Consider the following 115343-nt stretch of genomic DNA (forward strand, 5'->3'; position numbering starts at 1 on the left):
CTCAGGGTTGTTGCGTGGCAGGTGACCGGGCTGAGAGATCGAGCCCGGCCTGGGCGCTCAGCCGCCGTGGGCATGGGCAAGGTGCTGCGCCTGGGCGCGGCGCGTGTTCGTCCCGGCAGATTCTTCGTCTGCTGGTGGTACATCGCGTACGTAGCCCTGAGGAGGTCACTGGGGCTGTGGCGTGGCGAATTCGGGGGTGAATTCTGCGAGGGCCTGCCCCTCCGGGGCTCTCAAGCGTACGAGGAGTGCCCCCGGGGACCTGGACAGGGCTCGAGTTTGGGAGGCACACAAGCCTCAGAAAGTGCCCCCGAGATCCCCGGTACGGGGTGCTGCGCTGCTGTGAGCACGGGGACGAGTGGTCATGAGGCTGGCCCATAGCCGCCGTCGACCCCGCACACGAGACCGCCAGCCTTCGCTTCATGTGACCCGGCATGAATGTGTCGGCTGATCGTTGAGGCATCCTCTGCCGGTTCGTTCCGCGGCACGGGTGACGCCTGACCGTGCCCGTACCGATCTACGGCAGGAGTCCGTACCGCTTGAAGAGGCGGCGGAGGAGGAAGGCGGGGGTCAGGGTGGCGGCCGAGTGCTGGTGGGCGCGGACGACGGTGGAGTCGATCTGGACGAGCCAGTCGATGTCGCCGACAGCGTCCGCGCCGGCCTGGATCTGCTGGAGTGCCTGGGCGAACACGCCGTCCAACGCGTAGCGGCGAAAGCGGGTGCAGACCCTCTGCCACGGCCCGTGACGTTCCGGCAGGTCACGCCAGGAGACCCCGGTCCGGATCTTGTGGACCATCCCGTTGACGACCTGCCGGTCGGCCACGCGCGGCCGCCCTGTGGCGGCCCGCGGTATCAGCGGAGTGAGCAACTCCCACTCATGGTCGGTGAGTTCATGACGACGTATCACCCCACCATGATCCACCACCCGATGATCTTCGAAGGCGGACCCTGGATCGTGCCTGGTAATCCAGCTGTAGATCGTGATCTTGCTGGTTGGGCCGGTGCGGAGACAGGTGCGGCCACCGTTGATCATCGTGAGTTGTGTGGACTTACGAAGAGACGGTGGCCGCAGGTCACAACATAGATCCCGCGCGTTGGCGCGAGGTATTCGATGGCCTGTTGGGGCGGATCGCGGGCCGGTTTGAGCGGGTTGAGTCCCGGCGCCGGGCCGGGCGGCTGGTGCTCGGGTTGCTGTCGGACCTGCCGCGGAAGAACTGCTGGACGATCGCGGAGGGGGCTGGCGAGGCCAGCCCGCACGGCATGCAACACCTGCTGTGCCGGGCAGCCTGGGACGCCGACGCCGACGCCGACGCCGTCCGTGACGACATGCGCGAATACGTGGTCGAGCACCTCCGCGACGACGCCGCGGTGCTGGTCGTCGACGAGACCGGGGACGTGAAGAAGGGGACGCACACTGTCGGTGTCCAGCGCCAGTACACCAGTACGGCCGGGAGGATCGAGAACTCCCAGGTCGCGGTCTACCTCGTTTACACAGGCGCCCGGGGGCACGCGGCGGTGTACATCCCGCGTTCGTGGACGTGCGACCCAGATCGCTGCCGGGCAGCGGGGCTCGGCGAGGACACCATTTTCGCGACCAAGCCGGAACTGGCCCGGGTGATGATCGAACGGTTCCTGAACGCCGGACACCGCATCGGCCGGGTCACGGGGGACGAGGTCTACGGCGGCAATCCGAAACTGCGGGCGGCGCTGGAGGAACGCGGCATCGGCTACGTCCTCGCGGTGGCCTGCTCGGCTGAAGTGCCGACCGGCGCGGGCACGTTCCGTGCTGATGCCCTGGTGAAGAAGGTGCCCAGGCGGGCCTGGCAGAAGCTCTCGGCCGGACGTGGTGCGAAGGGGCATCGGTTCTACGGCTGGGCCGTCATCGACCTTGCCGAAGCGGCACCGGGTCACCACCAGCTGTTGATCCGCCGCAACCGCACCACCGGCGTGCTCGCCTTCCACCGCTGCCACTGCACCACGTCGGCATCCCTGGCGACCCTGGTCAAGGTCGCAGGTTCCCGATGGCGAGTGGAGGAGACCTTCCAAAGCGAGAAAGGGCTGGCCGGGCTCGATGAGCGCCAGGTCCGCCGCTACCCCTCCTGGGTCCGATGGGTCACCCTCGCCATGCTCGCCCATGCCTTTCTCGCCGTTGTCCGTGCCGACGAACAAACCCGCCGTCCGGGACCGGATGACCTGCTCCCGCTGACCTGTAACGAGATCCAGCGCCTGTTCATCACTGTCGCTGTCCGCCCCGGTCACGGCCCCGCTCACCGGCTCAGCCGGTCCACCTGGCGACGCCGCCACCAGTCACGATCACGAGCCAGTCATTACCGGCGACAAGCCGCATCGCAGACGTGAAGATCACGGTCTACGACTCAGGTATCAGCAGCTCCAGTCCTTGTCGAGATCGAGCTGCTCACGACGCTGTGTGAAGGAGAACCAGTTGCCGGAATCATCGCGGAAGATGGCCTCAGTCCCGTACGGCCGCTCCTGCGGTGCCTGCAGAAACTCCACACCGCGCGCCTTCATCGCCTGGTAGTCGGCATGGATGTCGTCGGTGGCGAATACACCCGCCCCCAGCACACCCTTGGCGATCAGCTTCTTCAACTCTTCGGCGGACTCCGGATCGAGCGCAGGTGGCCCTGGGACCATCAGTGTGATCTCAAGATCCGGCTGGTCCTTGGCGCCGACGGTGAGCCAGCGCATCCCCGCCTCGCCCATCGTCATGTCGGTACGAATCTCGAGCCCCAGTTGCTCGGTGTAGAACGCCTTGGCCCGCTCGTGGTCGAGGACCCAGACGTTGGCGATGGACAATCCCTTGATCACGGCTGACTCCCTGTGCTCGACGGAGCGCTGCTCGCCCACGCCCTGCAGCCCACCGTAGTTACCGCTGCCTCACCCGGCTTCTCCAGAATTGCGCTCTTCGGCGCTGCGCTTCAGCAGTCCCTTGAAACTCCCGTGCCAGAGCAGCGCATAGCACCCGGGGATCAGCGCCGACCCCTGCCCGACATGCCGGGCGCGGTACTCACTCGGCGTGAGGCCGGTGTGCTTCTTGAAGCTGGAGGAGAACGTTCCCAGGCTGGTGAAGCCGACCAGCGTGCAGATCTCGGTGACCGACAGGTCGGCAGTGCGCAGCAGCTCCTCCGCACGCTCGATGCGGCGGTGGCTCAGATACTGCCCGGGTGTCTGCCCGTACGCGGCCCGGAAGACGCGGACGAAGTGATAGCGCGAGTACCCAGCGTGCGCGGCGACCACGTCCAGGTCTATGGGCTCGGCCCAATCGCGGTCCATGGCGTCCTTGGCCAGACGTAGCCGCCGCAACTGCGAGAGCTGGGCATCGTGCGTCAAGGCCGGAGTGCTGCTCACGCCTCGATGGTGACACACCGACCGCCTCGAACGGGTCGGTCCCTCGCGCCGGCCACCGGCACCGGCCACGACCGCGTCTCTCCCACCCCCGGAAAACAGCCTCTCCATAAGGAAGTTGCTATCCACCACGAGATCACGATCAAGTACGGCTACGCGGCGCCACCACCGACTACGGGCCAGACCCGAACGCCTTACAGTCCCGCCGACTGCGCTGTGGGAAAGCAGGCGCAAGAGGGTTGGACGCAAAAGGTGCGTCGGTCACCCGCCCGCGAGCCGAACTGTGCCTCGTCGTTGCGGATGGCGAACGCCCCCTCAGGGGAGAAGGCTTTCGTCTGAGGGGGTGCTTGCCGTCCGCTTCATCGGCTCGGCTCGGGGCGGCAGGCCGCGGAGTTCGCCAGAGCGAGCTGGGCGTCGTCGACGATATCTGTGCCGTACAGGTCCTGCACCCAGTTGTCCTGGTAGATGGTGTCGAGGTATCGCTCCCCGAGGTCCGGGGCGACGGCCACCGAGGTGAGTGCTTTCGCCCCGTGGTCCGTCAGCCAGCCGATCGCGCCGCTCACCACGGTGCCGGTGGAGCCGCCGAAGAGGAAGCCCTGTCTGGCCAGGCGCCGGCAGGCGCGGATGGTGTCGGCCTCCTCGACCCGCACGACCTCGTCGACGTAGGACTCGTCCAGGAGCGGCGGACGCATGCTCATGCCCAGCCCCGGGATCATCCGCCGGCCGGGGGCACCCCCGAACGCGACGGAGCCCGCGCTGTCCACGGCGACGATCCGCACCGGGCGATGCCAGGACCGGAAATAGCGTGCGCACCCCATCAACGTTCCGGTGGTCCCCGCACCCACGAACAGGACGTCCAGTTCGGGGAACGAGTGGGCGATCTCCGGGGCCGTCGTGCGGTAGTGCGCCTTCCAGTTGGCCTGGTTGGTGTACTGGCTCAGCCACACGCACCGGTCGTCGGTGGCGCACATCTGCCGCACGTGGTCCAGTCGAGCGCCGAGGAAGCCGCCGTTGGCCTCTTGGCCGACCACGACGTGCACCTCGCTGCCCAGCGCCTCCATCATCAGTCGCGTCGTCAGGTTGCAGCGTGAGTCCGTCACGCAGACGAAGCGGTATCCCTTGCTCGCCGCGATCATGCTCAGTGCCACGCCGAGGTTGCCGGACGAGGACTCCACGAGAATGGAATCGACCGTCAGGGTTCCGTCGCGTTCGGCCGCGGCCACCATCTCGGCGGCTGCCTTGAGTTTGATCGAGCCTGCGAAATTGAACCCCTCGCACTTGAGAAGCAGCGAGTGCCCGAAGATCGACTCCACGTCGACATAGAGCTCCTCTTCATTGAAGGCTTGAGGAACGGATATGACCGACATGACGAACTCCTCTGCGATGTGGTGCTAGGTGCGCTTGCTGGCAGTGGCCCTGGTGAGGTGTTTCTGGTGCCGTACTGACGGGCCTGCTTGTGTCATCCGTAGCGGCGTCGTTCGTGGAAGAAGTCGTCGACGGTTTGCAGTTCGCCCGAGCGGGCCACCTGGTCGTAGACGTAGCTTCCGACCGCGAGATCGAGCACGCCGAGGCCGAACGGTGAGAACACCGCGGGCCGGTCTGCCGGCACGTCCACCCGGCCCGCCATCACGTCGTCCAGCGTGCCGTGTACGAAGTCCCTGTTTCCCGTGAGCTGTTCGGTCAGATGGGGTGAGGTGGCAGCCCTGAGGCAGTGCTCGACGTCGTCCACGATGTTGGTCGACGCCAGCAGGACCTGGGGGGCGAGATCCCGCAGCGACACGTGCAGCACCACGGGGTTGTGGTCGAACCACTCCGGATCGCTGACATGCGGCTCTCCGGCCACGGTCGCGAAGACCACCAGATCGCTGGTGCGGACCAGTTCCTCGGGCCCCTGGTGCACTGTGACGCGGGCGGCGTTGCTGGACTGCTCCGCGTACATGCGGAATCCGGCGGCGCTGTCGAGTGAGAGGTCGTACACCCCGATGTCGTCGAACGACCAGCCGGAGCCTTGGAGGAACGTGTGAACGTACCGGGCGATCAGTCCCGTTCCGAAGAACCCGATGCGTGTGGGCCGCGGCCGGTCACGGCTGAGCCGGTCGGCGGCCGATGCCGCGGATGCGGCCGTGCGGGTAGCGCTGATGATGGAGCTCTCCATGCAGGCGAACGGGTATCCGGTGCTGGGGTCGTTGAGGATCAGAACGGCAGACGCTCGCGGTATGCCGGACCGCACGTTCTCCGGGAAGCTGGAGATCCACTTCATTCCGTCCACCGGCGCCTCACCACCGAGCGAAGCGGGCAGGGCGATCATCCGGGCGGTGGGGCGGTCCGGGAAGCGGAGGAACGAGGAGGGAGGGTTCACCGTTCTGCCTGCTCCGTGCAGCCGATAGGTGGCCTCGACCAGCTCCACGATCTCTTTCTCACGACCGTCGAGGGCGCGCTGGACCTGGCTGCCGGGGATCACCGCGAATGGCGGCACGATGATCTCGCTGGAGCCGTGGGCGAGCGTCGACCGGGCATGTCCGGCGTTCATCGCAGCCCCACTTCGAGCGTCGGAGAGGAGGTTTCGAGCCGTGTCGGGGAGGCCATCGCGACGACCACGTCGCGGGGTCCCTCGTAGGCTTCCCGGCTGTGTGCGGTGCGCACGTTGTCGACGGCGAGCAGGTCACCGCTCCGCCACGGGCTGCGTACGGTGTGGTCCTCGTAGACCTCGTTGATGAGCCGGACGACCTCTTCGTCGAGCGGCTCGCCGTCGCCGTACCGCGTGTTGAAGGGCAGAGCGTCGGCCCCGTACTCGTCGACCAGGTACTCCCGCACTTCGGGTGCGAGCGTCCACTCGTTCAGGAAGGCGATCTGGTTGAACCAGCAGCGCCGTCCGCTGACCGGGTGGCGCACCACGGCACTGCGGCGCTGGGCGGTGCGCAGGCTGCCGTCCGGCTGCCAGGCGCAGGTGATGGCGTGGGCGCGGCAGTAGCTCTCCACGGCATCCCGGTCGGCGGTGCCGAAGGCCTCGGTCAGCGTGGCCCCGATCTCGTCGTTGTAGTTACGGGTGAGCAGCCATCCTTCTCGCTCGAACCGGTCGGTCAGGCCTCTGGGCAGCGCGTCGAGAACAGCCGCGGCGTCGGCGAGGCCGGTGGCTCCGCCGGAGGTGGGCTCGGCGAGGCACGCGAAGAGCATCAGGCCGGGGAAATCGAGTGTGTAACTCAGCTCGTGGTGCATGCACATCGGCTGGTTGGGCGGCCAGGGGGAGGCGGAGTGCACACCGGGGGCGTAGGCCGTTCGCTGTGCGAAGGTCTCCTTCTCCTTCATCGGCTCGACGGCCAGCTGTTCAAGGACCGCCACCACGTCTGCCGTGGCGCCCAACTCCAGCCCGCGGATCATGACCGCGCCGTGCTCGACGAGCGCGGCACCGAGGCCTTCGCGGGCTTTGGCCGCCCAGCCGGCCTGGTCTCGGGTGCCCTGGACCCGCAGCATTGCGGGCCGGCCGGGCTCCCGTTCCAGGGCGAGCGGTGAGGTGGTCAATTCGATGGAAGACATGTCGCTCCTTACGGTTGCGATCGGCTCACGGTGCGGCGGTCGACCAGCGCGGCCAGGTCGGTGAGTACCGGGTGACGGATGAGGTCTTTGAGCGTGACCTCCCGGTCCAGGGAGATCGCCACCCTGACGGCCGACAGTGATGTCCCGCCGCGGTTGAAGAAGTCGTCCTGCCTGCCCACATGGCCGCGCGGGACACCGAGCACCTCGGCCCAGACCGAGGCCAGACGCCGCTCCGTGGGAGTGCGGGGTACGTCGTCCCCGTGCTCTTGGCCCGGGTCGGACTCCGTGGCAAGTGCGCTCAGTCGCGCTCGGTCGATCTTCCCGTTGGCGGTGAGCGGCAGGGCCTCCTGCCGGCTGAAGGCGGACGGAACCATGTAGGCGGGCAGGATGCGCCCCAGCCGCTCCTGGAGGGTGACGGTCTTCAGCGGGTGTCCGGAACTGTAGAAGGCGAGCAGATGCCGGCCGCGTCCTGCCTCCTCAGCAACGGTCACCGCTGCGTCGTGCACACCAGGTACGCGCAGCAGCGCTTCTTCGATCTCGCCGATCTCGATCCGGAAGCCGCGGACCTTGACCTGGTTGTCCCGGCGGCCCAGGAACTCCAACTGACCGTCGGGCAGCCAGCGTCCGTAGTCGCCGCCCAGGTGGAGCCGCTCGCCCGGCCGGTGGGGGTCCGGAAGGAAGGACGCCCGGGTACGTTCGGGATCATTGATGTATCCGCGGCCGACGCAGATCCCCGAGAAGGCGATCGCGCCGGGGGCGCCCAGCGGCACGGGGGCGAGGTGTTCGTCGACGAGGTAGACGCGCACGTTGTTGACCGGACGGCCGAGCGGCACCTGGTCGCTGTCCGGAACGCGGTCCATGACTGCGTGGTTGGTGTCGTCCGACGTCTCGGTCAGCCCGTAGGCATTGACCAGCCGGACGCCGGGCCGGGCCGTGAACCAGCGCTTGACGAGATCCTTCCTGACCGCTTCGCCGGTGACCGACACGCAGCGCAGATCGGGTAGTTCGCGCGGGTGACGTTCCAGGAAGGACAGCACCACGTCGAGATACGAGGGCACCATCTGGAGCACGCCGACTCGGCCGGCGGCAAGTGTGTCGAGGAACCGCCGGACGTCCAGGACGGCGTCCTGGACGACCAGCAGAGTACGGCCGCCCACCAGCAGCGCGGACAGCAGTTGCCACAGGGAGATGTCGAAGCACTGGGGCGCTGTCTGGGCGACCACGTCGCCCTCACCGATCCCCAGGTCGTCGATCTTCGCGTACAGATGGTTGAGCAGCCCGGCATGCTCGCACATCGCACCCTTGGGTTCGCCGGTGGAGCCGGAGGTGAAGAAGACGTATGCGAGATCGCCGGACGCGACGCCGACGCCGGGGTCGGCGTCGTCGCCGCTCTCCTCGCAGAGTCGGTCGATGAGCAGTGTCCGGGTTCCCGGCAGGCACTTCACGGCCTCGTCGAGAGTGGCGGTGCTGCCGGATTCGGCTAGTACCAGGCCGCATCCGGCGCGGGTCAGCATGCCGGCGGTGCGTCGGGCCGGGAAGCGGGGCTCGACGGGCAGGTAGGCGCCGCCGGCCTTGAGGACCCCGAGGACGCCGGCGATCCACTCCAGGTTCCGCTCGGTCACCACGGCGACGACGTCCTGACGGCCCAGCCCGGCATCCAGCAAGGCATGTGCGATGCGATTGGCGCGGCTGTTGAGTTCCCGGTAGGTCCACAGCCGGTCGCCCTGTACGGCTGCGACGGCATCCGGGTGCGTACGCACCCGTTGTTCGAACACTTCGTGACAGCGCAGGTCGGGCAGGTCACGGCGGGGTCCTGCGAGACCGTCGAGCTGGTGGTGGAGTTCCTCCTGAGACAACAGGCTCTGCTGTCCGTGCGGCGCGTCCGGATCGGCCGTGATCAACCTGAGTGCGGTGAGGTGGTAGCCGACGATTCTGGTGGCGCATGCCTCGTCGACGGCGTCGGTCCTGTACCGCAGCCGGATGACGGACCGGCCGCTGTGCCGTGTGATGGCCACATGGAGCACGGTGTCCTGTACGGGTTCACCGTCGCCGGTCGGATCGAACACCGTCTCAAGAACGACGGTGGGCAGGCCCAGCTCTCGTCGGAGAGCTTCCACCGGAAAGTCCTGATGGGCCAGCAACTCCGACTCGGTGGCGTGTGCGTGCAGGAGCAGGCTCCGCCACGAGGCGGTACCGGTCGTCAGGCGGCAGAGCAGCGGAGCCGTGTGCGCGAGGGCGACATAGCCCGTCGTGACGGCGGATTCACCGGACAGGGCGGCGAGCACCTTGGCGTGGGCCGCCAGCATCAACGAGGTGGGGGAAACACCCGCCGACGTCGCCAAGCGGCCCAACTCCGCTACGAGAGGCTCAGGGAGGTCCGCCTGGACCACCGCGGTGCCGGGCGTCGGGGTCCGTGCCCATCGGGGCACCGAGGTGGAACCACCCGCGAAGAGCACATCGCGCCAGTACTCCGCGCCGGACCGTGCGGGGGTGTTCATCGTGCCGCCTCCGTTTCCGGGGCGCTGCCCGGTCGGATCTCGTGAGCCGGATTCCCGCCCCACGAGGCGTTCCGCGGGACGGTTTCGCCCTTCATCAGGAAGGAGTCCGGTGCGAGCACGGCGCCGTCACCCATGGTCACGCCGTAGTGCACGAACGCACCGACCCCGAGAGTGCAGCGGGAACCGACCGTGGAACGGTCGGACTTGAAGGCGCCGTCCTCCTGTGAGTGGCACTGGACGACACTGCCCGCATTGAGGGTGGCGTCGTCCCCGATGGTGACCATCGTGCGCTCGGTCAGGTAGCAGCCGTCGTCGAAGACCCTGCGGCCGATCCGGACGCCCAGCAGGCGCCAGATCACATTCTTGAAGGGGGTCCCGTTGAAGACCTGGAGGTACGTCTCCGACGGCACCTTCCAGAAGCGCTCACGCCGCCAGAAGCGGCGGTCGTAGATCGAGCAGAACAAGGGGCCCGGCGGGTGGAAGGTCGTGATCGCACGTTCCACGAGGACGAAGTACACGGCGCTGACGACCACGACGAGGACGTTGCCCAGCGCGATGGCCTCGGCGCCGATCGAGGTGTAGAGCTCTGCGGCTCCCGATACGACCATCGTGATGACGAAGGCGTACAACCACCGCACCAGCAGGTACAGCATCATGGACGCGGCATTGTGCCGGTTCTTGGCGACGAGGCCACTGCGCTGCGTCTCGCCCCGGTTCATGAGGTCGAAGCTGCTGTCGCGCCGGACCGAGCGGGGAATCTCGAAGCTGGGCGAGCCCAGGAGACCGACGTCCTCCCGGATCCTCCCGTCGACCGGGACCATGACCTTGGTCGCCAGCAGACAGTTGTCCCCCGTCCTGCCCCGCGAGGGGTAGGCGATCCTGTTGCCCAGGAAGTTGCGCGCCCCGATGGCGGCACGGGACACCCGAAAGGACGTGCTGGAGAACTCGGCGTTGTTGATCGACAGCCCGTCGGCGACCATCGTTCCCGTCCCGACCGAACTCAGGTAGGGCGTCTCGTGCTTGACCTCGGTCCCGAAGTTCGACCCGGTCTGCTCCACCCGCGAGAGGTCGTAACCGAGCAGACGGAGATAGGGCACGATGCCGGAGCTGTCCCCGAACAGCCTTGTCAGGAACCGTCGGTTCGTCAGGAGCGTGATCGCGCGATGCACTCCGTAGTGGAAGCCGTAGAGCGGATAGGTCCGGTCCGGCTCGATCGTGCGAGCCAGGAGCCGGGGAACGGTGGCGAGCAGGAGGAATCCCAGCGGCGTGATCACGAAGAGCAGGACGAATGAGACCGCCAGGGCATCGCGGTAGAAGACCCAGGTCGTGAGAACCGTGGGTCCTGGCTCCAAAACGGCCGAGAGCTGGGGCGCTTCGGCAAGCAGGACGCCGATACCGCCGACCGACAGCGGCAGATACACCAGGAGCGCGCTCAGCAACTGGGTGACGCTGTGGACCGACCTGCGCAGGGCACCGCAGGCAGCCGGCCCCACCACCTCGTACTCCACCTCGGCGCGCTGCGCGGGTGACCCGTGCCAATGTTCACCGGCAGGCACCGCCTGACCGCTGTGCAGAGCGGACGCATGGGCCAGCCGGGCGCCGTCACCCAGCGACGTCTCGATGTCGAGCACCGATGCCTCGGCGACGACCGTGTCCTTCCCCAGGGTCACCGTGCCGGTCTCGATCAGGCCGTCACGGGCGCGGTAGCAGGGGAAGAAAGAGTCCTTGCGGATGACCGCGGAATCCCCGATGGCGAGCAGGTCGGTACAGAGCGGAACGTGGCGGGAGAAGACCGCGACGCCTGATCCGATGTTCGCGCCCAGCGCCTTGAGATAGAGCGTGTAGAGCGGAGACCCGACGAACAGGACCAGCGGATCCGAACGGACAAGTGTCTTGACGATCCAGAGTCGGAAGTAAGCCAGGCTCCAGATCCGTATCTGCTGGGGCTGCCAGCGTCCGATGAGGACCCACTTCACCGCGACGGGCAGAGCGGACAGTCCAAGGAAGACCGCGACACCGAAGAGTACGGAGCGGAGGTATGCATCGAGCAACCCGGATGCTTGGGAGATCCACTCGTAGCCTCGGACGCTGACGAACGCGATGAGGCCCGAGTAAGAGATGAAAACCAGGAGCTGTAGTGTCCCGCACACCACGTATCTGGCCTTTCCCAAGACAGGTGCCATAGGGCGGGTGGACGGAACGGGGCTCGGCGGTTCCGGGAGAGTGGCGGGAACGGGTTCAGCCAGCGCGAGCGCCAAGGCACCGATGGAGGGGTGCGCGTACACGTCTTTCATCGACACCCGCCCGAGGTCTGCCTGCTTCCGGACGCGAGCGCAGAAGTGAGCCATGACCAGGGAGTCGGCACCCAGGTCGTTGAAGAAGTGACTGTCGGACACCACCTCGTCGAGGTGCAGCACGTCGGCGAGCACCTGCGCCAGCGCGTCCACGGCGCCTGCGGCGGGGGTACCAGGTGCAACGCGCTCGACAACCTGAGGGCTCGGGGACATGGTGGCAACCTGCTTTCCCGTCATGGGTACTTCCGGGGAGAAAACGACCTCAGCGCCCCGGTCTCCGCCGGGTCGAGGCATTGCCGCCCGCGCGGCCGGGACCGGGCCGGGCGAAGGAACGGCGCGTGGCGCGTTGAGCGCGGACCGTAAGTTGTCCGTGGTCGGGCTTTGACTCGGGCCGCATCGATCGGGTCTTACTCGGCCGTTCACTGAGGTATTCGAGGCCGACCGGGGGCATGGATTACCTCGGTGAGTAGAAATATGACTTTTCGCCCCCTGGTCACCTGATGGGACTCGTGGCCGGACACAGTCGCGGCTACACAACGCTGCTCTCTCCGTCGGCCGGCTCGCCGCATGAACGCTGTGCACTGCCGTCCTATGGGCGACGACATCATGGCCCGAAATCGCGTACCGGAAACCGATGGCTGCCGCAGCGTCGGCGGTCTGCTGCCGGACTTCGGTACGGCGGTAGTGCAACAGTTTCGATGACCGAGTACAGCGGGTCATGGCCGCGCAGACGACTTCCCGTCGTCGGGAATCCGGGCGAGCAGGGCAGTACTCTTGCGACGGGCTGAGGTTACCGTTACCCGAAAATGCGGATCCGGCGTTCGGGTGGTCACAGAGCGGTGGCGGGCCAGTCCAGCAGCCGTGCCCCGATGACCGCGGTCTGGAGCATGTAGCGGTGGGCCGGGTCGGCCGGGTTGGCGCCGGTGAGCTTGTGGATGCGTTCCAGGCGGTAGGTCAGGGCGCGCACGCTCAGGCTCAGGCGGCGGGCGGCCTCGGCTGCGACGCAGCCGCAGTCGAAGTACGCGGTGAGGGTGTCCAGGAGCGGCTGGGCGCCGCCGCGGCTTGTGGTGAGCGGTCCGAGGGTGTCGAGGACGAGGTCGGCCATGGCCTGGCGATCCCGGGTCAGGACCGGGTAGACCAAGAGGTCGGCGGCACGCAGGACCGGATCCTCGAGGCCCAGGCGTTCCCCCAGTTCGAGGGCGTTGAGCGCTTCCTCATAGGAATGGACGACGCCACCGGGGCCGGGCCGGGGGCGGCCGATGGCGACGCGCCCTCCTTCCGTGGCGGCGTAGGCCTGCTTGGCGAAGTAGGCGAGAACGTCGTCCTGATGGCCGGGCGCGACGCACAGCAAGCGCCCGTCCTTGGTGGTGATCAGGACGTCGCGGTCGCCGAACCGGCCGATGAGCGCCCGTTCGACCTGCCGCAGCACCGGGTCGCTCTCGTCGTACGCGGCCGGGCCCTGGGCGACGGCGACCGCGTGTGCGTGCGAGAGGCGCAGTCCGAAGCGTTCGGCGCGTTCTGCGAGGCGGCCCAGGTCACTGCGGCCGTAGAGGAGGTCGTCGATGAACTCGCGGCGCGCGGCCTCCTCCTGACGTACGGCGTGGTGCTGGGCGCGTTCGTAGCCCTCGGCGAAGGCGTCTATCACCTGCTGCACGGCGCCGAGCGCGGTGTCGGTGGAACCGAGTGAGTGGGGCCAGGCGGAGCGCGCGGCGGTCAGGTGCTCGCTGACGAGGGTGCGCAAGCCGTGTCCGGCTTCCGCTGCCTGCTCACCCAGGGCGCGCCGGGACTCGATCTCCTCGCGCGTGAGGCGCCGGCCGGTGGCCGAGACGTCGGCCAGGATCTCGGCGTAGCCGTGCAGATAGTGCACGGGATGCTCGCGGTCGGTCACGTCGTCCCCCGAATCTTGACGCGCCGGTGACGATTTCTTGGCGGCCCACCGGCATGCAGACCCTAGTGAACATTGCCGGGAATCGGCAATGCGGGTGCGTGCCCCGGCCGTGCACCATGACGTGCGGGGAGCACTGCGAAGGTTCTGGTGCCGGACACCGGCAGGTGGTGCCCGGCCCAGAACCTGGAGGGGAGCAGTGCGCCGTCGGGGTGTGCCGTGCGGGGGAAGGGGGCCGATGATGCGGACGTTCGTCGAGGCCGCCACGGGTCTGACCGGCATCCTTTTCACCGCCGCCCTGGTCGTGGCCGTGTGCTTCTGGCTGTTGGTCGCCGTCGGCGCCGTGACCATGGACAGCTTCGACGCTGACGCCGACCTCGATGCCTGGAGCATGGGCGGGGTGCCGGTGACGGTCGCGCTGTCGCTGCTGGCGGTGCTCGCCTGGCTCCTCAACGTCGCCGCGACCGCCCTGCTCTCCGCCGTGCTCTCCGCCGTGCTCTCCGCCCATGCGCCATCAGGGACCGCCACCGGTGTTCTGCATCTGCTGGCGCCGGCAGGCTCACTGCTCGCCGCCTGGCGGCTGACCTGCCTGTTCGTACGGCCTTTGCGCCGACATTTCCCAGGGGAACCCGGTCCGCTCGCGGACCATCGCAAGCATCGACGGCGAATGCACCGGTGAGCCGCTCGCGGCACGTGACCGTGCCGCGAGCGCCCACCTCCGGCGGGATCTGTCCCGCCTCCCACGTCACGTTTCAACTCCCTTACGCCTCAAGGACTTATGCCATGGTTGCCATCGGCGTGCTCGCCGCCGCCCTGCTGCTCGTCGCCCTCGTGCTGTTGCTGGCCTTTTCCCGGCTCTTCCGCAAGGTGGAGCAGGGCAAGGCGCTGATCGTCTCCCAGACCCGGAGGGTGGACGTCACTTTCACCGGGCAGATCGTGCTGCCGGTGCTGCACAAGGCCGAGGTCATGGACATCTCGGTGAAGACGATCGAGATCACGCGCACCGGACGTGAAGGGCTCATCTGCCGGGACAACATCCGCGCGGACATCCGGATCTCGTTCTTCGTCCGGGTCAACAAGACGGTCGAGGACGTCATCAAGGTCGCTCAGGCCGTCGGCACCGCGCGGGCCAGCGACCGGGACACGTTGCAGGAGCTGTTCCACGCGAAGTTCTCCGAGGCGCTGAAGACCGTCGGCAAGCAGATGGACTTCACCGACCTGTACACCAAGCGCGAGGAACTGCGTTACCAGATCATCGAGTTGATCGGCGTCGACCTCAACGGGTATCACCTGGAGGACGCGGCGATCGACTACCTCGAGCAGACGCCGCTGACCCAGCTCGACCCCGCGAACGTCCTCGACGCCCAGGGCATCCGCAAGATCACCGAACTGACGGCCATCGAGCACGTCCGCACCAACGAGGCCCAGCGCAACGAGCAGAAGGAGATCACCCGGCAGGACGTCGACGCGCGGGAGGCGATCCTGGAACTGGAGCGCCGGCAGGCCGACGCGGAGATCAAGCAGAGGCGGGAGATCGACACCGTGCGGGCCCGCGAAGAGGCGGAGACGGCGCGGGTGGTGGAGGAGGAGCGGCTGCGCGCCCAGGGCGCGTTCCTGCGCACCGAGGAACAGTTGGGCGTCCAGCGGGAGAACCAGGCGCGCGAGGTCGCCGTCGCGGCCAAGAACCGTGAGCGTGTGATCGCCGTCGAGAACGAGCGCATCGAGAAGGACCGCCTCCTCGAGGTCATCGGGCGCGAACGGGAGACACAGCTGACACGGATCGCCGCCGAGAAGGAGATCGAGGCGGAGAAGCGGGAGATCGCCGAGGTCATCCGTGAGCGCGTCGCCGTGGACCGGACGGTCGCCGAGCAGGAGGAGTCCATCAAGAAGCTGCGTGCCGTGGAGGCGGCGGAGCGCGACCGCCAGACGGTGATCATCGCCGCCGAGGCCGAGGCGCAGGAGAAGCTGGTCAAGGACATCAAGGCCGCGGAGGCCGCCGAGCAGGCCGCGACGCACCGCGCCGCCGAGCAGCTCACGCTCGCGGAAGCGCAGTTGAAGTCGGCCGACCTGGAGTCCAAGGCCAAGCTGCGACTGGCCGAGGGCGTGCAGGCCGAGGCGGCGGCCGAAGGACTCGCGGCCGTCCAGGTCCGCGACAAGGAAGCCGAGGTCACCGAGAAGGCAGGCCGTGCCGAGGCCGTGGCCACGGAGGCCCGGCTGCGCGCCGAGGCCGAGGGCGCACAGGCCAAGGCGCTCGCGGAAGCCATGGCGATCGGCGAGAAGTTGAAGGCCGAAGCTGCCGGCCTCACCGAGAAGGCCGCCGCGATGGCCGCCCTCGACGACGCGTCCCGCGGCCACGAGGAATACCGCCTGCGCCTCCAGGCCGAGAAGGAGATCCGGCTCGCCGGGCTGGACGTCCAGCGGCAGATCGCCGAGGCCCAGGCCACCGTGCTCGCCACCGGGCTGGAGAACGCCGACATCGACATCGTCGGCGGTGAGTCGCTCTTCTTCGACCGGCTGATGTCCTCGATCGCGCTCGGCAAGGGAGTCGACGCCTTCGTCGAGAACTCACAGACGGCACAGGCGCTCGCCAAGCCGTGGCTGGACGGGACCTCGTCCTTCACCGACGACCTGAGCCGCGTCCTCGGCTCGGTCTCGACAGCCGACGTGCAGAACCTGACCGTCTCCGCCCTCCTGATGAAGCTCATGAAGTCGGACGGTGCTCCCGCCGGACCCGTGCAGCAGCTCCTGGACAAGGCGGGGGAGCTGGGCCTCGCGGACACCCCGCTCGCCGCGCTCAACGGCAGCGCGAGGGCCTGACGACCTGCGGGCGGGAGCTGCCCCACAGGGGAGGGCAGCTCCCGCCCGCACCTTTTTTTGAAGGGATCCACACACCATGGCAACCGGCCTCCACACGGGAACCCACCAGACCGGGATGCTCCAGACCGGGACGTACGACGCCGTCGACACCGGCACGTACGAGGTGCTCCGCGACCGGCTCGCGGCCCAGGCCGCCGAACTCGCCCACCGTGCCGAGGTGCTCAACGCCCGCCGTACGCAGGAATTCGGCTCGGTGCGGCTGGAACTCACCGGCACCGAGCGGCTGCGCGGCGAGCGCCCGTCCGTGCCCCGGGACGTCGTCGCCGTCGGGGACTCCTTGCTCTTCGGCTGCGTTCCGCAGCTCGGCGTCCGGGCGGAGACAGCGGTGGGCGACGTCTTCGCGCTGCACGACCGGGACCTGAACCGGCTCCCCCAGGACGCCGTACCGGGTCTCCTGGACGATCCCGGGTTCGTAAGGGAGTTCGCAGCCCTGCACCGCTACTACCGGCAGGCCCGGCTCCTCCAGCTCCGCCGCACGGACGGCAGACTGCTGGCCGTCTTCCAGACGGGAGAGAAGGCCGGGGACATCCGCGTCCTGCGCTGGGCGACGACCCCGGACGGACAGGTGTCCTTCCTGGACGCGCGAGGGGACCGCGACCACGCCTTGGCGCCCTCCCACGACTTCGCCTGGACCGCCACCACCCGCGAGGACCACGCGCTCGGCCGCCACCCGCACGTCCGCGTCCAGGGCGAGATCTTCGTCTCGACCGTCGGCGGCGCACTCACCGTCAAGGTGGACGATGACACCGAGACCGGTGAGGCGATCTTCGACGAGCCGGTCGACGAGCCGCTGCAATCACTCGCCGACGCGGACATCGCCCACGCACGGGTGGGCGCCCTCATCCTGCTGCGGATCCGCCCCTACAAGGAGGACACCCACCGTTACCTGGTGTTCAACACGCTCACCAGGTCCGTGGTCCGCCTCGACGGCATCGGCCAGGCGTGCCGCCGGCTGCCCGACGACCAGGGCATCGTGTTCCCCGGGGGCTACTGCCTGGCCGGAGGCGGGCACAAGACGTACGACCTGGACACGATCGGCCTGGAGTTCGAGCACGAGGTGCGGTCACCCAACGGCGAGGACGTGCTGTACGCGTTCCACGCCCCTGGGCAGGGCCGCAGGCTGCTGATGTCCTTCAACCTGATCCGCAAGGAGGTCGCGGCTCCGCTGCCGTGCCACGGCTCAGCGCTCTTCGACGACGGCACCCTGATGGTGCTACGTGCCGGCGGGGACGACCCGGTGCGCGTCCACCCCGTTCAGCAGTGGCGCTCCCCGTACGTGTCCGACACCTACGCCGCCATCGCCCCCACCGGCGCAGGGCCGCTGGACCGCGTCGGCAACGCCGACCTCGTCCGCGGCATCTCCGACTGTCTGTCCGTCACGCGCGCCGTCGCCGAGACCACGCCCACGACCGAGGTGTACGAGGAACTGTCGGCCGCCTGCGTCCGCGCCATGGACAGCCACCACTGGCTCGGTGACGAAGAACTGGGCGACCTGCTCACCCCCCTGGCGGCCGTGCGCGGTACCGCCGAACAGGTGCTGGCCGAGTTCGAGACCGTCCTGGCCCTGACCCGACAGGCATCCGACGCTCTCGAAGAAGCCGCGGCCCGCGTCGCGACGGTGGTGCGCCGACTGCGGGGTGAAACCCCACGCGACGCGGCTTTCTGGGTGACGGGGCTGACCGAACTGCGCCACGTCCAAGGGCACTTGCTGACCCTCAAGGAGCTGCGCCACTCCGACACCGCCCGCATCGACGAGCTGGCCGCGGGCGTGGCGGCGGACCTCGCGACGTTCGGACAGCGCGCCGTCGCCTTCCTGGCCCGCGAGGACGCCTTCGCCGGACACCACGCGAGCGTCGAACAGCTCGTGGCGGACGCCGAGTCGATCGCCACCGTCGCCGAGGCCGCGCCCGTCACGGTCCGCCTCGACGAGCTGGCCGAGGGGCTGCGCACGGTGACCGAGGTCGTCGCAGGGATCGACATGACCGACGCCACGGTCCGCACGTCCGTGCTGGAGCGCGTCGCCGGGGTGCTGGGCGGCCTCAACCGGGCTCGCGCCACCCTCGACGCCCGCCGCCGCACCCTCCTCGACCGTGAGGGTCACGCCGAGTTCGCCGCAGAATTCGCTCTGCTCGGCCAGTCGGTCACCGCCGCGCTCACGGTCGCCGGCACTCCTGAGGCGTGTGACGAGCAGCTCACGGGCATCCTGATGCGGCTGGAGGACCTGGAGTCCCGCTTCGCCGAGTTCGACGGCTTCCTCGGCGCACTGGCGGACAAGCGCGCCGAGGTCCACGAGGTCTTCTCCTCCCGCAAGCAGACGCTTGCCGACACCCGCGCCCGCCGGGCCGAACAGCTGGCCACGTCCGCCGCCCGGCTCCTGGAGACGATCGCCCGCCGCTCGGCGACCCTCACGGACCCCGACGCGGTCGCGGCGTTCTTCGCCTCCGATCCCATCGTCGCCAAGGTCCGCCGCACCGCCGACGAGCTGCGCGACCTCGACGACGGCGTACGGGCAGAGGAACTGGACGGCCGCCTGAAGGCAGCCCGGCAGGAAGCGGCCCGCGCCCTGCGCGACCGCGTCGACCTCTACGCCGACGACGGTCGCACCATCCGCCTGGGCAGCCACCGCTTCGCCGTCAACACCCAGCCTCTCGACCTCACACTGGTGCCGCAAGGCGACGGCCTCGCCTTCGCCCTCACCGGCACCGACTACCGCTCTCCCGTCACGGATCCCGACTTCGCCACGACGCGCCCCTTCTGGGACCGGCACCTGCCGTCGGAATCGCCGGAGGTCTACCGCGCCGAGCACCTCGCCGCCCGCCTGCTGAAGGAGCACGGGTACGCGACCCTCGCGGAGGCGGAGCTGCCCACCCTGGCGCGCAAGGCCGCGGAGGAGGCGTACGACGAGGGCTACGAGCGCGGCGTCCACGACCACGACGCCACCGTGATCCTCACCGCCCTGCTTCCGCTGTACGAGCAGGCGGGCCCGCTGCGTCACGAGCCCACCGGCCGCGCCGCCGCCCAGCTGTTCTGGGCACACGGCACCACGGCCGAGGCGCGCGCCACCTGGACACGGCGTGCGGTGTCCCTCGCCCGGGCACGGGACACCTTCGGTCCGTCCCCCGCGATCGCCGAGCTGGAGGGCGAGCTGGCGGACGCGATCGGAGACTGGTCCTCGCCGGACGAAAGGACCGCCCTCGCCGCCGCCTCGTACCTGTTCGAGGAACTGACCGACGGCCCCTACGGTTTCGCGCTCAGCGCGGCCGCCCGCACCCTGCTCGACAAGTTCCGCCACACCGTGGACACCTCGGCCTACGACGAGGACCTGGCGGCACTCGACGACCTCGCCGAACGCCGCCAGCTCGCGGAGGCCTGGCTGTTCTCGTACGTCTCCTCCACCGGCGGCGACCCCGCAGATCTGGCCGAGACGGTGGCCGCCGAGCTGTGCCCGGAACTGACCCGCTACGACGCGGACGCCCCACTCACGGCCACGGCCGAGGGCCTGCTCGGCACGCACCCGCGCATCACCGGCCGCTGCCTGCCCGTCCGGATCGACGAGTTCCTCGCCCGGACCGACAGATTCCGCGAGCTGGAGAACCCGGCCTTCCGCGCCTACCAGCGCCGGCGTACCGCCCTGGTCAGCGCCGAACGCACCCGTCTGCGCCTGCATGACCACCGCCCCCGACCCATGGCGTCGTTCGTCCGCGGCCGCCTCATCGACGAGGTGTACCTGCCGCTCATCGGCGACAACCTCGCCAAGCAGCTCGGCACGGCGGACGAGGCGAAGCACACCGACACCGGCGGACTCCTCCTGCTCGTCTCCCCGCCGGGCTACGGCAAGACGACGCTCATGGAGTACGTCGCCGACCGCCTGGGCCTCCTGCTGGTGAAGGTCAGCGGCCCGGAGCTCGGCCACGCCGTCACCTCCCTCGATCCCGCCGAAGCTCCGAACGCCGCCGCCCGGCAGGAGGTCGAGAAGATCAACTTCGCCCTGGCGGCGGGCAGTAACACCCTCCTGTACCTCGACGACATCCAGCACACCTCGCCCGAGCTGCTGCAGAAGTTCATCCCGCTGTGCGACACCACCCGCCGCATGGAGGGGGTGCGGGACGGCGTGCCGCGCACCTACGACCTGCGGGGCAAGCGGTTCGCGGTCTGCATGGCGGGCAACCCCTACACCGAATCCGGCAGCCGCTTCCGGGTGCCGGACATGCTCGCCAACCGCGCCGACGTGTGGAACCTGGGCGAGGTCCTGACGGGCAAGGAGGACGCCTTCGCCCTCAGCTTCATCGAGAACGCGCTGACGGCAATCCCTGTTCTGGCTCCGCTGGCCGGCCGTGACCGCGCCGACCTCGACCTGCTGGTCCGGCTCGCGGTCGGCGACGCGACCGCACGCGCCGACCGGCTCAGCCACTCTTACGCGCCCGCGGAACTGGAGCGAATCCTGGCCGTTCTGCGTCACCTGGTCGCCGCGCGCGGGACGCTCCTCGCGGTCAACGCCGCCTACATTGCCTCCGCTGCCCAGACCGACGAGGCTCGCACCGAACCGCCCTTCCGGCTCCAGGGCTCCTACCGGAACATGAACAAGATCGCCCAGCGTCTCCAGCCCATCATGAACGACGCGGAACTGGCCGCGCTCCTCGACGACCACTACACGGCCGAGGCACAGACCCTCACCACCGGAGCCGAGGCCAACCTCCTCAAACTCGCCGAACTGCGCGGCACGCTCACCACCGCACAGGCCGACCGCTGGGCCGAGGTGAAGTCCGCGTACGTCCGCACGCACACCCTGGGCGGACCCGACAGCGATCCCCTCACGCGCGCCGTCGCCGCCCTTGGCCTGCTCGCGGAACGGGTCGCCGCCGTCGAGTCGGCCATCACCCGCGTTGCCGACCCCCGGCATGTGCCCGCCACCCCGAACACCCCGCGCGCGGCCCGGCGACGGGAGCCGTGATGACGTATTTCATGGTGCCCCTCGTCGTCGCTCTCGTGATCGTGGCGCTCAACACGGTCGTTCTGGTCCGCCGGGACCGGCGGACGATGGCGTGTCGGCCGCGAGAGCGCGAGTGAGACGGACCCCGAGCGAACCGTTGTCGTCCGCCGGCCCGCACGACCTCCGCAGGTTGGTTGTATCGTGCTCGTGCGACCAGCCGTTTCCAGCCGAACCCGGGAGACGCAGGAGCCGCGGACGACGGCAGCAAGACGGGAGCCGGGTATGCGTGCGCGTGACTTGGCGGTGGAGTACGAGACGGTCGGCCTCGACAGCGACGCCCTGGAAGCCGCGCGGCTGATGGCCGAGCACCGGCTCCCCGCACTGCTGGTGGTGGACGAAGAAGGCGCGCCGAAGGCGATCCTGCCCGCCTCACAGATGATCAAAATCCTCGTGCCGGGATACGTGGTCGAGGACCCGACCCTCGCGGCCGTCGTCGACGAACGCCACGCCGACCGGCTGTGCGCCGCGTTGAAGGGCCGCAAGGTGCGCGACTGCCTGTCCAAGACCACGCCGCCGCCCGTGGTCGCCGCCCCGGACGACACCGCGCTGGAGGTCGCCGCGCACATGGCGCAGGCCCGCAGTCCGCTCGTGGCCGTGGTGGACAAGGACAAGGCCGGTGTGCGGCTCCTGGGCGTCATCACCGCCTCCCACCTGCTGGACCGGCTGCTCGCCGTCGATTCCGCCTGATACGCGGGATCAGCAGCCGTCGGTGTTCGGCGGACGTCCACGGAGAGTGGCGGCGAAGTCTACCGCGCGAGCCAGCTGGACCCGAAGCTTCTCCACCTGTTCTGTGGGGGCCTGTTCGTAGGCCCGTACGCGCTTCAGCAGGGCTTCGCGCTCGGTGGGGTCGAGGCCGGTGCCGACATCGAGGCGGGCGGTGACGTCCCCGAGGACTTCTGGCCGGCCGCTGGGAGTCCTGCGCTGTTCGGGAGCCTCGCTTTGGTGCCCCTGCCGTTCAGCGGTTCTCACGAGTCCCGGGAATGGTCCGATACGGCCCGACCCTGCCGGGAACCGGCAATATCCAGTCCTCCGGAGTGCCCGCCAACAACCTGTTAAAGAAGCGTCAAGAACCGGTAAGGTTCCCATCGGTGTGCCGGGAAGCCTGGTCGGCGAGCAGGGGATCACTCTCTCTTCCGATCGGGGCGTTCGACATGGTGCTGGTGGTGGTGTTCGGCGTCGCGCTACTGGTGGCGGTGCTGTTGTCGGGTCTTGCGGCACGGACGGTGCTGTCGACCTCCTTGCTCTTCCTCGTCGGCGGTGCGCTCGTCAGCGATGGTTTTCTCGGCCTGATCCACATCACGCCGGACAGCGAGATCGTCTCCGTGACGGCGGACCTGGCTCTCTTCGCGGTCCTGTTCACCGACGGCATGCACGTCTCACTGCCGACACTGCGCTCCAACTGGCGGAACCCGGCACGAGCCCTGGGCCTGGGTATGCCGCTGGCGTTCGTCTTCATGGCTCTGGTCACCCACTTCCTGGTGGGCCTGGACTGGACGACGTCGTTCCTCGTGGGAGCGGTCCTGGCGCCGACCGACCCGGTGTTCGCCTCGGCGATCGTCGGCCGCAGGGAGGTCCCGGCCAAGCTGCGGCAGCTGCTGAACGTGGAGAGTGGCATCAACGACGGGCTCGCCCTCCCGGTGGTCCTTGTGCTGATCGCCGCCGCCGGCCCGATCGCCGGCAAGGGCGAGGCATCGCCCGGGACGATCGGCCTGGAGCTGCTGCTCGGCCTGGTGTTCGGCATCGCACTGCCGCTGCTGGTCAACGCTCTGGTGCGGTTCCGTCTGCTGGGTGCCGAGCCGAAGTTGCAGCCGCTGCTGCCGCTGGCGACCGGGATCATCCTGTACGCGGCCTGCCACCTCACGCACGCCAACGCATACCTGGCGGCGTTCTCGGCGGGCGCCGTCCTCGCACACGTCTCGCCCGAGGCCAAGGCATCCTTCGAACCGCTCGGCGAGGCGCTCGCGGAGCTGGCGAAGTTCGCGGCTCTGCTGGTCTTCGGCGCGCTGCTGACCCCGACCCTGTTCGCGGACCTGTCGTGGGGCGGCTACGCCGCGGTGATCCTGGCGATCCTCGTGATCCGTCCGGCCTCGCTGCTGCTCTCGCTGCTCGGCACACGCATCTCCCGCAAGGAGAGGCTGGTGGCGGCCTGGTTCGGCCCGAAGGGCTTCGCCTCCGTGGTGTACGGGCTGCTGGTACTGCAGTCCGGCATCCCACAGGCAGAGCAGGCGTTCACGCTCATCGCGGTGTGCATCGCCTTCTCGATCATCGCGCACAGCTCCACCGACGTACCGATCGCGCGGGCCTTCGACGTCGACGAACTGGTGGGCATCCCCGACGGGGACGACACCGGGAACAGGATCGTGCAACCCCTCGCAGGAACCGGAGCACCGTGAACGACTGGCACAGCTGGGCCGCGATCGTCGTATTCGTCGGCGCGTACGCCCTGATCATCAGCGAGAAGATCCACCGTGTCGCCGTGGCCCTGGGCGGCGCGGGCCTGATGCTGGCGATCGGGGCGACCGACGACGTCTCGGCGTTCTACTCCCAGGACTCCGGCATCGACTGGAACGTCATCTTCCTGCTCATGGGCATGATGATGATCGTCGGCGTTCTGAAGAAGACCGGCATGTTCGAGTACCTGGCCATCTGGTCGGTGAAGAAGGCGAAGGCCAAACCCTTCCGGGTGATGGCCATGCTCGTGGTCATCACGGCGGTCGCCTCCGCACTTCTCGACAACGTCACCACGGTTCTGCTCATCGCCCCGGTGACGCTGCTCGTCTGCGAGCGCCTCGCCCTGCCGGCCGCCCCCTTCCTCATCGCGGAGGTGTTCGCCTCCAACATCGGCGGCACCGCCACCCTGGTCGGCGACCCGCCCAACATCATCATCGCCAGCCGGGCCGGACTGACCTTCAACGACTTCCTGGGCCACCTCGCCCCGCTGGCCGTGCTGCTGGTCTTCGTCCTCGTGGCACTGTGTCGCGTGATGTTCCGCAGGTTCTTCGTCTACGACGAGGACCGTGCCGCCGAGATCATGGACCTGGAAGAGCGGGAAGCCATCAAGGACCCCCGGCTCCTGGTCCAGGGCTTGATCGTGCTCGCCCTGGTCGTGGCCGGATTCGTCCTCCACCCCGTGCTCCACTACGAACCGAGCATCGTCGCCCTGCTCGGCGCCGGACTGCTCATCGCGATCTCCACCGCCGAGACGAGCGAGGTCCTGTCCGAGGTCGAGTGGCCGACCCTCGCCTTCTTCGCCGGCTTGTTCATCATGATCGGCGGATTGATCGACACCGGTGTGATCGACGAGGTCTCCAAGGCGCTGGCCGATGCCATCGGCACGAACGAACTCGGCGGCTCCCTGACCCTGCTGGGCGCCTCGGCCGTGCTGTCCGGCGTCGTGGACAACATCCCCTACGTCGCCACCATGGCGCCCATCACCAGCGACCTGGTCCACAACATGGGCGGCGGCAGTGACCACGTCATGTGGTGGGCCCTCGCCCTCGGCGCCGACCTGGGAGGCAACGCCACAGCCATCGGCGCCTCCGCCAACGTCGTCGTCCTCGGCATCGCCGAACGCAACCGCCAGCCCATCACCTTCTGGCAGTTCACCAAGTACGGCCTGATCGTCACCGCCGTGACCGTGACAATCTCCCTCGGCTATGTCTGGCTGCGCTACTTCGCCCTGGCCTGACGCGGGGCTCCCGCGGGATCCCGACCGAGGCGGCGCTGCCGGAACCTCTATGTCCCAGGTGGGATGCCGGACTGTGCCAGGCACACCGGTGTGAGGAGGGGGCAGGGCTCGTGGGGAATGAGGCGGCCGCGGCCCCGCCTGACAGGCGGGGCCGCGGGCTTGTGCTGTGCGCGGGGCGGGTCAGAACGCGACGATGCCTTCGCCGCCGGCGCCGCCCGGTACGGTCCGGGAGCCCAGCCGGGTGAGTGAGCCGTCGTGGTTGACCGCGAACTCGTCGACGATGCCGTTGACCCCCGTCTGGGCGTAGAGGTAGTGCCCGTCCGGGGTGGTTGCGGCGTCGACGGTGCCGGGATTGGTGGGCGTGTTGCCCAGGGGGGTCAGCCGACGGCCGTGGTCGGAGGCCCGGAACCCGCTGAGGGTGGAGCTGCCCGCGTTGGAGGCGTAGAGCAGGTTGCGGGTGGCGACGATCCAGCAGGTGGCCGACTGGCCCGTGGCCGCGAAGGCCTCCTGGGATGCGGTGCCGTCGCGGTGGATGGTGAAGGTCGCGACGGCGTTCGTCCCGGCCTCGGCCAGGAACAGGCCGTGGCGGCCGTTGGGGACGAAGGCAAAGGGCACGGCGCCCGGCAGACTCGTGGTGACCGGGGAATGGGCCGGTGCGCCGGAGCGGTTCAGGTTGAACACGAGCAGACTGCTGCCGTTCGCCTTGGTGGTGACGACGAGCTGGGAGCCGTCGCCGGTGAAGCCCACCTGGCCCGGGGTGTTGGTGAACTGGGGCGTGGCGTTCGGGTCGAGCCCCAGACGGCGGTTGCGTCCGGCCTCCTTGTGCAGGCGGCCGTGGTCGACGGTGTAGCCCTGGATCGAACCGCCGTTCAGGGCGTTGAGCACGTACACGTCGTCGTCGTGCACGGCGATGCTCACCGGGAAACGGCCGCCGGAGCGGACAACCTGCCGCAGCGCCAGGCGGTCGCCGTCGACCGAGAACACGGAGACGGTGTCGCTGCCGGCGTTGACGGCGTACAGCAGGGCGTGGCGCGGGTCGTAGGTCAGGGAGCCCTGCGAGGCGAGGTGGTCGGCGACCGACCCGGCCAGTACGCCCCCGAGACCGTGCGTGTCGTAGGTTCGGGCCTGGGTCAGCCGGCCGTTCTCCGCACGCCGGTAGGCGACGATCTGGTTGCCGTCCGGGTTGTCGGTCTGGACGAAGACCGCATGGTCCCCGCCGCGGTCGTGCCCGTATCCCTCGTGTGCCGCAGCGGACACGGACGGGGTGCACAGGGCTGCTGTGGCGAGCGCGGTCGCGACGGCCATGCCGATGCGAGTCATCTTCTGCACGATGTTCTGCCTCCATGAGGGACCGGGATCGACGTCTCGCCGGAGGCCTGCGTCTCTGGTCGAGCCAGATTCGGGCACGGTGGCCGCGAGCGGAGACGACATGGACGAGGGCTGTGGTGGGCGCGCCAGGCCGGCAGCGTCCTTGCACGTGAGCCACTACTGCTCCTCGCCGAAAAGGTATGTGACGTTTTGTCATAAATCTCGGAGGTGCTGCGGTTCGGCGCCGCCTGGAGCGTGAGGTGGTCGCTGCGGTCGTCCTGCGGGTGCCCCGTAGGTCTTCCGGCGTCGGCACTTCAGCGCTCCGTCGCGTCGGCCCGCACCGCGCTTGCACGTCTGGCCCAGCCCGCGGGCGTCACGGAGGCCCGCCTGGTGAAGTGGACAGGACTCGATGCCCGCCCGACGACGGAAGGCGCACCCATGCCGGACACAGTGACCTCGTACAGCGACCTGCGCGCCCTGGTCATCAACTGCACACTCAAGCGTTCACCCGAGCGCAGCCACACCCAGGGCCTGATCGACGTCAGCCGCGGCATCATGGAGCGCCAGGGCGTCGCGGTCGACGTCATCCGTGCCGTGGACCACGACATCGCCACCGGCGTCTGGCCCGACATGACCGAACACGGCTGGGAGACCGACGAATGGCCGGTCCTGTACAGCCAGGTGATGGCCGCGGACATCCTGATCATCGCGGGACCGATCTGGCTGGGCGACAACTCCTCCGTGACGAAGCAAGTCATCGAACGCCTGTACGCCTGCTCCTCGCTGCTCAACGAGGCCGGCCAGTACGCGTACTACGGCCGGGTGGGCGGCTGCTTGATCACCGGAAACGAGGACGGCATCAAGCACTGCGCCATGAACGTGCTCTACAGCCTTCAGCACCTCGGTTACACCATCCCGCCGCAGGCCGATGCCGGCTGGATCGGCGAGGCGGGGCCGGGTCCGTCCTATCTCGACCCGGGTTCCGGCGGACCGCAGAACGAGTTCACCAACCGCAACACCACCTTCATGACATGGAACCTGCTTCACCTCGCCCGGATGCTCAAGAACGCCGGCGGCATCCCCGCGCACGGCAACCAGCGATCCGAATGGGACGCGGGCTGCCGCTTCGACTTCGAGAACCCCGAGCACCGCTGACCCGCGCCGACCGTGCGGGTCACCGTCGACCGGTGCCGACGTCTGGACCCGGGCATCGCCTCCGGGCGAGCCACCAGGAGATCTGGGCTCTCACGCAGGCGGACACGCCGCCCGGCCACGGTCCGCAGCGAAGCACGCGCATCGCTGCTCAAGGACACCGGAGCCACCGGCGTACTCATCGACGACGGCCACTGGCGGCCGAGGCCGAAACGCCGGGGCCTCGCAGTCGACACGCTGCTTGACGTCGTCGGTAACACCGTGCCGCGAGCCTCGGCCCGCCCGCGCGGGGGGTCGCCAAGTGGGTTTCTCGGCGGATTCGCACCGGTGCCGGAATTCGCCCCGGTCGCCTACCTGCCCAGCGCAGTTCGGCCGAGCTGCTTCGGCAGCGCCTTTCGTCCTGGGAACCCCTGCCTTCCTCCTCCTGTCCGACATACCGCTGGAGCGATCTGCACCAAGGTCGAGGCTGGCACCCTGAAGGCTTGCCCTTCGTGCGTGTTCAGTGGGGCTTCCATCACCCTCATGTCCCGTCGCCTGGCCCGCCCCCGCCGCCAGACACAGGTGCTGTTAGCCACCTTCCCAGCCGCCTGAAGATCAGCCGTTGCCGTTGCCGTCTGGAGCGGCGACCATCGATGCTCAACCGAACGGCAAGCCGGATCACCACAGCGCCTTATGCCACCGTGCCTGCGAGAGGAGGATGTGACACGGCTTCTCTCTCGAAGAGTGTTTTGTCCCGGTGAGGTTGTTTGGTGGCGCTTCACCGGGACGAGTTGAGAAGGCTGCTGGGGCGAAGGTGTTCCCTGTGATGGATGGGGCAGCTGTCGCTCTTCGGCCGCCCGTTTCCGTCGGTTCGCTCCTGTCCGATCCCAGAGCGCCCCCGCTTGGCTCCGTTTGCGCCCTGCAGGGACAGGCTGCCCGCCGGTACTACCGAAACATGACGCGACAACGTCCGTACCCCAGCGACCTCTCCGATGCCCGCTGGGAACTGATCGGCCCCACGCTCACCGCCTGGCGGGCCGAGCGCAGAGGCAAGGGCCTGGACATCGGCCGCCCACCCGAGCACGACCTGCGCCGCATCATGGACGCCATCCTCTACGTCGACCGCACCGGCATTGCCTGGCGTTATCTGCCGCACGACTTCCCGCCATGGGAAACGGTCTACGGCTACTTCGCCGCATGGCAAAAAGAGGGCACCTTCGACCAACTCAACGGCCTTCTGCGTCGCCTGGTGCGAGAGGCCGAAGGCCGCGACGGCGAGCCCACCGCCTGCGTGCTGGACGCGCAGAGTGTGAAGACCTCCGCGAACGTCCCCGCGGCCGGCCAGGGCATCGATGCCGGCAAGAAAATCGCAGGCCGCAAGCGCCACATCGGAGTCGACACCCTCGGCCTGCTCCTGGCCGTCTGGGTCACCGCGGCGAGCGTCTCCGACAACGTCGGCGGCATACACCTGATGTCCCACATCGCCGCCGCTCACCCTCGCGTGACCAAGGCATGGGCCGACACCGGCTACCGCACCAAAGCCATCGACCACGGCGCCCGTCTGGGCATCGACGTCGAAGTCGTCCACCGCAAGCCGGGCGTCAAAGGCTTCAAGGTGATTCCGCGGCGCTGGGTCGTCGAGCGGACCTTCGGCTGGCTCATGCATCACCGCCGCCTGGCCCGCGACTACGAAACCCACCCTCACCGCTCCGAAGCCATAATCCACGTCGCGATGATCGACCTCATAAGCCGCAGACTCACCCGCGAATCCACCCCCAACTGGCGCGACACCTGAACCTCGAACCAAACAACCTCACCGGGACAAAACGCTCTTTAAAGCGCGTACGCAGATGATCTGGCCGTACGGCGACCGTTGCCGCCCCCTGTTGGCTGGTGAGGAGTCGGACAACGCGGAGCAATGTTGTGGTTCGTGCACGGTCGAGTACGCGTCCGCGTGACCGAAGCGCTGCTCCTACGCATCGCAGGTCCGGCTTCAGCTGTGAGCGGCCGGTTCGGCCGTCAGGTCGGCGAAGTCCCCGAGCATGTGTGAGGTGTGCGCCTGTTGCCCTGTGACGAGTTGGAAGTTCCGCGCTGTCGCGTGGACCAGCATGCTCCCGCCCTGCAGCACTGGGCACCCCAGTGCCCGTGCCGCCCGCGCGAGCGATCCGGGGTCGGGGCTGTGGTCGAGGTCGCAGATCCACAGGTCGCTGCGCAGCGACTCGGTGAGCGCCTGGGCCAACCGGTCGGATTCCTCCGCGGGTGGGAGGGCATTGACGAGTCCGTCGGCCTGCTTGAGATGATGGTCGAGAACCTCGGCCGGAAGGGCCGTGGCGGGACGGTGCACCGCATGCCGGTTCACGGCCTCGGCCAGGGCTGAGGCCCGGGCCGGGTCGGTGTCGATCAGGGTCAGACGTTCCACGCCGCGCTCGGCGAGCGCGTGGGCGACCGACACACCGGCACCCGTCGCGCCGACCTGAACGACCCGGGAGAGAGCAGCACCAGGCAGGCTCCGCGCGAAGGCGGCGGTGAAGGCTTCCATGCCGGTGTCGTGGCCGGTGGCCCGGCCGTCCGCGCCGTAGACGACCGCGGTTACCGTGTCCGTTCTGGCAGCTGCCCGGGACAGTCCGTCCAGGGCCTCCACCGTGTGATCCGCAGATGCGGCCACGCTGAGTCCCGAGAACCCGAAGACCCTGCAGTCGTCCAGCAGCGTGCCGAAGTCCCTCTGGGAGTCCAGGTGCCGGCACAGGTAGCGCAGGTGGTGGCGTTCGGCTTCGCGGCGGTGGAGTTCGGAGCTGACCGAGAACTCGGCTCCCGGCGCAATCAACCCGACCAGGTACGAGTGCTGGTTCATCCGGACTCCACACGAGTAATGTACGAACTGGTTCGTTATCAATACCAGGATCGGCGCGCTGCGGGAAGTGGCAAGGATGCCCCGACCGCGCCCAGGACACGTCGCGCCTCCGGCCCGGGGCGGGCGAGGGGGTCACATGGGCACGGCCGTCTCCCCGGACCGGCACCGTCCGCACGACGCGGACCGCACACGGCGCGAGATACTCGCGGCAGCCAGAGCGGAGTTCGCGGAAGCCGGGTACGCCGGCGCGCGCATGGACGAGATCACCGCCCGCACCCGCACCAGCAAGAGGATGATCTACTACTACTTCGGCAGCAAGGAGGGCCTGTTCACAGCCGTCCTCGAGGAGGCCTACCGTGAAATCCGCCAGCAGGAGCTGCTGTTGGACGCCGAGGAGCAGGACCCAGTTGAGGCGATGCGCCGGCTGGCAGAGCTGACCTTCGACCATCACGAGGCCCACCCCGACTTCGTCCGTCTGGTGAGCATCGAGAACGTCCACCGAGGACGTCACCTGGCCCGGTCGCGGCATCTGACGGACCTGCGGACCCCGGCGCTCACGGTCATCGAAGGGATTTTGCACAAGGGGCGGGAGAGCGGACGGATCACCGCCGACGTCGACGCGGTCGGCATGCACGCCTTCATCAGCTCGTTCTGTGTCTTCCCGGTGGCCAACCGGCACACCTTCGCAGCGCTGTTCGACTGTGACCTGCTCGCGCCGGGACACCGCGCCCGGCTGCGCACCATGCTCGGGGACCTGGTCGTCACCTACCTGACGGGCACTGCCGCGCAGCGGGTGCAACCGGTGGTCTCACAGGCGTGAGCGAAGCGTCCTGGCCGTCTGCTCGGCAGAGGCGAAGCACTGCTTCAAGGAGGCGCCCGCTTCGTCCGCCGCCCCCACATCCCGTGTGAGTGACGCGGAGCGTCGCCGCGTCCGGTCCAGTTGTGGTGCGTCTTTGTCCGGCAGTCGGGCGGGGCGTTGCGAACATGCGTGCCCGTGATCGCTGGTGCGGGTGGCGATGAGGGGAAGGGGGTACGGGTGTGCGTTGCTCGCACATACGGTCCTGGTGTACGGGGCGGAACGCCGCCCGTGGCGTGGGCCGGGAGGGGAGGGGTATGGCGGTTACCGTGGTGAGGGAAGCGGGTGCGGCTGGCGGGCACGCCCGTTACACCTTCCGGCTCCGGGTGTCCGCCACGGGTCGGGCCGCGCTGGAGGCAGAGTGGGGGCGCTGCCGGTGGATACTGCCGATGCACCGCCGTGCCGGGATGCCCCGGCACAAGAGGAAGCGCGAGGCCCTGCCCACGCTGAACTACACCAAGCGTGGATTCCGGCTGGAGGACGGCCGGCTGCACCTCGCGGGCAAGATCGTGCTGACGGTGGTGCAGTCGCGGGACCTGCCGTCCGACCCGTCCTCGGTGCGCGTGTACCAGGACGCGCTGGGGCAGTGGTACTGCTCGTTCGTCGCGCCTGCCCAAGTGCAGCCACTGCCAAAGGCGGGCCGCGTGCTCGGCGTGGACTGGGGGGTGAAGGAGACCGCCACCACCACCTCCGATACGCATGACCTCCCGCACGCCCAGCACGGGAAGAAGGCACAGCACAAGCTCTCACGGTACGACCGGATGATGGCCCGCCGCAGACCGAAGAAGGGCCACGCCGCCTCGAAGGGCTACCGCGAGGCGAAGAAGTGGCGGGCGAAGACCTATGCGAAGATCGCCCGGCAGCGGCAGGACACCGGCCGCAAGTGGGCGAAGAAGGTCGTGCACGACCACGACGCCATCGCTGTCGAGGACTTCCGCCCGAAGTTCCTTGCCAGGTCGTCGATGGCACGCAAGGCGGCGGACGCCGCGATCGGCGCCACGAAGAAGGCCCTGATCGAGATGGGCCGCAAGCACGGGCGGGACGTCCGCCTCGTGCACACCACCATGGACTGCGCGTCGTGCGGAGCGAGAACCAAGCACGCACTCCCGCTGTCCGAACGCACCTACACCTGCAACGCGTGCGGAGCCGTGTCCCCCAGAGACAAGAACTCCGCCCGCGTGATGCTGCTCCGGCTGGTCTCAACCCGGCTGGTGTCGAGGGCACAAGACCTCCGGGAGCGCTGCTCCCGGAGGGAGCCTGAGCCAGGAATCCCCTCTCTTTCAGGGAGGGGAGGATTCAAAGTCCCAGGTACACCTCCCGCACCCGCGGGTCGTGGCTGAGTTGTGCGGAGGTGCCGCGCATGGCGACCTGACCGTTTTCCATCACGATGCAGTGACTGGTCACCCCGAAGGTGAGCTTGGCGTTCTGCTCCACCAGGAGCAGGCTCAGTCCTTCCTCGCGCAGCCGCAGCAGCACGTCGAGGATGTTGCCGACAAGCTTCGGCGACAAGCCCATGGACGGTTCGTCCAGAACCAGCAGACGCGGACGGGTCATCAAGGCGCGGCCGATGGCGAGCATCTGCTGCTGCCCGCCGGACAGCGCCCCTGCCAGACGCTCGCGCATCTCCTTGAGCACGGGAAAGAGGGCGTAGACCTCCTCGAGCTGCTGGTGGGTTTCCTTGTCCCAGGCACGGGAGTAGGCACCCAAAAGGAGGTTCTTCTCGACAGACAGCCCGGGAAAGACGTGCCGGCCCTCAGGAACGTAGCCGATACCGTGGCGGACCATGTCGCGGGCCTTGACCCGGGTGAGGTCCTTGTCGCCGAGACGGACGCTGCCGCCGCTGCGCGGGACCAGCCCCATGAGCGCCTTGAGGGTGGAGGTCTTGCCGGCGCCGTTGGCGCCGATGATGCCGACGGACTGGCCGGGCTCCACGCTGAAGTCGATAGAGCTGACAGCCTGGACACCGCCGTAGTGCACGCTCAGTTCCTGCACGCTCAGGCACTCTGCGGCGTTGCCTGCGATGACCTTCACGAGGTCGCCTCCTTCGCACGGTCGGGCTGGTCGGCGGCCTCGGGAGTGTCCATGCCGAGCTCGGCCAGGTCGGACTCGCCGAGATAGGCCTCGATGACCTCCGGCGTAGTCACGACCTGCTGCGGGGTGCCCTCCGCGATGACGTTTCCGCTGGACAGGACGGTGACCTTCTCGCACAGCGACATCACCAGCCCCATGTTGTGCTCGATGAGGATCACGGTGGTGCCGCTGTCCCTGATCGAGCGGACGATGCGGATGAGCTGCTGCACCTCCTCGCCGTTGAGACCGGCAGCCGGCTCATCCAGCAGCAGCAGCCGGGGCCTGGCTGCCATGGCACGGGCGATCTCGATGCGGCGCTGGATGCCGTACGGCAGTGCCGTGGGGTCGGCGTCCGTGAAGTCCGCGAGCCCGAAACGCTCGAGCACCTCGTCCGCCTGCGCCCGCAGTCGACGCTCGTGCGCCCACACTCCCGGCTGCCACACGGCGTACTGCCAGATCGACCGGGTGCGGCTGCGGTCGAGCGCGACGAGGATGTTCTCCCGCACGGTCAGCTGCCCGAACAGGCGCAGGTTCTGGAAGGTGCGGGACAGGCCGGCCAGTGACAGGACGTAGGGCCGCGCGGTGGTGGTGTCGCTGCCGGCGAAGCGGACCGTGCCCGCGGTCGCCCGGTAGAAGCCGCTGATCACGTTGAACAGCGTCGTCTTCCCGGAGCCGTTGGGACCCACGATCCCCCTGATCTCGCCCTCGTTCACGGAGAGAGAGACCTCATCGAGCGCTCGCAGTCCGCGGAACTGCTTGGTGACGCCTTCCACCGCCAGCAGCACATCCGCGGTCTCCGGACGCTCGATCGGAGAGTAGGGCGTGAAGGGCCGCAGCTCAGCGCGGACGGACTCCTTGCCGCGCCGACGCTCGTACACGCCGCGCAACCGCGCCGGGACGCCCGCGAGACCGGTCGGCGCGAATACGACCATGAGGACGACGACGATGCCGTAGCCCAGTTGGGCGTAGGTGGAGAAGTCCGAGAGCCATTCCCGGACCAGGGTCAGCCCGATGGCTCCGACCACACAGCCCACCAGGGACCGGCGGCCGCCGATGATGACCATCGCCAGCAGGATGAACATGTTCCCGATGGAGAACGTCTCCGGTGCGACGTAGCGGATGAGCCCCGAGTAGAGGACTCCGGCGAGGCCGCCGTAGAGACTGGCCAGGAGGAAGGCCGTCATCCGCAGCAACGGGATCTCCGCCCCCATCGCCCCGGCTGCCAGGGAGTCGTCGCGCATGGCGCGCAGGCGCCGGCCGAGCGAGGTGCGGACGACGAAGAGGCCGAAGACGAGCGCGAGGCCGAAGACCACGGCTTCCAGGTAGTAGTAGAGGTACTCGCTGGACAGATCGATGCCCGGCAGTGTGGGGCCGGGGACACCGGAGATGCCGTCGGCGCCGCCGGAGACGTGGGCGTTGGTGATCCAGTTGATGAATCCCAGAGCGAGACCGAGGGTCACGATCCCCAGATAGTGCGACTGCATCCGCAGGGCTGGAATGCCGACGAACAGGCCGGTGATGACGGTGGCCAGGACGGCGAGCAGGGCCGCGGCCCAGAAGCCGTACCCGTAGTGGGTGGTGAGGATGGCCACCGTGTAGGCGCCGACGCCGAAGAAGGCGACCTGGGAGAGGTTGATCTGGCCGGAGATTCCCATCGCCAGGCCCATCCCGATCGCCAGCAGGGCGTAGATGAGGGCGATGTTCACGACGTGGATGGTGTAGCTCCCCAGGCCGTAGGGGAGTACCCAGGCGGCGACGATGATCGCGCCTGTCGTGCCGATGCGGGTCTTCATGCGCGGCTGACCGTCCTCTCGCCGAAGATCCCCGTGGGCCGGATCATGATCGCCACGGTGAAGACCAGGAACGTGACCAGGACCGAGTAGCCCTGGAAGTGGCCGGCGGCGTAGGAGTCGAGAACACCGATGGCCACGCCGCCCACAACCGCCCCCTGGATCGAGCCGAAACCGCCGAGCATCGCCGCGGCGAAGCCCTTGATGCCCAGCGCCCCGCCGAGGGAGGCGTCGACGTAGAGCATGGGGCCGACCAGGCCGCCCGCGAGGGCGGCCAGTCCGGCTCCGATGGCGAAGGCCAGGGCGTTGCTGCGGCCCACGTCGATCCCCACGGCGGTGGCCGCCTCGTGGTCCATCGCGACCGCCTGCATGGCCGCCCCGCGCTTGGTGCGCGACAGGAAGAAGGCCAGGGCGACGACGGCGATCGCGGCGACCGCCATGACCAGCAGGTCGTAGGTGCGCACCCGGATACCGAAGAAGTCCAGAGGCGCGGCGTGCAGGGGCGAGGGGACGGCGCGGCCGGTGGTGCCCCAGATGAGGACGGCGACCGCCTGCAGCACGATGCCGAAGCCGATCGTGCCGATGAGCATGAGGTCGAAGTCCTTGTTCTCCAGCGGGCGCAGCACCCGTTCGATGACCAGGCCGATGGCCCCGGTGACCACGATGGCGGTCACCATGGCCACGGCGAAGGGCAGCTTGGAGGTGAGGTAGAACGTGGACGCGGCGTATGCGCCGATCATGGCGATGTCCGCGTGCGCGAAGTTGACCAGCCCCATCGTGCGGTAGACGAGGGAGAAGCCCATCGCGACCAGGGCGTACACGGCCCCGAGACTCAGACCGCTGACGAGCGTCTGCAGGGTGTCTTGCACGTCGTCCCTCAGTTCTGCGCGACGAGCGCGCCGGACTTGATGACTCCGATGCTGGTCCTGGTGATGCCGACGCCGTCGGCGCCGTACCGGAATTGCCCGAGCAGGCCCTCGTACCGGGTCGCACGGATCGCGTCGGCGAGCTTCTTGCCGGTCGCCACCTTGCTGTTCTTCAGCGCGGTGAGCAGGATGCTGGTGCCGTCGTAGGCCTTGGCGCCGTGCAGTTCGGCCTCCTCGCCGTAGGCGGTCTTGTAGGCGGCGGCGAACTTCTGCGCTGCCGGGCTGGCGTCGTTGCTCAGGTAGGGCGAGCTGACGATGGTGCCTTCCGCCGCCTCCTCGCCGGCGGTCTGCGCGAAGACCGGCGTGCCCTGCGGCGCCGCACCCGCGAACGGGACGGTGATACCGAGGTCGCGGGCCTGCTTGACGATCAGGCCGGCCTCGACCTCTTCCGAGCCGATGAAGATCACCTGCGGCTTCTTGGCACGGATCTTGGTCAGGGCGGCGCTGAAGTCCTTCTGGTCGGTGGTCACGACCTGGTCGGTGACCGGGGTGACGCCGAGGTCCTTGGCGGCCTTGGTGAACGCGTCGTGCTCACCCGTACCGAAGGAACCGTTGTTCGTGATCAAGGCGATCTTCTTGTAGCCCTTGGTCTGTATCAGGTACTTGGCCAGGGTGCTGTCGTAGGTGGTGCTGGTCGGGCCGTTGAGGAACAGGAACTCGCTCTTGAGCGCCACGAGCCCGTCGGACTGACCGGAGGTGATGTTGGGGATGCCCTCCTGCTTCAGAACGGGCGCCATGGCGATGGTGACCGCGCTCTCGGCGGTGCCGATCATCGCGATGTAGTTCTCGCTGGAGATCTTGCGGGCCAGGTTGGTGCCCGTGGTGGGGTCGCCCTGGTCGTCGAACGACTTCAGCTGGATCTTGCGGCCGTTGATGCCGCCCTTCTTGTTCCACTCGTCGACGGCGAGCTTGGCGCCCTTGTACTCCCAGTCGCCCAGAGAGGAGAGCTGGCCGCTGCGGGCGTTGACGACGGCGATCTTGATGGGGCCCGAGTCGGAGCTGCCGCTCTTGTCGGAGTCGCCGGGGGCGCTGCAGGCGGTGAGGGTTGCGGCCACGGCGATGGCGGCGGCGAGCAGGGTGCGTGGAGCCGAAGGCTGGGAGATGCGGGACATGATGGTCACCTCGTCGGTGTCGGTGGGTTGGCAGGCAAGGTGGGGGGAGGCGACGCGAACCCCGCCGGCCCGTGCTGCCAGGGCCGGCGGGCGTTGCACAAGTGGGGATCAGAGAGCGTCGGCAGGGAAGCGGCCGGCGTAGATGTCCTTGATGTTCCAGTGACCCGGGGTGGGCACCGGCTCGTTGACCATGGGGACGTCGAGGACGGCCGGGCGGCGGCGGGCGATGGCGTCGTCGAGTGCCTTGCGCAGGTCGCCAGGTGCGGTGACGGTGTAGCCGTCGGCGCCGCAGGACTCGCCGTACCGCGCGAAGTCCGGGCTGTAGGGCCGGCCCTCGGCGTCGGTGAACTCGCAGCCGTAGGAACGCCCGAAGGAGGAGGCCTGCAGGTCGGCGATGGTTCCGTGGGCGCGGTTGTTCATCACCACGAAGATGACGGGCGCCCCCTGCTCGACCGCCATTGGTACCGCGGGCAGTTGGGCGCTCATGCCGCCGTCACCGATGAGGGCGACCACGACGCGCTCGGGCCGGGCGATCTGCACGCCGACGGCCGCAGCCGGGCCGAAGCCCATGGTGGAGGCGCCTCCCGGAGTGATGAAGCGGCCTTCCTCGGGCAGTTCGTAGCACTGCGCGACGCCGTTCTTGTTCCAGCCGACGTCGGTGACCAGGATCGCGTCGTTCGGCAGGGCCTCGCGCAGGTCGGTCAGGATGCGCTGGGGACGCAACGGGAAGTTGTCGCTGCGACCGGCCTCACGTGCCGCGTCGAACACACCGGTTCGCGCGGCAGCGATGCTCTCGCGCAGGCCCGGACGGGAGACGGGCGCGCTCCGGCGGGCCCGGACCGCTGCACCGATCTTCTCCAGGGCGAGTTCCACATCCGCCACGGCACCGATGTGCACGGGGTAGTTGCGGCCGATTTCGGCGGGGTCGATGTCGACCTGCAGCAGCCGGCTCGGCGGGAAGTTCCAGGTGTACGTCGCGTCCCAGGAGCTGGAGTCGGTCTCGGCGAAGCGGGTGGCCAGCGCCAGGACGACATCGGCGCCCTTGGTGCGTTCGTGGGTGCTCTCCAGTCCCCAGAAACCGGGCATGCCCAGCAGCAGGGGATGACGGTCGGAGACGACGCCCTTGCCCATCAGGGAGTGGGCGAGCGGGATGTCGAGGTGCTCGGCGAGGGCCAGCAGTTCGGCGCGGGCCCCGGGGCTGCGCAGGCCGCCGCCGAAGTAGATCAGAGGCCGCTGCGCCTGCAGCAGTTCCTGGGCGATCCGGTCGGCGGTCGCCTCGTCCAGGCCGGGCCGGCCCAGGTGCCCGGGCAGCGGGTGGCCGCCGTCGTAGGGCGCGACCGGCCGGTTGAACAGGTCCATCGGAACATTGATCAGAACAGTGCCGGGGCGGCCGCTGACGGCGGTGAAGAAGGCCCGCTCGGTGACGCGCGGGATGTCCTGGACCCGCTGGACCTCCCAGGTGCGCTTGCAGAAGGGCCGGTAGATCGCGGTCTGGTCGGCGTCGGCATGGAGGTTGACCTCCTGATGCGGGTGCCGGCCGTAGTAGTAGGAGGGGATGTCGCCGGTGATGACGACCAGCGGCACGGAGTCCAGGGCGGCCGTGGCGACGCCGGTGACGGCGTTCATCATGCCCGGCCCCACGTGGGTGAGCAGTACTCCGGGGCGGCCGGTGGCCCGGGCGTAGCCGTCAGCTGCGTGGGCCGCTGCCTGTTCGTGCCGGGCGATCACGAACTCGATCGAGCTCGGGCCGAGTGCGTCGAGCAAGGCGATGTTGGTGTGCCCGCAGGTGCCGAAGACGTACTCCACGCCGTAGGACTCGAGCTGGGCGACGAGGGCTTCGGCAGCGGTCACAGTGGTCACGAGTCCTCCTTGGGCAGCTCGCGGCTGTCGCCCCAGATGGACAGTCCGCGCAGTACGAGGGTCTTGACGACGGTGTAGTCCTCGATGAGCCACCGAGGGGCCTCGCGGCCGAAGCCGGAGTCCTTCACACCGCCGAACGGAACATGGTCGAGACGGAAGTTGGAGGTCCCGTTCACGATCAGTCCGCCGACCTCCAGGCGTCGCCAGGCGGTCAGGATGCGGGTGATGTCGTGGGTGAACAGGCCGGCCTGCAGTCCGTACCGGCTGGCGTTGCACTGATCGAGGACGGTGTCGAAGTCGTCGAAGGGCAGGACGGCGACCAGCGCGCCGAACACCTCGTGCACGACCACGGAGGCATGGACGGGCGGGTCGGCGACGATGGTCGGGGCGGCGGTGGCGCCGTCCCGGGTGCCGCCGCGGATCACGCTCGCGCCCAGCCGGCGTGCCTCGCTCGACCAGGCCACCACGCGTTCGGCCGCGGTCTCGTCGACCATGGAGCCGACATCGGTGCGCTCGTCGAGGGGATCACCGACGACCAGCGCGTCGACCGCGGCGGTGAAGGCGTCGAGGAATTCGGCGTAGCGGGACCGGTGGACGTAGACACGCTGCACGGAGATGCAGCTCTGGCCGGAGTTGCTGTATCCGGTGCGGGCACTGATCCTGGCAGCTGCCGCGGCGTCGGCATCCTCGCACACGATCGTGGCGGCGTTGCCGCCCAGTTCCAGGGCGAGCCGCTTTCGGCCCGCGGCCCGGGCCACGGCGGCACCCGTGTCGGCGCTGCCGGTGAAACTGATGACGCTGACCGGATCGGCGGCACACAGTGCGGCCCCGACATCACCGCCGCCGTGCAGCAGCTGGACCGCCTGGTGGGGCATGCCGCTGTCCAGGAGCAACGCGACGACGGCGGCCGAGATGGCCGGCGCCTGCGGCGGGGCCTTGACCAGGGTGGTGTTGCCCGCCGCGAAGGAGGCACCGAGCTTGTGGGCGAGGAGGTTGGCCGGCGCGTTGAACGGCGTGATGGCTAGTGCCACTCCGGCGGGCGCCCGGTAGGTGAAAGCGGTGTTGCCGATGCCGGTGTTCCAGCCGGCCACGGGCAGGGTCTCACCGTCGATGCGGCGGGCCTCGGCCGCGCAGACCGCGAACGTGGAGGCCACCCGTTCGATCTCGGTGCGGCTGTCCTTGACGGGTTTGCCCAGTTCAAGAGCGAGTAGGCGGGCGAGCCGGTCGCGGTGGGCGAGCGCGTTGCGTGAGGCGGTCTCCAGGATGTCGGCCCGGGCGGCGGGTGCGAGGTCGGCCATCTGCCGCGCGTAACCGCCGGCCTGCGTGACCGCTGCGCCGACCTCACGCTCGGTCGCGGCAGGGGCGCGGCTGACGATGCGCCTCAGATAGGGGCCGGTGCGATCCGTGGGAGGGCCTTCGCCGCCCCAGGATCCGGCGGTGTAGGGGAGGGCCTCGACCACATCGTTCTGGTCTGCGGCCTTGAGGAGGTCTTGCAGCATCACGTCTCCAGAAAAAACCATCTGATGGTTTCCGTGGACTGCTCTGTGGACTGGCGTGTAACGTACGGGCGCCGAGAGGCCGTGGCAATAGGTCGGCAAGAGGAAGTTGAAACCAGCGGTTTTCGAATGGACCTTGGCTGGTGGAAGCTGTCCCCTCGAGCGCCAAGCCCGACAACGGGCCGCGCGGCCGACCACTGACGAAGGAGAGCGCATGGACACGGAGCAAGGACAAGGCGGCGTACGCAGCGTGCGCCGGGCTCTGGACATCCTGTCGCTGCTGACCGAAGATCAGCCCACCGTTCCCCTCAAGGACATGGTCGACGCGACCGGCCTGCCCAAGACGACCGTGGTGCGCCTCGTCCAGACGCTGGAGCAGTACGGACTGTTGTGGGCGACGCCCGGCGGCTACACGGCCGGTCCCGGCCTGTGGCGCTGGGCCCATCTGGCCCACACCAGCTGGGAGTTGCCGCCGGACACGCAGAAGCTGTTGCGTGAACTGGTCGACCGGCGCGGCGAGACGGCGAATCTGATGATCCGCCGCGACATCCACCGTGTCTGCGTCGCCCAGCAGGAAAGCCCTCAGCCTCTGCGGCATGTGGTGCGCGTGGGCGACGAACTGCCGTTGTGGGCCGGCGCTTCGTCGAAGGTACTGCTCATCGGGGCCACCGATGGGCTGCTGCAACGGGTCGCCGCAGCCTCACCGCACGGCGTGGCCCATGTGCAGCAACTGCGGCTGTGGGCCGACGAGGCCGCCGGCCACGGGTACGCCACCAGCCACGGCGAGCGCGACATCGGCCTCACGGCCGTTGCCGTGCCCATCCGCACCCAGTCGGGTGTCACGGTCGCCTCCCTTTCGCTGAGCGGCCCCAGCGCGCGCATCACGGAGCAGGACATCGAGGTGTTCGCGGACGACCTGCGCGAAACAGCCGCACGCATCGCCTCGCAGGGCTTCCACCACCCCCTGGGGCCGCGCACCTAACCACGCCGGCAGCGGCACCGCAGCAGGCGCCGCTGGAAGGAGACGTCATATGCACGTTCGCCCACTAGATGGAATACGCGTTCTGGATCTCACGAACGTGCTGGCTGGCCCCTACTGCAGCTACCAGCTCATGCTCATGGGTGCCGAGGTGGTCAAGATCGAGCGTCCGGGCCAGGGTGATCTGGCCCGGAACCTGGGCCCCGATCCTTCTCTCAACCGGGACGGCGTCGGGGCGTCCTTCCTCGCCCAGAACGCGGGAAAGAGCTCGCTGGAGCTCGATCTCAAGGACACCGCCGACCGGGCCCTCTTTGAACGGCTCCTCTCCGGGGCGGACGTCCTGCTGGAGAACTTCCGGGCCGGTGTCCTGGACAGGATGGGCTACGGCGCGGAACGCCTCGCCCAGCTCAACGGACGTCTCGTCTACTGCTCCATCTCCGGCTTCGGACAGGACGGCCCGATGAGCGACGCGCCGGCCTACGACCAGATCGTCCAGGGCCTCACCGGCATGATGAGCATCACCGGCACGACCGAGACCGCGCCCCAGCGCGTGGGCTTCCCCGTCTGTGACACCACCGGTGGACTGATGGCCGCCTTCGCCATCAGCGCAGCCCTGCTCCACCGCGAACGCACCGGGCACGGCAGCCGTCTCGACGTCTCCATGCTGGAGGCATCGCTGTCCACCATGGGCTGGGCCGTCTCCAACTACCTGGTCAGCGGGATCCCACCCGAACCACTCAGCGACCAGAACCCCACCGCGGCCCCCTCCGGAACCTTCCACGCCCTGGACGGGCCCCTCAACATCGCAGCGAACCAGCAGCGCCAGTTCGAGGCGCTGTGCCGGCTGGCCGGCGCGCCAGAACTGATCACCGATGACCGTTTTGGCGAACGGGAACAGCGCAAGATCCATCGCGACGAGCTCAACACCGCCCTGAACGAGGCACTGTCGAGCCGTCCGGCCGCCGACTGGGAGCGCGAGCTGAACGCCGCCGGCGTGCCCGCCGCCCGGGTGCTCACCGTGCCCCAGGCCCTGGAACAGCCACAACTGGCCCATCGGAACTTCATCACCAGCCTCAGCCATCCAGGACGTCCCGGACGGCCACTGAATGTCGTGGGCAACGGCGTTCTCGTCGACGGGGAAGCCTTCAACCCGCCCTCTCCGCCGCCGCTGCTGGGCGAACACAACGTCCGCCGTGAGGAGATCGCGAGCCGCTGGCTCAACGCGGCCGCCCAGACAGCCGGAGAGGCCGCCGCGTCATGACCAGCGCTCACAACGACGCCGGCGACGCCGCACAGTGGTGGGCCACCGCAGTCAGCCACGTCGAACCCGGCAGCATCGAACTGCGCGACCACCCGGTGCAGGACCTCATCGGCACGGCAAGCCTGGTCGACATCATCTGGCTGATGCTGCGCGCAACCACACCCGCGCCACGCGAATCGTCCCTGCTCGAAGCCGCATTGGTCGCCGGTGTCGACCACGGACCCCAGGCACCTTCCATCGCTGCCGCCCGCATGGCGGCCACCTGCGGAGTCGGCCTCAACAATGCCGTCGCCACCGGTGTGAACATGCTGGGTGACTCCCACGGCGGGGCAGGCCAGCAGTGTGTGGAGATGCTCACCGACATCCGCGACCTCCATGCTCTGGGCGGCAGCTGGCAGGAAGCGGCCCAGGAGGTCATGGCCGACTGGCAGAGCCGCTCGCGCTACCTTCCGGGCTTCGGCCACCGCTTCCACCCCATAGACCCGCGGCGCGACCCGCTGATCCAGCTCGTCCAGCAGGCGGTCTCCGACAACGTCGTCGGCGGCAACTTCCTCAACGCCGCCCTCGCGGTCGAGGACATCCTCAAAAGACGCCGGGCCGGCGCCCGGCCCGTTCCGATGAACATCGACGGAGCCACCGCCGTCATCTACGCCGAGTTGGGCTTCTCCGCCCCGCTCGCCCGCGGCCTGTTCGTCCTCAGCCGCTCGGTGGGCATCCTGGCGCACGCGTGGGAGGAGAGCGGGCAGGGCCGCCGCAACAAGGGTCCGATCCCGCGCGACGTCCTTCCGGCCCGCCTGCCCCAGCCGAAAGACGTGTGAACAACCCGCGTCACAGGTCTTGTCACACCCCCGGCGCATCCCTAACGTAGCTTTCCGCCAATCGGCAACCATCGTACGGACCATCCGAACCGTACAGCGGACCATGATCCGCCCCGCAGCTTCCCTCCCCCCACCTGAGACTCCGCAGCCCCGCCACTGACGGGTATTTCAGGACTCGTCACGAAAGAGGGACCATGGACAGACGCAGCTTTCTCACCTCGACCGCAGCCGGAACAGCCACCACCGTCGCCCTGCTCAACGGCACACCCGCCCAGGCCGACACCGCCGACAACCTGGCGCGGCCGGTACCCGGCCAGACCCACGCCGCCACCGCCGCGAACTACCCCAAGGTCGGCGGCAACCTCGGCAACCACAGCTACTCCTCGCTCAAGAAGATCACCGCCGGCAACGTCCGCAAGCTCGGCGGCGCCTGGCACATCAACCTGGAGAACGGCTCCACCTCCTCCGCCCAGCAGTGCGCCGTCATAGCCCAGGACGGCGTGCTCTACCTGGCCACCACCCAGCAGAACGTCTTCGCCGTCGACGGCCGCACCGGCCAGGTGAAGTGGAAGACGAACATCGGCACCGACACCACCAACATGCGCGGCCTCGCCCTCGGCGAAGGCCTCGCGTTCACCATCTCCGGCGACAACTTGGTCTACGCCCTCGACCAGAAGACCGGCACCGTCGTGTGGAGCCGCGAGCTGATGGTCGAGGACCAGGGCAACCCGGACTGCGACCCCGCGTCCGGCCAGTGCGGCGGCAGCAAGGGCGGTCTCGCCGGAGCCGCCGTGTACTGGGACGGGCTCGTCTACATCGGCACCCAGGGCAGCACCGCCGGCGCCCGCGGCCGCGCCTACGCCCTCGACGCCCGCACCGGTGAGGTCGCCTGGGTCTTCTGGGGCACCCCGGGCCCGGGGGAGTTCGGTCACGACACCTGGGAGGGCGACACCTGGAAGACCGGCGGCGCCGTCTGCTGGATCCACCCCGCCGTCGACCCCGAACTGGGCATCGTCTACTGGACGTTCGGCAACCCCTATCCGCGCACGGACGGCTCCACCCGCGGCGGCGACAACCTCTTCGCCAACTGCCTGGTCGCCATGGACGCCAAGACCGGCGAGCGGCGCTGGCACTTCCAGTCCGTGCACCACGACATCTGGGACTACGACGGTGTCATGTCCCCCGTGCTCGCCGACATCCTGATCAAGGGCAAGAAGCGCAAGATCGTCGTCTATGGCAGCAAGACGGGCATGTATTACATGCTCGACCGCGCCACCGGCAAGCCGATCCACGGCATGGAGGAGCGTCCGGTGCCGCAGCACGCGGCCCAGAAGACCGCCCCCACCCAGCCGTTCCCCGGCGGCGAGCCCTTCGTCGAGACCGAGCCGCGTATAGACAAGGCCACCCGGCCGGTGCCCTTCTACCCGACCGGCGGCCTCTTCGAGGCCCACTGGGACCGTGCGACGATCATCTTCCCCGGCGCGGGCGGCGGCGCCGACTGGTCCTCCCCGTCCTTCAGCCACCGCACCGGCCTGGTCTACGTCGGCTACGGCCTCATCAACTCCGCCTACTCCAACACCCATGGCGGCCGCGTCAACACCGCACGGCCCCTCGGCGAGTACTTCGCCGGCGGCCTCGCCGCCGTCGACCCGCGTACCAACACCGTCGCCTGGCGCCAGGAAGGCGAATGGTCCCTCGCCCACGGCAACGGTGTCCTCAGCACCGCGGGCGGCGTGCTCTTCCAGGGCCGTCCCGACGGCGTGCTCACCGCCCTCGACGACCGCGACGGCAGCGAACTGTGGACCTGGCAGTGCGGCGCCGGCGTCAACACCAACCCGCTGACCTACGAGATCGACGGCGAGCAGTACATCGCCGTGCTCGCCGGCGGGAACGGCCTGCCCTACCCGGACATCCCCAGGGGCGACCACTTGTGGGCGTTCAAACTCGGCGGCACCGTGAAGCCTGCTGCGGCGCCCACCCCGCCGTCCAAGCGCAACCAGATCCGGACCGCCGCCGTGACCGGGGACACGGCCAAGAACACCATCACGTTGGGCAGGACCTGGGACAACGCGAAGAGTGCTCCCGGCGCCACCGAGAACCTCGTGGCCCAGAACGCCATGGCTCCTCAGCACCTGAGCATCGCCAAGGGCACCACGGTCACCTTCGTCAACCCCGCGGACAACAAGTCGGCGCACGGCGCCGTCTCCTTCTTCGAGGCCGAGTTCGACACCGGGCTCCTCATGCCGGGCCAGTCCTCCTCGTACACCTTCAACACCCCTGGTGAGTACTTCTACAACGACCCGATCGCCCCGCAGAACACCGGCAAGATCGTCGTCCAGTAGCAGCCCGCCCACTGCACCGCGCTCTCCTGGCCGCTTCGCGGCAGCCCTGCACGCCAGTGTCCGCTCCTGGCCCAGATTCCTTCCACGAGGCCGCCCCACCACGCTCTTTCGAACGACGTAAGGACGCCCCATGAGAACCGGACTCCGTATGCGCCCGCTCCATGCAGCACTCACCAGCGCCGCCACGACGGTCGGCATCACCGTCGCCCTGGTGGCCACCGGCACCCTCGGCATGGCGCAGGGCCGCATCGGCCAGGGCGCCCAGGAACTCGGCGACCCCGACTACGGCGTATGCCGCGGCGTCGACGCCCGCTGCTACCACAACTGGGGCAACTTCGACACCACCAAGGGCTTCAAGGTCCTGCTCTACACCCGCACCGCAGGCCCCCGCCACGCCAACCTCGGCCCGGTACTCGCCACAGGCATGAACCCGCCGCTCACCGATGCCAACGTCGTCCAGAAGGCCGTGCTCAAGCTGGGTGCAGACAACGGCTTCCAGGTCGACTACACCGAGGACGTCTCCCAACTCGCTTCACCTGCAACCCTGTTCAAGTACAACGCCGTCATCTTCTACTCCACCAGCCGCGACGCCCTCGACGACGCGGCTCAGACCTCTCTGCGACAGTACGTCCGAGGCGGCGGCGGATTCGTCGGCGTCCACAACGCGTTCGGCACCGAGTACAACTGGCCCTGGTACGAGGGCCTGCTCGGCAATGCCAACTTCTACGACCACGGCCCCTCGCAGCCCGGCACGGTCGAGACCGTCGACCGCAGGGACGTCTCCACGAAGTCGCTGCCCTCCAAGTGGAACTTCTCCGACGAGTGGTACAACCTCGTCCCCGCCCCGACGCGGGTGCGTGTGCTGGCCAACGTCGACGAGAGCACCCTCGCCAGGGGCGTGACCGGCAACTACAACCATCCCGGGCACGGCGAGAACCATCCCGTCGCCTGGTGCCAGTACTACGACGGCGGCCGCGCCTGGCTGACCACACTCGGCCACGACGCCAAGGACTTCTCCACCGACGGCTCCTTCGCGGGCGCCGCCGAGTTCCAGAAGCTCCTCCTCGGCGGCATCGAATCCGCCATGGGCAGGACGCCGTTCTGCAAGTGACGTCCGGCCGCAACCGGCCGGCCGGCTCCCGGCGCCCACCACGGCGCCATCACCCCTCCCGACAGGAAGGCAGGATCACCATGCACGACGAGACCCGCACCCAGCACCCGGCCGAGCCGGCAGCCCAGACCCCCGCGGGCTGGCAGAGCCCCGACTTCACCGTGGTCGACACCGCCCTGGAAGTCACCGCCTACTCGCTGCGCACGAAGTAGGGAGACGCCGCCGTGCTGCTGCGCATCCTCGGCACAGCGGCCGGTGGTGGCATACCTCAGTGGAACTGCGCGTGCCCCGGTTGCACCGGGGCACGCCGCCACCCCTCACGCCGACGCCTCCACGACGGACTGGCCCTCCAACCGGCGGACTCAGGGGCCTGGTTCCTCGCCAATGCCACACCGGACATCGCCGAGCAGCTCGAAAGCCACCCCGGCCTCAGGCCCGACGCCGGACAGGAACGCACACCCGTCGTACGCATCGTTCTCACCGATGCCGAACTCGACCACACCCTCGGCCTCCTGCGGCTCAGGGAAGCCTCCCGCATCGACATCTGGTGCACCGAACCCGTCCGCAAAGCTCTGACCACGCGCCTGGCCCTCAACGAGGTCCTTGCTCCCTACACCACGCCGAACTGGTACGACCTTCCCCTTGTCGGAGCCGAACACCCCACAGACATAGGCGGACTCGACGTCAGCGCCATCCCTCTGTCCGCCAAACGCCCCCGCTACGCCGCAGACGAACCCGTACACCCGGCCTGGAGCACCGCTCTCAAAATCAGCGACCGGGCCACCGGGAAGACCGCACTGTACGCGCCGGCCCTCGCGGCCTGGAACGACCGCCTCGACGACGAAATCGCCGACGCGGACTGCGTCCTGATCGACGGCACCTTCCTCACCGACGACGAGCCCTGCCGCACCGGCTTCTCGCAGCGCACGGCCTCCGCCATGGGACACCTGCCCGTCGAAGGCCCGCATGGCACCGCCCTCCGCCTCCAAGGAAGCGGCGGGCAGATCCTCTACACCCACCTCAACAACAGCAATCCACTGGTGGACCCGGACGATTCCGCACACGAACGGCTCGCCGGCCTGGGCCTGGGCGTTGCCGCAGACAGGATGGTGGTGTCTCTATGACCACGGCCGCACCCGACACCGCGCTCGTCACCCACCACCGCGCCACCGAAGAGGGCCCGGCACCCTGGACCGCGGACGAGCTGGAACGCCGACTGCGAGAACTGGCGGTCAGCCGCTACCACGACCGCCACCCCTTCAACCAGCGCATGCACGCAGGCCGGCTGGCACCGGCCGAACTGCGGACCTGGGTCGCCAACCGCTTCTACTACCAGTGCAACATCCCCGTCAAAGACGCTCTCATCCTGAGCAAGCTTCGCCTTCCCGCGCAACGACGGTCCTGGCTACGACGCATCCAGGACCACGACGGACACACCGACCAGGACGGCGGCATCGAGAGATGGCTCCAGCTCGGCGAGGCCGTCGGCCTGCGCCGTGACGAGCTGCTCGACCATCGACACCTCCTGCCCGGTGTCCGCCTGGCCGTGGACGGCTACGTCAACTTCTGCCGCAACGCCAGTGTGCTGGAAGCCGTGGCCTCGTCCCTGACGGAACTCTGCGCTCCGTCGATCATGCTGACGCGCCTGGAAACCTTTCCCCTGTACTACCCCTGGATCAAGTCCGTCGGCCTTTCGTACTTCCGGGGCCGCGTCCCCCAGGGCCGGCGAGACGGAAGCGAAGCCCTGGGCTGGGTACGCACGTGGGCCACCACATGCGGGCAGCAGGACCAGGCACTGGCCGCGCTGTCCTTCAAGTGCGACGTCCTGTGGAGCCTGCTCGACAGCGTTCAGCAAGCCGCCGACCAGGACTGCCACCATGCCTGACCCCTCAACCTGGCGTCCCCGCCTCCCGCCCGCAGCGCGCCTGCGTCACGACCGGGTCCGCCACACCGACGTCCTGCTCCTGCCCGAACGGGTCATCGTCCTGCACGGCTCCGGCCGGGCCGTCCTCGACCTCGTGGACGGCACCCGCACCGTCGACGAGATCATCGCCGCCCTCGCGCCGGAACCCGTCCCCGACACGATCCGCGACGACGTCACCTCGTTCCTGAACAAGCTCCACACGGAAGGCGGCCTGCGATGACGGCTCCCACCCCGCCCTGGGCCCTGCTGGCCGAACTCACCCACGCCTGCCCCCTGCACTGCGCCTACTGCTCCAACCCCCTGGAACTGACCCGCCGGTCGCAGGAACTCGGCCCCGCCCAGTGGGCCGACGTCTTCCACCAGGCGGCGGAACTCGGCGTCCTGCACACACACCTCTCCGGCGGCGAGCCCCTGCTGCGCAAGGACCTCGAGCAGATCACCCGTTCCGCGGTGGACGCGGGCCTCTACACCCAGCTGGTCACCAGCGGCGTCGGACTGACGGCCGAACGACTCGACGCACTGGTCGACGCCGGCCTGCACAGTGTCCAACTGTCCGTCCAGCACGCCGACGCCCGCCGGTCCGACGAACTCGCCGGCCATCCCGCCTTCACCGCCAAACAGCAGGCTGCCGCGCTCGTCAGGGAACGCGACCTGCCCCTGGGCGTCAACGTCGTCCTGCACCGGCACAATCTCGACGCCCTGGACGCACTGATGGAACTCGCCGTGGCCTGGGACGCAGACCGGATCGAGCTGGCCAACACACAGTTCTACGGCTGGGGCCTGCTCAACCGAGCCGCGCTCATGCCCAGCCGCGAACAGCTGGCCGCCGCCGGAGCGCAGGTGGAGGCCTGGAAAGAACGACTCGACGGCACTCTCGAGATCACCTGGGTGGTGCCCGACTACTTCTCCGGAACCCCCAAGCCCTGCATGGGAGGCTGGGGCGCTGTCTCGCTGACCGTCACCCCGGACGGGACGACTCTTCCCTGCCCGGCGGCGGCAACGCTGCCCGGGCTCGATGCGCCCAACGCCACCGAGCGGCCCCTGCGCTGGATCTGGGAGGAGTCACCCGCCTTCAACGCCTACCGTGGCAGCGACTGGATGCCGGACCCCTGCCGCAGCTGCGAACGGCGGACCGAGGACTTCGGGGGCTGCCGCTGCCAGGCATTCGCCCTCACCGGAGACGCGTCCCGTACCGACCCGGCCTGTTCACTGTCGCCGGACCACGCGACTCTGATCGATCTCGTGCGCCCCGGCACTCCGCCTGCGCTCGTACCTCGACGCCCTGCGGCAGCCAGCCGGCTCCAGGCGCGCACCGTACAGCACGTCACGTGAGAGCGTGCTTCTGATCTGAGGGATGCGTCCGTAACCCAGTCCGTAGGTGGCGCGTAGGTGCCCGGAGCCTGTGCTCCGGCCCTCCCGCTCTGTACCTCTGTTCCGCCCAGTCCGCGACTTTCCCGGATCGGCGTGCGGCCCGTCGGCCTCGTTGCGGGCGAAGCCATGCTCTGCGGCGGACCGGAAGGCTGCCCCAACTCTGGTGCCCTGTCCGACAAAAGGGGCGCGGTCCTGTCTGAAGCTTCTCCTTGATCTTGGACACCTGGAGACTGGGACCTGAGGTTCCAGAGGAAGCAGCACCAGGTGGGAAACAAGTACACGAAGCGGTACACCGAGGAGTTCAAGCGCGCTTGCGACGTGCTGCTCGTCGGCCCGGTCGGCGCCCGCGCTGCAGGAGGCGAACATCGCGGCGCGCCCGACCCACGCGGGAGACCGCACACGAGACGGCGGCAGGCTTCAGCACCGTCGGCCGCCGCTTCCGCATGCTGCCCCGCAGCCGAGTGCGGGCATGGCTCGGGCTGTCGCGCACCCTTGACGGGACGTAATCCGGGCGCTGCGGGCTATGTCGGACGCAGTGATCCGGGATCAATCCCGGTCCGACAAAACGCAGTTGCAGCATGGTTGACGCGCGTAGCATTGGCCGCCAAGCTCATGTCGTTCCATCCACCCCTCACGGCATGGAGGCCCTGTGCTGCAACGCGCCGCTCGACTGTTGACCGCCCTTGTCATGATCATGGCGGGAGTCCTGGCGGGCACCGTCGCCACCGCGGGAACCGCGCACGCCGACGGGTGTTACACCTGGAGCCGCACCCTGTCGCAAGGCTCCACCGGAGCCGACGTCACTCAGCTCCAGATCCGTCTCGGCGGCTACCCGGGCTACGGATCGGTCCTCGCCGTGGACGGCGAATTCGGACCGGCCACCGCAGCCGCCCTGACCCGCTTCCAGTCGGCTTACGGCCTGGCCGCGGACGGAGTCGCGGGCCCGAACACCTTCAGCAAGCTCTACGCCCTCCAGGACGACGACTGCACGCCGATCCACTTCACCTACAGCGAGTTGAACAACTGCAACAGCACCTGGGCCGGTGGCGCAGTCAGTGCCTCCGCGGCCAAGGCCAACGCGCTGCGCACCATGTGGAAGCTGGAAGCCCTGCGCCACGCACTCGGTGACCAGCCGATCAGGGTCACCAGCGGCTTCCGTTCCACGGCCTGCAACCAGGCCGCCGGCGGGGCGTCCAGCAGCCGTCATCTCTACGGGGACGCCGCCGATCTCGGCTCCGGCCCGCACTCCCTGTGCAAGCTCGCCCAGCAGGCCCGCAACCACGGCTTCCGAGGCGTCCTCGGCCCCGGCTACCCCGACCACAACGACCACACGCACGTCGACCACCGCTCGGGCCAGTTCTGGTCGGCCCCCACCTGCGGCATCTGACCCCGTCCGTCGAGAGTCTTCACCCGGTTCACGGGGCCTTCGACCACCCCGGAGCTCCACGGAAGGAGGGTGAGCCCGGCGGTGCCGGCGTCGAGGCTCTGCCCAGGAACCGGGCCAGGACGATGCCGTGGTGATCAAATCGTTGCCGCCCCGCCTGCAACCGCCTACAGCCCTCCCCTGTCCCGCAGTTGGCCGCTGAGGATGACTCTCTGGCCGGTGCGCCCGTACGCCCGGTCCGGGCTGCGAGGGAGCAGGCAAGACCTCGCTGACGGTGGGTGTTGCGGTTCGTATCCGCGAGGAGGGGCACTGACCGGTGGCTCGACCGACCCGGTCAATCCGAGACCGAGCAGTCCAGGATCCGCCCGTCCACCGTCCCTACGAGCAGCCGCTGTTGGTCCGCCCGGTACGCGGCGGACACCGGCGTGACCGGGTGGCCGTGCGCGTGCAGGGTGTGCCGGGCTCGCACCTCGCCCGTCGCCGTGTCCAGGGTCTCCACCTCACCGGTGAGATACACGACGTACATCCTCCGCTCGTCGCCGTCGAGATCGGCGAGCGGCTTGTCGGTGCCGTGCACCCAGCGCACCTCTCCGTCCGGCAGCCGGCGACTCACGACGTACGTGCCCTCGCGGGTTTCCGCGTGGGTTGCGCCCCGTTCGTACGACCGGCCCGCGTGGACGAGGGTGTGTGTCAGCTCGATGGCGGGGCCGTACCAGGGCTGGAGTGCGGACGCCGGATCCCAGCGCAGGGGGAAGAGGGCGCGCAGAGTGGCGGGGCCGTGGGCGCCTGGAGGATCGATCGCGTGGATCCACGGCGTGTCGTCGTCCGGACCGGGGCCGTCCACGTACAGCAGACGGGCGCTGTGTCTGACGCGCAGCGCCGGGGAGTCGGAGCGGCTGGGGGCGAGGTCGAGGCGTGCCGCCTCCTGATGCGTGGGGGCGAGCAGCAGCGCGGCGTGTGCCTCGCGCCCTTGCGGGCGCAGGGCGAGCCAGCCGTCGTCCGCGGCGCACAGTGCGGGGACCGACGGCACGTCCACGCAGTCCAACGCACCGCCGTCCGCCGTCGATATCCGCCGAACAGCGGTCGCGCGGTCGACCGGGCGGCCCGTCACCTCGTCGCGCCGGTAGCCCCGGTACGTCACCCACGCCGACTCCTCGTCGGGGGCCGCCTCGACCCGGACGCTCCCCTCCCCGCCCGCAGGAAGAGCCCACCTCGGCGCGCCCGACGGATCCCAGCATTCGAGGTCCGTGTGCCGGCCGGTGGCGAGCACCCGGCCGTCGGCCAGCACCGCCAGGTCCCGCACCTCCGCCCGCCGCCGCCACCGGCCCTCCGTCAGCCGCGCGAGGGTGTCCTCCACACGCGGGTCGTAGAGGAGCCCGCTCTCGACCATCGGATGGCGTGTGTCGTCGGGGTCGACCAGACCGGCCGGAGCAGACAGCCAGTCGTCCACCGCGACGGCCAGCTCGAAGCCGTCACGGAAGCCGCCGTCCTTGTCCTCGGGGGAGAGCAGCATCGCGAGTCTGCCGTCCTCCAGCCAGCGCAGGTGGCGCACTTGGCGGCTCTTGCTCAGCAGGTTCGTCACGCGCCCGGTCTCCAGGTGGAGCAGGAGCAGCTGTCCCTGAAAGTCCCACGAGCCGTCGTAGCGGCCGGTGCCGACGGCGACCAGCGGCAGCTCGGGGTGAGGCTCGATGGCACATACGGAGTAACGGGAGGCGACGACGTGGCGCGGACGGAGGGTGCCGGCCTCGTACACGCCGATCCGGTGGCCGAGCCAGTGGCCCGTACCGCGCCACATGACGTGCCCGAGGTCACCGGCCGCGATGACGCAGCCGTGACGCGCGTCGGTCACCGCCCACACGGGCCGGCCGATCTCGGCGAACGGCTGGTCCCCGAGTATCCGGCGGACGGTCAGCTCATCCGGCACGACGATCTCTCCCCCCAGGTGGCGCACAGTGTGCCAGGCCCGGCGCTTTCCTGCGGTCTTCCGGGGGAATCGACTCATCCGGGTACGTGATCGGGAACGGACCCACGAGGCACGCGCAGCGAGGCGAGCCACGTCGCAGACGCACCTTGCCGTGGTCAGCCGACCACGGCACACGCGGCCGACGCCGCCGAGGTCCAGATACCCGCGCCGGGGCGGGTGTGGTCGTCATCGAACTGACCCCAGACGTCCTCGATGAACCACCGTAGCGTCCTGTCGGCGCCGTTGATCAGCGGCACCATTCGCTCGCGCGGCCCGGAGCCGCGGGCGCCCTTGCCGTGACGGACATGGAGCTTGCCGAAGCGGCCCAGCTCCCACTTGATGTCGTCCAGGTCGAGCTTGCATGCCTCGCTCACCCGCAGGCCGACCTGGGACATCAGCTTCGAGGCGGTGTAGTTCCGGGCGGTCGGGGCGAACTTGCGGCAAGTGGCGAGCTCGCCGCCCCAGCCGGTGAACAGGGTCCCGACTTCCGGCTCGGTCGGCGGGATCCGCAGCTGGGCGTCCTTGGCCCCGCGCGGCCGGTTCATCTCATCGATCGGGCACTCGACCACCCGGTCGGTCATGCGGTGGAGTTCGACCTTGTGCCGAAGCTCCAGGAACATGAAGTAAGTGGTCAGCGCCTGCGACCTGGCCAGGCGGGTGCCGCTCGGTGAGTTCCGCAGGACCTTCCCGAAGTACGTGTCGGCGTCGGCGGGCTCCATGCCCCACAGCGGCTGGCCGAACCACGTGCGGATCTGGTCCAGGTGCCCGACGTCCCCGCGGATGGTGCCGTCCGCCAGCCCAGCTGAGGCCCTCGCGAGGACGAACCCGGACAGCACGTCCGTCTCGAACTGCTCCAGTTCTTCCGCCGACGCGGATGCCCAGTGCTCACGCAGGTCCCGTACGACCGCCAGTGCCGCCAACCCGAGCCTGCTCACCTTCAGCCCGACTATTGATCGGTCGGACGAGATGAGAACGCTTCAAGAATCCCGAAGTTGCGTCACAGAGCCGCAGAGCACCCGAAGGAGAAAGAACCCCCTGGCCACAGGGACAGAGACTCAGCGGGGCTCAGGGGAACCCACGGGATGTCGCACAACGGTCTGTGACCGCTGGTCGAGCCTGGCTGGAGCGTCACAGGGTGCGTCTTGGATCGCCCGGTGGGCCTTTGTCAGCACGCGGAGATTCCGGTGCTGGTTCGGTGCTGACTTGGACGCCCGCGATCAACCGAAACCGCAGGTCCTAGCTCCGATCGAATGAGTTGTCGTACCACTCGATGGTGGTGCCGATGAGACTGGCGGCGACGATGCGCCGCAGGTGCGCGGGTGCCGGGGGAGCCGTTGCTGGGGAGGCCATGTGCGCCACTTCCTCGTGTGCGGTGGGGACGGGTACGTGTTGGCACACCCTAGAAAGACGCACTTCGGACGCACATGTGGTGGGACAACATAGTTCTGGGGGTGGGTGTGCGCGCAGCCCCCATGCCGGTGGACAGCGGGCCCGGACCGCGGTGGGCCCGGACCACGGCGGGGCCCCGTACGGTCGTTCGGCGTGGAAGGTGTCCCGGGACTCGCGGGTGTCCGGTGTCCGTCAGCGCGGGGTGACCGCGCGCAACGCCCACTCGTGTGCCGCCGCCGTGCGCAGGGCGATCTCCAGGTGACGGACCTCGTCCGACATCGGATCCTCACTACCGAAGACACGGTCGGCGAGCTCGGTGAGCGTGTCACCGTGCTCGGGCGTCGGGGTGAAAAGCAGGCTGTACAGGGTGTCGCAGCTCTCGGGCCGCGCCTCGGCTGCCGCCACACCGGTCCAGACGTCCTGGCACCGAAGCCGCAGCAGGGTGATGAACGACCGCAGGGCGTCCCACTGGACGTCCGGGTCGGCGCGGTCGCGCAACAGCGCCCGCAGGTCGGCGTACAGCCGGGGAAGACCCAGGCCCAGTACGCGTGTACCCGCGTACGTCCACAGCGCCGATCCCGTGCCGGAGCCGCAGGCTTCCCAACGGTCGTCCCACAACAGACGGGTGAAAGCGGAACGCGCGGGGTCGCCGTGCAGGGAGATCCCCAGGATCAGGCCGCCGTTGCAGTCGACCGAGGCGTCGTTCTCACCCCACGCGACGAGCCGGTCCAGCCAGGCCGGCTCTTCGGTCTTCAGGGCGAGGACGGGCAGGAACTCGGGGAACAGAGCGGCTCCCTCGTGCTTCTCCAGCGCCTCGGCGATCGTGCCCCGCAGGTCCTCGCACGGCAGGTGCAGCAGTCCGAGGCAGGCGTCCTTCGACACGTGGTGCGAGGCGTCGACGTGTTCCCACAGCAAGGACGTGGCCGGGGTGTACCCCAGGCGGCCCACCGCGTGGAGCACGCCGGACGGCACGTCGTCGCGCAGCCGGCCCCCGTCGACCGTCGCCTCCAACAGGCGTGCGGCCAGCCGTTGGTCGCCGTGGCTGGTGAAGACGGGTACCAGCGCCTCGTGCGCGGCGGGCGCCGAGAGGAACAGCGGGAGGAGCGCCTCCGCATCGGCCGGGCCGCCGTGCCGGAGCACGGCCTCGACGGCCATGGACTCCCAGAGCCAGGCCACCTCCGGCGCGTCCTCGTCGGAGCATCGGTCGAGTATGGCCTGCGTGGCCGGGGACAATGGCACCTTGGCAACCGCCTCTGTGTGGACAACAGCGCACATCATGGCCGAGGCCGTTCACGCGGTGCCACGCGGTTTCCGGGCCTTGTCGACATCGCGGGGGCTCACCCGGCCCCCTACCGCTCGCCCGGCCCGACCGCGAGCGGCCTCGGAGGCCGGACCGCGTCGGGCCACCGCGAACGGTTCGCCACCTCGTGCCACCTCGTGCCACCTCGTGCCGGCCCGTGCCGGTCCAGGCCGGTCGCGGGTGCTGGGCGTCGTGCCGATCGGCCTCTACGGCAGGGTGGCGTGCGGGGACGGCTGAGCGTCAGCGGCCCTGTCCGTCGCGCGTGCTCGTCCCCACCGAGGTGTGACGCGCGCCACGGGAACTTCGGGCGGGGCACGGAGAGTACCGAGTGTGAGTCAAAAGGAACCAGCGGAATCCATGCGCGCGCGTATACGGGCGGGGAACCGGGCGGCCTTCGCCCAGCTCTACGACCAGTACGCGCGAGCGGTCTACAACCACGCCCTGCGGCTGACCGGCAACTGGTCACAGGCCGAGGAGGTCATGTCCGAGACGTTCCTCGCCGCCTGGCGCGGCCGGGAGCGGGTCGAGCCGGAGGGCGGACCGCTCGGGCCCTGGCTGCTCGGCATCGCCACGCACAAGGCGCGCAACGCCAACCGGAGCCTGTACCGGCGGCTCGCCTTCCTCGCGCGCAGCCCGCAACCGCGTCCCGTCGAGGACTTCGCGGAGGAGACGGCAGGACGGATCGACGACGCCCGTCGGCTCGCGCTCGTCCACCAGGCACTGGGCCGGTTGCGCCGCCAGGAGCGTGAGGTGTTCGCGCTGTGCGTGTCGGCCGGGCTCGACTACCGGGAGGCCGCGCGGACGCTCGGTGTCCCCGTCGGCACCGTACGGTCGAGGCTGTCGCGCGCCCGGGCCCGGCTCGCCCGGCTCAGTTCCGGACAGGGCGACGCCAGGACGGAACCTGCCGGCCCCCGTGGAGAGATGGAGAGTGAGGCCGCGTTCGCGGCCCTGTTCCTGAAGGAGGAAACCCGATGAACGCCGACGGTCGACGGACCGAGGACGCGCTGGAGTTGCTGTCCGCGCCGGCCGAATGGGACCTCCCGCCGGACCGACACCGCCACTTCAAGGACGTCCTGATGCAGCAGATCGACCAAGACCTCGGCCACGCTCCCGCCACAGCCACAGCCACAGCCACAGCCACAGCCACAACTACGGCCACGGCACCGCGCCGCCGGCTGACACGTCCGGCCGTCCTGGTGCCCCTCGTCTCGACGGTGCTGGCCGGAGCGCTGGCTCTCACTCTCATCGGCACCGATGCCGGCACCGCGCCGACGGACCGGGCCGGTACCGGCAGTGCCCCCGCCCGGAGCGCCACCGTCACCCTGCACCGGATCGCCGTCGCCGCCATGGCCCGTGACGTCACGCCGGTCGGGGACGACCAGTTCGTGTATGTCAGGAGCCTGACCGTGTCGAACAAGGGGAAGTTCGACGGGCCCGTGAAGCTCGGGGCCCCGCACACGCTGGAGACGTGGACCTCGCAGGACCCCAGGCCCCAGGAGACCCTCGGCTGGATGCGCGAGTCCGGCGAGGACGCCGTGATGCCCGGTGAGACGATCCCCGTCGAGTCCACCGACGCCGTCCCGGCAGGCATCGACCACCCCACGTACACATGGCTGGCCTCGTTGCCGACAGACCCCGACGCCCTGCTCACCCGGCTGCGCCGCGAGGTCCGGGTGTCCGACGGAGAGTCCAGGGAGCAAGCCGTCTTCTCCCTGATCGGCGACCTGCTGAGCCAGACGCTGATGCCGCCGCGCAACACCGCCGCGCTGTACCGGGCGGCCGCGAGGATACCGGGCGTCGAGGAGATTCCGGACGCCGTCGACGTGGCCGGCCGACACGGGATCGCCATCACCCGCGAGGACGCCTCCTCCGCCACGCGTGACGAATGGATCTTCGACAGGCGCAGTCTGGCGTTCCTCGGCGCGCGCGGCTTCATCACCCACGACGCGCAGAAGGGCATCACGTCCGACACGCTGATGGGCAGCACAGCCGTGTTGCGGCGCGCCGTCGTCGACCAGCCCGGCGAGAAGGCCGCGGGGGCAGCCGGCTGAGCCTTGGGGGGCGATGCGCGAAGGGCCCGTCGGCCTATCCGGGTTCGCCCCCCTGCCGCCGGGGTTCGTGAGCGGGCGCGCAGGCCGCCGACCGGCCCGCCGGGCGTTCTCGCCACGGCCCGACAGCCCGTATGCGCAGTCCTGCGCGCCCGTCGTGCGGCCGACGCGCGCCCGTAGTGCGGCCGACGCGCGGGCCGAGGCCGGCGGTGGCTTCGATCGTGTCGGGAGGGTAGGAGAGGGGTGGGATGATCCTTTCCTCGCCGGTACGCCTGGCCACGCCACGTGTACCGGATCGCCGGTGACCGACGAGGAAGACGAAGGATCGATGACGCTGAACGTGGGGCAACGGGTGCGGCTGGCGGCGGACCTCCGGTTGGCAGGTTCGGTGATCCCGGCCGAGGAGCCTCCGGAGGAGACCGATTCCTTCGCCGCCTCGCTGGCCCTGGCGGCGGGCGTCGAGGGCACCGTCGAGCGTGTGGACGAACATGACAGGGAGCAGAGCCACGAGGTCCGCGAGTACCTGCGCCTCAAGTCGCTCCTCGACGACTTCGGCCATCAGATGCCGTCGGCGAGCAGAAGACAACTGGACGAGCAGGTGGGGGCCTTGGAGGAGCATTGGGTCGCCCACCAGCGACGCTTGCTCCGCGTCACGGTCCGCGTCCGGCTCGACAACGGATTCGTCCTCGACGACGTCCCCGAGCATGTCTTCGCCTCAGCCTGACCACTGACCAGGCGTCGGTGCGCGCTTTACGCTTGCCGCGCCGTGCGCCTTTCGCTTGCCGAGCCGCGCCTACCGCGTATCGGGCCGAAGCCCGGCAGGACACGCGGAGCCCGCCCGGCGCTCAGGTCCCGCAGAACAGCCGGAGGGACCCTCGCCGACTTCCGCCGCGCCGACCCGGTGCCGACTCCGGATCGTGGAGTCGCGGCGGAACCGGCTGCTGAACCTGTGCCTGTGGCCGTGGAGGGTCCGGGTTTCAGGATCCGAGTGACGACAGGGCCGCCGCCACCCGTTCGGCAGCCTCCGGCGGGGTCGAGGCGTGCGGCGAGAGACGGAGGGAGTCGGCGCGCACCGTCGGGGTGACGCCCTCGGCGTGCAGAGCCTTCGCGACGACGGACGGATCGCGGTCCGGCACGGTGAAGGAGAGGATGCCCGCGCGCCGTGCCGGGTCGGCGGGGGAGAGGACGCGGCCGCCGTGTTCCTCGACGGCCTCGGTGAGTTCGGAGATCCGCTCGGCGACGGCGGCCTCGATCGCCGCGACGCCGTGCCGCTCGACGAGTTCGAGCGCGGCCGCGAACGCGGCGGCCGTCACGGGGCTGAGGTTCGTGATCGACCACCGCCGGGCGTCCGCCGCGGGCGGGTGTTCCACGCCGTCGAAGAGACCGACGTCCTCGACGCCCGTCCAGCCGGTGAGGACCGGTTCCAAGGACTCCAGCGCGCGATCGGACAGGGTCGCGAAGCCGGTGGCCCACCCCGCGCGCAGCCATTTCTGACCGCCCGCCACCACGACGTCCGCCGCGTCCCAGTCCATCGCGGTCACGCCGAACGCCTGGATGGCGTCCACGATCAGCAGCCGGTCCGGTCCGATCGCCTCGCGCAGCGCCGCGAGGTCGACGCGGAATCCGGTGCGGAAGTCCACGGCGCTGACGGACACGGCGACGACGTCGTCGGTCAGCGCGGCTCGGACCAGGCCGGGGGTGACCCCGCCGCCGGGCACCGGTTCGAGCCAGCGCGGCGTGGCCCGGCCCAGGCCGGCGGTGCGGCGCCACGGATAGTGGTTGGCCGGGAAGTCGCTCCGCGGAGCGAGGACCACACCGTCCCGGATGCCGAGCGCCGCGTGGAACAGGCCGGTGGACGCGTTGGGGAGCAGCACGGTGTGCCGTCCGTCGGTTCCGGCGAGACGCGCGGCCGTGTCCCGGGCGAGGGCTTCCGCGCGCATCAGACCGTCCACGGTGGTGTGATCGGCGCGGGCGGACTCCTCCATGGCCCGCGCGGTGGCGGCCACCGCGTCCCGCGACGGCGGGCCGAACCGCGCGAAGTCGAGATACCCGGCGGGCGTGTCGAAGTGGTCGGCGTACGACGTGAGCACGGGGCTCGTCCTTCCGGGACGGTGCGGGTCGGGCGGGCGGGTGTGACGACGGTCCGCCGGGTGAGCGGTGCCGCGTCCGAGGCGCCGGATCGAGGCTTCTCGCCGTCCCGGGCGCCTTTTACCCGCTTGCACGGTACGCGTCGCGCTCCGCGCGGACCGGCCCGGGGTGTCGGCCGGTGTCGGCCCGGTACCGACCGGACGGGGAACGGGGGCCGGGCACCCCTGGTGGGTGCCCGGCCCCCGTTCGCCGATGTGGAGGCCGACGCGGTCGGCGATGCGGCCGTGGCTCAGTGCCCCGCGGAGTCCTCGGGGCGGGCGTGGCGCGGCAGGAGGAACGCCAGCAGGAACGTCAGGGCGAGCATGCCGTCGACGATCCAGAGCAGCGTCTGCATGACGGAGCCGAAACCGCTCCGGAAGGCCGACGAGGCGGTGGCCTCCAGCGCGCCGGGGATCCGCGCGGCGTCCTCCGGCGAGGTCACGGCCGACCGGGTGTCCTTCTCCAGCCGCGCGCAGGACGCCGGGGTCGCGGCGGGATCCTTGGCCGTGGCACGGTCCGAGGCGCAGGTGCGCAGCCCGGACACGATGCGGTCCTGGGCCGCGGGCGCGACATGCGCGGCGGTGAGCCGTCCGCGCAGGTCGTCCGAGCGGTGGTCGACGGCGGTGGCGATCCCGCCGCCCAGCAGACCGAAGAACACGGTGCCGAGGATGGCCACGCCGAAGGCGCCGCCGAGCTGCTGCACCGCGGTCATCGTGCCGGCCGCCGAACCCGTCTCGTGCTGCTCGACGCTGGCGAGCACGATGTCGAAGAACGGCGCCATGAGCAGACCCATCCCGATGCCCGTGACGAGCAGCGACGGCAGGAGCTGCCAGGGGCCGACGCCGCCGCCCACCTGGTCGAGGGTCAGCCAGACGCCGAACACACCGACGCCCATGACCAGCGCACCCGCCTGAAGCACCGACCGTCCGAACCGGACGACACCCTGCGCGATCCCGAAGCCGACGATCATGCCGCCCGACCAGGGCACCATCACCAGTCCCGCCTTGAGCGGCGAGTAGCCGAGGCCGATCTGCGTGTACAGGTTGAACACCAGCATGAAGCCCTGCATGGTCGAGAAGAAGACCAGGCCGAGGACCATGCCGCCGCTGAAGCCGCGCTTGCGGAAGAGACTGGGGACGACCAGCGGGTCCTGGCCGGCCTTGCTGCGGTACGACTCGTACCGGCCGAAGACGACGAAGACGGCCACCGAGGCGCCCATCATCAGGAACGTCCACACGGGCCAGTCGTACTCGCGTCCCTGTACCAGCGGGAAGACGATGAGCAGTGCGGCCAGGGAGACCAGGATCGTGCCGGGGATGTCGAGGCGCGGCTTGTTCTCGGACCGCCCCTTCGGCAGATAGCGCACGGCGCCGAGGATCGCCGCGGCACCGAGCGGCAGGTTGATGAGGAAGATCATGCGCCAGCCGGTACCGAAGTAGTCGGCGTCGACCAGCCAGCCCGCCAGGATCGGCCCGCACACCGCGGACAGGCCCATGACCGGGCCGAACATGCCGAAGGCCTTCTGCGACTCCTTCGGCGGGAACATCTCCTTGATCATGCCGAGGCCCTGCGGCAGCATCACCGCGCCGAACAGGCCCTGGACGACGCGCGCGGCGATCAGCACCTCGGGCGACATGGACACCGCGCACAGCAGCGAGCCCACGGTGAAGCCGGCGGCGCCCACCAGGAACATGGTGCGGCGCCCGTATATGTCCCCGAGCCGACCGCCCGTGACGAGACCGACGGCCATCGAGAGGGTGTAGGCGGCGGCGAGCCACTGGAGGGTGGAGGCGCTTCCGCCGAGGTCGGCCCGCATGGAGGGACCGGCGATGTTAGTGACGACGGCGTCGAGGAGATCCATCACCTCGGCCGCGAGGATCACGAACAGCGCAGCCCAACGCCACCGGTAGGGCGCTGGTGAGTCGATGGGCGTCTCGGTGGACGCGACACCGGTGGTGGACATCGGGAACTCCTCGCGAAGAGGCCGCGCCGGGGCGCGGTGGGGCGGATGGGTGGGGCTGCCCGGCTTGACCGTCACGAGGGAGAAGCAGGGGGCGCGACGCCGGTGAACGCCGTTCACCATAGCAGAACAGTGCTCACGAGAAGAACGGTGCTCATTACGAGAACGGCGTTCATTAAGATATAGCGCAACTCTGCGGCAGGGACAAGATATATCGCGTTACGCGACGGTGAACGCCGCTCTCCAGGGGAGAACACCGCTCTCCGGCGCCTAGACTGTCGTCATGAGCGACGCGGCCGCCGGCACCCCCGAACCACCCCCGCCGTCCCCCTGGGAGCGCGAGCGTCCCGTCCGCGCCCGGGTCGCCCCGGTGCGCGCGCCGCTGTCGCGGGAACGCATCGTCGAGGCCGCCTTCGTCGTGCTGGACCGCTCCGGTCTCGACAAGCTGTCGATGCGTCAGGTGGCGGCCGAGCTGGAGGTCGCGGTCTCCGCGCTCTACGCCTACGTCCGCTCCAAGGACGACCTCCTGGAACTGATGTACACCCGGCTCTTCGCCGGTTTCGAGCTGCCCGAACCCGACGCCGAGCGGTGGCAGGAGCAGGTCCGGGACTACGCGCGCTCCTGGCGGTGGCGTCTGCTGTCCCATCGGGACATGGCCCGGATCTCCATGGCCCACGTCCCCTTCACCGCCGAACTGCTGCCGTACGTCGAGTCGTTGCTCGCCATCTTCCGGACCGCGGGACTGCCCGACCGCATCGCGGCGGAGGCCGGTGACCTCATCTCCACCTACATCGACGGGTTCGTCCTGGAGGAGGGCGTGTGGCAGGACCGGGCCGCCCAGCACACCGGCGGCGGCTCCCTGGCCCGCCCCGACTGGCGCGAGATGGCCGACGAGATGCAGAACTACTTCGCGTCCCTGCCCGAAGAGGACTTCCCGCATCTGCGGGCCCTGTCCGGGACGATGGTGACGGACTCCTCCGACGAGAGGTTCGACATCGGTCTGGAGATCATCCTGCGCGGCCTCGCGAGCTACCTCCCGGACGACCGGAAGGGCTGAGCCCGGGGCGGGCCGTCGTGGGCCCGCCCCGTCCTTGCCGGCTCAGTTGTTCCAGCTCTCGTCGTACGGATCGTGCGGTGCCGGGACCGGCTTGGCCGCGCTGACCTCGAGGAACGGGATGATGCCGCCGTTGACCGGGTCCTTCGTGCGCCGGGAGGTGTAGGCGCCGGTCACCTCGAGCCAGGTGTCGGGCCGGAGGACCGGCGGAATCCGCCCGGACAGGCCGATCTTGACCGGCTGGGCGTCGGCGGCACAGCAGTTGAGGGCCATGCGGACGAGATAGGGCGTGCCGGCGTGGTCGAGCGCCACGAATCCGGTGACCCTGACCTGCCGGCCGCCCAGGGAACGGCCGTGGTCGTACGCCGCCCGGCTCGCGTAGTCGACCAGGCCGAGCGGGACCGGGTCTCCGGCGGGCAGCTCGGCGTAGCCGAAGGGCGCCTGAAGCGCCGTGCCGGTGCGCATCGCGCTGTAGGAGCCGAGAGCGGGCGGGGCCACCAGGATGAGCGCGAGCAGCGGGAGGGCGAGGAGCCAGGAGACACGGGGTTCGCGATGCGTGTGCCCGTGTCCGTCCGTGTGCCCGGGTGCCTCAGGCGGCCCGTGCCCGTCCGCGCTTCCGGGCCCGCCCTTGTCTCCGTGCCCGCCTGTGTGGCCCTCCGCGTCCGCGCCCGCCCGGTCGTCGGCCTGCGCGCTGACGCAGGCGTCGGTGTCGGTGTCGATGCCGGCGTTCGTGGAGCCGTGCCCGTCCTCCCGCTCGCGGGCTCGATCGAGGTCAGGTCCGTCGGAGGGGCGTGCGGTGCGTGCCGTACGGCGCTCGCGTGTCTCGTACCAGACCGTGGCGAGGGCCGTGACGATCAGCACCACGCCGGCCGCGAGCAGCAGAGGCCGCAAGCCGGCCTTGACGTAGCGCAGATAGAGGTCCGTGACGCTCGCGTGCAGCACGGTCGCGCCGAGGAGGAAGAGCACGGCCGCCTGTGCCTGCCGGTTCACAGCAGCACCGCCCCGATCGACACGGACATGAGGATCGCGAGGGCGAAGGTGGTGGGCGCGAACCGCAGCGCGAAGCCGCGGCCGAAGGTGCCCACCTGCATGGCGAAGAGCTTCAGGTCGATCATCGGGCCGACGACGAGGAACGCCAGCCGGGCGGTGAGCGAGAACTGGGTCAGGGAGGCGACGACGAACGCGTCGGCCTCGGAGCAGATCGACAGCAGTACCGCCAGGATCGCGAGGGCGAGAACCGACACCACCGGATTTCCGGCCGCCGCTTGCAGCCAGCTCGCCGGTACGACGGCCTTGAGCGTGGCCGCGGCCATCGCGCCCAGTGTGAGGAACCCGCCCGCGTGCATCACGTCGTGCCGTACCGAACCCCAGAACGCGGCCCCCTTGCCGAGGCCCTCGTGCGCGGGGCGGTCGGGCGGTCGCAGCCAGTCGGCACGGCCGAGGCGCTGCCACAACCAGCCCATCGCGCAGGCCACGAGGAGACTCGCCACGAAACGGGCGAGGACCATCTCGGGGTTCCGGGGGAACGCGACGGCCGTGGCGGTCAGCACGATCGGGTTGATCGCCGGGGCGGACAGCAGGAAGGCGAGCGCCGCCGCCGGAGTGACGCCACGGCGCACCAGGGCCCCGGCGACCGGGACGGAGGCGCACTCGCAGCCGGGCAGGACCGCCCCGGCCATGCCGGCCACCGGCACCGCGAGCGCCGGTCGTTTCGGCAGCGCGCGGGCGAAGAACGACGGGGGGACGAACACCGCGATGACGGCCGACAGCAGCACACCGAGCACGAGGAAGGGCAGGGCCTGGACCACCACCGCGACGAACACGGTCATCCAGCTCTGCATCACCGGCGCGGACAGCGCCCCGCGGATCGGCCCCTGCGAGGCGACGACCAGCAGCAGGAGCATGGTCAGCGCGAGCGGTGAGTTGAGGTTCCAGCCCTGCCGGCTCCGGCGGTCGTCCTCGCCCCGCCGCCGGACCGGCGGCGGGGCTTCCTTGGTGATGGTCACGCTCGAGGTACCTCCGGTCGGGGAAGGGCGCGGCTGCGGATGCCCCTCCGCCCTGAATACGCCGGTCAGGCCACAGCTTCTCACCGGGTGACGAGGGCATTGCCCGCGCCCGGGGGTTTCTTGACCTTCACCGGACCCGGGGTGCCCGTGCGCACCGTGCGTCACCGGAGCGGAGGGCCGGAACGCAGGGCACGTCGGCGGACCGGGGGTCGCCGGGCCGCACCGCGTGCCCCAGTCGTTGTCAGATCCCTTTACGCGGCTGTCATGGACCTGTAACTTCCGGGCCGCAAGCCCTTTCAGGAACTTGCCGGTTCTCCTTGCAGAGCAACTCCCCTTCCCCGCACCCGCATTGGAGCCGCCCCATGAATCGCAGACGTCAACGCCCGCCGCTGAGAGCGCTCATGGCGCTCCTGGCGGTGACCGGGATGTTCGGACTGACCCCACCGAACACGGGCGTCGTCCCCATGGAGAGCACGGCCGCCACCTCCACGACGGCGACCGTCTTCTACTACACGAAGACCAAGGACTGGTCCTCCACCTACCTCCACTACGCCCCGGACGGCGGCTCGTGGACCACCGTGCCCGGCGTCCGGATGGAGGCGGCCTGCACGGACTGGGTGAAGAAGACCGTCGACCTCGGCTCGGCCGCCGGGCTCCAGGCGACCTTCAACAACGGCAGCGGCACCTGGGACAACAACGGTGGCAACAACTACGCGCTGGGCACCGGCACCCTCACCGTCAAGGACGGGGTGATCGCCCACAGCGATCCGTGCGCCGACACCGGCACGGGCAGCGGCAACCAGGCCACCGTCTACTACGCGACCGCCACGTCCGGCTGGACCACGGCCAACATCCACTACGCGCCGACGGGCGGCTCCTGGACGACCGCCCCCGGGGTCGGCATGGAGACCGCCTGCACCGGCTGGTGGAAGAAGACCCTCGACATCGGTACGGCGACCTCGCTCAAGGCCGCCTTCAACAACGGCAACGGAGTCTGGGACAACAACAATAGCTCCGACTACGCGATCACGGTCGGCACGACGACCGTGAAGGACCGCACGGTCACCTCCGGCGCGGCCGACCCCTGCGCCGCCCAGACCCCCGACACCCAGGCGCCGACCGCGCCCGCCAAGGTCACGGCGACCGCCGCCAACACTTCGGTGGTGGTGAGCTGGGACCCGGCGACCGACGACACGGCCGTGACGAAGTACCAGCTCACGCGCACGGGCGGCACCAAGGGAACCGTCGTCACCGACGTCGGCTCGACGGTGTACTCCGACACGGGACTGGAGGAGAAGACGAGCTACACGTACACGGTGAAGGCCGTCGACGCGGCCGGGAACACCTCGCCGGCCTCCGCGGCGGCCACCGTCACGACCGGGGAGAAGGCTCCCGCGCCGGCCTCGGGCACCCCGCTCGGCACCGACCCGCGCAAGGATCCGATCTACTTCGTCCTCACCGCCCGCTTCTACGACGGTGACAGTGCCAACAACCGCGGCGGCAGCCAGGACGCCAAGTCCGGCAACGCGGCCAACAACGACCCCATGTTCCGCGGCGACTTCAAGGGTCTCGTCGACAAACTCGAATACATCAAGGCGCTCGGTTTCTCGGCCGTCTGGATCACCCCGGTCGTCCTCAACCGCTCGGACTACGACTACCACGGCTATCACGGCTACGATTTCTACAAGGTGGACCCCCGCCTGGAGTCGGCCGGTGCCTCGTACCAGGACCTGATCAACGCGGCCCACGCCAAGGGCATGAAGATCTACCAGGACGTGGTCTACAACCACAGCTCCCGCTGGGGCGCCAAGGGCCTGTTCACCCCGACCGTCTACGGCGTGCGCGACTCCCAGTGGAGCTGGTACTACGACGAGAGGAACGAGGGCTTCGAGTACGACGGCCTGACCGTCGAGTCCAAGTCGGGGAAGTCGTACTACAACGGCGACCTGTGGTCGACCGCCGAACCTTCCGGCAACACCTGCGTCAACTGGGGCAAGGCCACCGGAGGCAAGAGCGCCGAGGGCTACACCCTCTACAACTGCCAGTGGCCCAGCCCCACTTCGGGCATGTTCCCGAAGGCTTACTACCACCGGTGCTGGATCGGCAACTGGGAGGGCGAGGACTCCCGTTCGTGCTGGCTGCACGAGGACCTCGCCGACTTCAACACCGAGAACGCCACCGTCCAGAACTACTTGATCGGCGCGTACGACAAGTACATCGACATGGGCGTCGACGGATTCCGCGTCGACACGGCCGTCCACGTCCCGCGCGTCACCTGGAACCGCCGCTTCCTGCCCGCCATCTACGACCGGGTGACCCAGCGGTTCGGCACGGACGCGGCGAAGAACTTCTTCGTCTTCGGGGAGGTGGGCGCCTTCGTCAACGACAAGTGGAACCGCGGCTCCGTGAACCATTCGGCGCAGTTCTTCACCTGGAAGGAACGCAAGGAGTACAGCGCGGACGACGAGACGGCGGCGATCGAGCAGTACGACTACGAGGAACAGCTCGGCACCGGCAGCCAGCCGACCTCCACCAACGCCTTCCTGAACGGGAACAGCTACCACACCCCGGACCGCAGCCAGTTCTCCGGCATGAACATCATCGACATGCGCATGCACATGAACTTCGGCGACGCGCAGAACGCCTACAGCAACGGCAAGGACTCCGACGACTCCGTCAACGACGCCACGTACAACGTCGTCTACGTCGACAGCCACGACTACGGCCCGAACAAGTCGAGCACCCGCTACAGCGGCGGCACCGACGCCTGGGCCGAGAACATGGCGCTGATGTGGACCTTCCGCGGCATCCCCACGCTGTACTACGGATCGGAGATCGAGTTCCAGAAGGGCAAGCAGATCGACTGCGGGCCGACCTGCCCGCTGGCGACCACCGGGCGCGCCTACTACGGCGGCCACCTCGCAGGCAGCGTCACGGCCTCCGGCTTCGGCAAGGTCGGCTCCGCCGACGGAGAGGTCGCGACGACCCTGGCGCAGCCTCTCGTCAAGCACCTCCAGCGGCTGAACCAGATCCGCCGGGCGATCCCGGCCCTGCAGTCGGGGCAGTACTCGACGGACGGCGTCACCGGCTCGATGGCGTTCAAGCGCCGCTACACCAGTGGCTCGACGGACAGCTTCGCGCTCGTCACGGTCACCGGCGGCGCGACGTACACCGGCATCCCCAACGGCACCTACACGGACGCCGTGACCGGGGGCGTCAAGACGGTGTCCGACGGCACCCTGTCGGTGGCCGCACCCGGGACGGGCAACCTGCGGGTGTACGTGCTGAACGGACCCGGCAGGATCGGAACCGACGGTCCCTACCTCAAGTAGGCAGTGACCCGCACGATCCGAGCGGCGGACCCGCGCATCGGAGGACCCGCGACTCCCGTGGGCCCCGACCGGTCCGCGGGTGACGGGAGCGGCGATCACCGTGGTCACGCAGGGCGCCCCACGCCCGGGTGGGACACCGGACCGCCGCTCCCGGCCTCGGACCGGGGGCGACCGTCATGAATGGCGTGGCGCGGGTTGGGTACGCGACGGTCGATGCCCCCGGGACCGGGACCGGACCGGGTGGCCGCCCGCCCGCCACTACCCGGGGATCTGCCATGGACACGCCTATGAACAACCACCACCCCACCGCACCCGCGGCTACGCCCGCACAGGAGGCACTGGACACCCTCGTCACGAACACCGACGACACCGCGGCGCTGGACACGCTCGCCGGCAGCGATGTCCTGGTGCCCGTGCCGGAGGACGCCACCGACGCGGACGTCTCCGATCCCACGGCCGTCGCCCTGCCCGTCCTGGAGCAGTCGGGCGGCGAACAGATGGTTCCGGTCTTCACCTCCGAGCTGGAGATGGCCGAACTCCTCCCCTCCGTCTCCCGGTACCGTCTCGTGCCGCTCGGCGCACTCGCCTCCCAGTGGCCGTCGGACGATCTGGCGCTGACGATCGACGCCGCCTCACCGCACGGCCTGACCCTCACCTCCGAGGGCGTCCGCACCCTGCTGGCCCGGCCGCGGGGCTGAGGACGACACCGCCCAGAGACCGGGCGCCCGCCTCCGGACGCCGACTCCCTCGGCCGGCCGGGCCGAGGGACCGGCGCGTCCTTCCGTATGACGGGGCACGCAGGGCGGGGCACGCGGGACGGGCCTTGTACAGCGGGGCACGTACGACGGGACGCCACCGCGGGCCCGGTGGCGGCACCGGGGAGGGGTGTCCGGGGTGTGCCCCGCGTCGGTGCCTCCGTTCGCCCCGGAGTCCTGGTCCCGAGCCACGGTCCGGGTCCCGACCGATCGGGACCGGGAGCGCGGGATGTCCGGAATCGCCCCGCGCCCGGGTGTGGCAGTGCCGGTCCCGGAGGGGATGACCCCTTGAGAGCCGTCCTGCTGGGTACCGCCGCCGGTGGCGGCTTCCCTCGGTGGAACTGCGCCTGCCCCAGTGCTCGGCGGCACCCGCTACGCGGCCGACGAGGCGGCGACGCCGGTGCGCGGGTCCCGGGCGCGGGTGTCCGTGGAGCACCTTCCGGTCTCCGGGAGGGACGGCGGTCCGGCCGCGCTGACGCGGCACTCCGGGGTGCGCCTGGTCCCCACGCACCTCGACCACACGAACCCGCTCCTCGACCCGGCCCCGGACGCCCGCACGGCGGTGGCCGGCGCCGGTGCCGAAGTCCTGCCGGACGGCGCGGAGTCCGTGCTCTAACTGGGGTCGTCGCGCAGCGTGCGGGCGAGCGCGGACCGCTGCAGGGGGAGGACCTCGGAGTGCAGGTCACGCCCCTTCGCGGTGAGGGCGACCCACACTCCGCGGCGGTCCTCCTGGCAGACGGTGCGTTCCACGAGCCCGTCCTTCTCCAGACGGCCGATGAGCCGGGACAGCGCGCTCTGGCTCAGATGGACCCGGCCCGCGATGTTCTGGACCCGGCAGTGCTCACCGGGTTCCGTGACGGTCCCCGAGGCGAGGATGTCCAGGACCTCGAAGTCACTGGCTCCCAGGCCGTGCGGATGCAGCACGCGGTCGATCTCGCACATCGTGCGCGCGTGCACCGAGAGGATCTCCCGCCACTGGTCCTCCAGCCGGGCACCGGGCGTTTTCGTTGCCATAACCGAACGGTAACAGAGATCCGGCCACTAGTTGAGTGTGCAATTAATGCACCCACATCCACTCCGGCCGCCCTCCGCGTCGACAGGGCTCAGGCCTGGGACGAGGCCGGATCCTGGATGAGTCCGACGAGGTTGCCGTCCGCGTCCTTGACCGACGCGATCAACCGGCCGTTGCCCACGTCCTGGATCTCCTGGAGCGTCTCGGCGCCGGCGCCGAGCAGGGCCGCCAGCCGCTCCTCGATGTCGTCGACGTGCCAGAACGGGACCGGGCCGGTCAGGCCCTTGGAGTGGCCGTTCGGGTCCAGGCCGACATCCTGGCCCGCGTCCTTGAAGCCGACGTAGTACGGCTCGTCCACGTACGGCTCCACGCCCAGCAGCGCGCTGAACAGGGCCTTCGTCTGTGCGAGGTCCTTGACGGGGTAGATGACGGTCTTGAGCCCGGCGGTCATGGCGACTCCTCGGTGATGCGTGGTGGCCGTGTCGGCCGACTGTCGTGCCGCCGGCGTTCCGACGGTGCTCCCACGCTAAGCCGGGGCCGGTGCGGACGGCTTCTCGAATCCTGACCGGTGCGCTCCGCCCGGAGCAGTCCTGCTCCCCCCGAGGCGTCCGGCCCCCGGGGTTCCGCGGGTGGGCGAGGACGTTCCGGAGCGCGCCCGGAGGCTGCCGGCACACGCCTCAGGTGGACTCGCGGCGCACCAGTTCCGTCGGCAGGATCACCGCCGCCGGATCCTCGCCGCCGATCTGGGCGAGAAGCACCCGGACCATCTCGGAACTGATGCGGTCCCACGGCTGGCGGATCGTGGTGAGGGCCGGGGTGGCGGCCGTCGCGGCGGGGGAGTCGTCGAAGCCGCCGACGGAGACGTCCTCGGGGACCCGGCGGCCCGCCTTGCGCAGCGCGGCCAGCACTCCCTGGGCCATCAGGTCGGAGGCGACGAACACGGCGTCCATGTCCGGGGCCCGGTCGAGGAGCAGGGCCGCGCCCTCCTCACCACTGGCGCGGCTGTAGTCGCCCGAGGCGATCAGACGCTCGTCCGCCTCGACGCCCGCCTCTGCGAGCACCTCCCGGTAGCCCGCGAGGCGTTCGACACCGCCCGGGGTGTCCAGCGGTCCGGTGACCATGCCGATCCGGCGCCGCCCGAGGGAGAGCAGGTGCGTGACCATGTCCCGGGCGCCGTCCCGGTCGTCGGCGGCCACGTAACTCACCTTGGACCCGAGGCCGATGGGTTTGCCGCAGGCGACGAGCGGCACCCCCGCCTCGCGCAGTTCCTCGGCGACCGGGTCGCCGGAGTGGCTGGAGACCAGCAGCACCCCGTCGACATGGCCGGCCGTGATGTAGCGCGTGATGCGCCGCCGTTCGTCCTGGGTGCCGGCGAGCATCAGCAGGAGGGGGACGTCGTGCGCGGCGAGGGCCTGGGTGCAGCCGCGCAGCAGGACGTTGAAGTTCGGGTCCTCGAAGAACCGCTCCTGCGGCTCGGTCAGCAGGAAGCCGACCGAGTCGGACCGTCCGGTGATCAGCGAACGGGCGTGCCGGTTCACGACGTAGCCCGTCCTGCGGATGGCGGCGTTGACCGCCTCCTGCGCCGTGGGGCTCACATAGTGCCCGCCGTTGAGCACGCGTGACACGGTGCCGCGTGACACACCGGCCTCGCGGGCCACGTCGTGGATCGTCGGCGGCCTGCGTCGGCCCCCCGTGTTGCTCATGGTCATGACTTTACGGCTCCGGACAGCAGGTCGAGGCTCCAGAAGCGCTGGATGACCAGGAACAGCGCGACCAGCGGGACGATCGCGAGCAGGGCGCCGGTGATGACCAGGGTGTACAGGGCCGGGGTGTTGGAGCCCTGTTCGAGGAGGGTGAACAGGCCGAGCGTGATCGGGAACCTCTCGTCGTCGCTGAGCATGATGTAGGGGAGCAGGAAGTTGTTCCACACGGCGACGAACTGGAACAGGAACACCGTCACCAGCCCGGGCACCATCATGGGCAGGGCGACCCGGGTGAAGATCCGCCACTCACCTGCGCCGTCCATCCGCCCGGCCTCGACCACGTCACCGGGGACGGCGGCGGCCGCGTAGATCCGGGCGAGGTACACGCCGTACGGGGAGAGTACGAGGGGCAGGAGCACGGACGCGTACGAATCCGTCAGGTCCACCTCGGCGAGGAGCAGGTACTGCGGGATCGCGAGGATCACCGGCGGCATCAGCACGCCCGCCAGGAGGACGCTGAAGATGGTCTCGCGGCCCCGGAAACGGTAGATCGCCAGGGCGTAGCCGCTGACGGCCGAGACGGCCGTCGACAGCAGGGCGCCGAGACCCGCGTAGAGGGCGGAGTTGCCCATCCACTTCCAGTAGATGCCGTCGCGGTAGGCGTTGAGGTCCTTGACGTTCTGGGTGAACCCGGTGCCCGGCAGGAAGGTGAACGTGGAGAACAGCTCGCGGCCCGACTTGGTGGCAGCGATCACCACCCAGGCGACGGGCAGCAGACAGTAGAGGGCGCCGAGCAGCAGCGTGAGGGTCGGGACCAGGGCGATCCGGCCGAGCCGGGGCGGTCCCTGGGCGGTGCCGGGGGTCGTGCCCGCGGCCGGCGCGGCCTTGCGGACGGCAAGAGAACTCATCGTGCTTCCTCCTGCTTGGTACGGGAGTTCGCGGCGCGCAGGAATCCGAAGGACAGGACCAGCGTGACCGCGGCGATGATCACGGCCTCGGCGGCGGCCGCGTAGATGTCACCGGTGTTGAACGCGTCCCGGTAGACCTTCATCAGCGGACTCCAGGTCGTGGAGACGGAGTTGGTGAGGGGTTTGAGGGTGGTCGGCTCGCTGAACACCTGGAGCGTGGCGATGATCGAGAAGAAGAAGGTGAGCACCAGGGAGGGCGCCACCATCGGGATCTTGATCCGCAGGGCGGTCTGCAGCGGGGTGGCGCCGTCCAGCTTCGCCGCCTCGCGCACCTCGGCCGGGATCGCCTGGAGCGAGGTGTAGATGACGATCATGTTGAAGCCGGTGCCGCCCCAGACCGCGATGTTCGACAGCGCGAGGTACAGCGGCCCACCGTCCAGCAGATTCGGCTGCGGCATGCCGAGCTTGTCGAGGACGAAGTAGAACGGACTGACGTCGGGGAGGTACAGGAAGCCCCACAGCAGGGCGGCCACGACGCCCGGGATGGCGTACGGCAGGAAGATCGCGAGCCGGGTGAAGGGCGCGAGCCGCACCTTCTCCGCGTCGAGCATCAGCGCGAAGAGCAGCGCGAGGCCGAGCATCACCGGCACCACGATGGCGCCGTAGCCGGCCACGCGCAGCGCGCCGGCGGTCAGTTCGCTGTCGGTCAGCGCGTCGGTGTAGTTCGTGATGCCCGCCCAGACCTCCTTGCGGGCTCCGGCGCCCAGACCGAGGCCCTTGACCTGGACCTTGTGCAGGCTCAGCCAGATCGCGTAGCCGATCGGCAGCGCGAAGAAGAGGACGAAGAGGATCGTCGCGGGGAGGAGGAAACCGTACGGGGCCCCCTTGACCCCGTACGGCTTCCGGCGTGCCTTGGTCACTGAGCGACTCCGAAGCCCTGCTTCTTCAGGTCGGCGACGGTGGCGCCCTGCATGGTCTTCAGGGCGGCGCCGAAGTCCGACTTGTTCTTGGCGGCGGCGCCGAACGCGTCGTTGAAGGACGTGTAGGCGACGTTCACGTTCGGGCCCCACGCGGACGGGGCGGTCGTCTTGGCGATCTCCGAGGCCTTGGTGTAGAAGTCCGGCTGGTTGGAGAAGAAGGCCGGCGGCTGGGCGAACGCGTCACCGGTCTGCGCGCTGGTCGACGCCGGGTAGATGCCGCTCTCCTTCGCCAGCGCGGCCACCGCCCGCGGGTCGGTGTTCAGCCAGGCGGCGAACTTCGCGGCGGCCGCCTTGTGCGGGGAGTCCGTGGTGACGGCGGTCGAGGAACCGCCCCAGCTGCCGGTGACGTTCTCGCCGGCCGACCACTGCGGCAGCGGGGCCATCGCCCACTTGCCCTTGGTCTGCGGGGCCGCCGTGGTCAGGGTGCCGGGCGCCCACACCGCGCTGACCCAGGCGATCTGCTTGCCGGTGTTCAGCGCCTTGTTCCAGGCGGGCTGGTACATCGGCTGGTTGTCGATCGCGCCCTCCTTGACGAGCCCGCCCCAGAAGTCGGCGACCTTCTGGGTGGCCGCGTCGTCGATGCCGACCTTCCACTTGTCGCCGGAGGCGGTCCACCACTTGGCGCCCGCCTGCTGGGCAAGGCCCGCGAACAGGCCGGAGTCGTTGGCCGAGAAGGTGGTCAGCGCCTTGTCCGGCGCCTTCTTCTTCAGCGCGCGGGCCGTCTCGGCGAACTGCTCCCAGGTCGTGGGGACGGTCAGGCCGTACTTCTTGAAGAGGTCGGCGCGGTAGTAGAACATCATCGGGCCGATGTCCTGGGGGATCGCGTAGACCGCGTCCGTACCCAGCGTCGTCTGCTGCCAGACGCCGTCGGCGAACTTGGTCCTCGCCTCCTTCGACTCGGCGGCTATGTCCGCGAGGGCGTCGTTGCTGACCATCGTCGGCAGCGCCTGGTACTCGACCTGGACCAGGTCGGGCGCCTTCTTCGCCTTGTGCGCGGTGAGGATCTTGGTGACCAGCGTGTCGCCGGACGCCTGCTTCTTCACCGTGACGCTGATCTGCTGCTTCTTTCCCGGCCCCTCGTTCCAGAGGTCGACGACCTTGTCCATGCCCGGCGCCCAGGTCCAGAACGTCAGCGACGCGGGTCCGGACTGGGATTCGCTCTTGTCGTCGTCCGACGAGCCGCAGGCGGCGAGCGAGGTGGCGCCGAGGACGACGGCGATGGTGCTGGCCACGAGGCGGCTGTGCTTCGTGATGGGCATGGAACGTTCTCCCCTGACCTGGGCCTCCGCCTGTTGCGGAGGGCTGCCCTGTTCTTGCGCGACTCGCCTCCGGGGCTGCGCCGGTGGGTACCGGGAACATGACCGGGCACCCGGCCCCGCGGGCCTGGCAACGGCCCCCTCCCGGCACCGCCGCGCCCCTTCGGCGGACTCGCGGTGCTTCTGTGAGCGTTCACAGTAGAGAAACATCCCGGACACTTGTCAATGGTTGTTGCTGTGCGGTTATGTTGGGCTCACGCCGCTGGCGTTGTGTGTGCACGTTCCCAAATGATCGATTACATGGGAGAGATACATGCCGGAGACCAACCCCCAGGGCCTCACCGGGCTCGCCTTCGGTGGGGACTACAACCCCGAGCAGTGGCCGGAAAGCGTCTGGCCCGAGGACGTCCGGCTGATGCGCGAGGCCGGAGTCACGATGGTGAGCGTCGGGATCTTCTCCTGGGCGCTGCTCGAACCGGTCGCGGGCACCTACGAGTTCGGCTGGCTCGACCGCCTGCTCGACCTGCTCCACGAGAACGGCATACGCGCCGACCTGGGCACCCCCACCGTGGCGCCGCCCGCCTGGTTCTACCGCGAACACCCCGAAGCGCTCCCCGTGGCCGCCGACGGCACCCGCTACGCCTTCGGTTCACGCGGCGCCATCTGCCACAGCAACGCCGCCTACCGCGCTGCCGCCGCCGCCATCACGACGCGCCTCGCGACCCGGTACGCCGACCACCCCGCGCTCGCCCTGTGGCACGTCCACAACGAGTACGGCGTCCCCGTCTCGGCCTGCTACTGCGACTCCTGCGCCACGCACTTCCGCCGATGGCTGACCGCCGCCTACGGCACGATCGACGAGCTCAACGAGGCCTGGGGGACCGCCTTCTGGGGCCAGCGCTACGCGGACTTCGACCAGGTCGACCCGCCGCGCCTGACCCCGACCGTCGGCAACCCGGCCCAGGCACTGGACTACAAGCGGTTCGCCGACGCGACCATGCGCGAGAACTTCGTGGCCGAACGGGACATCCTGCACCGCCTCGCGCCGGGCGTCCCGGTCACCACCAACTTCATGACGGCCCTCAGCCAGTGCGACTCGGTCGACTACTGGGCCTGGGGCCGCGAGGTCGACCTCGTCACCAACGACCACTATCTGATGACCGACGGCCGCCGTACCCACGTGAACCTCGCGATGGCCGCCGACCTCACCCGCTCGGTCGCGGGCGGCGCGCCCTGGCTGCTCCTCGAACACTCCACCTCGGGCGTCAACTGGCAGCCCCGCAATCCCGCCAAGGCGCCCGGACAGATGGCGCGCAACTCCCTCTCCCACGTGGCGCGCGGCTCCGAGGGGGCCCTGTTCTTCCAGTGGCGGCAGTCCCGGCGCGGCGCCGAGAAGTTCCACTCCTCGATGCTCCCGCACGCCGGCACCGACTCCCGGGTGTGGCGCGAGGTCGTCGAACTCGGCGCGTCCATCGACTCGTTGGCCTCCGTCAAGGGCACCCGAACGGTCGCCGACGTGGCCGTGCTGTGGGACTGGCAGTCCTGGTGGGCGCAGAGTCTCCAGTGGCGTCCGAGCGAGGACCACGACGCCCGCGAGCGCGCCGACGCCTTCTACGAAGCCCTCTACGACCGCCACCTCACGGTCGACTTCGCCCACCCGGAAGCCGACTTGTCGGCCTATCCCCTTGTCGTCGTACCCGCCCTCTACCTGATGACCGAGGCCGCGGGGAACAACCTCAGGGAGTACGTCGACAACGGCGGCACCCTGCTGGTCTCCTACTTCTCCGGCATCGTCGACGAGCACGACGCCGTGCCCGAGGGCCCCCATCCCGGCGCCCTGCGGGACGTACTCGGCCTGACCGTCGAGGAATTCTCCCCGCTGCTCCGCGGCGAGCTGGTCCGGATCACCGGGCCCGACGGCTCCGAACTCACCGGGGACGTCTGGACCGAGTTCGTGGTGCCGCGCGGTGCCGAGACCGTCTGGACCTACGCCGACGGGCTCGCAGCCGGTCACCCGGCGGTCACCCGGCACGCTCTCGGCGCCGGTTCGGCCTGGTACGTGTCGACGCGCCTGGGACCCGAGGGCCTGGACGCCCTGGTCGGCCACGCGGCCGACGACGCCCGCATCGCGCCGCGCGCCGATCTTCCCCGCGATGTCGAAGTGGTGCGCCGCACCGGCGAGTCGGGCACCTACGTCTTCGTCGTCAACCACACCGCGTCGGACGCCAAGGTGCCGCTGGACGCGCACGGGACCGAGCTCCTGACGGGCGAGCGCGCCGCCGGCCGGCTCGCGGTTCCGGGGGGCGCGGTGCGTGTCGTGCGACTCGACGACTGACAGGCCGTGGGCCCGTACGGGGGGCGACCGTGCGGGTCGGCTGTCCGGCTGTCCTGCGCCCGGTGCGAGGGCTCGACCTGGCTGGTCCGGATGGGCCGGGCGCCGGACCAGGGGGCCTTGGCCTGTCTCCCCGGTCGACCGGGCTCTGGAGCAGGGGTTCTGCTTCCGTACCGCGGGTGAGCCGGGGGCTCGGGGAGGGGGCGGAGGGGGATGAGCGCGGCCCAGGCCGACCGGGTGTCCGGGACGCGTGTCCGTCCCGGAGCGGGGCAGGTCGACCGGCCTCCGCCGCGCGGGAGTTGCCGGACCCGGTCCAACCGGTCGCCAGGCCAGGGGGTTTGACCGGTCCCTGCTCGACGGCGGATCAGGCCAAGGGGTTTGACCGGCCCCTGCTCGACGGCGGACCGGATGACCTCCCCGCCGACCGCACCACCCGCCGCCCGGTTCCACCGAACCGGACGGCGGCAGCGAGAGCCGCGGGGGCCGTGACCCGGCAGCGCGGTCCAGGAACACCTTCTCCACCCGCGCGTCGGCGGTGGTCGTCCGAACAGGACGGGCACCGCACGCCCACCGTCCGGGCCGCGGTTCGGCAGCCGCACCCCGCGGTGCGGTCGTCCGAACCCGGGCGGAGCGCCGTTCGACCTTCGTCCGGGGCCGTGACCCCGGCGGAGCGCCGCACGACCACCCGCCGGGGCCGCGACCCCGGCGACCGCGTCCGAGCGATCCGGGGCGACCACCCGGCGATCTCCACCCGGCAGGGCCGCACGGTTCGCCGGGTGCTCTGAACTGCCGTCCGGGTCAAGGGACTCGGCGGCTCCCCGAACTCCCCTCCGCCCGTGCGAGCCATGAAGCCGCGGGCGGAGGGGGTCGCCCCCGGTTCCACCGGGGGCACCTCTCCCCACCACGTCGAAGGGACGACGGACGATGAAGTTCCATCCCAGACGCACACTGAGGGCCCTGCTGCTGCCGCTGGCGGCCGGGCTCGCCCTCACCGCCCTCCCCGCGCAGACCGCGCAGGCGGCGAGCACCCTGACCAACGCCGGGTTCGAGGCCGACGGGGCCGGCGCCGCCGTGCCCAGCGGCTGGTCGGAATCCGGCAGCACCGGCGCCTCGTACGTCGAGGCCGGTGGCCACGGCGGGAGCTACCGCCTCAGCCACTACTCCGCCTCGGCCTACAAGGTGGAGACGTACCAGTACCTCTCCGGGCTGACCAACGGCAACTACAAGCTGACCGCGTGGGTGCGCTCGGGCGGCGGCCAGAACTCCGCCCACCTCGCCCTGAAGAACTGCGGCGGCACCGAGCAGCGCACCGATCTGCCCGTCTCCACCAGCGGATGGATCCACCTGGTCGTGCCCGTCGCCGTCACGAGCGGTCAGTGCACGATCAGTGTCTACTCCGACGCCAAGGCCGGGAACTGGATCAACGTCGACGACCTCACGTTCACGTCCGGGACCACCGGATTGACCGTCAAGGGATCGGACATCTCCTCCCTCGCCAAGAGCGAGGCCTACGGCGGGGTCTACAAGACCGCTTCCGGTACCACCGGTGACGCCCTCGCCATCCTCAAGTCCTCCGGGATGAACTACGCGCGCCTCAAGGTCTGGGTGAATCCGGCCGACGGCTACAACAACAAGGCCCGCGTCCTCGCCATGGCCAAGCGCGTCAAGGCGCAGGGCATGAAACTCCTGGTCGACTTCCACTACTCGGACACCTGGGCCGACCCCGGCAAGCAGACCAAGCCGGCCGCGTGGTCCGGGCATTCCTACAGCCAGTTGAAGACCGACGTCTACAACCACACGTACGACGTGCTCAACGCCCTGAAGGCCCAGGGCACCACGGCCGACATGGCGCAGATCGGCAACGAGATCAACGGCGGCATGCTCTGGTCCGAGGGTTCCACGGACAACTTCGCGCAGCTCGCGGGTCTGCTCAACTCCGGCTACGACGCGGCCAAGGCGGTCAGCTCCTCCACCGTCGTGGCCCTGCACCTCGCCCAGGGCGGAGACCTCACCGGAACCCGCTGGTGGTTCGACACCGCCGTCTCCAACGGCGTGAGGTTCGACGCCATCGGCCTGTCGTACTACGGCTACTGGCACGGCTCGCTCTACGACTTCCAGACCACGCTGGACGACGCGGCCACCCGCTACGGCAAGCCGGTCTTCCTCGCCGAGACGGCCTACCCCTTCCGTCTCGACAGCGACGACGCGCTCGTCAACCAGATCGACACGACCGCCGAACTGGTCACCGGCTACGCCGCCACCACCGCCGGGCAGTCCAACTGGCTGCGGGACGTGATGAACATCGTGGAGGCCGTGCCCAACGGCCGCGGTCTCGGCGTCTTCTACTGGGAGGCCACCTGGACGGCGGTCACCGGCAACGGCTGGGACCCGGCGGACTCCACCTCCGGCAACGGATGGGAGAACCAGGCCCTGTTCGGCTTCGACGACAAGGCGCTTCCGGCCATGTCGTCGTTCGGTCACCGCTGAGCGCGACAGGGCCCGGCCGCCGGTGCGGCCGGGCCCTGTCCGCTTTCGGAGCCGTTCGGCTCCGGCCAGGGTGGTCGAAGGCTGTGCGTGCCGCCCCGGGCTGCGGGACAGTAGCGGGAGACCGCCACGACGGAGGGGGACGCGATGATCAAGGGGCCCGTCAACGGGCAACGGCTGGACATCTTGGAGTGGTTGCGGGACCCCGCGGCGCATTTCCCGCCGAGGCACCGAGGCGACCTCGTCGAGGACGGCGTCAGCCCCGAGGCCCTGGCCGTCAAACTCGGTGTGAGCCGGGCCGTGGCGCGCACCCACCTCGACCTTCTCACCGGGGTCGGTCTGCTGCGGGCCAGGAAGGTCGGGCGACGGACCTACTACCGTCGTGACGAGTTCCGCATCGCGGAGGTCAGTCGCTACTTCGAGAAGGGCTGGTAGATACGTGGTGTCCGGCAGGCGAGTGGGACGTCCGTCCACCACGGCGGCGGCACCGGCGGCCCTCGTGCCCCGGCACGTGGTGCCGCTCGGCGGTCGGGGCCCCGAGGACGTGGTGGCCGACAGCCGCGGCAGGGTGCTGACCGGACTGGAGGACGGCCGCATCGTACGGGTCGAGGGCCTGAGTGACCCCGCCCGCGCCGAGGTCCGCGTCGTCGCCGAGACGGGCGGCCGGCCGCTGGGCCTCGAACCGCTGCCGGACGACGCCCTGTTGGTGTGCGACGCCGAACGCGGACTGCTGCGGATCGGGCTCGACGACGGTGTCGTACGGGTCCTCGCCGACCGGGTCGCCGGTGAGCCCCTGCGTTTCTGCAGCAACGTGGTCGCCCTTTCGGACGGCACGGTGTATTTCACCGTGTCCAGCCGGAGTCACCCCCTGGCGCAGTGGATCGGAGACCTGGTCGAGCACACCGGCACCGGCCGCCTGCTGCGCCTCGCGCCGGGCGAGACGGAACCCGAAGTGCTGCTGGAGGGACTGCAGTTCGCCAACGGCCTGGTCCCCTCGGCCGACGAGTCCTTCCTCGTCGTCGCGGAGACCGGGGCGTTCCGCCTCACCCGTTACTGGCTCACCGGGCCACGGGCGGGACAGGCGGAGACCTTCCTCGACGACCTCCCGGGCCAGCCGGACAACCTCTGGCGCGCCCCGGGCGGACCGATCCGGGTGGCCCTGGCCGGACCTCGCGTCGCCGCCCTGGAACTCCTGCACCGCCGTGGCCCGACCGTCCGCCGTGCCGCGGCCCGGATCGCCGTGCGCGCCCCCTTCCGCCCGCCGGGCACGGTGGGCGCCCTCGCGGTCGACGACGAGGGCCGGGTCCTGCACCACCTGGAAGGCCGCCGTGCGCGGTTCCGCATGGTCACCAGCGTCTGTGAGGCCGAGGGCCGGCTGATCCTGGGCAGCATCTGGGAGCGGGGCCTCGCGGTCTGCGATCTGCCCGGCGAGCCCCACTGAGCGTCGCGCCAGGGCCTGTGGCCGCCCTTCCCGTCGCCGCCCGGTAGGCGGTCCCGCGGTGTCATGCGCGTGCTCCCGGCGTGCCCGGATGTACCCGGCTCCGGTCCCGGTGCCGATCTGCTCGGTCCGGCCCCGGTGCGGTGAGCGTGCGCGCGAGGCGTCGCGGGGCGGTGGTGGGGTGGGGGAGGGGGAAGGAAGGAACGCCGCGACACGGCCTGGGCCCGCCGCCGTACCGCCCGCGCGTGCGGGGCCGACAGCCCCGGCGTTACGCTGTTCACCGGCCGCGATCTTGGGTCGTGGCGCGGCGGTGGGGCCCGCCGTATCCGAACCGCGGCGCGGACGCCGCCCACGGTCCCTGCTTGTGAGGCGGTGCGCCCGCACGGCCCGGCGAGTAGGAGCCCAGGTACATGACAGTCCCGCATCCCGAGAGCGTCGACGCCTCCGGAACTCCCGTGCGCCCGCCCGCGCGCGGCGCGTCCCCCTGGCACGGTCAGGGCCCGGTCGTCGCGATGGTCTCCCTCGGCGGCGCCCTCGGCGCCACGGCCCGCTACGGAGCGGGGCGGGTCTGGCCCACGGAGGCGGGCGCCTTCCCCTGGACCACGTTCGCGATCAACGGCGTGGGCTGTGCCGTGATCGGTGTCTTCATGGTCCTGATCACCGACGCGTGGGCGGCGCACCGGCTGGTGCGTCCGTTCTTCGGCACCGGGGTCCTCGGCGGGTTCACCACCTTCTCGACCTACGCCGTCGACGTACGGACCCTCGTCGGCGCGGGCCACCCGGCCACGGCCCTCGGCTACCTCGTCGCGACCCCGTGCACGGCACTCGCGGCGGTGTGGCTCGGGGCGGGCGCGACCCGTCGAGCCCTGGCGCGGAGGCGGCGATGACGAGACTGACGGGCGGCGCCCTGCGGGTGACGGTCTTCATCGGCGAGAACGACACCTGGCACCGCAAACCGCTCTACGCGGAGATCGTGCACCGCGCGCACGCGGCGGGCCTCGCGGGCGCCAGCGTCTTCAGGGGCATCGAGGGTTTCGGTGCCTCCTCCCTCATCCACACCTCGCGGCTGCTCTCCCTGAGCGAGGACCTCCCGGTGGCCGTGATCATCGTGGACACCGAGGAGCGCGTACGGGCCTTCCTGCCGCGGCTCGACGAGCTCGTCACCGAGGGGCTGGTGATCCTCGACCACTGCGAGGTCGTCCGCTACGCGGGGCGGGGCGGAGTCTTCGAGGGCACCTCCGGCGCCGACGGTCGAGACGCGCCGGGAAAGGCCGAAGGGCGAGAGGCGTCCGGGAAGGCCGACGGTCGAGAAGAGCCCGGGAAGAGTGAGAAGTCGTTGTGAATTGGCTGCTGGTGATCGTCGGTGCCGCGGTCGGGGCGCCCCTGCGCTACCTGACCGACCGCGTGGTGCAGCTCCGGCACGACACGGTCTTCCCCCTGGGCACCCTCGTGGTCAATGTGACGGGGTGCCTGGTCCTCGGTCTGCTGACCGGCGCGGCATCGGCCGGTGACGCCTCCGGGCAGCTGCGGCTGCTGCTCGGGACCGGTCTGTGCGGGGCGTTGACCACGTACTCGACGTTCTCCTACGAGACCCTGCGGCTGACCGAGACCGGTGCTGGGCTCTACGCTGCCGCCAACGTGATCGTGAGCGTGACGGCGGGCCTGGGCGCGGCGTTCGCGGGGGTCTCGATCGCGCAAGCTTTGTGGACGTAGGTGCCGGGCGGTGCCACACGTGGGTGACACTGTCTCCTGCACCGTCTACAGCACTGTCGACCAACTTCCTCAGAACTGGATCCCATGAGCGTCATCAGCGTCGGTCAGGCCGTCGTCCTCGGAGCCGTCGAGGGGGTGACCGAATTCCTCCCCGTCTCGTCGACGGGCCACCTCAAGATCACCGAGGGGCTGATGGGCATCCCCGTCGACGACAACGCCGTCGTCGGCTTCTCCGCGGTCATCCAGGTCGGCGCGATCGCCGCCGTTCTCGTGTACTTCTTCAAGGACATCGTGCGCATCGTCACCGCCTGGGGGCGTGGGCTGCGCGACAAGAACGAGCGGCACAGCCACGACTACAAGTTCGGCTGGTGGGTCATCTACGCGACGATCCCGATCGTCGTCGTGGGTCTCGCGGCCAAGCCGCTCATCGAGGGTCCGCTCGCCTCCCTGTGGGTGGTCGCGGGTTCGCTGATCGCCGGCAGCGGCGTGATGTGGGCGGCCGACCAGATGGGCCGCCACAAGCGCGGTGAGGACGACACCTCGTTCAAGGACGCGATGCTGGTCGGCAGCTCCCAGATCCTCGCCCTGCTCTTCCCGGGCTTCTCGCGCTCCGGCGCCACGATGTCGACGGGACTCATCCTCGACCTGGACCGCGTCGCCGCCACCCGGCTCTCCTTCTTCCTCGGTATCCCGGCCCTGACCGGCGCCGGCCTGTACGAGCTGAAGGACGCCCTCGGCACGGGTGTGGGTGCCGCACCGCTGATCGCCGGCACCCTCGTGTCGTTCGTGGTCGCGTACGGCTCGATCGCCTGGCTGCTGAAGTTCGTCGCCAAGCACTCCTTCAACGCCTTCGTGATCTACCGGATCGTGATCGGCGTGCTGCTCTTCGGGCTGCTGGGCTCGGGAGTCCTCGACAGCTGAGACCCGCCCGGTGGCCGGCGTGAGCCGGCCCGGGGACGTGAACGAACCGCTCCCAGGGGCGCGAAGCCGGTTCCCGGCCTTCGCGCCCCTCGGTGCTTCCCGGGGCTCCGCTTGACATCCCCCCGGGGCACCCGGAGGATCGCATCCGTGAACCTGTCAGACAGCCAGACAGGTGGGACGGTACCGCGGCGGGTCAGCGCCATGGAAGCGGTGCTCACCCACCTCCGCGACGCCATCGAGCGCGGCGACCACGCCGTCGGCGACAGACTCCCCTCCGAGGCGGAGCTCTGCCGCCGGCTCGAGGTCAGCCGCCCCGTGCTGCGCGAGGCGCTGCGGGCCCTCCAGGTGATGGGCCTGACCGTGTCCCGCACCGGCAAGGGCACCTTCGTGGTCGCCGACGCGGTCCAGGACCCCACCTTCGGCGACTACGCCGCCGCGGACCTGCTCGAAGTCAGGCGCCACGTCGAGATCCCCGTCGCCGGCTACGCGGCGCTGCGCCGCACCCCGGAGAACCTCGACCACCTCGTCCACCTGCTCGACCGGATGGAACGGGAGACCGACACCACGGCCTGGGTGGCCATGGACACGGTCTTCCACATCGCCGTCGCCGAGGCCTCCCAGAACCCCGTCTTCCGCCGCGTCATCGAGGAGATCCGGGACGCGCTGGCCCGGCAGTCGGCCTTCCTGAACGAACTCGGCGGCCGTCGCGGGCAGTCGAACCGCGAACACCGGGCCATCGTCGAAGCGCTGGCCGCCGGCGGTGAACAGGACGCGGTCCGGGCCATGACCCATCACCTCGACCGCGTGGAAACCGCCCTCACCTCCATCGTGCGCCCCGAGCGCACGGACACCCTCATGAAAGGCGGACCCGAGGCGTGAGCGCGTACTCCCCGCGACAGGACATTCCGCGGGCGTCCCGGACGCCCGCGCCGCTCGGCGCCCGCCGGACCACCGGGCCGCGCCGCGCGCCGCTCGCAGCCGGGCCGCTCGTCGCGGTGCCGACCGCGAGCCGGTACGGGACGTGCCGTCCGGACGCGTCCATACAGGCGGGGGCAGCCGCGTGAACCCGGTCCTGACGTACGTCGGTCCGCTCGCCGTCGAGGCCCCCGTGATCCGCGAACCGCTGCACGCGCCCGTCGCCCACCTCGTACGCGGCGGTGTGATCGAGGGCATCCACTACGGGTCGGTCGTCGTCCTGGCGGCCGACGGATCCGTGGAGCTCCAGATCGGCGACATCGAGGCCGCCTTCTACCCGCGCTCGGCGCTCAAGCCCCTGCAGGCCGTCGCGATGCTGCGCGCCGGACTCCCGCTGGACGGCGAACTGCTCGCGCTCGCCGCGGCCAGCCACTCGGGCGAGGAGCGGCACCTCGCGGGCACCCGGCGCATCCTTGAGGTCGCGGGGCTCCCCGAGGAGCGGCTGCGCAACATCCCCGACCTGCCCTTCGACCCGGTCGTCCGGGAGACCTGGGTGCGCGACGGCCGACCGCCCTCCCGCCTCGCCCAGAACTGCTCGGGCAAGCACGCGGCCATGCTGTACACCGCCCGCCTCAACGGCTGGTCGCTCGACGACTACCTCGACCCGGCCCACCCGCTCCAGCGGGCCGTCGCCGCGACCGTCGAGGAACTCACCGGACAGGCCGTCGCCCAGGTCACCGTCGACGGCTGCGGCGCACCGCTCTTCTCCGTCTCGCTGCACGGCCTGGCCCGCGCCCTCGCGTGGATCGCGACCGCCGCGCCGGGCACCCCCGAGGCCCGGGTGGCCGACGCGATGCGCGAGCACGCCGAGATGGCCTCCGGGTCCGGACGCGACGTCTCCGCGCTGATGCGGGCCGTCCCCGGACTGCTCGCCAAGGACGGCTTCGAGGGCGTGCAGGTCGCGGCGCTGCCGGACGGCCGTGCCGTCGCCGTGAAGATCGCCGACGGCGCCGACCGGGCACGTGTCCCGGTGGCCGCCGCCGCCCTCGCGCGGGCCGGCGTCGACCCCGCCGCCCTCGCAGAGTTCGCGGGCGCGCCGCTCCTCGGGGGCGGCGCGGTGGTCGGCCATGTCCGCCCCACCCGCTCCCTCGACCCGCTCGCCCGGCCCCGCGCGGCCTGACCACCTCGGCCGCCGGCCCATCCGTCTACCGGCGTCGCGACGCACGACGGGGGCCGCCGACCGGCGTCGGGGCGGCTGCCGTGGTGCGGTGACGGGTGAACCCGTGCTCCGGCGGGCCGCGGCAGCGAGCGGGCCGGAGGCGCGACGTGCTGCGCGGCGTGGTGGCCCGCCGACCGGCGCACTCGGGGTCCGACGGGCGGCGGTGACCCGCCCAGTGGTGACGAGTCCGGCGGTGACCTGTCCGCCGGTGACCCGGTCGAGCTCGCCGGTCGGGCGGCCGTGGAGCCGGCCGACCCACGGCCGGTCGTGGAATGGCTTAACCGGTGCTGGAGGGGCCCCTGTTGGGGTTCGAGCCGTTCGGCGGAGCGCGGGGGCCGAGCCGGAGCGGGCGAGTTCGTGGGGACCGTCCCGAACCGATGAGCGGCGTGACCGGGCGGGCGGCACAATGGCGATCATGCCCGCGCCCTCGTCGTACCCGTCCTCCCTCACCTTCCAGCCGATCCTGGAGCGCATCGCCACAGAGATCGCGCAGACGCCGGGACGAGGGCGGCCCGCCGACTACATCCCGGCGCTGGCCGCCTGCGACCCCCGCCGCTTCGGCATGGCCGTCGCGGAGCTCGACGGCACGGTGTACGGGGTGGGCGACTGGCGCCGGCCGTTCTCCACGCAGTCCATCACCAAGGTGTTCACCCTCGCCCTCGACCTGGCCCGCGAGGGCGACGCGCTGTGGGAGCACGTGGGGCGGGAGCCCTCCGGCAACCCGTTCAACTCCCTGGTCCAGCTGGAGTACGAGAACGGCATCCCGCGCAACCCGTTCATCAACGCCGGAGCCCTCGTCGTCACCGACCGGCTCCAGACCCGTACCGGGGACGCGGCCGGCACCCTGCTGGAGTTCCTGCGCGCCGAGAGCGGCAACGCGCTGCTCGACTTCGACCGGGACATCGCCGCCTCCGAGACCGCGAACGGCGACCGCAACGCGGCACTCGCCCACTTCATGGCGTCGTACGGCAACATCGACAACCCGGTGCCGGCCCTGCTCGACCAGTACTTCCTGCAGTGCTCGATCGCCGCGTCCTGCGCCGATCTCGCCCTCGCCACCGGATTCCTGGCCCGGCACGGCATCCGCGCCGACGGCGGCCGGCTGCTCAGCAGGAGCCAGGCCAAGCAGGTCAACGCGATCATGCTGACGTGCGGGACGTACGACGCGGCCGGCGACTTCGCCTACCGGGTAGGGCTTCCGGGCAAGAGCGGGGTGGGCGGCGGCATCATCGCCGTGGTGCCGGGCCGCTGCACGCTGTGCGTCTGGAGCCCGGGACTCGACGACCGAGGCAACTCGGTGGCGGGCGTGGCGGCCCTGGACCGCTTCACGACCCTGACCGGGGTGTCCGTCTTCTAGCCTCCGGCCGCCGCCCCGCGCGATGCCGTCCCGTGCCGACCGGTGGCCGCCGTCCCGCGCCGGCCGCCGTCCCGCGCTCCCGAGAGAGCGCGGCCTCGTGCCCACCCCACGGAGGTCATACGCCGGACCCCGTCAGGAGAGCACCACGTCGCCTTCCGGCCACCAGGCGTTGACACGCTTGCGGAATGTCGGCCATGGTCCTCCCCGTCGATCTCCGCCGCTGCCAGGCCCTGGGCCTGGCCGGTACCGCCTTCCTCGCACTCGGCGGCGAGACCGCGGGTGCCCTGCCCGTGCGCGAGTTCCCCGCCCCCGGGTCGGGGCGTGCCGTGCTGGGCCTGGTCGGCGTCTACTTCGGCGTCGTCCTGCTGATCGCCGCCTGGATGCTGCTGGGAAAGGTCGTCCGCGGGCCCGAACCGCCGACCCCGCGTTCCCTGTTGCTCGTCCTGGCCGTGTGGGCGGCGCCGCTGCTGCTCGCGCCGCCGCTGTTCAGCCGGGACGTCTACAGCTATCTCGCGCAGGGCGCCATGGTCGACGCCCACATCGACGTGTACGCGTACGGACCCGCGCGGCTCGGCGGTCCGCTCGCCGAGGAGGTGGCGCCCGTCTGGCAGCAGACGACGACCCCGTACGGTCCGGTCTTCCTCGCCGTCGCCCGCGGCCTGTCGGCGCTGACCCGCGGCGAGATACCGGCCGGACTCCTCGGCATGCGCCTGGTCGCCCTGCTCGGCGTCGGCCTGATGGCGGCGGCCCTGCCCCGCCTCGCCCGGCACAGCGGCGCCGACCCGGCCGCCGCGCTGTGGCTCGGCGCGCTCAACCCCCTCGTCCTGCTGCACCTGGTGGCCGGCGCGCACAACGACGCCATCATGCTCGGTCTCCTCGGTGTCGGACTGGTGGCCGCGCGCGGCCGGTGGCACCTCCTCGGCGTCGTCCTGATCACCCTCGCCGCGCTGGTCAAGGCGCCCGCCGCGCTCGGCCTGCCGGCGGTCGTCGTGCTGCGGGCGAGTGGGCGCGGACGCCGGGGGGCGGCACGGGCGACGGCGACCACCCTGGCGGTCACGGCCGCGACGACGGTCGCCGTGACGACGGTGGCCGGTACGGGGTACGGCTGGACAGCCGCCCTGCGGACACCCGTCTCGCCGCACAACTGGTCGCCCACCAGCGTCCTGGGCCGGGCCACCGGCGCCCTGCTCCAGAGGCTCGGCAGCGGGCTCGCGCCGCTGGCCGTGCCCGTTTGGCACGCGGCCGGACTCCTGGCGACCGTGGGCCTGCTGCTGTTCATATGGCTGCGACTGCGACCGCACCCCGTCTACGCGCTCGGTCTGAGTCTGGCCGCGGTGGCGGTGTTCGGTCCGGCCGTCCGGCCCTGGTACGCGCTGTGGGGTCTGTTCCTCATCGCGGCGGCCGCCCCCACCGGTTCGACGCGGAGCAGGGTGGCCGCGGTGAGCGCGGTGCTCGCGCTCGCGGTGCTGCCGAGCGGGGCACCGGCGGGCGTCGACCAGGTGGTCCTAGCCGTCTCCGGGTGCGTGCTGGCCCTCGTGGTGCTCTGGCAGGCCCACCAGGCGGCGCAGCCGAACACGCCGGTCCTGGAGCGGACGGCGTGACAGGAGACCCGGTTCAGCCGACGGGTCCGAGCGGGTCGAGGGGACGACGGAAGTGAAGATGCCTGGCGGCGCACGGGGTCCGAGCGGTGCAACGCCGAGCGGTACGAGGAGTCCCGGCGGCACGGTGGCGGTGCTCGGCACCGACAGGCGCCGCCTGGTCCTCGTCCTCGGACTGGCCGTCGCCGTCGCCGCCTTCACGGCCACCGTGCCGCTGCTGCGCGGCTGGTTCGACCTGCGCGTGTACTACGGCACGGTCGACACCTGGGTCCATCACGGCGGCCGGATCTACGACTACCGGGTGCCGGGGACGACGTACGGCTTCACCTATCCGCCGTTCGCGGCCCTCGGGATGCTGCCGATGGCCCTGGTCGGGCTGAACACGGCGATCGCCCTGGGACTGCTGCTCAACCTCGCCGCGCTGGCCTCCGTCGTGACGATCCTGGTCGGGCCCGCGCTGCGCCGCTACGGCTGGTTCGGGTTCGCCCTGACGGCCTGTCTGCTGGCCCTGTTCGAACCGGTCCGTGACACCTTCAGTTTCGGCCAGGTCAATCTGGTACTGCTCGCCCTCGTCCTGGGCGACGCCTGGCTGCTGGCCGGCGGGCGGGGACGCTGGGCGGGTGCCGGGATCGGCCTCGCGGCGGCGATCAAGCTCACTCCGGCGCTCTTCATCGTGCTTCTGCTGCTCGGCCGTCGTCGGCGTGCCGCCGGTGTCGCGACGGCCGTCGCCGTCCTGGCCACCGCCCTGGCCGCCTGGGTGGCGCCGGACGCCTCGCGCTTCTACTGGACCGACGCGTTGTGGGACACGGACCGTGTCGGGCGCCTGGCCTACGTCTCCAACCAGTCGCTGCAGGGGGTGCTGGCCCGGCTCGTGGCTCCCGAGGATCCGAGCCGGGCCCTGTGGGCGACGGCCGCCCTGCTGGTCCTGTGCGTCTGGGCGCGGCGGAGCTCACGGGCCCTGGCCGACGAGGACTGGACCGCCGCTTTCGCCCTCACCGGGCTCGCGTCCTGTCTCGTCTCCCCGGTCACCTGGGTGCACCACCTCGTGTGGCTGCTGCCGTCCTTCGCCGTGCTGCTGCGTCGGCGCCGGCCGCGGGTCGCGGCGGCGCTGTACGGGGTGCTGTGCAGCAGCGTGGTGTGGCTGTGGTTCGACGACGCGTCGGGTCTCGACGGGTTCCTCGGCGGCAACGCCTACACGTGGATCACGCTCGGGCTGCTGCTCCGGCTGCCCGCCGGTCAGCGACGTGAGGCCTTCCCCGCCATGAGACGCAGGGCGAGGGCGACCCCGGCGGCGCCCAGGGCGGCGGCCCCCGCGATGCCGGCCACGGCGGACCAGTCGAGGCCGTCGCCGTCCGGCGGCGCGTCGGCGGCGGGCCGAGGGGTGGCGGCCGCCCGTGCCGCGGGCCCGGGCCGTGCGGCCGGACCGGCCGGGGCGGGCGGGGCCGAGGACGCGGGCGCGGGCGAGGAGGCGGCCGGGGCCGAGGGGCCGGGCGTCGGGGCGGAGGGGCCGGCCGCGGGAACGGCACGGGTGTCGAGCAGTGTTCCCACGGGTTCGACCCGGCCGGCGGCCTCGAAGCCCCAGTCGAGCAGTGAGCGCGCCTCCTCGTACACGGTGAGCCCGCCGCCCGCCTGAGGGTTCATCACCGTGACGACCAGGGTGCGCCCGCCGCGGCGCGCGGCGACGACCAGGGTGTTGCCGGCGTTGGTGGTGTAGCCGTTCTTGACGCCGATCAGCCCCGGGTACGGGGTCACCCCGTTGGCGCCGGTCAGCAGCCGGTTGGTGTTCTGGATCCCGTACGACGAGCCGTTGCCGGGGAACATCGCCTCGGCGGTGGCGCAGTACCGCGCGAAGTCCGCGTTGCGCAGCCCGGCCCGCCCGAAGACGGCCAGGTCGTACGCCGACGAGACCTGGCCGGGTGTGTCGTACCCGTCCGGCGAGACGACGTGGGTGTCGCGGGCCCCGAGCGAGCGGGCCTTGGCCTGCATCTGGGCGGTGGTGCTCGCCCAGCCGCCGTTCATCGAGGCGAGGACGTGGACGGCGTCGTTGCCGGAGTTGAGGAAGACCCCGCGCCACAGGTCCGCCACGCTGTAGGTGATCCCCTCGGCCACGCCGACCAGACTGCTTCCCGCGCCGATCCCCTCCAGTTCCTCCTCCTTGACGGTGTGCCGGATGTTCCCGGGGATCGCCGGGAGGACGGTGAGGGCGAACAGGGTCTTGAGGGTGCTGGCGGGCGGCAGCCTGCGGTGGGCGTTGTGCGCGGCGAGCACGTCGCCGGTGCCGGCGTCGGCCACCAGCCACGACAGCGCGGAGACGCTCCGGGGGACGTCGGGTACTCCGGCCCGGGGGTGCGCCTGCGTCCCGGTCCGGTAGAGCGCCGAGGAGTGCGAGGCGGCCGGCCCGGGCGCGGCCGGGCCGGCACCGGTGAGTGCGGCGGCCGGGCCCTGCGCGGCGGCCAGTACACCGACCGCGCAGACGGCGGAGCAGGAGAGGGCGGCGCGCGTGACCGCGGAGCGAGAAGCGGCGGCCCGGAGCGAGAATCCGATGGTCATACCGTCAACGTAGGAACGGACGGCCGACACGCCGGGGTGCCCTGGCCGAGTGGCGGCATCGAGTACCCGGATGCCACAGACGAGGGGGTCAGACGGGCAGGGTGGGCTGGACCCGGCGCAGGAAGGCGGCGTTGTCCGGGGTGGCGCGCAGCCGCTCCAGGAGCGTTTCCAGTCCGGCCTGCCCGTCCCGCGTCCCCAGAACGCGGCGCAACCCGCGTACCGCGGTCAACTCGGCAGAGGGCAGGAGGAGTTCCTCGCGGCGGGTGCCGGAGGGGGCGATGTCGACGGCGGGGAAGACGCGCCGGGAGGCCGACGTCCGGTCGAGCCGGAGCTCCATGTTGCCGGTGCCCTTGAGTTCCTCGAAGAAGAAGCCGTCGGCGCGGGAGCCGGTGTCCACGAGAGCCGTGGCGAGGATGGTGAGCGAACCGCCCTCCTCGGCGAGGCGCGCGGCGCCGAAGAGCCGCTTGGGGCCCTGGAGCGCGGCGGCGTCGACCCCGCCGCTGAGAGTGCGCCCGCCCGCCGCCGCAGCGTTGTTGTGCGCACGGCACAGCCGGGTGAGGGAGTCGAGCAGGATCACGACGTCCTGGCCGGCTTCGACGAGCCGCTTGGCCCGCTCGACGACGAGTTCGGCGAGCGCGATGTGCTGCCGGGGCGTCTGGTCGAAGGTGGAGGCGAAGACCTCGCCGCGTACGGAACGCCGCATGTCGGTGACCTCCTCGGGCCGCTCGTCGAGCAGCAGCACCATCAGATGGCATTCGGGGTGGTTGCCGGCCACGGCGGCGGCGATCTGCTGGAGCAGGACCGTCTTGCCGGTCTTGGGCGGGGCGACGATCAGACCGCGCTGCCCCTTGCCGACCGGCGCGAGCAGGTCGACGACGCGTCCGGTCAGCCCGCTCGCCGGGTGCTCCAGGCGGAGGCGGTCACGCGGGTGCAGCGGGGTGAGGTCGCCGAAGTGCGGTCGCCGGTACGGCTCTTGGGTCGAGTGGCCGTTGATCCGCTCGATGTCGGTGAGGGTGCGGGCCCCGCCGCGCACACCTTCCAGGGTGTCTCCCCTGCGCAGGCCGTGACGGCGGATCAGTGCGGGAGAGACCTGAAGGTCGGTGGGCGAGGGCAGGCAGTTCGCGGAGCGCAGGTGCCCCTTCCCGCCGCCGTCGATGTCGAGGACGCCGGTGACCGTCCGGGGTCGGGGTGACTGCTGTACGGGGGGACGTTCGAGTGTGGTGGTCATGGGATGTCCTCTCGGGACGGGGAGCATGTGGCATGCGGAAGGGAGGGGGGAGAGGCCGCGGAGGGAGGGCGCGGGGCGCGCCTCGGGGCGGCGGAGACATCACCTCGGGGAGCCGGGGGCGCGTACGACGAACGTGCGTCCCCGGTCGATCTCGGGAGGTGGTGCTGAGAAGCCTCTGAGCCCGTCGGAACCGACGGCGTCACAGCGGGAGAGGGAAACCTGCACCGGCGCCTGGAAGAAGAGGCGTACACGAGTGCTGATGAGACTGTACCACCGAGAGAGGCACTCGCGCTGTGATCCGGGTCCCGGTCGCGTGGATCCATGATGGCGCCCCGGTGCCCGGTGCCCGGCGCCGCTCGCGGCGCGGAGCGCCAGAGGCGTGATGTCCGCGCGGACGGCCGAGAATGTCCGGCGACAGCCGTTCGGCGAGCGGCTCGGCAGACGGCCGTCTCGGCGATGTCGCCGCGTCCTCGGCCGCGTCGTACCGGCGGCGGGACGCGCCACGCCGCGCCAGGTGTTCGACCACCGCTGTGCCGAGGAGCCGGCCGCCGGACTCGGTAGCGGACCGGTTCACCTCCCCGGCGAGCACGACGGCGACCTCACGCGTCCGAAGGCCTTCGCCGAGCCGCTGCGCACGCTGCTCTGAGCAGGCACAATCGGTCGTCGTACGGCCCGACGGTGTCGTACGAGCGTCAACTCGGCCCGCAGCAAGGAGAATCCGGTGGACACCTCGTCCGGTACGCCGCACCGCCTGGACCCCGCGGGCGGCTGCCCGCACGCCGACAACGCGCGACTGCTCGCGTCGGGCGCCGTCGCGACGGTGGAACTTCCCGGTGCGGTCGAGGGGGCCGCGGTGCTCGGCCACGACGCGTTGAAGGAGTTCCTCGCGCACCCGGAAGTCGCCAAGGGGGCCCGGCACTTCACGGCCCTGACCGAGGGGCGGATAGCCGAGGGCTGGCCCCTGCTGACCTTCGCCACCGTGCAGGGGATGACGACGGCGGACGGCGACGACCACCGGCGGCTGCGCTCCCTCGTCAGCAAGGCGTTCACCGTCCGGCGGGTGGAGCGACTGCGCCCGCGCATCGAGGAGTTGACGTCCGGACTCCTCGACGGCCTGCACGCGGCGGCCGGGCAGGGCGGGGGAGTGGCCGATCTGCGCCGGCACTTCGCGCTCCCGCTGCCGATGGGCGTCATCGGTGAACTCCTCGGTGTCGAGGCCGAGTACCTCGACCGGCTCCACCATCTGTCGAACCAGGTCGTCGCCACGGACATCGGCCCGGAACAGGCCGTCGCCGCCAACCGCGAACTGGTGGCCGTGCTGAGCGCCGTCGCCGCCGCGCGCGCCGAGGCTCCCGGCGACGACCTCACCAGCGCGCTGATCACCGCCCGGGACGAGGAGGGCGACCGGCTCAGCCAGCAGGAACTCATCGGCACCCTGGTCCTCATGATCATCGCCGGACACGAGACCACACTGAACCTGATCACCAACGCCGTACGGGCGCTGTGCGGGCACCGGGACCAGCTGGAAGCGGTTCTCGGGGGCGGGCCGAGCTGGGCGGACGTCGTCGAGGAGACGCTGCGCTGGGACGCGCCGGTCAGCTACTTCCCGTTCCGCTACCCGGTCCGTGACCTGACCGTCGACGGAACCGTCATCCCCCGGGGCACGCCGGTGCTGGCCGGCTACTCGGCCGCCGGCCGCGACCGGGCTGCGCACGGACCGGACGCCGACCTCTTCGACGTCACCCGTCCCGGACGGCCCGGCGCCGCCCGGCACCTCTCCCTCGGGCACGGCGCCCACTACTGCCTCGGCGCCCCGCTCGCCCGGATGGAGGCCACCATCGCCCTGGAACGCCTGTTCACCCGCTTCCCCGACCTCGATCTCGCCGTGCCCGAGGCCGAACTCGCACGGCACGCCAGCTTCGTCGGCAACAGCGTCCGGACCCTGCCCGTACGGCCGGGAGCCTCCCGCCCCTGAACCCCGCGCACACCGGCCGGGCACGCGTGCGCGAAATCTTTCCGCCGCCTGTCGATCCGGCACGCCGCCGTTCGTCGGTGGGGTGCGAGAAGCTCAAGAGCATCGGGAGGAACCATGAAGTACATGCTGCTGGTCTGCGGCGACGACACCGTCGACGCCTCCGGTATGGCGCCCGTCGAACCCTGGGTCGAGGAACTGGGCGCCGAGCGCGGCGTACGGCTCCACGGCCACCGGCTCCGGCTGCCCGCCGACGCGGTCACCGTACGCGTGCGCGACGGTGAGGTGCTGCGCACCGACGGCCCGTTCGCCGAGACGAAGGAGTACGTCGCCGGCTTCGACATCCTCGAATGCGCCGACCTGGAGGAGGCGGTCGCGGCCGCCGCGAAGCATCCGGTCGCGACCGTCGGAGCCATGGAGGTCCGCCCGTTCTGGGACGACGAGGACGCCCCTGGGGAGATCCGCCGCCTCGACGCGGAGCTCACCGAGGCCGCCCGTGAGCGCGACATCGACCGGGCCATGGCCTGCTACGCCCCGGACGTCGAGGTGTTCCACCCCGTGAGCGGCCTGGAGCAGAGCGGTGTCGACGCCCTGCGCAAGGCGGCCGAACTCTGGTTCGCGAAGCTCGCCGGCCCCGTCCACCGCGAGGTGCTCGACCTCCGCCTGCGCGTCGACGAGAGCGTCGCGTTCGGCCACGCCCTGGTGCGCACGCGCGCCACGCTCGTCGACGGCGGGACGCTGGACACCACCGCGCGCGTCACCACGGGCTACCGCGCGGCCGGCGACCGCTGGAGGATCGTCCACCAGCACACGTCGGTGCCGTTCTCCGGGGACCTCCCGGGAACCGGCGGGGACCGCTCGTGAAATACGTCCTCTTCGCCTGCGCGTCCGGCCGAGCAGAGGAACCCGGTCCCGAGGACACCGCCGACGACCCCCGCTCCACCGCGTACGCCCGACAGGTACGCGACGTCCGCAGGGGCGGCGCCCGGCTGTGCCCCCCATCCGACGCCACCACCGTCCGGGTCCGGGGCGACGAGGTCCTGCTCACCGACGGCCCCTTCGTCGAGTCGCGGGAGTACGTCGCGGACATCGACATCGTCGAGGTCGCCGACCTCGACGAGGCCATCGCGCTCGCGTCCCGGCATCCGGCGGCGCTGGGCGGCGGTTCGGTGGAGGTGCGGCCGGTCTGGACGTGAACGAGGACGTCGAGGCGGCGGTCGCCGCGGCGTTCCGCGAGGAGTGGGGCCAGGTCGTCGCCACGCTGATCCGGGTGACCGGCGACTGGGACCTCGCCGAGGAGTGCGCGCAGGACGCCTTCGCCCAGGCCCTCGACCGGTGGCGGCGCGACGGAGTACCGCGCCGCCCCGGCGCCTGGCTGACCACGACCGCGCGCAACCGCGCCCTGGACGTACGGCGCCGGGAGGCGGTCGGCGCGCGCAAACTGCGGGAGGTGGCGGTGTCGACGCGCGACGAGGGGCCGTACGACCCCTACGACCAGGAAATCGGTGAGGAGGGCACGGTGCCCGACGACCGGCTGCGGCTGATCTTCACCTGCTGTCACCCGGCGCTTCCCGCCGAGGCCAGAGTGGCACTCACCCTGCGTACCCTGGCCGGGCTGACCACGCCCGAGATCGCGCACGCCTTCCTCGTCCCCGAGGCGACGATGGCCCAGCGGCTGGTGCGCGCCAAACGGAAGATCCGCAACGCGGGCATCCCCTACCGCGTACCGCCCGCGCACCTCCTGCCCGAACGCACCACGGGCGTCCTCGGCGTGCTCTACCTGCTCTTCAACGAGGGGTACGCGGCCACGGCGGGCACCGATCTGGTGCGGACGAACCTCTGTGCCGAGGCGATCCGGCTCGCCCGTGTCCTGGCCCGCCTGATGCCCGACGAGCCCGAAGTCCTCGGCCTGCTCGCGCTGTTGCTGCTGCACGACGCCCGGCGCGGCACGCGCGTCGACGCGGCGGGCGACCTGGTCACCCTGGAGGACCAGGACCGCGGGGCCTGGGACGGCTCCGAGGTCCACGAGGGAGCGGCGCTGCTGGAGACGGCCCTGCGCCGGGGGCGCCCGGGCCCGTACCAGATCCAGGCGGCGATCGCCGCCTGCCACACGACCGCCGCCACGGCCGGGGAGACCGACTGGGCCGACATCGCGGCCCTCTACGGCGAGCTCCGGCGCTTCGTGCCCTCCGCCGTGGTCCGGCTCAACCGGGCGGTCGCCGTGGGCATGTCCGAAGGCCCCGACGCCGGGCTCGCCCTCGTCGCCGAACTGGAGGCGGAGGGCGAGCTGGACGCCTACCACCTGCTGCCCGCCACCCGCGCGGACCTGCTGCGCCGCGCGGGCCGCGCGACGGAGGCCGCCGAGGCCTACGAGCGGGCGCTCGGCCTGGTGGAGAACGCGGCCGAGCGGAGATTCCTGGAGAAGCGGCTCGCGGAGTGTCGATCGGCGTAGGGGCCCTTCGTGGGTTCCGGGTCGGATACCGGAGGAGGCTCGTCGGGAAAGGCTCAGACCGACACCCCTGAACCGGGCCTTCCTCGGTTCCATGGGGAAGCGTGGTCAAGTCCGCTGCTCAACGGAGCAGGAAACCGGGTGCCTGGTGATCGATCGCCGGCCGCGTCGCACGGTGCGGCCGCGCATCCTCATCAGGGCTGTCCTCGTCCTTCACCCTCAGGTTCCACCGGTGGTCGGCGCCCTCGGCGCCTGCGCACATCGCTGTCCGCGGGACCGCCACCCGCGCCGGCACCGCCTTCGAAACCCACCCGGGACCGTCACCTGCCCGCCGGTGTCCATCCCGCCACGGCACGATGGCCCGATCGGTCCCAGGACATCTCATCCGGGATCCCGGGACGGGGAGAAGAACTGACGAACGCGCTGACCGAGGCGTGTGCACTCAGGGCGAGGAGACGGCATGCCCGAATCCATCGATCGCACAATCGAGTCCGTATGGGACTATCCACGGCCCCCCGCCGTACTACGGGACGACCGCCTCGTCAGGGTCGAATGCGGTAGCCATGTGATCGCCGAGACCCGACGGGCATTGCGGGTGCTCGAGACCAGCCATCCCCCGACGTTCTACATCCCACCGGAAGATGTCAGGTCCGATCTGCTGCTCCCGGCCAACGGCCACTCCTGGTGCGAATGGAAGGGCCCTGCCCGCTACTGGGACCTGATCATCGGCCGTGAAGTACGCGGTCGTGCCGCCTGGAGCTACTCCGACCCTGAACCCGCCTACACGGTCCTCAGGGACTGTTTCGCCTTCTACGTCAGCCGCGTCGACCGCTGCCTCGTCGGCGGCGAAGAGGCGCGGGCCCAGGACGGAGACTTCTATGGCGGCTGGATCACCTCGGACGTGCAAGGCCCCTTCAAGGGCGCGCCCCGAACACAGGGGTGGTAGGGAGAGTTGACGTCGGCTGACCGGAAAGGGAGGGCCGCACGGCCGACCGTGGTTGCGATCGGCCACCCGGCCGTGACCGCGGTGGCACGGGTGCCACCGCGGTCAGCCGTCTCCGCGGTCCGGAACACGACGGGCCGCCTCTGCTTCCGCCGCAGTGGGCGACAACTCGTCGAGCGTGTCCAGTTCGGCGTCTGCCTCCAGCCCGCTTTCCCGGGCCGCGGCAAGGCGCTCCCGCTCATCGCGTGGTTCGGCGTCGACCGTCCGCCGGTCCTGCGGGTTCAGAGCCGCCAGAGATCTGGCCACCGAGTCCATCGGCATGCCGTACTCCTCCTCGCTGGACAGCGTGTTGATCTCCGCCCAGCCCGGCCGATCGGCTTTCGGCCGGTCGCCTGACACGGCTTCGGCACACCCGGACGGCCGCAGCCCGGACGGGCAGCTCCGACGAAGGTCCGTCGTACCGCCGCGGGCCGGACATCGGCGGGGGTCCGGCACGCCCGCGACAGCGCGATCGCCGTTGCCGCGTTCAGGGTCGCAGCAAGGTGACCGTGCCCATGGCGGCAACCTGTTCCCCGGCCTTGACGAGGAAGCGCGAGGCGCCGCCCTCGGCCACCACCTCTACGACCGCCCCGCGGCTTGGCACCGGCCGGTCCAGTCGCACGGCGATGCCGGCCACAGCGGACGGCAGGGCCCCGCGGTAAAGCAGCGTCGCCTGCCTTCCGGCTTCCATGACGGCGAGCGCCGGGAGCAGGGAGGGCCGGCCCGGGAGGAGCACCGGGTGCCCAGGGTCGCAGGGGGCGATCACGAGTCGCCCTTGTGTTCCGCGCGCGAGAAGCACGTCCGGTTCGGCCGACGCTCCCACGGCGGCCGGGGCGGGACGCAGCAGGCCCGGATACGGCGTGGAGGTCACCTCCGGCGGAGGGCGTGAAGGGCGGCCCAGCGTCATGCCGCAGGCGCCGAAGCGCGTGCCGGCGTGAAAGAACTCGGCCGTCAGGCGGTACGCGGCGACAGCACCCACTCGTACGACGAGATCGCTGACCGTGACGTGCACCAGCACGTCCGACGCGGCGCCGCGCTCGACCGGTTGTGCTCTCGGGTCCACTCCCAGGCTCACGGAGACGGGCTGGAGCCGGTTGTCATCCGCTCCCTTGAGATACCGCAACTCCAGGGCGGCGGCGAGCTGGCGGGCAGACTCGGCCATGAGCAGGGGATGATGCGTCACCGCGAGCGCCCGCTCGTTCAGCGCATGCCATCGAGGCCACTGGCACAGTGCTTCGAAGAAGCGGCTTCCCCGTCGGCTCAGCGATTCGACCAGCGTCGCCGACATCGACTGCAGCCCCAGCTCGCGCCATGTCGGCGGCCCGCCCGGCCCCATGCGTCGCCTGGCCGGAACGTCCTCGATCCCACTGCCGAGCAGCTCCGTCACCGAGCTCGTCTCCCTTGTCACCATGTCTCGCATCAGCGTCTTCTCGGTCAGGGAGGCGCGCGCCCGCGGATCGCAGATGCAGGCCGGACGGGGTCGTGGCCGACGCGGCCTGTCGGTCAGCGGTCGGCCACCGTGGAATCGCTCTGCTCGTAGTTGGCCAGCGCCAGCCCGAGGGCGAAGAAGGTGGGCGCCCACTCCCCCACGAAGATGCCCCAACGGTCGGCCCGCTCCAGGTTCTCCTGCTTGTTGGACGCCAGCCAGGAGACGAGCGAAAGGCCGATGGAGCCGAAGGCCGCGGCGTAGGCGTGTTCGCTCTGGACACCCGCATCGTGCAGCTTCTTCACGATCATTGCTGTCCCTCTCATCACGGACCGGTGGAGCATTTTGGGATGCTTTCATCCCTTTTCCGGTCCCATGGCCTCCGCGGATGCACGGACTGACCGCACGCACTCTTCTTCGCGACGAAGCGCGGCCCCATCGCGAAGAAGCAGGCGCGCCGCTTTCTGCCGCCGCCGCGCGGTCCTGCGCGTTTGTGCGAACGGGCTCCACGAGGCGGGAGATGACGGGGCCGCACTGCGCAGCTCACGGTCACACGCCCGTGGGCCGGAACGGAGAGCGGGCGTGAGCTGCCTGAGGCCGGTCCACTGCCGCATCCGGGGATCGATGTCCTGCCGAAGAAGGGAGGCGGGTCGTCCGAGGCCCCGGGCCATCCGGGGTACGGGAGGTATGTCATGGTCATCAGCCGTGCGGGGATCCTGGTTCCCGGTGCAACGGGAGTCCTCGGCACCGCCCTGGCTCTGCGGCTGCACGAGCAGAAAGCCGCCGTGGCCGTCGCGGGCCGCGACCGCGAAGGCCTCGCCCGCGTGTCCCGGGCCTGCGGCGACGCCCCCGCCCGCGCTTTCGACGCGTACGACCTCGAGCAGTGCGCACGCACGGTGACCTGGGCGGCCGGGGAACTCGGCGGGCTGGACGCGGTCGTCGTCTGCGTCGGTGTTGCCGCCTTCGGACCGGCCGAGTCGGTGAGCGACGCCGTGGCCGAGCACCTGTTCACCGTCAATACGCTGGCTCCCATGGCGTTTTTGCGAGCCGCCCTTCCCGTCGTCAAGCCGGGCGGCGTGATCGCGGCGGTCACGGGCGTCGTCGCCGACTCGCCCTCGGCGGGCATGGCCGACTACTCCGCGTCGAAGGCGGGGCTGGCCGCGTGGCTCCGGGGGGTCCGGCGCGAGCGGCGGGCGTCCGGGGTCGCGGTGCTGGAGATCCGTCTGCCCCATGTGGAGACGGGATTCGCCGGCCGAGCCGTTCTCGGAACCCCTCCCGTGCTGCCGGCGGGGCTGCCCGTCGCCGAGGCGGTGGACGCGGTCGTCGCCGCGCTCTCGGCCGGCGCCCGGATGGTGAAGCCGGGCCGTGACACCCCGCTCGACGTCGAGCGGTAGGGCGGGCGGCCGAGGAGCAACCGTGCCCGACAGTGGATCGCCCCGCCGGTACCACCGGACCATGCGCCCCGTGGAGCCGGTGACCCCTCGCGCGCCGCGAGAATTGCGGCGGACCCTCTTCCGGCAGAACTGGCGCGACCTGGTGTTCCTGCACTGGCCTGTGGACCCGTTCCAGGTGGCCGGTCTTCTGCCGCCCGAAACCGTCCCCGACCTCCACAACGGCCGCACGTACGTCGGCCTGGTCTTCTTCCGTATGCGCGATCTCGCCTTCGGTGGCACCCCGGCGATCCCGTATCTCGGCTCCTTCGACGAGGTCAACGTCCGCCTCTACAGCCGGGACGCCCTGGGGCGCCGCGGAGTGGTGTTCCGCTCGCTCGAATGCGACCGGCTGGTGCCCGTCCTGGCCGCCGACGCGTCCTTCCGGCTCCCGTACCGGTGGTCCCGCATCCACAGCCACTGGTTCGACAACCGCCTGCTGTACCGGACCAGCCGCCGCGGAACACCGGACGCCGGGGCCCGCGTGTGGCTCGAGGTGACCAGCACCCCGATGACGCCGGACCCTCTCGAGGAGTTCCTCACGAACCGCTGGGGACTGCACGGACGTGCGTTCGGACGCTCCTACTACCTCCCCAACACCCACCCCGAGTGGTCCTTCCGCCGCTGCTCCCTGCTCGGCTGGGACGACTCGCTCATCGCAGCCGCAGGCCTGTCCCGGCCCGAGGAAGCGCCGGTCAGCGTGCTGTACGCGCCTGGTGTGCCGGTGCGGTTCGGACCACCGGTGCCGTTGCCCGGCACCTGATGCGTCTGTGCCCGAGGCCGTTATGCCTGCCGTGCCGGTGCCCGCTCCCGCATGACCGCGAGCAGACGCGCGGCTCCCCATCGGGGCCCGTGCTCACGGACCTGGCCGGCCAGCTCGGCGGCCCGTGGGCCGGCCGTGACCGACAACGCCTCCAGAGCGGCGCCGATCTCGGCCGGCCCTGCGGAGTTCGGGTCGGCGACAACACCCACGCCCGAGCGCTCCGCGTCGCGCGCCACGGAGAACTGATCACTGGAGAAGGGCAGCACCAGGGCGGGGACACCCGCCCTGACGCACTCCGTGAAAGAGTTGTTGCCGCCGTGGTGGACCATCAGGTCGACATGTTCGAGCAACGCCTGCTGGGGCACCGATGGCACCACCACGGCCCGCTCCCCGGCCAGGTCTGCGAGTCGGTGGAACCGCCCGCCCGCCGCGACGACGACGGCGGCGTGCATGTGGTCCAGCACGCCGCGCACGACAGTGCGCAACACGTCGTCCCGAGCGGACAGGAAGGTCCCGAGGGCCACGAGAACAACCCGCCGACCGTCCCCCCGAAGCCCCTCGAGGCGTTTTCGCCACGCCTCGTCCAGGCACGAGGAAGGCGTCACGGTGTGACCGGCGAAGAGGGACAACGGACCCGGCGCCGGACGGGGGAGCCATGGAAACGCCGGATAGGAGTAGAGGACCGCATAGGGCGACGTCAGGCCGAACGCCCTGGCGGGCCCCGGCCTGGCCGGGGCCCGCCGATGGACGAATTCGTCGAACAGCGCGGTGAACAGCGCGTCGTTCTCCCGCGCGACGGACAAAAGCTCCGACAGTTCCGCGGGAGCGGGGTGCAGCGCCTCGGGCCAGTCGTAGGGCACCCCGAAGCAGGCGTCCGGTCCGGACAGGACATAGCTGGGGTGCCCCGGGCAGAACGTCGCGTACGGCACTCCCAGGCAGTGCAGCGCGAGGGTCACGGGATAGCTGAGCTGGTCGACCAGGTACCAGTCGGGCCTCAGCCGCGCGTCCAGGGCGGCCAGTTCGTCGAGGACACCGTCCGGGTCGGCCAGCATGTCGCTTCGCCGGTGACGCGCCTGGGTGACCAGGGTGCGCACCGGCCCCTGGCGTGTCGCCTCGAGGAATTCGACGAGCCGGGCCGCCTCCTCGGCGTCCTGCTGTGTCGCCTCCGCGACACCGGTGTTGGCGTTCCTGGTCACGGCCAGGGGCACGAAGTGGGCAGCCGCGTCCCGGGCCAACTGCTCGAAGGGCGGGGTGCAGGCGAACCAGACCTCCGCGCCGTTCTCCCGCAGTGCCCGGCAAAGCTCGGCCAGCGGTCGGGCATGGGACAGGAAGGGTGGACTGACGACCAGGACGCGCGGCATGGAATCCCTTCCGTCCCCCGCCGTGCCGGGCAGCCCCGGGCGGGGCGCTCAAGCATCGTAGCCACGTTTCGTGAGCCACCGCCAAGGGTGCATCCGCGTTGTGGTCGGGCGGTGAAACACCGTGGTCAGCTCTCAGACATCCAGGCAGGGATGGGATGACCATGTCCACCGTCTCCTCCGCACACACCGTGGCCCCTCCGGGACCGGTCGGCGTCGTCGCACCCGTCGACTCCGATCCTCTGGTGGCGGCTCGGGCACGGTTCTTCGCCGGCTCCATCGGCCCCGGCGGGTACCGGAGCGCTGACGTACGGGCCTCCGGGCGCGGCGAACTGCTCCAGCTGCTGGAGGCCGAGTACGGGCCGCGGCCGTGGTCCACGGTGGCGGGCGGCGATCCGGTGCTCGACCGGAACGACGCGGCCGTCGCGTCCCTGCGCAGAGCGTGCAGACTCGCGGTACCGCTGAGTCCAGAGGCGCTCCTCGCCCATACCCGAGGTGGCCCGCGCCTCGAGGCGGTCGTCGCCGAGATGTGGCCGGGAGCGGTGCAACGGCACGGCCGAGAACACGCCGAGGCACTGTTGCGGACCCTGGTGACGACTGATCCGGACACGGCCGCTTCGGCGTTCCTCCTGAACTTGGCTGTAGCGGCCGGCCTGTGTCCCCTCACGGCCGCTGAGGCGGCCGAGCTGGCGGGCTCGACGAAGGACCGGGCAGCACGTCACGCCGCCTGGCGCTATCTGTATCTGCTGCCCGACGGCCCCGCGCGACTTCCCGATCCCTCCGCGGCGGAGGACGTCTACGAGCGGCTGCTGATCGCGCCTCCCGCCGTGCCCATCGGCTGGGACGGCTCCCGCCCGGGCAAGCTCGTCGCGCAGACGATGCTCTTGGGCCGGCTGGACAGACCCGGCGAGGGGCTGAGCGGCGGGCTCTCGGTGCTGCTCGGCGGGCTCGGCGACCGGCTCGCCGTCACGGAAGGGATTGCGGGCGTCGTCACCCTGGTCGCCGCCGGACACGACGATCTCGAACGGGATCCCCGCATGGTCCGCGAGCGCGGTCCCGGACACTGGGTGCTGCGGATTCCCGTCGACGCCGCGGGTCCACCCCCACCGTCCGGCATACACCTTCACCGCCCGGCACTCACCTGGTGGGCAGCACGGCTGCTGGGGAGCATGACGCGACCGCTCGACGTGTTGCATGTGCGCTACGCGGACGACGGAAGTCTGGCCATGGCAGAGGCCGCCGCACGGGTCGGCGCTCGCCTGGTCTTCACCGCGGCCCCCGACCCGCACCGGCACCTGGCCGACCGCCACGCCCACCGCTCCCCCCTCGACGCAGAGGCCGCGGAGGAACTCCGGCATGACGTGCACCGTATCTTCGCCGCGGACCGGCTGGTCGACCGCGCGGATGCGGTCGTGGCCATTCCCGGGCAGGGTGGCACGCAGGAGCTCGTACGCCATTTTCCGGTGCTGGCAGGACTGAACGACGGTGCGGGGCCCTCCGCGATCCCCGAGGGCATCGCCCCCTACCGCCCTGCTCCCGACGAGGACGAGCGGCGTGACGCGCTTTTGTCCGCGCTGTTCGGCGGGGGGCATCGGCCACACTCCCTGGACCCTGCGGACCGCGGCCTCCCGTTGCTGGTCAGCGTGGGCCGTCTCCATCCGGTGAAGCAGCAGGACCTTCTGGTCCGAGCCTGGCTGGCCTCAGGTCTGTACGCGACGACCACCTTGGTGCTGGTCGGCGGCGGTCCGCCTCCGGGCACAGCCGCCGAGAACGCCATGCGCGCTCGAATCCGTTCGCTTCTGCTCGGCTGCCCGCGAGCGCGGTCCCGCTTCGCGCTCCTTCCAGCGCTGCCCAACGAGAGCGTCCGCCGGCTGCAACGAGCCCTCGCGGACCCGGCGAACGGCATACGGGCCTGGTACGTATGCCCCAGCGCAAAAGAGGAGTTCGGGATCGCCGTCCTGGAGGCGATGGAGGCGGGGCTGCCTGCGGCAGGGCCACGCCGGGGCGGGGTCACGCACTACCTGCGGGACGGCGTGAACGGCATCCTGCTCGACACGTCGAGTGCGGCAGGGTTGGAAAGCGGACTGCGCAGAATGGCGGCCCTGCCCGAAAGGGAGCGGGAGCGTTTCGCGCGTGCGGGACGCGGCCTGGTCACCACGCGCTACTCGATCGAGGCGATGGCGAACGCGCTGGCTCGGCAGTACGCCGCGGTAAGCAAGGCTGACCAGCCCTGACCAGCCCTGACCAGCCCTGACCGGTGCTGATGCCCGGGCCGCGCGCGGGTGGCGGAGCCTGTCTGTTCCGTCATCCGTGGATGAGCGGCCCACCCGCGAGTGTCCGTGCCGGTCGCCGACGGCTGGCACGCGGCCGTCGCGAGCGGGCGGCCAATACGACGCACAGTCGATGCATGTTGCCAGCTGCATCGATATTTCGGATGGTGGCAGAGCCGGAATCGCCCCGTGCGGACCGGTGCGCCAGACCCCGCAGGCGGTACGGCCCACAGGGGTCGCCCCCTTCGGAGACACGGCGCAGCCCGCCCTGTTCGAGGAGCAGTCGACATGACCTCACAGCAGCTGACCGAGCAACCCCTTGCTCCGCGCACGACTCCCGTTCAGGAGTTTCCCGGCGAGGAGGAACTGGCTACCGCGTTCGCCGAAGGCGACGAGCAGGCCCTTTCCGGGGCCTACCACCGATGGGGCCGCCTGGTGTACACCCTGGCCCGACGCTCACTGGGGGACGCGGCGGAGGCAGAGGACGTCACACAGGTGGTGTTCCTCGCCGCCTGGCGGGGACGGGCCGGCTTCACACCCGAACGTGGCGCCCTGGCGGCGTGGATCGTCGGAATCACCCGCCGCAAGATCGCCGACGCGTTGCACGCCCGGACACGCCGGGCCGACCTGGTGGCGGCAGCGGGCGCCGTCGTGTGCACGCAGGACCGTGCCGGTGAGCCCGATGCGGTGCTGGACCGGGTCCTCATCAGCCACGAGTTGTCAAAGCTCCCCGCGACTCAGAGGCGCGTACTCAGCCTCGCCTACTACAACGACCTCACCCAAACCCAGATCGCCCAGGTCACCGGCTTGCCGTTGGGAACGGTCAAGAGCCACACCCGTCGCGGGCTGCACGGGCTGAACCGTTGCCTCCAGGACGTGGGGGAGAACAGCCGTCGCTGAGCCCCTCCGCTGGTTCTCTCGGGCGGTACAGGCCTCCGATCCGTGACCAGCCGATGCCCCGCCTTCTCGCCCCCATCGCGCTCAAGCGTCCGCCGCTTCCGCGGCGTTGCTCGCGGGGAGGTCTCCTCGCGAATTCTGACAGCGACTTCGTATCCGGCAGGGCTCGGCCGGCTGATCCCCCCCCCCCCCCGCAGAAAGGCGGTGCAACCACTCGGCGACTTTCCGGAGAATGAAGGGACGAACTGTAAGAAAAGGCGCCGCTGTCGCGGGCCTGACTCCTGGTAAGAGAAGGGACGGGCGATGAAGCTCCAGGACGAACTTCCCCTCGACCACCACCTGGCCACCGTCTACCGCTGGGGCTCCGCGTTCTGCGGGGTGGTCCTGCTCGTCTTCGGCATCCTCGGATTCGCCGACGAACTCAGTCCGTTCAACACGAACGGGGACAGCATCGCGGGTATGTCGTCCAACGGCACCCTGAGCCTGATCTCCGTGGCCGTCGGCCTGATCCTGATCGCGGGTGCCGCCATCGGCGGGAACGTCGCCTCCACGCTCAACATGGTGGTGGGCACGCTGTTCCTGCTCAGCGGCTTCGTCCACATCTTCATCCTCGACCGGCCCGCCAACGTCCTCGACTTCGGCATGACCAACGTCATCTTCAGCTTCGTCATGGGGCTGGTGATCCTGACGTTCGGCATGTACGGGCGCGTGTCGAGCAAGCTGCCCCACGACAACCCGTACTGGCAGCGCCGTCACCCGCGCGAGGCCGCCCGGGAATCCCTCGCCGGGCGCCGGCGGCCGGCCCCCGCAGCGGCGCTGCCGACCGACACGGACCGGACGGCCCTGCAGGGAGCGACCAGGTCTCCTGGCTCGCGCCCCGGCCACTGAGGCGTCCGGGCCTGGCCACGGCACGTCCGGCGCCGACGGCACCGTACGCGTGGTGATCTCACCGGTAGCACGATCGCGCAACGACGGCTCGGCCGAACACGCGGCGCTGACCCCGGCCGAGCCGGCCCCCGGGCGACCACTTCCGGTTCTCCGGGCCCCTGCGGCGTCGACACCGATGCCCTGGAGCAGTCCCTCATCGACGTCCTCACCCCCGACGCCCGCCTGGCCGCGGGGCCTCTTCACGGCCGCAAGGGGCCTGCGTCGGAGGTGCTTTCCTGTCCGTTGCTTCAGCCGGAAGGCCGCCCGGTTGAAGCCGGGACAGCCCCCGGTGGGGCTTCTCCGGGTCCGATCTGGGCCCGGAAGGGCAGTGAAACCCCGTGAATGATCAATACGGCCGGGAAGGCACCGTATCTGCTGACCTGCACAGACGAGGAGGAGTAGGGGTGTTCGGGGAAACCAGGGCAACGTTCTGACGAGGGGGCCCTTCGTCGGCGGGGTGAGAACACCTCCCGACGACCGATCGCCGGGAGGTCCGACACCGGCCGCTCGACACCCCGGGAGGCTCCCATGACGGCCCCGGCACCCGCGGCGAACTCCACCCCGGCCACCCGTTCCACCGGGACGGGAGCCCCCGCGCCGCGCGACGTCCAGGTGGTCGGCGACGTCGTACCCGGCGTCGCCGAACGGCGACACGGAGCCCGGGTTGAGCCAGACGGTGTTCACGCCCGGCCGCGCCAGGTGGTCGAGGCGCTCGGCGATTCCGTCGAAGCCGCCGACGCCGTCGCCGTTCGAGTCGGCGAAGGACTGCGGGTGGATCTGGTAGAAGACGGCGTCGGCCAGGCGGGGGCGGGGCGGGGCGGAACGAGGTCGTGCCGGGACGACAGATCGGCGCGCCCCGCGCCCGCCGCACCTCGGACGGACCGGCGGACGCGGGGCGGCGTCGCGGAGCCGGACACGCACACCCCGGGAGCTTCGAGCAGGGCCCGGCCGCACTGTCGTCGATCACCACGGCGCTGCCGAGCCCGGTCCTCCGTCGCGCCGTCCTGCCCACCCGGTCCCGCTGCTTCACCACCCCTCTGTGCGGCTCGGTCTAAGCTCGGGGAGATGTTCACCCCGCAAGGTCCCACCCTCCGCGAACTGGCCGTGCAGGCGCTCTCGTCCATCGAGCGCGGCTACGACCTGCTCGCCCCCAAGTTCGATCACACGCCGTTCCGGACGCCGGACGCGATCCTCGAAGCGGTGGGGCGGGCGCTCGCGCCCATGGGACCGTTCACCGCCGGTCTCGACCTGTGCTGCGGCACCGGCGCGGGGATGGAGGTCCTGCGGGAGCTGTGCCGGGAGAGCGTCACGGGCGTGGACATCAGCACGGGCATGCTGACCGTCGGGCGCGAGCGGCTCGGCACCGGCGGCTCGCCGTCGCCGGCCGGCGCCCGGCTCCGTACGGCGCCGCTCCCGGCGGGGCTTCACCTGGACGGGGTCCGGGCGGTCGCCCCGGGGTCGGGAGACGGGGCACGGTCCGTGGGTCCGGTGGCGGACGGCACACCGCTGTCCGGCGGTGCCGGGCCGCGGGCCGGACGACCGCCGCTGTCGCCGGTGCGCGGCGCCGTCCCGCCCTCCGTCTCCTGGGTGCGAGGGGACGCCCGTGCCCTTCCCTTCGGGTCCGCGTTCGACCTGGTCGTGAGCTTCGGCGCCTTCGGGCACTTCCTGCCCCGCGAGCTGCCCGGCCTCTTCGCCGGGGTGCACGGCGTACTGCGCCCCGGCGGACGCTTCGCGTTCCCGGTCGCGGCCCCGCCGGGGCCCGGCTCACCCTGGTACTGGGCCCTGCTGGGCTTCGACACGGTGATGCGGGTGCGCAACGCCGTCCGGCGTCCGACCTTCGTCATGTACTACCGCGCGTTCCGGCTCGGCGACGTGCGGCGGGAGCTCGCGCGGGCCGGGTTCCGGACGGAACTTCACCCGCTGCCCGAGTTCGGCAGCCGACGGGACGGCAGTCCGCGGGCCCGGCTGGTCGTGGCCACGCGCGAGGCCGCCGCGCCCCAGGTCACTCGGCCGCCGGAAGGGTGAACTCGTAGACCAGGGCGTCCTGTTGGGCATCCACGGTCAGGTCGGTGATCTCCAGGGGCCGGTCGTACTGGTCGTGCACGCGCCGGGTGACCCGCACCGACTCCGGGAGCCGGCTGATCGCGTCCCGGTGATGCAGGGTCAGGCCCGCCTTGCGCATCCAGTCGTAGGCCCGGGACAGCTGCGCCGAGGCGTTGCCGTCCGCGCGGTCACGGTAGCGGGCGAGTTCCTCGACCTCGGTCACCGCGATCGCCGAGAAGGACGTCACGGCCGTGCGCAGTCCGCTGCCGTCGGCGGCGGCCGACTCGTAGCGGTGGACCAGGGTGGCCCGCAGCGGGGCGAGTCCCAGGGCTTCGGCGTGTTCCGGGGTGGGGGCCTCCCAGGTCACGGTGGTCCGTCGGCGAGCGCAGGGTTCGATGGTGTGCGCGCCGACGGGGAAGTCGAGGGACGGGACGTGCTCGGCGCCGGTGCCGGTCAGTGTCGCGTGGCTGCCGCGCCGGTCGGTGGACACCTGGCCGGCGCGCCGCAGCATCTGCAGCGCCTGCCGTACGGTCTCCCGGCTCACGCCGAACCGGGTGGCCAACTCGCGCTCGCCCGGCAGCCGTTCGCCGGGCGGGATGGTTCCGTCGCGCAGCTCGCCGAGCAGGAGCTCGGCGATGCGGGCGTAGAGGGGTTCGAGGTCGGACGAAGGGGTGGTGCGGGCCATGTCCGCGCCTCCTGTTCGGTGACAAGGCGTAGCCGTTCGGGCTCATTGCGCCACCAGATCTAGCATTGGTCTAAACCGAGGGGAAAGGGCGGACCGGTGCTTCGGCTGATTTCAGCCCGCGCCGCCGACCGGCGGTGAACGCCTCCGCGGCGGATGTCGGGGGGCGTGCGCGAGTGCCGTCCCCCTTGGGTCGTCTGCGATGCGCGGGTCCCCGTGGTTCACCGGGGACCCCGGTGAACCGCACCTCGGGTTCGGTGGGCCCGGGCGAAGCACCCGGCCCGTCCTGTCCGAAAGCCCTCGGACCGGGCCGCCGGGCCGACGCCCCGAACCTCCGTGTCAGAGGCGGGCGGGCAGCCAGCGGAGCTGGGCGGCCTGCTGGTAAGGGCCCCCGCCCTCATGGTCGTTGAAGTCGTACACCTCGATCTCCTTCTCCTCGCCTCCCCAGGCGTTGAACGCGGCGAAGACCGTCGACGGCGGGCAGGTCTCGTCCTCCAGCGCGGCCGAGAAGAGGGCGGGCGCCCGGCCGCGCGCGGCGAAGTGCACGCCGTCGAAGTAGGAGAGGGTGCGCAACACCTGCTCGGTGCGGCCGCGGTGGGTCTTGAGGTAGTTGCCGATCTCCCGGTAGGGGGTGCGGTCCGTGAGGACCGTGGCGCGCGGGAAGTCGCAGAGGAACGGCACGTCGGGAGCGATCGCCGCCAGGTCCGGCACCAGGCCCCCCACGGCTATGGTGATGCCGCCGCCCTGGCTGCCGCCGAGCGCCGCGACGCGCGCCGCGTCGACGAGTGGGTGCGACCGGGCCGCCTCCACGGCGCGTACCGCGTCCGTGAACAGACGCCGGTAGTAGTAGTTCTCGGGGTCCTCGATCCCTCGCGTCATGAAGCCGGGGAACGCGGGAGCGCTGCCCACCGGGTCCGGGGTCTCACCGCCGCCCCAGGCGCTCGCCTGGCCGCGGGTGTCCATCACGAAGTGCGCGAAGCCGGCCGAGGCCCACAGCAGATGGGTGTGCGCGAGCCCGCGCCCGCCGCCGTATCCGATGAACTCGACGACCGTGGGCAGCGGCGCGTCCGCCCGGGACGGCACGGTCAGCCAGCCCTTGACCGGATGCCCGCCGAACCCGGCGAACGTGACGTCGTGGACCGAGACGGTCTTCAACGGGGTCTCGAACGGCTCGAACCGGGCGGCGAGGTCGTGGTCACGGGCCTCCAGGAGCGTCTTGGCCCAGAAGGCGTCGAAGTCCTCGGGCTCGGTGGACGCGCTGCGGTAGGTGCGGAGTTCGTCGAGAGGGAGGTCGAACCGGGCCATCGAGGACCACCTTTCGGCATACGGGTGCGGCGATCACACCGTAACCGCGCCCTCGGCGGGCCACCACGCCCGGTCACGAGGAGCCGACGGGTCCGCCGCGCGGCTTCCGGACGCCGGCGCGTCCGCCGGGCGCGGCGGGCCGGTGCCGCACCGGACGCCGATCCAACCCACCTGTGGGCAGGCGGTGTCGGACGCCGGTCAACTCCCTTGTGCGCGGCCGGTGTCGGACGGCGGGAAGCCGCAGGGCGGTGCTTCCTCCACGGCTCCGGACGCCGAGGGCCGGGCCCTCGCTCTCGCCCGCCGCCCCGAACCGTGCGAACACCACGGGCGTGCCGGTGTCACGCGCGGCGCCGCACATACCGGTCGTCCGGGTGGCCGACCCCGAGCCGTCGGCACGGGCGGCTCGGCCGGACGGGCGGGTCAGCCGAACCGCTCGATCCGGATCCGGTCCACCGGCTGTCCCGCCTCCACCAGCAACCGCGAGGCGTGCTCGGCGAATCCGTTGGAACCGCAGACGTACGCCTCCCACCCGCCGGGCGGCCGCGCGGCCAGGAGCGGCGCCACCTGTGCGGCGGTCATCCGTCCGACCCGGGCACCCGCGGGGGCGCTCCGGGTGAAGACGGCCGTGGTCTCCTCGCCGTACTCCCGGGCGTAGATGAGCTCCTCGGGGCTCCGCGCGGAGACCAGCAGGCGCAGCGGCACCTCCAGGGCGCGGGCGCGGTGGTGGCGCAGCATCGACATCAGCGGTACGACACCGGAACCGGCGCCGACCAGCAGCACGGGCCGGTCCCCGGGCCAGGCGAAGAAGCCGCTGAGCGGACCGCGTACCTCGACGGAGTCGCCGGGCCGGGCCGTGGTGTGGAACCAGCCGGAGACCTCGCCGCCGTCGACGTGGTCCAGGGTCAGTTCGATGTGACCGGTGTCGTCGGGCGGGGACGCGATGGAGTAGTGGCGCTGTGCCACGTACCCGTCCTCGGCGGTGAGGCGCAGCATCAGATGCTGGCCGGGCAGATGTCCCTCCCACGCGGGCACGGCGAACCGGAAGGTCGCCGCGTGCGGGGTCTCCCGGCGGATGCCGGTGATGGTGGCCGACTGCCAGGTGGTGGCCGTGCTGGTGTTCACGGCGATGCGCCCGGGCACGGCGAACCGTGTCGGCGGTACGAACGTCCCGGTCGTCGTCGCTGTCACCGGTCGGCCTCCCTCGTCCGAGTGATCCCCGTCGGGCTCACCGGGGTCCTGTCGCTGTCCCTCACCGGCGTCCCGGCCACCGGCCTCACCGGGAGGGGTGACATCCGTCGCCGGGTCCGTCCCCGGCGTGCCCTCCGCGCCGACGTCCGTCGCCGGAAGCGTCTCAGTCACCTGAGTAGCGCTGTTCCTGCCAGGGGTTGCCCCGGGCGTGGTAGCCGTTCCGCTCCCAGAAGCCCGGCTCGTCGTGGTCGAGGATCCGGATGCCCGCGATCCACTTGGCGCTCTTCCAGAAGTACAGATGCGGCACGACCAGTCGCGCCGGGCCCCCGTGCTCGGCGGGCAGCGGCTCGCCGTCGTAGTCCCACACGATCCAGGCCCGGCCGCCGGTGAGGTCGGCCAGCGGGAGGTTCGCGGTGTACCCGGTGTGCGCGTACGCGACGGCGTGGGTGGCGGCCGGGTCCGGACGAACGGCGTCGAGGAACGCGTCCAGCGACACACCGCCGAACCGCACCCCGAACTTCGACCAGCTCGTCACGCAGTGGATGTCCCCCTCGTACACCGAGGCGGGCAGCGCGTGCGCCTGTTCCCAGTCCCAGGTGCGCGGCTCGGCCACCAGCCCGTCGATCCGCAGGCTCCAGTCGGCGGGAGCCAGATCCGGGGTGACCTCGGCGGACAGGACGGGCCAGTCGTCGCCGGCGTCGTACTGGCCGGGCGGCAGACCGGGATCGTGGGCGCGTGCGCGCCCGGTGAAGCCTCGCGTGACGTTCATGCGGGTGGTGCCTCCAGGACCGCCGGGGGACGGCTGCCCACGGATCGAGCGTGATGGGCGCGTGCGCGGGGCGGTTCCCGGTCGCGCGCCGGTCGCTCAACCATTCAACCGTACGCGCTCCCGGTCGGTGCTCCGAGCCGGACCGGAGCGCTGACATTGCGGCGGTGTGAACTCTCCGGGGCCCGGGGAATAGCCGCGCCGGGATCCTCCTTGGTGCTGAAGGCGAGTTTGGTGGCCCGTACATGCACAGCCGGTGAGCCGGGCCGCGAGGGCCGGTGGCGAGAGCGAAGTGGAGTGAGGGAGCAGATGCCCGAGGCGCACGTCTTCACACGGATCGGGGTCCGGGAGACCGTGGCCCCGCTAGAGCGGGACCGCACGGGTTCCGGGTCCGGCGAGGCTCTCCCGACGCTTCGAGCGGCCGCGATCGGGGTGACCGCGTGAGCTCCCATCCCCTCGACAACCCGGCCCTCGGCTCGCTCACCGGGCCGCACGCCCACTTCGCCGAACGCCGGGGCCGCGTCCTGCGCTACCCGGCGGACGTGTCGCCCTGGCTGGCGCTGCCCGACGAACCCGACGCCGATGACTGGGCGGATCTGGCGGTCCTGGTGGGACCGGGCGGCGAGGCGCCGCTGGCCGGCTACGTGGGGCGGACGCCGGACGGCTGGGAGGTGACGTTCAGCATCGACGGCGTCCAGCTCGTGGACGACGGGCTGGCCGCGGCACCGGATGCCGAGGCGGTGCGGCTCGGCCCCGCCGACGTGCCGGAGATGCTCGACCTGGTGGAGCGGACCCGGCCCGGCCCCTTCCTCCGGCGCACCGTCGAACTCGGCACCTATCTCGGCATCCGCCGCGACGGCGTCCTCGTCGCCATGGCGGGGGAGCGGCTGCACCCGCCGGGCTGGACGGAGATCAGCGCGGTCTGCACCGACCCCGCCCACCGGGGCGAGGGCCTGGCCTCACGGCTGATCCTGGCCGTCGCGCACGGCATCCGCGAACGCGGTGAGACCCCGTTCCTGCACACCGCCGCGGGCAACTCCACCGCCATCCGCCTCTACGAGTCACTGGGCTTCCGGCTGCGCCGCACCACCCGCTTCCTGGGCGCGCGGGTACCCGAGCACCTCGGCGACGGCCGGACCGTCGGGGTGGGATGAGCAACCGCCACTGAGCCCCCGCCGGGCCGCCGGGCCGCGCGTCGCGTTCACCGGCGGCCCGGCCCCGGCGCCTCAGTCCCTCGACGCCCGGCCGCCCGGCATCTCCACGGCGGTGACCGGGTCCGGGTCCGTGGCGTTGTAACGCAGGAGGTACGAGGCGAAGCGGGCGAGGTCCTCCGCGGACCAGCCGGTGAGCCGCTCCCGGAACGCCGTCCGACGGCTGCGGGTCACCTGGGCGAGGATCTCCCTGCCCGCCTCCGTCAGATGCAGCACCTGGACCCGGTGGTCCTCCGGGTCCGTCCGCCGCTCGATCCACCCGGACCGCTCCAGCGCCGACACCTGCCGGCTCACCGTGGACTTGTCCAGCGAGTAGTGCGCGGCGAGGTCCGTGGCCCGACAGCCGTCGGCCTCCTCCAGATGACCGAGCAGGGTGTACGAGACGAGGGACAGCTCCGGATGCAGGCGCC

General features: G+C 70.6%; 95 protein-coding genes and 4 pseudogenes (1 of these 99 running past the window's edge). 56 read left to right on the forward strand and 43 right to left on the reverse strand.

Annotation, left to right across the window (positions count from 1 at the left end; all coding sequences use genetic code 11):
- Positions 1-514: 514 nt before the first annotated feature.
- Complete coding sequence (locus ACFYW7_RS26105) at positions 515-904, reverse strand: transposase (RefSeq protein ID WP_389506480.1); 390 nt, start codon at positions 902-904, stop codon at positions 515-517.
- A 212-nt stretch (positions 905-1116) separates the two neighbouring features.
- Here ACFYW7_RS26105 and ACFYW7_RS26110 point away from each other — a divergent pair, with 212 nt between their 5' ends.
- Entirely contained in the window at positions 1117-2355 is a 1239-nt protein-coding gene (locus tag ACFYW7_RS26110; protein ID WP_389507219.1) for an IS701 family transposase, read from the forward strand.
- A 24-nt stretch (positions 2356-2379) separates the two neighbouring features.
- Here the strand turns inward: ACFYW7_RS26110 and ACFYW7_RS26115 are convergent, their stop codons facing one another.
- From ACFYW7_RS26115 to ACFYW7_RS26150, 8 genes are all read right to left on the reverse strand, one after another.
- The gene (locus tag ACFYW7_RS26115) at positions 2380-2823 is read right to left on the reverse strand and encodes a VOC family protein (protein ID WP_328446075.1); all 444 of its coding nucleotides are present in this window, start codon (positions 2821-2823) and stop codon (positions 2380-2382) included.
- 69 nt (positions 2824-2892) lie between these two features.
- Positions 2893-3288, reverse strand: a complete 396-nt coding sequence (locus tag ACFYW7_RS26120) for a helix-turn-helix transcriptional regulator (RefSeq protein ID WP_389507221.1) — start codon at positions 3286-3288, stop codon at positions 2893-2895.
- Positions 3289-3719: 431 nt separating this feature from the next.
- Positions 3720-4727 (reverse strand): 2,3-diaminopropionate biosynthesis protein SbnA, encoded by a 1008-nt coding sequence (gene sbnA / locus ACFYW7_RS26125; protein ID WP_389506483.1) that lies wholly within the window; start codon positions 4725-4727, stop codon positions 3720-3722.
- A 92-nt stretch (positions 4728-4819) separates the two neighbouring features.
- The gene (gene sbnB, locus ACFYW7_RS26130; RefSeq protein WP_389506485.1) at positions 4820-5890 is read right to left on the reverse strand and encodes a 2,3-diaminopropionate biosynthesis protein SbnB; all 1071 of its coding nucleotides are present in this window, start codon (positions 5888-5890) and stop codon (positions 4820-4822) included.
- Positions 5887-6894 (reverse strand): TauD/TfdA family dioxygenase, encoded by a 1008-nt coding sequence (locus ACFYW7_RS26135; protein WP_389506487.1) that lies wholly within the window; start codon positions 6892-6894, stop codon positions 5887-5889. The genes sbnB and ACFYW7_RS26135 overlap by 4 nt, the downstream gene beginning before the upstream one ends.
- Positions 6895-6902: 8 nt before the next feature.
- On the reverse strand, positions 6903-9392 hold the full coding sequence (locus ACFYW7_RS26140) for an amino acid adenylation domain-containing protein (protein WP_389506489.1): 2490 nt from the start codon (positions 9390-9392) through the stop codon (positions 6903-6905).
- On the reverse strand, positions 9389-11899 hold the full coding sequence (locus ACFYW7_RS26145; RefSeq protein ID WP_389506491.1) for a Pls/PosA family non-ribosomal peptide synthetase: 2511 nt from the start codon (positions 11897-11899) through the stop codon (positions 9389-9391). Before ACFYW7_RS26145 ends, ACFYW7_RS26140 begins: the two co-directional genes overlap by 4 nt.
- Before the next feature lie 616 nt (positions 11900-12515).
- The gene (locus ACFYW7_RS26150) at positions 12516-13574 is read right to left on the reverse strand and encodes a PucR family transcriptional regulator (RefSeq protein WP_389506493.1); all 1059 of its coding nucleotides are present in this window, start codon (positions 13572-13574) and stop codon (positions 12516-12518) included.
- 235 nt (positions 13575-13809) lie between these two features.
- Here ACFYW7_RS26150 and ACFYW7_RS26155 point away from each other — a divergent pair, with 235 nt between their 5' ends.
- The 4 genes from ACFYW7_RS26155 to ACFYW7_RS26170 all read left to right on the forward strand — a co-directional run bounded on the left by ACFYW7_RS26155 (position 13810) and on the right by ACFYW7_RS26170 (position 22125).
- On the forward strand, positions 13810-14250 hold the full coding sequence (locus ACFYW7_RS26155; protein ID WP_389506495.1) for a hypothetical protein: 441 nt from the start codon (positions 13810-13812) through the stop codon (positions 14248-14250).
- Between the two features lie 104 nt (positions 14251-14354).
- The gene (locus tag ACFYW7_RS26160; RefSeq protein ID WP_389506497.1) at positions 14355-16388 is read left to right on the forward strand and encodes an SPFH domain-containing protein; all 2034 of its coding nucleotides are present in this window, start codon (positions 14355-14357) and stop codon (positions 16386-16388) included.
- Between the two features lie 76 nt (positions 16389-16464).
- Positions 16465-21399 carry a DNA repair ATPase gene (locus tag ACFYW7_RS26165; RefSeq protein WP_389506499.1) on the forward strand — a complete coding sequence of 1645 codons (4935 nt, stop codon included), beginning with the start codon at positions 16465-16467 and terminating at the stop codon, positions 21397-21399.
- A 261-nt stretch (positions 21400-21660) separates the two neighbouring features.
- Positions 21661-22125, forward strand: a complete 465-nt coding sequence (locus ACFYW7_RS26170; protein WP_389506501.1) for a CBS domain-containing protein — start codon at positions 21661-21663, stop codon at positions 22123-22125.
- 9 nt (positions 22126-22134) lie between these two features.
- Here ACFYW7_RS26170 and ACFYW7_RS26175 read toward each other — a convergent pair.
- A pseudogene (locus tag ACFYW7_RS26175) lies at positions 22135-22323 on the reverse strand (MerR family transcriptional regulator); the annotation flags it as partial.
- Positions 22324-22589: 266 nt separating this feature from the next.
- On the opposite strand from ACFYW7_RS26175, the gene ACFYW7_RS26180 reads away from it, so the two are divergent.
- Together ACFYW7_RS26180 and ACFYW7_RS26185 are read left to right on the forward strand one after the other, a co-directional pair.
- A complete protein-coding gene (locus ACFYW7_RS26180) occupies positions 22590-23831 on the forward strand; it encodes a cation:proton antiporter (protein ID WP_389506504.1) in 1242 nt (413 codons plus the stop codon).
- The gene (locus ACFYW7_RS26185) at positions 23828-25126 is read left to right on the forward strand and encodes an SLC13 family permease (RefSeq protein ID WP_389506506.1); all 1299 of its coding nucleotides are present in this window, start codon (positions 23828-23830) and stop codon (positions 25124-25126) included. Before ACFYW7_RS26180 ends, ACFYW7_RS26185 begins: the two co-directional genes overlap by 4 nt.
- A gap of 180 nt (positions 25127-25306) precedes the next feature.
- Here ACFYW7_RS26185 and ACFYW7_RS26190 read toward each other — a convergent pair whose 3' ends face one another.
- Positions 25307-26446 carry a lactonase family protein gene (locus ACFYW7_RS26190; RefSeq protein WP_389507223.1) on the reverse strand — a complete coding sequence of 380 codons (1140 nt, stop codon included), beginning with the start codon at positions 26444-26446 and terminating at the stop codon, positions 25307-25309.
- A 426-nt stretch (positions 26447-26872) separates the two neighbouring features.
- Here ACFYW7_RS26190 and ACFYW7_RS26195 point away from each other — a divergent pair, with 426 nt between their 5' ends.
- Both ACFYW7_RS26195 and ACFYW7_RS26200 read left to right on the forward strand, forming a co-directional pair.
- A complete protein-coding gene (locus ACFYW7_RS26195; RefSeq protein ID WP_389506508.1) occupies positions 26873-27589 on the forward strand; it encodes a flavodoxin family protein in 717 nt (238 codons plus the stop codon).
- A gap of 931 nt (positions 27590-28520) precedes the next feature.
- Complete coding sequence (locus ACFYW7_RS26200; RefSeq protein ID WP_389506510.1) at positions 28521-29360, forward strand: IS5 family transposase; 840 nt, start codon at positions 28521-28523, stop codon at positions 29358-29360.
- Between the two features lie 198 nt (positions 29361-29558).
- Here the strand turns inward: ACFYW7_RS26200 and ACFYW7_RS26205 are convergent, their stop codons facing one another.
- Positions 29559-30416, reverse strand: coding sequence for a saccharopine dehydrogenase NADP-binding domain-containing protein (locus ACFYW7_RS26205; RefSeq protein WP_389506512.1), 858 nt, complete (start codon positions 30414-30416; stop codon positions 29559-29561).
- Positions 30417-30552: 136 nt separating this feature from the next.
- Between ACFYW7_RS26205 and ACFYW7_RS26210 the strand changes: the two genes are divergently transcribed.
- Positions 30553-31236 carry a TetR/AcrR family transcriptional regulator gene (locus ACFYW7_RS26210; RefSeq protein WP_389506514.1) on the forward strand — a complete coding sequence of 228 codons (684 nt, stop codon included), beginning with the start codon at positions 30553-30555 and terminating at the stop codon, positions 31234-31236.
- A gap of 293 nt (positions 31237-31529) precedes the next feature.
- Positions 31530-32533 (forward strand): annotated as a pseudogene (locus ACFYW7_RS26215) (RNA-guided endonuclease InsQ/TnpB family protein).
- A gap of 35 nt (positions 32534-32568) precedes the next feature.
- Here the strand turns inward: ACFYW7_RS26215 and ACFYW7_RS26220 are convergent.
- The 6 genes from ACFYW7_RS26220 to ACFYW7_RS26245 all read right to left on the reverse strand — a co-directional run bounded on the left by ACFYW7_RS26220 (position 32569) and on the right by ACFYW7_RS26245 (position 40529).
- Positions 32569-33303, reverse strand: coding sequence for an ABC transporter ATP-binding protein (locus tag ACFYW7_RS26220; protein WP_389506516.1), 735 nt, complete (start codon positions 33301-33303; stop codon positions 32569-32571).
- On the reverse strand, positions 33300-35135 hold the full coding sequence (locus ACFYW7_RS26225) for an ATP-binding cassette domain-containing protein (protein WP_389506518.1): 1836 nt from the start codon (positions 35133-35135) through the stop codon (positions 33300-33302). The genes ACFYW7_RS26220 and ACFYW7_RS26225 overlap by 4 nt, the downstream gene beginning before the upstream one ends.
- Positions 35132-36001 carry a branched-chain amino acid ABC transporter permease gene (locus ACFYW7_RS26230; protein WP_389506520.1) on the reverse strand — a complete coding sequence of 290 codons (870 nt, stop codon included), beginning with the start codon at positions 35999-36001 and terminating at the stop codon, positions 35132-35134. Before ACFYW7_RS26230 ends, ACFYW7_RS26225 begins: the two co-directional genes overlap by 4 nt.
- 8 nt (positions 36002-36009) lie before the next feature.
- On the reverse strand, positions 36010-37170 hold the full coding sequence (locus ACFYW7_RS26235; RefSeq protein ID WP_389506522.1) for an ABC transporter substrate-binding protein: 1161 nt from the start codon (positions 37168-37170) through the stop codon (positions 36010-36012).
- Positions 37171-37278: 108 nt separating this feature from the next.
- Complete coding sequence (locus ACFYW7_RS26240) at positions 37279-39030, reverse strand: thiamine pyrophosphate-binding protein (protein WP_389506524.1); 1752 nt, start codon at positions 39028-39030, stop codon at positions 37279-37281.
- Positions 39027-40529, reverse strand: coding sequence for an aldehyde dehydrogenase family protein (locus ACFYW7_RS26245; protein ID WP_389506526.1), 1503 nt, complete (start codon positions 40527-40529; stop codon positions 39027-39029). Before ACFYW7_RS26245 ends, ACFYW7_RS26240 begins: the two co-directional genes overlap by 4 nt.
- Before the next feature lie 211 nt (positions 40530-40740).
- Here ACFYW7_RS26245 and ACFYW7_RS26250 point away from each other — a divergent pair, with 211 nt between their 5' ends.
- From ACFYW7_RS26250 to ACFYW7_RS26300, 11 genes are all read left to right on the forward strand, one after another.
- Entirely contained in the window at positions 40741-41508 is a 768-nt protein-coding gene (locus tag ACFYW7_RS26250) for an IclR family transcriptional regulator (protein WP_389506528.1), read from the forward strand.
- A 49-nt stretch (positions 41509-41557) separates the two neighbouring features.
- Positions 41558-42766 carry a CaiB/BaiF CoA transferase family protein gene (locus ACFYW7_RS26255; RefSeq protein WP_389506530.1) on the forward strand — a complete coding sequence of 403 codons (1209 nt, stop codon included), beginning with the start codon at positions 41558-41560 and terminating at the stop codon, positions 42764-42766.
- Complete coding sequence (locus tag ACFYW7_RS26260; protein ID WP_389506532.1) at positions 42763-43584, forward strand: citryl-CoA lyase; 822 nt, start codon at positions 42763-42765, stop codon at positions 43582-43584. Before ACFYW7_RS26255 ends, ACFYW7_RS26260 begins: the two co-directional genes overlap by 4 nt.
- A gap of 194 nt (positions 43585-43778) precedes the next feature.
- Positions 43779-45926, forward strand: a complete 2148-nt coding sequence (locus ACFYW7_RS26265) for a PQQ-binding-like beta-propeller repeat protein (protein ID WP_389506534.1) — start codon at positions 43779-43781, stop codon at positions 45924-45926.
- Between the two features lie 130 nt (positions 45927-46056).
- Entirely contained in the window at positions 46057-47037 is a 981-nt protein-coding gene (locus tag ACFYW7_RS26270; RefSeq protein ID WP_389506536.1) for a ThuA domain-containing protein, read from the forward strand.
- A gap of 80 nt (positions 47038-47117) precedes the next feature.
- Positions 47118-47249 (forward strand): pyrroloquinoline quinone precursor peptide PqqA, encoded by a 132-nt coding sequence (gene pqqA / locus ACFYW7_RS26275; protein ID WP_351870347.1) that lies wholly within the window; start codon positions 47118-47120, stop codon positions 47247-47249.
- Positions 47250-47261: 12 nt separating this feature from the next.
- A complete protein-coding gene (gene pqqB / locus ACFYW7_RS26280; RefSeq protein WP_389506538.1) occupies positions 47262-48161 on the forward strand; it encodes a pyrroloquinoline quinone biosynthesis protein PqqB in 900 nt (299 codons plus the stop codon).
- Positions 48158-48922 carry a pyrroloquinoline-quinone synthase PqqC gene (gene pqqC, locus ACFYW7_RS26285; protein WP_389506540.1) on the forward strand — a complete coding sequence of 255 codons (765 nt, stop codon included), beginning with the start codon at positions 48158-48160 and terminating at the stop codon, positions 48920-48922. Before pqqB ends, pqqC begins: the two co-directional genes overlap by 4 nt.
- Complete coding sequence (gene pqqD, locus ACFYW7_RS26290; protein ID WP_389506542.1) at positions 48915-49181, forward strand: pyrroloquinoline quinone biosynthesis peptide chaperone PqqD; 267 nt, start codon at positions 48915-48917, stop codon at positions 49179-49181. The genes pqqC and pqqD overlap by 8 nt, the downstream gene beginning before the upstream one ends.
- Positions 49178-50293 (forward strand): pyrroloquinoline quinone biosynthesis protein PqqE, encoded by a 1116-nt coding sequence (gene pqqE, locus ACFYW7_RS26295; RefSeq protein ID WP_389506544.1) that lies wholly within the window; start codon positions 49178-49180, stop codon positions 50291-50293. The genes pqqD and pqqE overlap by 4 nt, the downstream gene beginning before the upstream one ends.
- Positions 50294-50981: 688 nt before the next feature.
- Entirely contained in the window at positions 50982-51719 is a 738-nt protein-coding gene (locus tag ACFYW7_RS26300; RefSeq protein WP_389506546.1) for a D-Ala-D-Ala carboxypeptidase family metallohydrolase, read from the forward strand.
- Positions 51720-52050: 331 nt separating this feature from the next.
- On the opposite strand, the gene ACFYW7_RS26305 is transcribed toward ACFYW7_RS26300, so the two are convergent.
- From ACFYW7_RS26305 to ACFYW7_RS26315, 3 genes are all read right to left on the reverse strand, one after another.
- Positions 52051-53640 carry a hypothetical protein gene (locus tag ACFYW7_RS26305; RefSeq protein ID WP_389506548.1) on the reverse strand — a complete coding sequence of 530 codons (1590 nt, stop codon included), beginning with the start codon at positions 53638-53640 and terminating at the stop codon, positions 52051-52053.
- 155 nt (positions 53641-53795) lie between these two features.
- Positions 53796-54614 carry a site-specific integrase gene (locus ACFYW7_RS26310; protein WP_389506550.1) on the reverse strand — a complete coding sequence of 273 codons (819 nt, stop codon included), beginning with the start codon at positions 54612-54614 and terminating at the stop codon, positions 53796-53798.
- Between the two features lie 646 nt (positions 54615-55260).
- The gene (locus ACFYW7_RS26315; RefSeq protein ID WP_389506552.1) at positions 55261-56307 is read right to left on the reverse strand and encodes a hypothetical protein; all 1047 of its coding nucleotides are present in this window, start codon (positions 56305-56307) and stop codon (positions 55261-55263) included.
- A 418-nt stretch (positions 56308-56725) separates the two neighbouring features.
- On the opposite strand from ACFYW7_RS26315, the gene ACFYW7_RS26320 reads away from it, so the two are divergent.
- The 3 genes from ACFYW7_RS26320 to ACFYW7_RS26330 all read left to right on the forward strand — a co-directional run bounded on the left by ACFYW7_RS26320 (position 56726) and on the right by ACFYW7_RS26330 (position 59140).
- On the forward strand, positions 56726-57343 hold the full coding sequence (locus ACFYW7_RS26320) for an RNA polymerase sigma factor (RefSeq protein WP_389506554.1): 618 nt from the start codon (positions 56726-56728) through the stop codon (positions 57341-57343).
- Entirely contained in the window at positions 57340-58419 is a 1080-nt protein-coding gene (locus ACFYW7_RS26325) for a CU044_5270 family protein (RefSeq protein WP_389506557.1), read from the forward strand. The genes ACFYW7_RS26320 and ACFYW7_RS26325 overlap by 4 nt, the downstream gene beginning before the upstream one ends.
- Before the next feature lie 298 nt (positions 58420-58717).
- Positions 58718-59140, forward strand: coding sequence for a hypothetical protein (locus ACFYW7_RS26330; protein WP_389506559.1), 423 nt, complete (start codon positions 58718-58720; stop codon positions 59138-59140).
- Between the two features lie 253 nt (positions 59141-59393).
- On the opposite strand, the gene ACFYW7_RS26335 is transcribed toward ACFYW7_RS26330, so the two are convergent.
- Both ACFYW7_RS26335 and ACFYW7_RS26340 read right to left on the reverse strand, forming a co-directional pair.
- Positions 59394-60506, reverse strand: coding sequence for an aminotransferase class V-fold PLP-dependent enzyme (locus tag ACFYW7_RS26335; RefSeq protein ID WP_389506561.1), 1113 nt, complete (start codon positions 60504-60506; stop codon positions 59394-59396).
- 287 nt (positions 60507-60793) lie between these two features.
- Positions 60794-62506, reverse strand: a complete 1713-nt coding sequence (locus tag ACFYW7_RS26340; protein ID WP_389506563.1) for an MFS transporter — start codon at positions 62504-62506, stop codon at positions 60794-60796.
- A 280-nt stretch (positions 62507-62786) separates the two neighbouring features.
- Here ACFYW7_RS26340 and ACFYW7_RS26345 point away from each other — a divergent pair, with 280 nt between their 5' ends.
- Positions 62787-63560 (forward strand): TetR/AcrR family transcriptional regulator, encoded by a 774-nt coding sequence (locus tag ACFYW7_RS26345; protein ID WP_389506565.1) that lies wholly within the window; start codon positions 62787-62789, stop codon positions 63558-63560.
- Between the two features lie 42 nt (positions 63561-63602).
- Here the strand turns inward: ACFYW7_RS26345 and ACFYW7_RS26350 are convergent, their stop codons facing one another.
- Together ACFYW7_RS26350 and ACFYW7_RS26355 are read right to left on the reverse strand one after the other, a co-directional pair.
- Positions 63603-64547 carry a TIGR03943 family putative permease subunit gene (locus tag ACFYW7_RS26350; RefSeq protein ID WP_389506567.1) on the reverse strand — a complete coding sequence of 315 codons (945 nt, stop codon included), beginning with the start codon at positions 64545-64547 and terminating at the stop codon, positions 63603-63605.
- Positions 64544-65563 carry a permease gene (locus ACFYW7_RS26355; protein ID WP_389506569.1) on the reverse strand — a complete coding sequence of 340 codons (1020 nt, stop codon included), beginning with the start codon at positions 65561-65563 and terminating at the stop codon, positions 64544-64546. The genes ACFYW7_RS26350 and ACFYW7_RS26355 overlap by 4 nt, the downstream gene beginning before the upstream one ends.
- Before the next feature lie 362 nt (positions 65564-65925).
- Between ACFYW7_RS26355 and ACFYW7_RS26360 the strand changes: the two genes are divergently transcribed.
- The 3 genes from ACFYW7_RS26360 to ACFYW7_RS26370 all read left to right on the forward strand — a co-directional run bounded on the left by ACFYW7_RS26360 (position 65926) and on the right by ACFYW7_RS26370 (position 70266).
- Positions 65926-68895: a carbohydrate binding domain-containing protein gene (locus tag ACFYW7_RS26360; RefSeq protein WP_389506571.1), complete on the forward strand. Its 2970-nt coding sequence runs from the start codon at positions 65926-65928 to the stop codon at positions 68893-68895.
- Between the two features lie 275 nt (positions 68896-69170).
- Positions 69171-69593 carry an SseB family protein gene (locus ACFYW7_RS26365; RefSeq protein WP_389506573.1) on the forward strand — a complete coding sequence of 141 codons (423 nt, stop codon included), beginning with the start codon at positions 69171-69173 and terminating at the stop codon, positions 69591-69593.
- Between the two features lie 412 nt (positions 69594-70005).
- Positions 70006-70266 (forward strand): hypothetical protein, encoded by a 261-nt coding sequence (locus ACFYW7_RS26370; protein WP_389506575.1) that lies wholly within the window; start codon positions 70006-70008, stop codon positions 70264-70266.
- On the opposite strand, the gene ACFYW7_RS26375 is transcribed toward ACFYW7_RS26370, so the two are convergent.
- The 6 genes from ACFYW7_RS26375 to ACFYW7_RS26400 all read right to left on the reverse strand — a co-directional run bounded on the left by ACFYW7_RS26375 (position 70263) and on the right by ACFYW7_RS26400 (position 75512).
- The gene (locus ACFYW7_RS26375) at positions 70263-70664 is read right to left on the reverse strand and encodes a MarR family winged helix-turn-helix transcriptional regulator (RefSeq protein WP_389506577.1); all 402 of its coding nucleotides are present in this window, start codon (positions 70662-70664) and stop codon (positions 70263-70265) included. The genes ACFYW7_RS26370 and ACFYW7_RS26375 overlap by 4 nt on opposite strands.
- A gap of 89 nt (positions 70665-70753) precedes the next feature.
- Positions 70754-71113, reverse strand: a complete 360-nt coding sequence (locus tag ACFYW7_RS26380) for a VOC family protein (protein ID WP_389506579.1) — start codon at positions 71111-71113, stop codon at positions 70754-70756.
- Between the two features lie 226 nt (positions 71114-71339).
- Complete coding sequence (locus ACFYW7_RS26385) at positions 71340-72371, reverse strand: LacI family DNA-binding transcriptional regulator (protein ID WP_389506581.1); 1032 nt, start codon at positions 72369-72371, stop codon at positions 71340-71342.
- Entirely contained in the window at positions 72368-73273 is a 906-nt protein-coding gene (locus tag ACFYW7_RS26390; protein WP_389506583.1) for a carbohydrate ABC transporter permease, read from the reverse strand. Before ACFYW7_RS26390 ends, ACFYW7_RS26385 begins: the two co-directional genes overlap by 4 nt.
- Complete coding sequence (locus ACFYW7_RS26395; protein ID WP_389506585.1) at positions 73270-74193, reverse strand: carbohydrate ABC transporter permease; 924 nt, start codon at positions 74191-74193, stop codon at positions 73270-73272. The genes ACFYW7_RS26390 and ACFYW7_RS26395 overlap by 4 nt, the downstream gene beginning before the upstream one ends.
- On the reverse strand, positions 74190-75512 hold the full coding sequence (locus tag ACFYW7_RS26400) for an ABC transporter substrate-binding protein (RefSeq protein WP_389506587.1): 1323 nt from the start codon (positions 75510-75512) through the stop codon (positions 74190-74192). Before ACFYW7_RS26400 ends, ACFYW7_RS26395 begins: the two co-directional genes overlap by 4 nt.
- A gap of 310 nt (positions 75513-75822) precedes the next feature.
- Here ACFYW7_RS26400 and ACFYW7_RS26405 point away from each other — a divergent pair, with 310 nt between their 5' ends.
- From ACFYW7_RS26405 to ACFYW7_RS26465, 13 genes are all read left to right on the forward strand, one after another.
- On the forward strand, positions 75823-77844 hold the full coding sequence (locus ACFYW7_RS26405; protein ID WP_389506589.1) for a beta-galactosidase: 2022 nt from the start codon (positions 75823-75825) through the stop codon (positions 77842-77844).
- Between the two features lie 921 nt (positions 77845-78765).
- On the forward strand, positions 78766-80328 hold the full coding sequence (locus ACFYW7_RS26410; RefSeq protein WP_389506591.1) for an arabinogalactan endo-beta-1,4-galactanase: 1563 nt from the start codon (positions 78766-78768) through the stop codon (positions 80326-80328).
- A gap of 144 nt (positions 80329-80472) precedes the next feature.
- Positions 80473-80760 (forward strand): ArsR/SmtB family transcription factor, encoded by a 288-nt coding sequence (locus tag ACFYW7_RS26415; protein ID WP_389506593.1) that lies wholly within the window; start codon positions 80473-80475, stop codon positions 80758-80760.
- 22 nt (positions 80761-80782) lie between these two features.
- Positions 80783-81766, forward strand: coding sequence for an SMP-30/gluconolactonase/LRE family protein (locus ACFYW7_RS26420; RefSeq protein ID WP_389506596.1), 984 nt, complete (start codon positions 80783-80785; stop codon positions 81764-81766).
- 407 nt (positions 81767-82173) lie between these two features.
- Entirely contained in the window at positions 82174-82650 is a 477-nt protein-coding gene (gene crcB / locus ACFYW7_RS26425; RefSeq protein ID WP_389506600.1) for a fluoride efflux transporter CrcB, read from the forward strand.
- A complete protein-coding gene (locus ACFYW7_RS26430) occupies positions 82647-83105 on the forward strand; it encodes a DUF190 domain-containing protein (protein ID WP_389506602.1) in 459 nt (152 codons plus the stop codon). The genes crcB (ACFYW7_RS26425) and ACFYW7_RS26430 overlap by 4 nt, the downstream gene beginning before the upstream one ends.
- Entirely contained in the window at positions 83102-83476 is a 375-nt protein-coding gene (gene crcB, locus ACFYW7_RS26435) for a fluoride efflux transporter CrcB (protein ID WP_389506604.1), read from the forward strand. Before ACFYW7_RS26430 ends, crcB (ACFYW7_RS26435) begins: the two co-directional genes overlap by 4 nt.
- 84 nt (positions 83477-83560) lie before the next feature.
- Complete coding sequence (locus tag ACFYW7_RS26440; RefSeq protein WP_389506606.1) at positions 83561-84397, forward strand: undecaprenyl-diphosphate phosphatase; 837 nt, start codon at positions 83561-83563, stop codon at positions 84395-84397.
- A gap of 201 nt (positions 84398-84598) precedes the next feature.
- A complete protein-coding gene (locus ACFYW7_RS26445) occupies positions 84599-85276 on the forward strand; it encodes a FadR/GntR family transcriptional regulator (RefSeq protein WP_389507225.1) in 678 nt (225 codons plus the stop codon).
- Positions 85277-85457: 181 nt separating this feature from the next.
- On the forward strand, positions 85458-86492 hold the full coding sequence (locus tag ACFYW7_RS26450; RefSeq protein ID WP_389506608.1) for an asparaginase: 1035 nt from the start codon (positions 85458-85460) through the stop codon (positions 86490-86492).
- Positions 86493-86937: 445 nt separating this feature from the next.
- Positions 86938-87888: a glutaminase gene (locus ACFYW7_RS26455; protein WP_389506610.1), complete on the forward strand. Its 951-nt coding sequence runs from the start codon at positions 86938-86940 to the stop codon at positions 87886-87888.
- Positions 87889-88082: 194 nt separating this feature from the next.
- A complete protein-coding gene (mptB, locus tag ACFYW7_RS26460; protein ID WP_389507227.1) occupies positions 88083-89489 on the forward strand; it encodes a polyprenol phosphomannose-dependent alpha 1,6 mannosyltransferase MptB in 1407 nt (468 codons plus the stop codon).
- 124 nt (positions 89490-89613) lie between these two features.
- Positions 89614-91119: a glycosyltransferase 87 family protein gene (locus ACFYW7_RS26465; protein ID WP_389506612.1), complete on the forward strand. Its 1506-nt coding sequence runs from the start codon at positions 89614-89616 to the stop codon at positions 91117-91119.
- A gap of 59 nt (positions 91120-91178) precedes the next feature.
- Here the strand turns inward: ACFYW7_RS26465 and ACFYW7_RS26470 are convergent.
- Positions 91179-92036 (reverse strand): annotated as a pseudogene (locus tag ACFYW7_RS26470) (D-alanyl-D-alanine carboxypeptidase family protein); the annotation flags it as partial.
- Positions 92037-92124: 88 nt separating this feature from the next.
- Positions 92125-93264, reverse strand: coding sequence for a transcription termination factor Rho (rho, locus tag ACFYW7_RS26475; protein ID WP_389506614.1), 1140 nt, complete (start codon positions 93262-93264; stop codon positions 92125-92127).
- A 514-nt stretch (positions 93265-93778) separates the two neighbouring features.
- On the opposite strand from rho, the gene ACFYW7_RS26480 reads away from it, so the two are divergent.
- The 6 genes from ACFYW7_RS26480 to ACFYW7_RS26505 all read left to right on the forward strand — a co-directional run bounded on the left by ACFYW7_RS26480 (position 93779) and on the right by ACFYW7_RS26505 (position 98631).
- Positions 93779-93910 (forward strand): hypothetical protein, encoded by a 132-nt coding sequence (locus ACFYW7_RS26480; RefSeq protein WP_389506616.1) that lies wholly within the window; start codon positions 93779-93781, stop codon positions 93908-93910.
- Positions 93911-93985: 75 nt separating this feature from the next.
- Positions 93986-95239 (forward strand): cytochrome P450, encoded by a 1254-nt coding sequence (locus ACFYW7_RS26485; protein WP_389506618.1) that lies wholly within the window; start codon positions 93986-93988, stop codon positions 95237-95239.
- 114 nt (positions 95240-95353) lie between these two features.
- A complete protein-coding gene (locus tag ACFYW7_RS26490) occupies positions 95354-96100 on the forward strand; it encodes a nuclear transport factor 2 family protein (protein WP_389506620.1) in 747 nt (248 codons plus the stop codon).
- Positions 96097-96432 carry a YciI family protein gene (locus ACFYW7_RS26495; RefSeq protein ID WP_389506622.1) on the forward strand — a complete coding sequence of 112 codons (336 nt, stop codon included), beginning with the start codon at positions 96097-96099 and terminating at the stop codon, positions 96430-96432. The genes ACFYW7_RS26490 and ACFYW7_RS26495 overlap by 4 nt, the downstream gene beginning before the upstream one ends.
- A complete protein-coding gene (locus tag ACFYW7_RS26500) occupies positions 96429-97688 on the forward strand; it encodes an RNA polymerase sigma factor (RefSeq protein WP_389506624.1) in 1260 nt (419 codons plus the stop codon). Before ACFYW7_RS26495 ends, ACFYW7_RS26500 begins: the two co-directional genes overlap by 4 nt.
- A gap of 457 nt (positions 97689-98145) precedes the next feature.
- Positions 98146-98631 carry a DUF427 domain-containing protein gene (locus ACFYW7_RS26505; RefSeq protein ID WP_389506626.1) on the forward strand — a complete coding sequence of 162 codons (486 nt, stop codon included), beginning with the start codon at positions 98146-98148 and terminating at the stop codon, positions 98629-98631.
- A gap of 102 nt (positions 98632-98733) precedes the next feature.
- On the opposite strand, the gene ACFYW7_RS26510 is transcribed toward ACFYW7_RS26505, so the two are convergent.
- From ACFYW7_RS26510 to ACFYW7_RS26520, 3 genes are all read right to left on the reverse strand, one after another.
- Positions 98734-99027: a hypothetical protein gene (locus ACFYW7_RS26510; RefSeq protein WP_389506628.1), complete on the reverse strand. Its 294-nt coding sequence runs from the start codon at positions 99025-99027 to the stop codon at positions 98734-98736.
- Between the two features lie 127 nt (positions 99028-99154).
- Positions 99155-100054, reverse strand: coding sequence for a hypothetical protein (locus ACFYW7_RS26515; RefSeq protein WP_389506630.1), 900 nt, complete (start codon positions 100052-100054; stop codon positions 99155-99157).
- Positions 100055-100170: 116 nt separating this feature from the next.
- Positions 100171-100404: a hypothetical protein gene (locus ACFYW7_RS26520; protein WP_389506632.1), complete on the reverse strand. Its 234-nt coding sequence runs from the start codon at positions 100402-100404 to the stop codon at positions 100171-100173.
- 381 nt (positions 100405-100785) lie between these two features.
- Here ACFYW7_RS26520 and ACFYW7_RS26525 point away from each other — a divergent pair, with 381 nt between their 5' ends.
- A complete protein-coding gene (locus ACFYW7_RS26525; RefSeq protein WP_389506634.1) occupies positions 100786-101487 on the forward strand; it encodes an SDR family NAD(P)-dependent oxidoreductase in 702 nt (233 codons plus the stop codon).
- Positions 101488-101509: 22 nt separating this feature from the next.
- Entirely contained in the window at positions 101510-102286 is a 777-nt protein-coding gene (locus ACFYW7_RS26530) for a YqjF family protein (protein ID WP_389506636.1), read from the forward strand.
- A gap of 20 nt (positions 102287-102306) precedes the next feature.
- Here ACFYW7_RS26530 and ACFYW7_RS26535 read toward each other — a convergent pair whose 3' ends face one another.
- On the reverse strand, positions 102307-103647 hold the full coding sequence (locus ACFYW7_RS26535; protein ID WP_389506639.1) for a glycosyltransferase: 1341 nt from the start codon (positions 103645-103647) through the stop codon (positions 102307-102309).
- Positions 103648-103802: 155 nt separating this feature from the next.
- Here ACFYW7_RS26535 and ACFYW7_RS26540 point away from each other — a divergent pair, with 155 nt between their 5' ends.
- The 3 genes from ACFYW7_RS26540 (at position 103803) to ACFYW7_RS26550 (ending at position 107699) form a co-directional block, all read left to right on the forward strand.
- Positions 103803-105878 (forward strand): glycosyltransferase family 4 protein, encoded by a 2076-nt coding sequence (locus ACFYW7_RS26540; RefSeq protein ID WP_389506642.1) that lies wholly within the window; start codon positions 103803-103805, stop codon positions 105876-105878.
- A 324-nt stretch (positions 105879-106202) separates the two neighbouring features.
- Positions 106203-106814, forward strand: coding sequence for a sigma-70 family RNA polymerase sigma factor (locus ACFYW7_RS26545; protein WP_389506644.1), 612 nt, complete (start codon positions 106203-106205; stop codon positions 106812-106814).
- A gap of 300 nt (positions 106815-107114) precedes the next feature.
- Positions 107115-107699 carry a DUF4383 domain-containing protein gene (locus tag ACFYW7_RS26550; protein WP_389506646.1) on the forward strand — a complete coding sequence of 195 codons (585 nt, stop codon included), beginning with the start codon at positions 107115-107117 and terminating at the stop codon, positions 107697-107699.
- 696 nt (positions 107700-108395) lie between these two features.
- On the opposite strand, the pseudogene ACFYW7_RS26555 reads toward ACFYW7_RS26550, so the two are convergent.
- A pseudogene (locus ACFYW7_RS26555) lies at positions 108396-108659 on the reverse strand (hypothetical protein); the annotation flags it as partial.
- On the opposite strand from ACFYW7_RS26555, the gene ACFYW7_RS26560 reads away from it, so the two are divergent.
- Together ACFYW7_RS26560 and ACFYW7_RS26565 are read left to right on the forward strand one after the other, a co-directional pair.
- Positions 108569-108793, forward strand: coding sequence for a hypothetical protein (locus tag ACFYW7_RS26560; protein ID WP_389506648.1), 225 nt, complete (start codon positions 108569-108571; stop codon positions 108791-108793). The pseudogene ACFYW7_RS26555 and the gene ACFYW7_RS26560 overlap by 91 nt on opposite strands.
- A gap of 10 nt (positions 108794-108803) precedes the next feature.
- Entirely contained in the window at positions 108804-109763 is a 960-nt protein-coding gene (locus ACFYW7_RS26565; RefSeq protein WP_389506650.1) for a class I SAM-dependent methyltransferase, read from the forward strand.
- Here the strand turns inward: ACFYW7_RS26565 and ACFYW7_RS26570 are convergent.
- The 4 genes from ACFYW7_RS26570 to ACFYW7_RS26585 all read right to left on the reverse strand — a co-directional run bounded on the left by ACFYW7_RS26570 (position 109741) and on the right by ACFYW7_RS26585 (position 113725).
- Positions 109741-110466, reverse strand: a complete 726-nt coding sequence (locus ACFYW7_RS26570) for a GntR family transcriptional regulator (RefSeq protein WP_389506652.1) — start codon at positions 110464-110466, stop codon at positions 109741-109743. The genes ACFYW7_RS26565 and ACFYW7_RS26570 overlap by 23 nt on opposite strands.
- A gap of 336 nt (positions 110467-110802) precedes the next feature.
- Positions 110803-111768, reverse strand: a complete 966-nt coding sequence (locus ACFYW7_RS26575) for an acetylxylan esterase (RefSeq protein WP_389506654.1) — start codon at positions 111766-111768, stop codon at positions 110803-110805.
- 420 nt (positions 111769-112188) lie between these two features.
- Positions 112189-112956 carry a ferredoxin reductase gene (locus ACFYW7_RS26580; RefSeq protein WP_389506656.1) on the reverse strand — a complete coding sequence of 256 codons (768 nt, stop codon included), beginning with the start codon at positions 112954-112956 and terminating at the stop codon, positions 112189-112191.
- Positions 112957-113119: 163 nt separating this feature from the next.
- A complete protein-coding gene (locus ACFYW7_RS26585) occupies positions 113120-113725 on the reverse strand; it encodes a sulfite oxidase-like oxidoreductase (RefSeq protein WP_389506658.1) in 606 nt (201 codons plus the stop codon).
- A gap of 437 nt (positions 113726-114162) precedes the next feature.
- Between ACFYW7_RS26585 and ACFYW7_RS26590 the strand changes: the two genes are divergently transcribed.
- Positions 114163-114876 (forward strand): GNAT family N-acetyltransferase, encoded by a 714-nt coding sequence (locus ACFYW7_RS26590; RefSeq protein WP_389506660.1) that lies wholly within the window; start codon positions 114163-114165, stop codon positions 114874-114876.
- Positions 114877-114948: 72 nt separating this feature from the next.
- Here ACFYW7_RS26590 and ACFYW7_RS26595 read toward each other — a convergent pair whose 3' ends face one another.
- Positions 114949-115343, reverse strand: partial view of a MarR family winged helix-turn-helix transcriptional regulator gene (locus tag ACFYW7_RS26595; RefSeq protein WP_389506662.1) — the 3' portion only. Its footprint extends 118 nt past the window's final position; the window shows 395 of its 513 coding nt (coding positions 119-513); the start codon falls outside the window, past its right edge; the stop codon is at positions 114949-114951.

It is taken from the genome of Streptomyces sp. NPDC002580 (assembly GCF_042889485.1).
In the GTDB taxonomy this organism is placed as follows: Bacteria; Actinomycetota; Actinomycetes; order Streptomycetales; family Streptomycetaceae; genus Streptomyces.

Coding starts and splice junctions, on each gene's coding strand:
- ACFYW7_RS26120 (WP_389507221.1), bottom strand. CDS start 3,288: ATGGACCGCGATTGGGCCGAGCCCATAGACCTGGACGTGGTCGCCGCG.
- sbnA (WP_389506483.1), bottom strand. CDS start 4,727: ATGTCGGTCATATCCGTTCCTCAAGCCTTCAATGAAGAGGAGCTCTAT.
- sbnB (WP_389506485.1), bottom strand. CDS start 5,890: ATGAACGCCGGACATGCCCGGTCGACGCTCGCCCACGGCTCCAGCGAG.
- ACFYW7_RS26135 (WP_389506487.1), bottom strand. CDS start 6,894: ATGTCTTCCATCGAATTGACCACCTCACCGCTCGCCCTGGAACGGGAG.
- ACFYW7_RS26140 (WP_389506489.1), bottom strand. CDS start 9,392: ATGAACACCCCCGCACGGTCCGGCGCGGAGTACTGGCGCGATGTGCTC.
- ACFYW7_RS26145 (WP_389506491.1), bottom strand. CDS start 11,899: ATGTCCCCGAGCCCTCAGGTTGTCGAGCGCGTTGCACCTGGTACCCCC.
- ACFYW7_RS26155 (WP_389506495.1), top strand. CDS start 13,810: ATGATGCGGACGTTCGTCGAGGCCGCCACGGGTCTGACCGGCATCCTT.
- ACFYW7_RS26160 (WP_389506497.1), top strand. CDS start 14,355: ATGGTTGCCATCGGCGTGCTCGCCGCCGCCCTGCTGCTCGTCGCCCTC.
- ACFYW7_RS26165 (WP_389506499.1), top strand. CDS start 16,465: ATGGCAACCGGCCTCCACACGGGAACCCACCAGACCGGGATGCTCCAG.
- ACFYW7_RS26170 (WP_389506501.1), top strand. CDS start 21,661: ATGCGTGCGCGTGACTTGGCGGTGGAGTACGAGACGGTCGGCCTCGAC.
- ACFYW7_RS26180 (WP_389506504.1), top strand. CDS start 22,590: ATGGTGCTGGTGGTGGTGTTCGGCGTCGCGCTACTGGTGGCGGTGCTG.
- ACFYW7_RS26190 (WP_389507223.1), bottom strand. CDS start 26,446: ATGACTCGCATCGGCATGGCCGTCGCGACCGCGCTCGCCACAGCAGCC.
- ACFYW7_RS26195 (WP_389506508.1), top strand. CDS start 26,873: ATGCCGGACACAGTGACCTCGTACAGCGACCTGCGCGCCCTGGTCATC.
- ACFYW7_RS26200 (WP_389506510.1), top strand. CDS start 28,521: ATGACGCGACAACGTCCGTACCCCAGCGACCTCTCCGATGCCCGCTGG.
- ACFYW7_RS26205 (WP_389506512.1), bottom strand. CDS start 30,416: ATGAACCAGCACTCGTACCTGGTCGGGTTGATTGCGCCGGGAGCCGAG.
- ACFYW7_RS26210 (WP_389506514.1), top strand. CDS start 30,553: ATGGGCACGGCCGTCTCCCCGGACCGGCACCGTCCGCACGACGCGGAC.
- ACFYW7_RS26225 (WP_389506518.1), bottom strand. CDS start 35,135: ATGAAGACCCGCATCGGCACGACAGGCGCGATCATCGTCGCCGCCTGG.
- ACFYW7_RS26235 (WP_389506522.1), bottom strand. CDS start 37,170: ATGTCCCGCATCTCCCAGCCTTCGGCTCCACGCACCCTGCTCGCCGCC.
- ACFYW7_RS26245 (WP_389506526.1), bottom strand. CDS start 40,529: ATGCTGCAAGACCTCCTCAAGGCCGCAGACCAGAACGATGTGGTCGAG.
- ACFYW7_RS26250 (WP_389506528.1), top strand. CDS start 40,741: ATGGACACGGAGCAAGGACAAGGCGGCGTACGCAGCGTGCGCCGGGCT.
- ACFYW7_RS26255 (WP_389506530.1), top strand. CDS start 41,558: ATGCACGTTCGCCCACTAGATGGAATACGCGTTCTGGATCTCACGAAC.
- ACFYW7_RS26260 (WP_389506532.1), top strand. CDS start 42,763: ATGACCAGCGCTCACAACGACGCCGGCGACGCCGCACAGTGGTGGGCC.
- ACFYW7_RS26265 (WP_389506534.1), top strand. CDS start 43,779: ATGGACAGACGCAGCTTTCTCACCTCGACCGCAGCCGGAACAGCCACC.
- ACFYW7_RS26270 (WP_389506536.1), top strand. CDS start 46,057: ATGAGAACCGGACTCCGTATGCGCCCGCTCCATGCAGCACTCACCAGC.
- pqqA (WP_351870347.1), top strand. CDS start 47,118: ATGCACGACGAGACCCGCACCCAGCACCCGGCCGAGCCGGCAGCCCAG.
- pqqC (WP_389506540.1), top strand. CDS start 48,158: ATGACCACGGCCGCACCCGACACCGCGCTCGTCACCCACCACCGCGCC.
- pqqD (WP_389506542.1), top strand. CDS start 48,915: ATGCCTGACCCCTCAACCTGGCGTCCCCGCCTCCCGCCCGCAGCGCGC.
- pqqE (WP_389506544.1), top strand. CDS start 49,178: ATGACGGCTCCCACCCCGCCCTGGGCCCTGCTGGCCGAACTCACCCAC.
- ACFYW7_RS26320 (WP_389506554.1), top strand. CDS start 56,726: ATGCGCGCGCGTATACGGGCGGGGAACCGGGCGGCCTTCGCCCAGCTC.
- ACFYW7_RS26325 (WP_389506557.1), top strand. CDS start 57,340: ATGAACGCCGACGGTCGACGGACCGAGGACGCGCTGGAGTTGCTGTCC.
- ACFYW7_RS26340 (WP_389506563.1), bottom strand. CDS start 62,506: ATGTCCACCACCGGTGTCGCGTCCACCGAGACGCCCATCGACTCACCA.
- ACFYW7_RS26345 (WP_389506565.1), top strand. CDS start 62,787: ATGAGCGACGCGGCCGCCGGCACCCCCGAACCACCCCCGCCGTCCCCC.
- ACFYW7_RS26360 (WP_389506571.1), top strand. CDS start 65,926: ATGAATCGCAGACGTCAACGCCCGCCGCTGAGAGCGCTCATGGCGCTC.
- ACFYW7_RS26365 (WP_389506573.1), top strand. CDS start 69,171: ATGGACACGCCTATGAACAACCACCACCCCACCGCACCCGCGGCTACG.
- ACFYW7_RS26375 (WP_389506577.1), bottom strand. CDS start 70,664: ATGGCAACGAAAACGCCCGGTGCCCGGCTGGAGGACCAGTGGCGGGAG.
- ACFYW7_RS26380 (WP_389506579.1), bottom strand. CDS start 71,113: ATGACCGCCGGGCTCAAGACCGTCATCTACCCCGTCAAGGACCTCGCA.
- ACFYW7_RS26385 (WP_389506581.1), bottom strand. CDS start 72,371: ATGACCATGAGCAACACGGGGGGCCGACGCAGGCCGCCGACGATCCAC.
- ACFYW7_RS26390 (WP_389506583.1), bottom strand. CDS start 73,273: ATGAGTTCTCTTGCCGTCCGCAAGGCCGCGCCGGCCGCGGGCACGACC.
- ACFYW7_RS26400 (WP_389506587.1), bottom strand. CDS start 75,512: ATGCCCATCACGAAGCACAGCCGCCTCGTGGCCAGCACCATCGCCGTC.
- ACFYW7_RS26405 (WP_389506589.1), top strand. CDS start 75,823: ATGCCGGAGACCAACCCCCAGGGCCTCACCGGGCTCGCCTTCGGTGGG.
- ACFYW7_RS26410 (WP_389506591.1), top strand. CDS start 78,766: ATGAAGTTCCATCCCAGACGCACACTGAGGGCCCTGCTGCTGCCGCTG.
- ACFYW7_RS26415 (WP_389506593.1), top strand. CDS start 80,473: ATGATCAAGGGGCCCGTCAACGGGCAACGGCTGGACATCTTGGAGTGG.
- crcB (WP_389506600.1), top strand. CDS start 82,174: ATGACAGTCCCGCATCCCGAGAGCGTCGACGCCTCCGGAACTCCCGTG.
- ACFYW7_RS26430 (WP_389506602.1), top strand. CDS start 82,647: ATGACGAGACTGACGGGCGGCGCCCTGCGGGTGACGGTCTTCATCGGC.
- ACFYW7_RS26440 (WP_389506606.1), top strand. CDS start 83,561: ATGAGCGTCATCAGCGTCGGTCAGGCCGTCGTCCTCGGAGCCGTCGAG.
- ACFYW7_RS26445 (WP_389507225.1), top strand. CDS start 84,599: ATGGAAGCGGTGCTCACCCACCTCCGCGACGCCATCGAGCGCGGCGAC.
- ACFYW7_RS26455 (WP_389506610.1), top strand. CDS start 86,938: ATGGCGATCATGCCCGCGCCCTCGTCGTACCCGTCCTCCCTCACCTTC.
- mptB (WP_389507227.1), top strand. CDS start 88,083: ATGGTCCTCCCCGTCGATCTCCGCCGCTGCCAGGCCCTGGGCCTGGCC.
- rho (WP_389506614.1), bottom strand. CDS start 93,264: ATGACCACCACACTCGAACGTCCCCCCGTACAGCAGTCACCCCGACCC.
- ACFYW7_RS26490 (WP_389506620.1), top strand. CDS start 95,354: ATGAAGTACATGCTGCTGGTCTGCGGCGACGACACCGTCGACGCCTCC.
- ACFYW7_RS26505 (WP_389506626.1), top strand. CDS start 98,146: ATGCCCGAATCCATCGATCGCACAATCGAGTCCGTATGGGACTATCCA.
- ACFYW7_RS26520 (WP_389506632.1), bottom strand. CDS start 100,404: ATGATCGTGAAGAAGCTGCACGATGCGGGTGTCCAGAGCGAACACGCC.
- ACFYW7_RS26525 (WP_389506634.1), top strand. CDS start 100,786: ATGGTCATCAGCCGTGCGGGGATCCTGGTTCCCGGTGCAACGGGAGTC.
- ACFYW7_RS26535 (WP_389506639.1), bottom strand. CDS start 103,647: ATGCCGCGCGTCCTGGTCGTCAGTCCACCCTTCCTGTCCCATGCCCGA.
- ACFYW7_RS26540 (WP_389506642.1), top strand. CDS start 103,803: ATGACCATGTCCACCGTCTCCTCCGCACACACCGTGGCCCCTCCGGGA.
- ACFYW7_RS26545 (WP_389506644.1), top strand. CDS start 106,203: ATGACCTCACAGCAGCTGACCGAGCAACCCCTTGCTCCGCGCACGACT.
- ACFYW7_RS26550 (WP_389506646.1), top strand. CDS start 107,115: ATGAAGCTCCAGGACGAACTTCCCCTCGACCACCACCTGGCCACCGTC.
- ACFYW7_RS26565 (WP_389506650.1), top strand. CDS start 108,804: ATGTTCACCCCGCAAGGTCCCACCCTCCGCGAACTGGCCGTGCAGGCG.
- ACFYW7_RS26570 (WP_389506652.1), bottom strand. CDS start 110,466: ATGGCCCGCACCACCCCTTCGTCCGACCTCGAACCCCTCTACGCCCGC.
- ACFYW7_RS26575 (WP_389506654.1), bottom strand. CDS start 111,768: ATGGCCCGGTTCGACCTCCCTCTCGACGAACTCCGCACCTACCGCAGC.
- ACFYW7_RS26585 (WP_389506658.1), bottom strand. CDS start 113,725: ATGAACGTCACGCGAGGCTTCACCGGGCGCGCACGCGCCCACGATCCC.